Below are 112295 nucleotides of genomic sequence, written 5' to 3'. Positions count from 1 at the left end.
TCGAACCAAAGACTAGATTTCTTACATAAAGAATCAACAAGGATAGCCAACTTGTATGAAGTCGTGTGTATAGAATCACTTAATATGAAAGCTATATCAAATAAAGGGTTCGGTAATGGGAAAGCAACATTAGACAATGGATACGGACTCTTCCAAACGATGCTTGAGTATAAATTATTGGATAGAGGTAAATACTTAGTAAAAGTAGATAAATGGTATCCATCGAGTCAAATTTGTAGCCATTGTGGCAATAGAAAACATCTCAACCTAACGGATAGAACATATTGTTGTGAATGTGGTCTTGAGTTAGATAGAGATATAAACGCTGCACTGAATATAAAAAACGAAGGACTTAGAATCCTCATGAGTGCATAATAAAAAATAGAGTATAGTAGGGTAGGAACTACCCAAACTTATACGCTTGTGGACTTTTTGTAAGACGGAGGAATAATCAATTAGATTAGATTAGGAAACGCAGGAGAGGATGAAGCAAGAAGCACCTAAGCTTTAGCTTAGTGTGTAGTTCACTTTGAAAGAAGTGATTATATGACAAAAAAGTTATAAAAGAAATTATGATTTTTATCATTATATTTATCCTACTTATTATTACAGCTCATAATAAAACTTTATCTACACTTATATTGTTAGTGGCATATAATAATAATATAAGAATCGGGAATAGGCATAAAACTTTTAAGGAAGCTCTCCCCTCGTATATTCTGTTGAATCTAGTTGTAGTAATAGTTTATATTTTTTTGAAATACGTGTTAAGAACAATATAAAACTAACCACTTCTGTCAATCAAAAATCACCACGCCCCCTAAAGTTAGACTTACTAATCTAGCTTTGAGGGGGTATTTTTTTTGCAAAACACTACAATTTTTGACATTTCAGGCAAATACGACAATCTTAAATGAACTTATGATACAATAATGATGAAAAAAAGTTATAATCTTTGAGGAGGAATTATCATGAAAAAGATGTTAGTGACAATGGTGTTAGTAGTAGGGATTGTAGCTAGTTTACCAACAGTAGAAGCTGCAACAAATGAAGTAGAAAAAATTGCGCATAATGAAGTAATCCAATATAGAAATATTCTTGAAGACTTGTGGTGTAAAATACCAGGTTTTTGTGGAAAAGATTTATAAATGAATAATATATTTGAATTAATTAGCGAAACATTTGGAATATTATTTTCCGTCATCGCTATTTTAGGTATACGTTTAAAAATTGCTAACACAATCGAACCGATAGTTTTAAAGAAAAAAATTAATTGGTTGTATATTTTTATATTTTATGTTGGAGGATCTTTTTTTCAAATAGGATTCTTCGGTTACCTAGTATTTTATTATATTGTTTTCCGCTATCAAGTAAAAAAAGAGAGTCGCTATGCTTTATTTTATAGCTTATATGTTTTTTTAGTTTATGAATCAATCTATTATTTTTTTATTAGTTTAGTATATCATTTTATTGATAGTGAACAATGGATGATGTTTTACCGTGAAGGTTTTCGCATGGCGGTTTATTTAATAGCCTTGGTACTAGCTTTAACGATTCATCATTTAATTGGCTTGAATCAAAAAATTATTGAATCTGAAAAGTTTTTGCCAATAATTAAAAAAATAACAGATTACTTTATTGTATTAGTTGGGGTTCGTTTCTTAGTTATTTTAGCAGATATAAATTATCATAATTTATACACTGGGATTAAAATTACGTCATCATTATCTATCTTCATTATTACTTTATTGGTAATGCTATATTTGCGAGATCAGCAATTGAAATTCCAATATACGGATACTATCAAACGCTTAAATAAGATGATTGATGAATTGGGCGATTTATATGGTGAAGTCCGTGGTTTTCGTCATGATTTTGCTGGGATTGTTGCAACTTTGGGACCAGCTATCAAAAATCAAGATATAGCTGAGATTACTCAAATTTATGAGTCTGCCTTGTTGCAAATGAATCAAACATTAACTCGTGATGATTATAGTGGTTTCAATTTGACGCATATTAAAGATTTAGGATTCCGTAATGTATTAGCGCAAAAATTAGTTCAGGCAAAACAAAGTCAAATTCCATTCCGTTTAGAAGTAGTGGGTGAGATTCCTAAAGTTGATGCGCCGTTAATTGATGTTATTCGCATCTTAACGATTCTATTAGATAATGCTTTAGAAGCAACTGTTTTAGCGGAAAATCCTTTAGTAATTGCAGCTTTGGTAGCTAAAAATAATGAGGTTAGTGTGCGAATTGAGAATACGTATGATCCAACGACATTTGAAAACTCGCAAATTATTTGGAAAAATGGTTACTCAACTAAAGGCAAGAATCGTGGGGTAGGACTGGTGAATTTACGTCGCATTACCGCTGAAACACAATCAACTAAATTAGAAACTAGAATCACTGGCGATAGATTTATTCAAGTGGTAACGTTCAGGAAGAGAGGGTAAAAGATGTTAAAAATAGCAATGATAGAAGATAATGCTCATCATTTAGCCAGATTAGAAAATATTATTCTAAAATATGCAATGAAAAATCAGTATCATTTTCAAATAGATTCTTATACAAGTATTGATGATTGTGAACGGTTATTAGAAAACGAAAAGCAATACCATTTATATTTTATTGATTTAGAGATTGAATCAATAAAAGACTATGGATTTGAATTAGCCGGAAAAATTCGACAATATAATCGTTATGCGACTATTGCATTTATTACAACCATGTCAGAAGCAATGCCGGTAGCTTTTAAAATGCATCTGAATGCTACCGACTTTATTGTTAAAGATATGCCACAAGATGAAATGACCTTACGAATTCAAGAATGTTTGGAATTTGAATTAAGTAAATATCGTCAAGGTGATCATATGACAGAACAAGATAGATTAGTGTATTCTTATCAAGGCAATGTGGGGATTGATCTTTTGTATCAAGATATATATTATATTCAAACAGAAGGAAAATCTCATGGATTAGTAGTAATGGGAAAAGATAGTCGAACTGAATTTTACGGGACTATAGCTGATATTTGTCGTTTGGATACAAAAGGCTATCTTTATAAAGTATCGAGATCATTATTGGTAAATCCGAAGCATATTGAAAATTTGGATACTGCCAAACAATCCATTGTATTTACAAATGGTGCTAGATGTCCGATCTCTTATTATAAAACAAGACAAGTAAAAAAATATTTACAAAATATATTAATAAAATAAATAATGCAAACACTTATTGGAGTATGGCGCTGTAGTAACAATATAGCGTTTGTTTCGATAAGTGTTTTTTTGCAAAACACTACAATTTTTGACTTTTCAGGCAATTACGATTCAAAGGGGGAAAGATGATGTATACTGAATTTGAAAAATAATGATAAGTTAAATAACTATTGGGAGGTGTATGGTAAATCTTGTTAACTTATGATTATTGAATAAAATAAAAGGAGTGTAATTTTAATGAAAAAACATATAAAAGTAATATTAATTGTCATTGCTTGTGGACTAATAGGTAGTACAAATTTCGCTTTAGCCAATAATCATAGTGATGAATCATGGTCATTTAGTTATAAAATTGGTACTGGTAATACGCATTATACTAGTTCTAGAAATAAGTTAGATGATTCTTATGCATATGTAAAATTAGACAGTGTAAGCAATAATGGAAGTGTAGATTGTTGGTGTGTTACGCATGGTAAAAAGGATATTATAGATTCATCTGTTGTAACAGTTAATGTAGGGCAAGAACGTTTTATTTCACAATATGCATATGAAAAAGGCTATAAAAAAATTCGCTTAGCGGTTAAGTCAACTATGTGGTGGGGTAGAGCTACCGGAGTTTGGAGTCCAGACAGCGTATAATTAGTAAAAATAAAGAAGATAATTTTAGCTCTAATATAATGCTAGAGCTATCTTCTTTTTATTAACATCATTATATTTAGAAAGGGGTGTAGGCTATGAATCATAATTTATTTAAAAATAATATCAAAAGGATTCTTTCTAGTTGGAATACACTTTTTTTGATTGTGTACTCACTAGCTTTAACGACCATTCAATATATCACGTTTAATCAATTTAATTATAATTATGAACCTTCTGTATTTTTCAGAATGATTGGTTTTGATATGACAGGCTATGGTACATCAATGTATATTTATTCGCTTCCGTTATTAGCAGCACTATTTGGCTCAGGTATTTTTGTTAATGATAAGAAAATAAATTTTCACCCCGCAATTTTGGGTCGAATTGGTCGTAAAGAATATTATAATACACAACTATTTCAATCATTCGTATTAGGAGGCAGTGCAGTTATTATTCCATATCTATTTCATTCATTAATCTTTTTTATGTTGTACCCAATGACTAATCCGGATATATTACAATCATACATTGGATTTGGTACAAAACAAATTTGGTTGCTGCAATTATTATTTTATCATCCTTTATTACTATGGTTTGTATATGTAGTATTTTTATTTCTTGTAGGAGGATTGCTAGCGCAGATTGGTCTGGTGATGTCATATCGTATTAAGACAAAATATTTTGAAATATTGGCTCCGTTTTTAGTAGTATATGCCTTATTTTTAGTAGCAAATATCATTAATAAAGGAGCAATAAACCCTATTAGTTACTTAACTTTAAGGGAATTAACTAATTTTACGATCAGTCAGGTAATGGTTAATTTAGTTATATGGCTAGGACTAGTAAGCATAATTTTTGTTATTTGGCATAAACAAACAAGAGGTGAATATAGTGATGGATAAAGTAAAATATCGTTTGAGGTATTTTCATGAAACTAAGTATATTATTTTACCACTATTCATCTTATATCTTATTCAGTTTATGATGAATGCAATCTTTAGTGAAGAAGCCATATTGGTATTTTCACGGGAAGAAGGCGAAAATTTATTTCAAAATATTCATTGGTTATTAATTTATTTGACACCTTGTTTACTTCCGTTGAATTATTTTAATGATCAATTGACAGACCTAAATATTTTTGAAATGGTGCGTAAAGATATGAAAGGTAAGCATTTTTGGCAAGTTATGAGTTCATTATTTATTTTTGTAATGACTTATTGTATTATATCTATTTCACTTGCTTTGATTTTATCGCATACACATTATTCATTAGGTGCATGGACGATATTTTTAATAGAATTTGTTTGTGCTATAGCGACATTATTATTAATCGGGGTAATAGTATCTCTTGTGTTTAGAACGAATATTAGTTTTTTAATAATGTTAGTTATGATAATACTATCTTTTTATGCAGATCATGGAGCGATATTATTGCCAACTTATCCAAGTGAAATGGTTAATTTTCAATCATTACTCACTCGAATAATATTATTAGTGATAGCTTTACTGGTCACATATGTAATCTTTAAACGTTATGAACTTTATGGAAAGAAGGGATAGTATGGCACATTTACAAGTAAAACATCTAACGAAAATGATTAAGCATAAACCAATTTTATCAGATATAAATATTGAAGCGAAATCTGGTGAAATTATTGGTTTAGTTGGTCCAAACGGTTCTGGAAAGACCATGTTACTAAAAACAATTTTAGGATTAATACGTAAAACTGAAGGTGAGATTTATTTGAATCAGCAACCAGTAGTCTTTAATGAACCACTTCCAGTATTAACAGGAGCGATTATAGAAACTCCGGACTTTATTCCATATTATACAGGTTGGCAGAATTTAGTTTATTTGGCAAGTTTGAATAATCATGTAGATGAAGAAAAAATTTCTTATTATATGGAAAGAATGGGAATAATATTTGCTAAGGATACTAAAGTGGCTAATTATTCGCTTGGAATGAAACAAAAATTAGCGATTGTTCAGGCGGTTATGGAAAATCAACAATTAATTTTATTAGATGAACCAACAAATGGCTTAGATAAAGAAGCTATGATTCATTTTATTGAAGTGGTAAAAAAGTTAGCTAAAGAAGGAAAGACAATTATTATTGCTAGTCATGATGAGTATGTTATGTCACAAATTACGACACGCACTTATTTGATTTCTGATGGACGAATGGTAGGTGAAGAATAATGCCATTAACTAAGAAGGTGATTATGATGGTATTGTTGGGAGCGAGTATTTGCTTAGGAAGAATAGCTTGGATAAATGTCACAGCTCAACAGATAGAGCCGTTATATCATCAATTAGGTGAGCCATTTGATATCAATGGACAGACGGTTAATGCGATGATTACCCCAGCAAGTGCAGAAGAAAAAGAAATGCTATTTACCAAAAAATTAGTAGAAAAAAAGCAGTATGATGATGTGTTTTTTAAAGTAGAAATAAAAGCTCCTAAATTATCTAAAGCAGGTTATGCAGGCTATACTTTAATTCTGAATGACTATTATCGTAGTAGTTATATTTTTGCTTCACAAACGATATTATCTGATGGCATTATTTATTATTTTCATTTCTCACCAGATAAATTGGTTGAAGGTAGTAACAAATTAGTATTATCTTTGCCAGATGATTTGATGGTTGATTCGACTCATTATGGTTTTATTACAGAGGTAGAAAAGTAGGTGAATATGATGCGGATTAGAGGATATCGTATTAAAGTAATGGTTAGTGTGAGTTTGCTAGTTTTGCTAATAGGAATCTTACTATCAGAAATGATTATTTTTCAAAAGACAATGGATTTATCGCCAACAGAGGTGATTGCGCTAAAAACGGATGTGAATTTGTGGCGATTATTATTAATTCCATTAACATTATTAATCCAAAATCGAATGATCCCCCAATTTAGTGATTTAGAATGGATGCGCATTAGATACAAAAATTATTTTTATTATCGAGTGGAAATCATTCTGTTGGTAGTTAGTGTAGTGAATCTCATTCTTATTATCAGTGAATTAGCTGTTGCTGTTGCTACAGGGGAGTGTAATGGTTTTAGTGGAATTTTCTTATATAGCTTGATAAAGTCTATTCCAATCATTAATATTTTGTTCATCAGTAGTTTTATTAATTGTCTTTTAGAATTATTACTCAAACACCCGATTATTGCGGTTATTATAACATTTATTTTAGGATTACCATTGCCGAGTTTGACGGTAATGCCGATAGTGGATAATTTTTTAGTAATAGAAGATTATAATACGATGACATTAGGATTATTTTGTGTGCAAAGTATGTTGATTAATGCTTTATTAGTATATGGATATTATGAATTATTGAAAAATACGCAACATCATTAATAGATAGGGTGTGAAAATATGAAGAAAAAAATAAGCTTTGGAATTATTGGTATGTTTATTTTTTTAGTTGCAGGGCTTTATTTAAAGGCAGATACTATTGGCAATATGTTTGAACAACATAAAATAAAAACAATCGAGAAATCGCTTGGAACTAACTTTTATTTCACATCTAATGACTATATGGATATCGTCATGGGATGGGATAAGAAGAGTATTATTGGTGTAGATAAAACGGTTGATACTGATAAAATTTATCAAATTATGATGCATCATTATGCTAGTATGAATCAGTTACATACTTTACAGTTCACATATCAATGCACTGATTTTGAAGGATATCAAGAAGTGTTCATTAATGGTTTTTTGGATAAAGAACAGCAATTGTATTTTGAAAAGACACAAGCTTCAAATGATTCAGAAGCTAATATTGTTGCCTATAAAAATGGTTATATGTATATGAATGATAAAGGGGGAGAATTTGAGAAAATCAAAGGAGAATTAGCTGAACAAGTGATGCCAAGTATCCTATTTACAAGTCTTTATAATTGGATAAAGCAATATCCAGCAGCATTACAAGAACAAGATGATGATTATATTATTACTGTCGATGTTCCGCCACAAAAATCTAATTATAGTTATGGTAGGTGGAACTATTATTTTGATAAGAAGAATTATAGTTTGAAAATGATTGTTCTTGAACAAGATGAGTTAGTTATTACTAAAGTAAAGCAAACAATCTATCTCATTGATCAAAAAATTCCGCAACAGTCCTTAGCAGAGTTAGAACGTATTTCGAATTAAGAATGAATTTCCGAAGTACTTTTTGATTATAAAATACAGAAAAAGTGGTAGTGCCAATTTAATTTCGCTAATTGTGGCAAATATAAAAGTAACCACTTTTGATAGATAACCCCCTAAAGTTAGACTTACCAATCTATCTTTGAGGGGGATTTTTTGCAAAACACTTCAATTTTTGATGTTTTAGGCAAATACGATTCAAAGCGGAAAAGATGATGTATACTGAATTTGAAAAATAATAAATATTAGGAGGGATACGGATGGACTGCTTACCTTTAATCGGCTTTTTAACTGTAATTGTTGGTATGGATGGCGTAATAATAGCTTTGATAGGAATTGCTATAAGTAAATTAAGAGAATTAGAAAAATAAAAGTATTGGACGAGGAGGAGAGACGATGGATTCTATGATGATTATAATGATATTATTAGCTATACAAACCATATTATTGTTTATTACAGTAGGGATTCTGTTCAAAACGATAGATAAATTGAAGAAAAATGATAAAGAGCAAAAATAAGTCATCACTACACACGTAACACCACCTCCAGAATATTCTGGAGGTATTTTTATTGAATAGGCCAATTATATAAATAACGGTTTAATGCTGAAAAAGACATGATTTGGTTTTGAATTCAAGTAATGTGTTGGTGGTAGATGTATCATAAAAAATATACAGTTAAGGAACAAAAAAGTACAGTTCAAGACTGTTATTAAAAAAAGAAGTGAAGTTTGGTATAATACTGTAAGTAAAAATAATAATTATATAATTAGGAGGAGTTATTATGAAAAAAATATTTATAACAATGCTTTTAATAGCAGGAGTAGGGATTAGTTCACCAACAGCACAAGCCGCAACAAACGAGATAGATAAAATTGAATATAATGCAAAAGACAGAAGTATCCCACAAGTACGATGGATTTTAGATGATATATTTTCTAAATTACCAGATCGAGAGAAATAAATTTAATGACTTTAGAAATTATTTCAGAGTTTATAGCTGTTACTTTTATTATTATCTCATATTGTTATGCTCGTTTAAAAATTGCTAGCACAATCGAACCGATATTTTTAAAGAAAAAACGTAATTGGATATATATTTTTATATATTATATTGGGGCATCTTTTTTTCAAATAGGTCCAATTGGTTATCTAGTATTTTATTATATCGTCTTCCGCTATCAAGTAAAAAAAGAAAGTCGCAATGCTTTATTTTATAGCTTATATGCTTTTTTAGCGTATGAATCAGTCTATTATTTTTTAATTAGTTTGGTATATCATTTTATTGATAGTGAACAATGGATGATGTTTTACCGTGAAGGATTGTATATGCTAATTTGTTTATTAGCCTTGGCAGTCGCTTTAGCAATTCATCATTTAATTGGCTTGAATCAAAAAATTATTGAATCTGAAGAGTTTTTGCCAATTATAAAAAAAACGACTGATTACTTTATTGGATTAGTAGGAATACGTTTCTTATCTATTTTTGCTTATCAGGTATTTCGAAATGAATATTTAGAAATTAAAGTAACCGCATCATTATCTATCTTCATTATTACTTTATTGGTAATGCTATATTTACGGGATCAGCAATTGAAATATGCGCATAAGGAAGCCATGCAACAAAAAGAAGAAGAAATTAGAGGAGCTAATCGTTTAGTAGAGGAATTAGGTGTACTATACGATGAAATTCGTGGTTTTCGTCATGATTTTGGAGGCGTAATTGCGTGTTTAGGGCCGTCAATAAAGAAACAAAATGATGATGAGTTAAAAAAAATTTATCGTGATGTATGTCTGGAAATGAATCAACGTCTTGTAAAAGCAGATTATACAGGATTTGATTTGAAAAATATTAATGATATAGGTATAAAAAATGTGTTAACACAAAAAATGTTGCAAGCCAAAGAACAACAAATTCCATTTTATTTAGAAGTAGTCAATACTATTCCAATCTTAGATGTACCGATGCTTGAAGTAGTAAGAATTTTATCAATATTATTAGATAATGCTATAGAAGGTACTCAAAATAGTTCCAAACCAGAAATTACGGTGGGGTTAGTTTCCGATAAAAATGAGGTTACGATTTATATTAAAAATACCCATAACCATAAAACTATTAATCGATGGAAAATCTGGGAGGAAGGATATTCTACTAAAGGAGAACGTAGAGGAATTGGGTTACCATCATTATTACAGATATTACAAGAGCTAGAAGATGCTGATTTACAAACAGAAATAACGGATAATTATTTTGAGCAAACACTAATTTTTAAAAGGGGTGAGATATAGTGATTAATATTGCTATTGTAGAAGATAATATGCTACATATAGGTCGATTGGAGACATTATTGCATGAGTTAAGTCAAGAATTAAGAATTAAAATCAATATTGTTATTTCAAATAATATGGAAGAATATCGTAGTCAGTTATCGCAAGACCAAATATATGATTTATATTTTTTAGATTTAGATATAGAAGGTAATAAAAATGCAGGATTTGATATTGCAAAAGAAATAAGAAAATATCATCAATTAGGTACGATTGTTTTTGTGACAACTTTATCGGATGCATGGCCATTAGTGTTTAAAAATCATGTTTCAGCATTAGATTTTATCCCGAAAGATGAGTCTGAAATTCTCTTTAAAGAACGTATAAAGGAATGTTTAGAGCATGTTATTAATATGAGGAAAGAACAAGTTAAGGAGGTTTTAACTTATTCATATAAAGAAAGAATCGTGTTACAGATACCTTTTGGGGATATCTTAATGATTCAAACTTCTGCATCTGCACATAGGTTAATTGTATATGGGAAAACAATAAGGAAAGAATTTTATGGAACATTAACAGATATTTTAGAACTAGATAAAAAAGGTTATTTTCAAAAAATTGATCGTTCTACTATTGTGAATATTCAAAATGTTGTTAGTGTGAATAAACGGGAGAGAGAAGTGATGTTTTATGATGGAACAACTTCTCCAGTGTCTAGGTTAAGAATTAAAGACTTAAAAGAAAAAGTAGAACATTATCACCAACAAGTGAACTATACACGAGAAAAAAACTTAGGAGATTTTGGGGTAATGTTTTAAATACATCATTTCAGGAATAAAAACAGACATTATAGGAAATAAATAAATTTAGTAAAGAGTAGATGGTAACATTTATATATACTTATAAAATTATTAGGGGGATAAAAAATGAAATCGAAATTTAAAGTAGTGGCAGTATCGTTGCTAGTAATTGGGACTTTATTATCTCAAAATACTAAAGCGGACGCTACAATGCTTACAAATTATTATTCAGGAAACTTTGATATAGCATGGGAAAGATATGCAACTGGTGATAATGGAAAAGCAACTATGACCTATGGCTATAATACAAGACTGGTTGATGAGGATTATGTATGGGCTAAGCATAGTACTAAACATCATTATGCAAGTTTATATAATGGAAAAGGATGGCATACAGGTAAGGGAGTACGAGCTGGAAAATTATCTAGAGTAGATGTTCGTCATAGGGGCACTCTAGTTAAGTATTGTAATAATTTTTGATATTAATAATTAAACTTAAACAGTAAAAGGTTGTGATATCATTATCGCAACCTTTTAACTGTTTTATGAAAGAGTATATGATAGCGAATATTTTTATAAAGGAGAAGTGATAATGAAAAAAATAAAGTTAATAATTTTTCCGATTCTGATGTTTATTCTATTAATGTTAATTGGTGAGCTGTTCGTATGGAATGTAGATTCTTTTGAAACTAATTATATTCGAACAACATTTTGTTTACGACCAAATCAAGAAAAAGATAAAATGTTTAAAGATTTACAACAAACTGCAAAAAAACATCATTTAGAAATATTTACCTTAGAAAGAGATATAAAAAGTATTAGAAATGAAAACGTAACTGTTTACGGCAATGAACAAGTAGCTCAAATTCTTAAAGATAAATCAGAAATCAAAGCAGGTGCATTTACAAGTATGACATTAGGTGATGTACAGGTTAGCTTTAAAGAGTTAGATGAGTATCCGCATCCAGATTTGTATACGGAATATTATTTGATTGGGGATATAGAAGATGCTAGATTATACAAAAAAGAATTAATCAATCAATATGACGGCTCATTTCCGCGTGAAGGGTATCTATATTTTAATCCGAGCGTCACTATGGTTGTGATGTTTAGTCTTGTGAGTGTATTTCTTATTATTCTTAGTTTATTCCATAGTAATCTCATAAAAAAAGAAGTACTCCTCCGATTTGTGTATGGAGATAGTATTGATTCGATTATTGCCAAAAATATTATTGGTGAAACAAGTTATTTTGTCGGCGTATTTGTAATCTTATTTGCTACGCTGAAGTATGTAGGGAAGATTCAAGTAGATTATAAAATACATGTAACCTTGGCGTTATTTGTGGCGTATTTATTGTTGAATGCACTAATTTATTTGCGATTGAAATTTATCGATTATAAACGGTCACTGAATAATGCAGAGAATAATAAAATATTTTTACAGTTTTCTTATATTTTTCAAGCGGTATTGAGTTTTGGTGTGATTATTTTATTAGCATTTTCAATCGAGATGATTTCCACATCGGTTAATTATATTTCGCAAAAAGATTTTTTTGAAGAAAGAAGTAGTTATAGTTATGTTAATAATAATCTTAGTATGAATCAGGCGGAAACAGAAGGTGAGGACTGTTTCATAGAGCAAGAAAAATATATTAGTAATTTTTTAAAGGAATGGGATGATAAAAGATTCTCACTTAATTATTGTGGGGAAGGAGATTTTACTAATCGTCCAATAATCTATGCGAATGGTCAAGCACTTAGTTATATTGAAGAACATTTAACAGATATTAACGGTCAATTCAGCGATGATAAGATTAATTTCCTTGTTCCAAGTACTAATAGCGTACAAGCTAATGCTGATTTAGAGATGTTGAGTAATATGTATTTTGGAGAAGATACTGAATGTGTAGCTAGTGCAACGTATTCAACAGGTAACATAATAGCGATCGCAAGAGAATTGGTCATTTATAGTAATTATTATAAAAATCCACTAATTATTCTTGATTTGCGTCATGATAAGGAATTCCCCTTTAATGACATATATTTTAATCAATTAGCGATGTATGAAATTGATGATGAAAGCTGGGAAAATCATATTGCTCAAAGTAATGTTGATGTGTTAACTAGCCATAAAACCAATGTCTATGAATACTATCAAACTTTTCTCTATAGTTCCATTCGTTTTCTTATCCTAGGATTAGTATTTTTAACGATTTTGACGATTCTTTATTTTATTATGTTGAAGAGTATTTTGACTTTAGTAATAAAATTCAAATCAAAAGAGCTATTACTTAAAACTGTTTTAGGTTATACCTTATTAGAAAAATACGGCCAAGTATATCTTTATAGTTTGATGCCTTTAGTGATTGCTTTACTTGCCAGTATGGTAGCAGTGGTATTTTTACAGCTGACAAATATTTTGGCTATTGTAATTGCGGGAGTAGTGACATTGGGCTTAGCGCTAATGATTGTGACTCACTTAATTAAGAAAATAGATCAAGAAAATATAAGAAAAAATATTTATAGTGGGGGCTTGTAATGATGTTAGAAATCAAAAATCTAAAAAAAGTATTAGGGAATCATGTGCTGTTTGATGATTTTAATTTGTCGGTAGAAAAAGGCGAGTATATTACTTTTTCAGGTGTTAGTGGTAGCGGTAAGACCACCTTATTAAATATGATTGGTTCTTTAGAGGCATTTGATGAGGGACAAATTATTGTTGATGGTCTTGATATTAGTAATAAAAAGAATCAACAAAAATATTTAGGTGAAAAAGTTGGTTTCGTATTTCAAAATTTTGCCCTATTAGAAAACAAAACGGTTCGTGAAAATTTAGCATTAATAAAGCCGAAATTTCGCACAAATGTCTCGATTGAAGAAGCGATTGCGAGTGTAGGTTTAACCGATAAATTAGATGCGTTGGTCTATACTTTATCTGGTGGAGAACAACAACGCGTGTCAATTGCACGTTTAATGGTCAAAAAATGCGAGTTAATTCTATGTGATGAACCGACTGGATCTTTAGATAAGAATAATGCAGAAAATGTGATGCGAATGCTCAAAGAATTGAATCAATCTGGTAAAACGATTCTATTAGTAACGCATGATGAAAAATATATTACACAAGGCGGGAGAGTAGTACATTTATGAAAAGCAAAAAGAAAGTAACAACGAAAAACATCATTTTACTAGTTCTTAGCATGTTTATTTTATGGAATGTAGTGTGGTTTTCGTGGCGAAAAATTAGCTATACAAAATATAGTGCCGGCATGAACGAATACGTTGAAAATATGAGTTATGTAAAACAAGGCGAGGATGGCCATTTGTATAATACTAAATATCCTGATTATTTATCATTTGTGGGTAATTTGGCAATTGCGACACCTGATGAAAAGATCGGGCTGATTATTTGGCCACAAATTTTCGGGAATAATAAGGTTGGTGCTCAAATTATTGAAGATGATGCGAATTATTGTATCGTGTTAGATGAACAATTATTAGCTGCTGATCAAAAAGATGCTGCTCTAATTGAAAAATACCAAAGTGACATCGCTAATCTTGCACATAAAGCTGAACAATTTTGGAATATCAAAATTAACAAGTAATAATGTTAGAATTGTGCCCCTTGAAGTTAGACTTACCAATCTAGCTTTGAAGGGGTATTTTTTTGCCCCATACCACAATTTTTGATGCTTCAAGCAATTGATTCAAAGCTAAAAATGAACCATCATTTTGCTAGTGTTAGTAAAGTTTTCATAATATACTATAGGTGAAAAAACATTATAGTGAGATGTTAACTGGTTGGCAAGGCGATTATTATTTGAAAGAAAATGGCTATATGGCGCATAATGGATGGATTTTCGATTCACATTATGATGCGTGGTATTACCTGCATGAAGATGGTACTTATGCCCATAATGAATGGATTGGCAATTACTATCTAACAAGTGATGGTTCATGGGACGCTAAGGGATAGGTTAGGATAATGCTAAGTTAAATAATTATTGGGAGGTGTGAGTTAAAAAATAATAACTTAGGATGATTGAAATAAGCATAGCGTAGTCCCATTAAAGATAGCTAGATGATGATTCGTAAGGATAAAATCAAAAGGAGGAATAATATGAAAAAGGGATTTTTGGGGTATAAGCAAGTGTTAATGTTTGTAGCTTTGGTGGCAATGTTTGGCTTGTCAGATGTTGTATCTACACAAAGAGTTTCAGCGGATGAAGCACCGATTGGATTTGTTCAGAATGACAATGGTGCTAGAAATTATATAAAAGATGGCAAAAAAGCCTTGTATTGGCATCAACTAGATGGTAAATGGTACTATTTTGGCGAGGATGGTAATCTAGTGGTCGGCTGGCAATATATTCCAACCAAATATCATATCGGTGTCTTTGAGGGCGACTCTATTGTTGAAATTGGGATATTCCCAAAATGGTTTTATTTTTCAGCTGAAGGTGTATTAGCGGAACCAGGTTGGCAATATTTACCAATTAAAGATGCGGTAAATACTAATAAGATATATGGTCAAACAGTTAGTGATACTGGCTTAGGTAAGCAGTGGTATTACTTAGATAAAGAATCTTCACCAGTAGTTGGTTGGCTTCAAAAAGGAGATGACTGGTTCTTACTTTCAGATGAAGAAAGTCATTATGGTGAGATGTTAACCGGTTGGCAAGGCGATTATTATTTGAAAGAAAATGGCTATATGGCGCATAATGAATGGCTATATGACGATGATTATCACAGTTGGTTCCATCTAAATGCAGATGGCAAATATGCCGCAAATCAATGGGTCAATGGCTACTATCTAAAAGATTGGGGCTATATGGCTAAAGCGGAATGGATTTTCGATAAGAACTATGATAGTTGGTACTACTTAACAGAAGATGGTCATTACGCTTCAAATCAATGGGTAGGAAGTTATTACTTAAAAGATTATGGTAAGATGGCGCATAATGAATGGATTTTCGATTCTCATTATGATGCGTGGTATTACTTGCATGAAGATGGTACTTATGCCCATAATGAATGGATTGGCAATTACTATCTAACAAGTGATGGTTCATGGGATGCTAAGGGATAAGTTAGGATAATCATTTTTATGATAGATAAACTAAAAAAGGATTACGCAGCATTTTTTGCGTAGTCCTTTTTGCATTTTATTGTCTTAATAGAGTATTTCACAAGAGGATTTAACTAGTGAAGAGAGTGCTTGTTCTAATTGTTGGCTATCCAATTTTGATAAATCAGATGAGCCAATAATAATAATTTTATAGCATTCAGCAAATAATAGAAATTCCTTAACGCCTTTAGTAGTGGCTAATTTACTCATGATATATTGGGCAACTTCTTCAGTGTTCTTGTTCAGTTCTTGTTCTTTGAGAAGTGAATTATATTCTTCTTGAGTTAATAATTGATAGATATTGTCCTTCAGTAAATTATCTAAGAAGTAGTGATAAGTTTCTTCAAAGGGAATACCTTGTGGATAGTTTTGTACTAGTAATTCAAAGGCTTGGAAAGATTCTTTTTTTCTCTTAGCGATTAAATTGATAATGAAGTCTTTTTTGCTAGGGAAGAAGTTATAAAAAGTTCCCGTTGCAATATCACATGATTTCGCTAGTTCAGAGATTTTCATTTTTTTCATTCCGTGTTGTTTTAATAATAGATAGCCTTGTTGATATAGTTGTTGTTTAATACGTTCTTTTTCTTCTTCAGTAAAATTGGCTGGCATAACACCCCTCCTATAGATAGTTCTTCTCATTGATTCTATCATCTATTATGGGGAAATGCAATGAATAAAAAGTAAGTCACATTCATTGACCTTAGAAACAAGAGGTGCTAAAATAAACTCAATGAACGGTTAGGAATAAATATTCATTGAAAGAGGGAGGAGGATATCTTGATAAAGTTTAAGGATTTTTCATTATTTTATGAAGGAGGGAATGAAGCAAGTTTAAAAAATATCCATTTAGAAATTGCAGAGGGGGAATTTATTTTACTGACAGGTTTAAGTGGTTGTGGGAAGACGAGTCTACTTAGAGTGATCAATGGATTGTATCCAAATGTATATGAAGGGAAAAATGAGGGAGAATTTTCTATTAGTTTAGATGGTCAAAAAACAAGTAGTAGTAATCTTATTGGTAGTGTGTTGCAAGATTCTAAGTCTGGATTTTTATTTACGGAATTGAGTTCTGAATGTATATTTCCTGCGCAATGTATTTTAAGAGATAAAAAAGAGATATTTGCTGAATTTAATGAGCTTAGTCACAAACATCAAAGTCTTTTTAAAAATAGTGATACTTTAAGGCTTTCAGCAGGTCAGGCGCAGCTTTTAAGTATTTTAAGCCAACAGATGAAAAAAGCTAAAATTATTGTAATGGATGAACCATCTGCAAATTTAGATTTAATAGAAATAGTTAAGTTACAAGGTTATTTAGCAAAGTTAAAATCAGAAGGCTTTACCATTATTATTGCTGAGCATCGGGTACATTTTTTTGAAAGTTTAGCAGATCGGATTATCTATTTAGAACATGGTGAAATTACTGATCATTATCAAGAATACTCGATTAGAAATAAAGATGTTCATTTTAGTAAAGCGAGTGCCAAAAGGGGGGCTTTAGCTACTTTAGATATATTGAATCTTAATTATTCTTATAAACAGAAAGCCGTTCTAAAAGATATTAATATCACAGTCAATAGTGGTGATGTGTTGGGGGTTGTTGGGAATAATGGTTGTGGTAAAAGTACTTTTGCGAAGGTTATTTGTGGGTTATTAAAAGAAAAAAATGAGATTATTGCAATTGATGGAGAGATAGTATCTGAAAAAGCTTTGCGTGAAAATTTTTATTATTGTATGCAAGATGCGTATAAGCAAATGGTCGCCTCGAGTGTAAAAGAAGAAATATTACTACAAAATCCTAATTTAACAACTGAAGAAGTGGTGGCATTATTACAAGAGGTTGGCTTAGTAGACTATATTGATCAGCATCCTGCCAGATTGTCAGGTGGCCAAGTGCAGCGTTTGAGTATTTTACTAGCCTATATTAGTGACAGTAAAGTTGTGGTATTAGATGAACCGACAAGTGGATTAGATTATCACCATATGCTAAAAGTTGTTGCTTTAATCAAGAAAATGAAAGTTCAAAATCGATTTATTTTCATTATTAGTCATGATATGGAATTTTTATCTTATATTTTGGATGCGTATCTTTTTATTGATGATCAAGGCCGGATTACTTTTAAAGAATTACAAGATTCAGTTGATTTTCAACAGATGATGACTAAGTTGCTTGGTATTGAGAAAAGCCATAGCAGTTCGGATGGTGTTGAATATGCGAATAGGAAGATTGAAGAAGTGATAAACGGAAAGATTGGTTTGTCGATGATGAATCCTATTGTGAATATTAGTGTATTTTTTGCGTTAGTTAATGCTATTTTTATGTATCCCTATTATCTATCAAGTGTGTATTTATTATTGTTACTGATGATAGTGTTAGCTTTGAATAAGAATGTCACTTTAATGATCAAAGCATTGATTAGTTATAGTGTCATTTATATTTTAAAGGGGTATTTTCCAATTTCACTTCAAGTCATTATTGAAATCTTTTTATTGCGTGGGATTTGTGCAAATTTTGCTTTTAAAAATATTACGAGAAGCGCTAGTTTGTTAAGGATTATCGAAGCTTTTCATCAGGCGAAATTAACTGATTATCTATTATTGCCTTTAGTGTGTATGTTGCGAATTTTTCCGACTTTCAAATATGATGTAGAGATTTGTTTTATGAGTTTGAAGACTAGAAAGCTAATTAATAGTAAAAATTCGATTAGTATTTGGAATTATATGATTGTGCCTTTGATTCATGCTTTGATTAGAACTGCTGAAAATTTAGCAACGGGTATCGCAACGAAAGGGATGACAATTGGGGCAAAGAGAACGGTTGTGACTGGGGTATCATTTAGGTTTTATGATGTGTTGGTATTGGTGTTATTTTTTATGATTTATCTATTATTAATTTTAGGAGGAGTTTAAGATGAAAGAACAATTAAAGATTAAAGATTTAGTATTAGTTGCTGCTTTTGCTGTTTTGGGAGTTATGATGATGTATTTGTTACCTATGCCATTTATTTTTTCACCGTATACTATTTTGATTTCTCCAATTTTCCAAGCGTTATTTTTAAGTATACCGTTCTTTTTGGTAGCTACCAAGGTTAATAAAAAATGGGCTTTATTTATTTACTGTCTAATTTGGGGACTTGGTGGTATGATGCCTTATTATATTGCGGTAATGGTTCTGGCTGGTTTGATTGCAGAGTATTTGAGAAATAAACAAGATTTGAGCCGTTATAATTCGTTAAGTATTTCTTTTGCGATAGCGATGTTAATGCATTATGTTGGTGGAACAATTATCCCTTATCTTTTAACTAAAGGGGCAGAATTTGAAATGATTAAGCAAATGTATGGAGAAGATTATGCTTTAAAAATGCAAAGTCTAAAAACAATTCCCTTCATGATTATGGTAACAATTGCAGTTGTGGTGTGTTCATTTGTGGGTAGTTATTTAGCGAAAAAATTATTAAAAAAACACTTTAGTTAGGATGGGGTTACTATGATTAGATTAACAAATGTTTCAAAGTCGTATGGTAAAAAATTGGCCTTATCTAATTTTTCTTATGAGTTTAAGGATCAAAAAGGTTATGGAATTTTAGGGATTAATGGTGCAGGTAAGAGTACCTTAATTGGCTGTATTACTAATAATTTATCGTATGTAGGCACAATTGAATATCTTGGTTTAACTAAGTATGATATTGGTTATGTGCCACAAGAATTAGCTATTTATCCAGAATTGTCAGTCTTAGATAATCTGATGTTTTTTGCGGCTATTCATAAGATGGATCAAGCAAGTGCGAAGAAAAAAGCACTGGAATTAATCGAACGAACTGGCTTGCAAGATAAGACGAATGATCTAGCCAAAAATTTATCAGGTGGGATGAAACGAAAACTAAATCTCATCACTGGATTAATTCATGGACCAAAATACTTGATTTGCGATGAAGTGTGCGTGGGGATTGATCCGATTTCAAGACGTGATATTTTAGAATATATTAAGGAATTACAAGATGAGGGGTTGGTGGTGATCTATACATCGCATTATTTGGATGAGATTGAATTTTTATGCGATAAAATTATTTTCGTGAATGAGGGACATTTGTTATTGGAAGGTAGCACTGCTGAAATATCAAAAGAAATTGTCGGTAAAGAGGATGCTGGTTTGTCTGAGATTTTTGAAAAATTATTAAGAAAAGATGGTGAGTAGGGATGGTTAAAAAGGAATTAACGCTCATGCTTAAAAATAAGGTCTATCTGTTCTTGTTATTCCTACCAGCATTATTGGCATTTTTCATGAGTGAGGGGACTAAGGGTTATATTACCCAATTTTATCATGTGGGTGGGGATTCTCTTAGTGGTAATAGTCAGGTTGTTTTATATACGGGGAAGCTATTATTTGCTAAAACACAATTTGCGATTAGTGAGTTGAATTTTATGGTGATGATGGTGTCTTCTTTAGTGGGTTTGAATATTCTTGAGGAAAGAACTCTTCATATTTGGGATCGAATTATTGATAAAGGGCGCTTTTTAGCGGTGAAAGTAGTGATTCATTATTTGTATTGTTTATTGATGATTGTGATTTCTTTAGTGGTATTTCGCTTTGGTTTTGGGATTGGTTTTTCAGTTAGGGCGGTGCTTTTATTGGCGACTGTGCCGATTGTTAGTATGGCGATTGGTATAATGGCAGGGATATTTATTCATAATCGGACGGTTTTATCGAATACGGTGATGATGATTGTGATGTTATTTGGTTATTTTGGTGGGGCATTGAGTCTATCTTCGGTCTTATCGACAACTAACTATATGAATTATCTCATCTATTTATCGCCTTTAACACTGATTAATAAGCTATTATATATGGATTATTTAGCGCTTTGGGATGCTAATTTACTAATGATTTGGCTAAGTGTGTTAGCAGTCCTTACAATTGGTACGATACTTGTTATGAAAAGAGGTTTGAAACATGATACAATCCTTTAAATATACCTTTAAAAATTTAAAAAATACAAAAGGCTTTTTGTCATCAATGCTGATTATGCCGATTTTGATGGTTATTTTAGTAACATTGACTTTGAGTTATTCGAATACACCGGTTGTTGGGCTTGTTAAGGATGATCCGGCGACTAATTTTTCCTTGGCGACTGTCCGAACCCAGGAGCTTGAAGCAGATCAGGCGGACTATTTTTTAGCTAGTCTAGAAGGGACATTGGTGGTGTATGTTGCAAGTGATGGTAGCGTTAAAAATTATTATAGTTCAGTGAAAAATAATCCCTTAATTAGTCAAGTTGAAAATGATTATAAGAGTAGTGGTGAAGTTTTTAAAGAAGCACCAAGTATCGCCTACTCTATTGGTATCATTATTTTTAAATTGATTACAGCTGGTGGATTATTGGCAACGATTGTCATTCAAGAAAAAAATAATAAGATTTTTGTTAGACTACGGAATGCTAAATTAGGTATTTTTGAACATGTTTTGGGTAAATTATTAGCGATATTTTTGGTGTATCAAGTGGCGAATGGCTTGATTATTGCTTTTTATTATTTGGCGGGATTTTCATTTGGTCAGTCTAATGTGTGGGATGTATTTTTAGTATTTACGTTGGCGTTAGTCTTGTCATTTGGTCTTTATACTTTTGTGGCTAGTTTGCTTGATAATGAAGGATATATTTGGGTGATTTCAACCGGGATATTATTTCCGCTTGCTTTATTTTCAGGTGTCTTATTCCCAATCGCCACAATGCCTGAATGGATGAAGCTAATCGCCCATATTTCACCGCAATATTATCTAAGCGATATGCTAATTACCGGAGAAGTCTCATTAGTAAGCTGTGGTATCATGTTAGTTGTGGCTACGGTATTATTTGTATTGGGTGTTAAACAATTAGAAAAAGTTGCTTAATAAATTTAGAAATGTGCCTCCTTGAAGTTAGATTGATATAGCTAACTTTGAGGGGGTGTATTTATGGAAATTATTTTTTTCTATAAAAATAGTTGAAAATAAGGTGAAATAAGTGATAGTAATAGAGAAAATGACTAATCAGAAAGGGGGATTCGATGTTAAAAATTGCCATTATTGAAGATAATCCATTTCATTTAGCAAATTTAGAAGAGATTTTACATTGTTATGCAACCGAGCATGCTCATCGGTTTAAAGTCGATACTTTTGTGAGTCAACAAGATTGCCATCAAGAAGAACTCAAAACGAATATGTATGATATTTATTTTGTTGATTTGGAGATTGAAGATGACCGATTATTCGGTTTAGAGATTGCGAGGGCGATTAGAGCATATAATCCTAGTACGACGATTGTTTTCAGCACGACCTTATCAGAAGCGATGCCGACTGTTTTCAAGATGCATGTTGAAGCTTATGATTTTATCCCTAAAGATTGCGGACAAGCAGAAATTGTCAAACGAGTCCACGAAGCGCTAGAACATGAGATTAATAATCAACATATTCAAGCAGAACCATCAGCACCCAAACATAGCGTGACTTATTCGTATCATGGGCGTAAAGGTGTGAAGTTAATTTTTGAAGATATTTATGCTATTCAGACCGTTCCTGATGTATCGCATAGTTTAATGCTTTTTGGCAATCAATCAACCATTCAATTCTATGGGACAATTGCCGATATTAGTAGTCTGGATCAAGAGGGCTATCTGTATAAAGTCAGCCGCTCATTATTAATTAACCTAAAACATATCAAAACAGTAGACAACCAAAATAGATGTGTGATTTTCTATAATAATGCTAGTTTTCCAATCCCATATCTAAAAATAAAAGCACTCAAAAAACAATTAGAGAATCAGCAAACTCACTAACAAACACTTATCAACTGCTTAGCCAAAAATGGTTATCGGCAGCGGTAAGTGTTTTTTATTTGTCGTGAGAGGGATTTTGATGACCGCTTATCACATGAAATAAACCGCTTATCGCTAAAAGCTCAGGCAATAGATAGGATATGTTATTATATAGATGAAAGGAGATGAGCGAGGTGAAAATTAATTTGGATATTAATCCCAACTACCAAGAAACAGAAGTCACAATCAAAGCTAGCCATTTAAGTGATGAAGTTACCCGGATGTTGAATTTATTCAATGAAGAGAAAAACTGTGATACATTGACGGTGGTGAAGGATGAGCGGATTATTTTACTGCAAGTTGCGGATATTTATCGTATCTATGCTGAAAGTGGTAAAGTATATGTTCAGACAGCAAGCGATATTTTTGATGTAAAAATGCGACTATATGAGGTAGAAGAACGTTTCGTACAGCCGAGCTCATCTTTAATAAGAATTAGCAAATCAGAAATTGTTAATTTGAAAAAAGTGGCTTACTTTGAAGCAAGTTTTTCCGGGACAATGGTCATTGTTTTGAAAAATAAACAAAAAGCCTATGTTTCAAGACGTTTTGTAAAAGCACTCAAAGAAAGGATCGGTGTCTAAAATGACTGTAAAAAATATAATTTGTAAAATAATTCAAGGGGCGGTTATCGGGATTGCGATTGGTTTTATTATGTCAGTAGGCAATTCAACATTGGCTACAAATTATTTACCAGGACCACCAGAATTAGTCAATCAAGTCGGAATGCTTACAGCAGCTCAAATGGTCTTAGGCTATTCTGCTTTATTGGGCATGATTTTTAGTTTGAGTTCATTAGTTTGGCAACAAAAATCAAGCCTTATGATGCGCACGATTGTCTACTATTTGGTGAATCTTATTGGTATGTCAGTTGTTGGTTATCGATTATATTTTTTCTCACACAATGCGATAAGTTACCTTATTTTTTTACTGATTTATAGTGGTATCTTTATCATTATTTGGTTAATGAAATATTTATACATCCAAAAATCAATTACACAAATGAATCAAAAAATTAAACAAATGAATCAAGAAGCGTGAACTAGTCTAACGGTAGAGTAATATCTACCGTTTTTATTAGCTTATTTTTTCTCTAAGGGTTATTGAAATAATTTATAGTAAGTAAAGTTATTCGTATAGTGCTAATGTTTATAAAATAATTTTATTTTATTAGTTCTATTTATTTCTTTATAGAGTAGTGTTTTATTCTAATAAATTAGAAATAGTAAATAAGTGTTTTTTGGTTATTACTTTCACGTACTCTAAGGCTATTGACGGATATTTTTAGGTAGATGATAATGAGTAATAGAAAAGCATTGGTAGTGCTTTCAAAAATAAAAATGGATTAGGTTTAGGATGAATTCCGGAAAGGAGAATTATGTATTTTGCTTATCAAGGTAAGAGAAAAATGAATTATGAAGTTCACGGTGAAGGAAAACCTTTAGTGATTTTGAATGGTTTAATGATGTCTACAAAAAGTTGGGAGCCTTTTTTAGAAGAATTAACACGTTATAATCAAGTGATTTTAGTTGATTTTCTAGACCAAGGTCAGTCAGAACGGATTACGGACATAGAATATTCGCATGACATTCATGTTGATTCGCTCCATGACTTACTACAATTTTTAGAATTAGAAAAAGTATCAATTTTTGGAGTAAGCTATGGTGGGGAAGTTGCTTTACAATTTGCACTTCGTTATCCTAATATGACGGATAAATTATTATTATTTAATACAGCTGCTAAGACATCCTACTGGTTTACAGAATTGGGCAATAGCTGGGCAAGTGCTTTAGGTGATCCATTACGCTATTATTTAGCAGCTATTCCATCAGTTTACTCACCGAAGTTCTTTGATGAACATGAAGAGTGGGTAGAAGCTCATAAAGAAAAATTAGTAGAAGTATTTGTTGATCCGATGTTTATTGATTCTATGAAACGCTTGATTAACAGTTCGCAAGGCTATGATGTATCCAACCGCCTAGGTGACATTACAGCACCAACCTTAATTGTAGCCTCAGAATATGATCACGTTACACCATATTATGAGCAAAAATATTTGCACAAACATATTAAAAATAGCGAGTTAGTATATTTACCAGACAGTGGGCATGCCTTATTGTTTGAACATCCTAACTTAATGATTTCATTGATGCTTGGCTTCCTATTAACAGAACACCACGATTATAAATTATAAAAATAATAGCATTGTACTAGATTTCACTTCTAATACAATGCTATTTTTATCTAAAAAGCCCTCTAAAATATAACGAGGGGACGAATATCTTAGAGGGGATAATAGACTAAGTGAACAACACTTGATGTTGCAGTGCTGGATATTTCCTGAAAATATTTTTACAATTCAACTAACCAACGTTGCTGAGTATAAGCCATATTGAAGAAGTTTCTTTCATGTTCACAGCTTTCTAAGAAATTCTTATATAATTCTTTTTGTTCTTTTTCAGATGCTTTATCGCAATACTTATTCATTATTGTATCTAAGGAATTCATAATGTCACGTACCATATCATCTGCATAAAAGTCAATCCAAACCTTGAATGGATGATCGTCTGTTATGGTATGCTCTTTTAGAATTCTTGTGGCAATCTCAAAATAAACCCATGGGCATGGAGTTGATGCAGCAATTGCGTACTCAAATGGTTTTGCATAGGCATTATAAAGCATATGCTTAATATAATGATCAGCAGCAGGATACCATTCACCATCTGCAATAATTTCTTCGTATGGTATCCCAATATATTCAGCTAGATTATGATGCGCATCATGTTCACCATCCATTAAGAAGAGGACTTGCTCTAATAAATATTTCTTTTCATCTAAATGACTAGTCTTGGCTAGTAGGATAGCATATACATCCAAAAAACTCTTCAAGTAGCGACTATCTGCACGCAAATAATGTGCCACAGCCTCCTTATCTAAATCCCCATTAATCAGCCCTTGTACAAATCCATCATTATAAATTAAATCAACAATCGGCGCAGCTTTTTCTTTAATTATATCAGTATGTTGCATATTTAATACTCCTTTTATTATTTTTTTAGGAAATATTACCCAGCCTTAAGATAGGAATCCATGCTAGAGTTGTTGTTTATGTTATGAAATAATAATTGGCTCTAGTATTCACTAACAGGCTTAAGGGGGGAAGGAAATTTTTAAATCACTAAAAATTAGCCCTAATGGCAATACTAATACCTAAGTGGAAATTACCAAATGTAAAAACGTTTGTCAATTGGCAAAAAGCGATAGTAATTATTGGTATGGTCAAAAAAATAGTTAACGATTCATGGATAAGTAAGTGAAAAAGTAGAAAAATAATTTTAAAATAGTAAGAGATTAAGAAAATAAATTTCAAGGATTATCACTGGTATTTATTTTGTTTAGAAGTGGAGGGGTATTGGAATAATTTATAGCATGCAAAGTTATTAATATAGTTTGTAATGCAATAATAAGATTTTCATACTTTTTTAAGTTTTTTTCCTATATTAGTACTGATAAAAAAGATATTTTAGTAGTATTTTTTTGTATCTAATGGAGTGCTTGGGGTATTGACTAATGAATCATCTAAGCTAATAATAATCTTGAAAATATAGTTATATAAGGAGGAAATAGAAATGGTAACATATATTGCGGGTTCAGGTGCGATTGGTTGTCGGTTTGGCTATAGTTTAGCAAAGAATGGGAAGGATGTTGTTCTTTTAGATAATTGGGATGTGCATATTAAAGCCATTCAAGAAAATGGTCTAAAAATTGTAGGGGATGTAGAAGATACTATCCAAATACCAATCATGTATCCTACAGAAGCAACTAGAGAAGCTGATTTAATTATTTTATTTACTAAATCTATGCAACTTGAAAATATGCTACAAGAAATTACCCACTTAATCGGTGAAGGTACAAAGGTGATGTGTTTACTAAATGGATTAGGGCATGAAGATATTATTCGCAAATATGTACCTGAAAAAAATATAATCATAGGGGTAACCATTTGGACTGCTGGATTAGCTGGACCAGGAACTGCAATCTTAAAAGGAAAAGGGTCTGTTAATATTCAAAGTCTGGATGAAAGTGGTGTAGAGAAGGCTAAAGAGATTGTCCAACTATTGAATGAATCAGGATTAAATGCAACTTATGATGAGAATGTTTTCCCATCAATTTGGCGTAAAGCATGTGTCAATGGCGCAAGTAACGCAACATGTGCATTATTAGATTGTACAGTTGGCGAATTCTTTGGAAGTGAAAATGGCTTTAATATTGCTCGTGCTATTACTCATGAATTCGTTCAAGTAGGATTGGCAAGTGGTATCGCCTTAGATGAAGCAGAAATTATGGCTTACGTAGAAGAAGCATCAATTAAAGCAGCGCATCATTATCCATCAATGCATCAAGATTTAGTTAAAAATCATCGCCCAACAGAAGTAGACTATATTAATGGTGTTATTGCTCGAAAAGGACCACAACTAGGAATCAAGACTCCATACTGTCAAATGATTACCGATTTAGTTCATGCGAAAGAGGCAGTTTTGGCCATTCGATAAATTTTGTAAGATACCATAAGAAAAACTGAATAGATTATAGCACTTCAAAAAAGGACTCACTAGTTATGGGGGTCCTTTTTTATCTGGATGTAAGTTGTTAGGCAATATTATTTAAATCTAGTATCAGTTCACAATGTGTGAGTGAATCAACTATTGCAGATTAGTCATTAGTAAACAATATTAATAAAAGTAATAGTTCTATAACTTTTAACTGTTTCTAAAATTTCTCAAGATTAATTATAATGAATACAAAGGGAAGCGCTTACTTTTAAAAGGGATTTTTTTAGAAAGGAAGAGGTGTAAATGACAGCTAAATTAAGTGAAGTAGATTTAAAAGCAATAGTACCAACTTATGCAAAAGAATTTGAGATGATTCAAGTGTTAGACAAAGAGGGTAATGTTGTTGATGAGGAAACATTAAATGAGATTACAGATGAAGAATTAGTAAGTTTGATGAAAGATATTGTTTGGGGACGTACATTAGATACAAGAACAATTATTTTGAATCGCCAAGGTGCTTTAGGAAACTATGCGACTGCAGGGGGACAAGAAGCTAGTCAATTTGGTTCATTAGCAGCTATTACTAAAGATGATTTTCTAGTACCAACTTATCGTGATTTAGGTGTGATTACTCGTCACGGTTTACCAATGTACAAAACATTTTTATGGTATAAAGGCCATGTTGCGGGGAATCAATATGATAAAGATTTCCAAGCGTATGTTCCGCAAGTAATGGTAGGTGGCACACTAACTCCAGCAGCCGGTGTAGCTATTGGTAAAAAATTTAATCATGATACAAAATCTGTTGTATTAGCTTTATGTGGTGATGGCGCTACTTCTCAAGGTGATTTTTATGAAGGAATTAACTTTGCAGGAGTGTATCACGCACCATTAATTACTGTCATCCAAAACAATGGGTATGGTATTTCTGTTCCTAGTAATAAACAAACTGCTGCAGCAACATTTGCTCAAAAAGGTGTGGCAGCAGGTATTCCATCTTTACGTGTTGATGGTATGGATCCAGTGGCAATGTACGCTACAGTTAAAAAAGCACGTGAATATGCATTAGCAGGTAATGGTCCAGTATTAATTGAAGCATTAACATATCGTTTTGGTCCGCACACAATGTCAGATGATCCAAAACGTTATCGCACAGATGAAGAATTAGCTGAATGGTTAGAAAAAGATCCATTAAAACGTTTACGTAATTATTTAACACAAAAAGGCTTATGGTCTCCAGAGCAAGAAGCTGAAGTTGAGGAAGAATTAAAGAAAGAAGTAAAAGAAGCAATGGCTAGAATGGCTAAAGAACCAGCTCAAAAAGTTTCTGATTTCTTGAAGAATATGTTTGAGGTAACTCCGCCAAGTTTAGCTCGACAAGTGAAGAAATACGAAGCAAAGGAGATGGAATAAGATGGCAAATTTAACATTAGCACAAGCAGTCACTGCAGGACTTAAAGAAGTTTTAAAAAAAGATGAAAAAACGTTAATATTTGGTGAAGATGTAGGTAAAAATGGTGGTGTATTTAGAATTACTGATGGCTTACAAGCAGAATTTGGTGAAGATCGTGTCTTTGATACACCATTAGCTGAATCTGGTATTTTAGGAATGGCTACTGGTTTAGCTACTGAAGGGTTCCGTCCAATTCCAGAAATTCAATTCTCAGGCTTTATTTTAGAAGCGATGGACCCAGTTGTGGCACAAATTTCAAGATTTAGATATCGTTATGGTAATACAAGAAATATGCCAATAACAATTCGTGCTCCTTACGGGGGTGGAGTACATACACCAGAATTGCACTCTGATAGTTTGGAAGGGATTTTAGCGCAAGTTCCAGGGATTCGTGTGGTAATTCCTTCAAGTTCTTATGATGCAAAAGGGTTAATGATTTCTTCAGTAGAATCAAATGATCCAGTAATCTTTTTGGAGCATTTAAAATTATATCGTTCTGTAAAAGGTGAAGTTCCAGATGGTTATTATACTGTTCCTTTAGATAAAGCAGCTGTTGTTCGTGAAGGAAAAGATATTACTTTAGTAGGATATGGCTTAATGGTTCCATTAGCTGTAAAAGCTGCTGAAAAATTAGCTAAAGAAGGCATTGAAGCAGAAGTTATTGATTTACGCACAGTTGCACCATTTGATATGGAAACAATTAAACAATCAATTGAAAAAACACATCGAGTAGTAGTGATGCAAGAAGCACAAAGAATCGGTGGTTTAGGTGGTCAATTAGCTTCAGAGATTAATGATCAATGCTTTATGGAATTAGATGCACCAATTGGAAGAGTTTCAGGTCCTGATACTGTATATCCATTTGGAATGGCTGAGTCTGTTTGGATTCCAGATGAACAAGATATTTATCAACAAGCTCTTGAAACAGTCAAGTTCTAAGAAGGAGGATTTTTAAATGTATCAATTTATTATGCCGGATGCCGGTGAAGGAACTCATGAAAGTGAAATACTGAAATGGTTTTTCAAGGAAGGCGATATGGTCCAAGAAGATGAAATTTTATTAGAAATTCAAAGTGATAAAGCAGCTGTGGAATTACCAAGTCCTGTTACTGGAATTATTAGAAAATTACATGTTCCAGAAGGTGAAATGGGAATCGTTGGTGAACCAATTGCTGATATTGAAATTGAAGGCGAAACTGCTGCTGATGAAAAAGAAGAGGCAACAACTGCTACAACTGCACCTTCAGTTGAAAATACAACATCAAATGTAGCTAATCCTGTTGCTGTGACAGCAGAAATTCGTCAAATAGCTGTTCCTCGTGTTCGCATTTATGCGCGCGGTAAAGGTGTTGATTTAACACAGGTTACAGGTACTGGAAATCACGGAAAGATTACCATTGAAGATGTTGATAAATTCTTAGCAGAAGGACCAGCACCAATTGTAAAAGAAGAAGTGAGTCAAGTAGTATCTGATAAAGTTGCACCAGTATCAGTGGCTTCTGAAGCTGTTGTTGAACCAGTACGTGAATTAGCAACACCAATGACAAATACTGAAAGCACACAACAAAGTGATCGTATTGAAAAAATGCCAGCTATGAGAAAAACAATTGCTAAGGCGATGGTTCAAAGTAAACAAATTTCACCACATGTTACTGTTTTCGACCAAGTAGAGGTAGAAAAATTAGTAGAACACCGTCAACGTATGAAAGTAATTGCTCAAGAAAAAGGTATTAAATTAACTTATACCGCTTACTTTATTAAAGCAATTGTTGCTATGTTAAAACGCTTCCCAGAATTAAACTCTTCTATTAATTTAGCAAAAGGGGAAGTATATTATCATAACTACTTTAATATTGGTATGGCAACTAATACAGATCACGGACTATATGTACCAGTCATTCGTAATGCAGAACGCTTAAGTTTATTTGAAATTGCTGAACAAATTACTGAATTAAGTAAAGCAGCTATTGATAATAACTTAAAAGCTTCAGATATGGGACGTGGCTCAATGACCTTAACAAATGTCGGTGGTGCAGCAACTGGTGGTGTTTGGTCTACACCAATTATTAACCAACCAGAAGTAGCGATTTTAGGTGTTGGACGTATTGAAGAAATGTTTGTACCAGATGAAGATCGTAATCCAGTACTAAAACCAATTCTAAAATTATCATTCGCCTTTGACCATCGTGCTGTTGATGGGGTAACGGCTCAAAAAGCAATCAATACTATTAAAGAATATTTAAATAATCCAGATTTATTATTAGCGGAAGGGTGAGTATAGCGTATGGTAGTAGGAGATTTTGCAAAAGAAGCTGATACAATTGTAATCGGTGCAGGACCGGGAGGATATGTAGCTGCCATTAGAGCGGCTCAACTAGGTCAAAAAGTTATTATTGTTGAAAAAGAAAATGTTGGTGGTACTTGCTTAAATGTTGGTTGTATTCCTTCAAAAGCATTAATTCATGTTGGAAAGGAATTTGCGCAAGCTCACAAAAAAAATCCATACGGAATAAAATATGGTCAAACTACGCTAGATTTTACTGCAGTGCAAGCATGGAAAGATACTCAAGTAGTTGGTAGTCTTACAAAAGGGGTAGGAGCATTATTAAAGAAAAATAAAGTACAAATCGTTAAAGGGGAAGCTTTATTTACTTCAGATAGTACTATTCATGTGATGCAAGACGAAGGTATGGGGGAAACTTATCATTTTAAAAATGCCATTATCGCTACAGGAAGTCGTCCAATTGAAATTCCAAGTTTAAAATTTAGTGAAAATGTTGTCGATTCAACAGGTTTATTGAATTTAACAGAATTACCAGAAAGTTTGGTTATTATTGGAGGCGGTTATATTGGTATGGAATTAGCAGGTGCATATGCTGATTTGGGTACACAAGTGACTGTGTTAGAAGGGATGGAGCGTGTATTATTAGGTTTTGAAAAAGATTTAGTAGCTCCAGTTTTAGATAAAGCTAAAGAAAAAGATATGGAAATTATTGTAAATGCTCGTGCAAATTCATATGAAGAAAAAGATGGAAAAGTCATCGTTCATTATTCTGTAAATGGTAAAGATGAAGAACTTTGCGCTGAAAAAGTCGCTGTGGTTGTTGGACGTAAACCAAATACAGATGATATTAGTTTAGAATTAGCAGGAATTGAAGTAGATGAGCGAGGATTTATCCCAGTTAATGCATTAGGTCAAACCAATAAACCTAATATTTATGCAATTGGTGATATTGTTGCAGGACCAGCTTTAGCACATAAAGCAAGCTATGAAGGAAAAGTAGCTGCCGAAGCAATTAGTGGTGTTCCTGGTGTGGCGGTGGATTATAGTGTTATTCCAACAGTTTGCTTCACAACACCTGAAATTGCTACAGTAGGTTTAACTAAGGATCAAGCAAAAGAACAAGGTATACAAACAAAAGTAGCTAAATTCTTATTTAGAAGTAATGGACGTGCTTTATCAATGAATCATACAGAAGGTTTTGTCCGTCTAGTATCAGATGCAACTACGAATCGTTTAATTGGTGCTCAAATGGTTGGACCTGAAGTAAGTGAGTTAGTTGGCGAAATAACATTAGCAATTGAGAATTTATTAACTGCTGAAGATATGGTATTAACAATTCATAACCATCCAACTTTATCAGAAACATTTTTAGATGCTAGTGAAATATTATTAGGTCAAGGAATTCATCAATAAAACGAAAAGAGGGATAGTGATGGAACAGAAAATTACAGCAAAAGAATTTACTATGAATGTATTGAATGGCTTAGCAATTGGTGCGGTCGTTGTCTTGATACCTGGAGCATTATTAGGTGAATTAACTAAAGCTTTAGTACCAGGAATGCCACAATTAGCAATGGTTGCTACTGCCTTAAAATTATCTACTTCAATGATGGGCTTAGTTTGCGGTATTATGATTGGAATGAATTTTAAGTTTTCACCAATTCAATCAGCCTCACTTGGTTTAGCCACCATGTTTGCTGCAGGGGCTGCTAATATTGTTGATGGTGCATTAGTGTTAAAAGGTACCGGAGATATTATTAATATGGGGTTAACAGCCGCTTTAGGTGCTTGGGTAATTATGAAATTAGGTAACCAATTAAAAGCTTATACTATTTTAGTTATTCCACCGATTGTTTTAGTAGTAGTAGGTTCAATTGGGAAAATTATGTTGCCGTATGTCATGCTAATTACAAAATTAATTGGGAATGGTATTGCATCATTATTAACATTACAACCAATTATTATGTGTATTTTATTAGCGATTATTTTCTCAATTTTAATTATGTCACCAATTACAACTGTAGGTATTGCCTTAGCGATTTCGTTATCAGGTATTGGATCTGGTGCAGCAAACTTGGGAGTATGTGCTGCTGGTTTTGGTTTTGCGATTATGGGATGGGCAGTTAATACACGTGGAACAAGTTTAGCTCATTTTATTGGTTCACCAAAAATGTCAATGCCAAATGTTATTAAAAAACCAGCTGTTATGTTACCAATCATTTGTACTGCAGCGTGTTGTGGGGTATTAGCTGCTGTCTTAAATATTACCGGGACACCAATGAGTGCTGGATTTGGATTTAGTGGATTAGTAGGTCCATTAAATTACTTAAATGCAGCAGAAGTTGGTTGGAATGTCGTAACAGTAGGAAAAGCTTTAATCGCATTTGTAGCAGGACCAATCTTCTTTAATATTGTCTTCAAACATGTATTTACTAAAGTGATTCCATTAGTGACTGAAGAAGATTACTACTTAGATGTTAAATAATAAAGAGGGGTTGTAAAATGACATTAATATCTTCAATTCAAGAAACATTACGAACAAATCAGAATCATGTAACAGGTATTCGTTTAGTAGTGGTAAAAGCTGCGCATCAAGAAGTAATAGAATGCGTAAAAAATGCTATTAATGAAGGAATCTCTAAAGTTATTTTTATTGATAGCCAAGAAAAATTATTAGAGTATAGTCAACAATATCAACTACCAATGGAGCAAGTTGAGATTATTGATGAAGCAGATGATCAAAAAGCAGCTATGAAAGCAGTCGAAATCATTCGTAACGGTGAAGCTGATGCGATTATGAAAGGACATATTAGTACTGGAAAGCTATTAAAAGCAGTGGTTGATAAAGAAAAAGGTATTCGTAAGAGTCCATTATTATCTCATGTTGCAGTTTTATATGTTCCAAAATTAGATCGATTAATTGCTATTTCTGATGGGGGTATGGTCTTACAACCAACAAAAGAAGAAATGGAAGTAGTAATTAGACATGCTGTTGATGTCTATCATAGCTTAGGAAAAGAAGTGCCAAAAGTTGCCTTATTATCTTGTGCAGAAACAGTCATTCCTAAGTTAGCTTCTTCAACCATAGCTGATGAGATTGTAAAATCAACCAAAATGACGGATTGTATTATTGAAGGACCATTATCGATTGATATTAGCCTATCACCAGAAATTGCGGAAGATAAAGGCTATCAAGGAAAAATTCAAGGAGATGCAGATATTATTATTTCTCCAGATATTGTTAGTGGTAATTCTTTATCAAAAAGTTTAATTTTATTTGGTGAATCTAAAATGGCCGGTTTGATTTTAGGCGCGAGTGTTCCAATTATTTTAACATCTCGCTCGTCATCAGCAGAAGAGAAATTTGCTTCTATCTTATTAGCACGAAATATTATGGCTAGTAAAGAAACTTAATGGATATCAATAAAAAGGGGGGATGGGTATGCAAAAAATAGTTGTTATTAATCCAGGTGCAACATCAACAAAATTAGCTTATTTTGAAGATGAAAGCCTTATTTGGAAAGATGAAATTGTTTATACTTCAGAACAGTTGGGAAATTTCGATAAAATATTTGATCAATTGGCACTTAGAACCTTGGATGTTGAAACTTGTTTATTAAAACATGATATTCCAGCAGATTTGGATACGGTTGTTGGTAGAGGAGGCTTAATTGGACCCGTAAAATCCGGTGCAATCGTAGTGGATGATTTTTTAATTGATCGATTAAAGAATAAGCCCGTATTAGAACATGCATCTAATTTAGGATGCAAATTGGCTGATGATATTGTAAAAAAATTTGGTAAAGTTAATGCAAAAGCTTATATTTATGATCCTGTAACAGTTGATTCAATGTGTGATATTGCACGAATTACTGGCTTAGCTGAAGTTCAGCGTACTAGTGTTGGTCATCACTTAAATATGCGTGCGGTGGCGATGAAAGCTGCCAAAGATATTAACCAAACATATCAATCAGCCAATATTATTGTTGTTCATATGGGAGGAGGGTGTTCTGCTAGCGCTCATAAGCATGGTGAAGTGATTGATTTTGTTTCTGATGATGAAATTATGTTTTCGGCAGAGCGTTCAGGAGGATTGCCTATTAAGGAAATGATTCCGATTTTAAAACGAATTTCAGTTGAAGAATTTACAATGAAAGTTCGTAAAAATGCAGGTTTGCAGTCTCATTTTGGTACAAAAGATTTACGTATTATTGAAGGGTATCTTGAGAAAGGTGATGAACACGCCAAATTAGTACTAGAAGCTATGGCATTAGGTATTTCTAAATGTATGGCTAGTTTGGCTGCAACATTAGAAGGAAAAGTGGATGCGGTATGTTTAACTGGTGGTATGGCTTATTCAGATTTTTTATGTGCGGAAGTTGCTAAAAGGACAACATTCATTGCCCCTTTTATAGCATATCCGGGTGAATTTGAACTACAAGCTTTAGCAAGTGGAGGTTATCGTGTCTTAACACAACAAGAAGAGCCTTATTACTTAGAAGATATCATGTAAGGTTAATTCTTTTTAATAGTGGTAATAAAATCATTCATTGTTTGGGTACAAGTAGTATTTTTTCTTAGACCAATGCCGATTGGATAGTAATTGTTCTTATCAACTAAGGGAATCCAAGCAACATGTTCTGTTGAAGAGATAGATTGTAATTCACTTGGTAATAAGCAAATGGAATTTAAGTTTAATACACTGTGTACCAGTACTTCCCAATCATTATGAATAAATACAATTTTTGGATTAAAGCCAAAATGACTACTACGCTCTGAAATGATTTTACCTAACATAAAATGGTCACTTAAGGCACTGAATGATTCATTGGCCAATTCTTTAAAACCAATCGATTGACGATTTGCCAAAGGATGTGTATCGGGCATCACGACACTTACTTGATAACCTTTTGTTGAGGTGTGTAGGGGCTCGATAACAATATCATCATTGCATTTTGGAAATGAGATTAAGCCAATATCAATTTGACCGCTTGCGAGGAGTTCTTGTAATTTACGTGAACCATCTTGCACAATTTTCAACTCAACATTAGGATGCGTATTAATAAATTCTGAAATTTCTTTCATAAATTGGATAGAGAATAGTACAGTTTGTCCGACAATTAAGCGTTCAGATTTTTCTTTATCAAAGGATTGAATTTCATTTATTAATGCATCAAAATCTTGAACAATATCTTTACCTTTATTGTAGAGAAGTTCACCAGCTTTTGTTAATTCGAATTGCTTATGATTTTGAGTAAATAATGTTGTGTTTAATTCAGATTCAATTTTCTTAATAGTTTGCGATAAAGTGGGTTGTGTAATAAATAAGCTTTTAGCAGCACGAGACAAATTTTTGGCCTCAGCAACTGCGATAAAATATTTTAATTGTCTAATATCCATTGATGATTCATCCTTTCTTGGTGGTTTTAATTTTAGTATACCATCCTATGAAAGCCTTTACTATCATGGTGTTTGTACAATAGCGCACATAAAGCGATGATTGTTAGATAACTCAATTTATTTATATTTTATTAGGATGTAAGATTTTTATATAAGATTTTTTCTAAAAAATAAATATATTTTCCAATGTAATTTGTCCTCAATTTTGGCTACCTAGTTTACTATTTTTTTAGTAGGCTAGGTAGTTTTTGTTTATCTTACAAGAGTGTAAGAATTCTTTTTTAATTGTAAGGATAAGCTAAGGTAACTTCTAAAAATCTTTACTATACTATAGACAGAGATAAAGGTAAGATAAAAGAGAAAGAGGGGATAAAAATGAGTTTATTAGAGGTGAATCACTTACAAAAAATCTATCAAAGCAGCCTTGGTGCGGTGAAAGTTGAAGCTTTACGTGATATTGAGTTTTCAGTTATGGAAGGCGAGTATGTTGCGATTATGGGCGAATCGGGTTCTGGTAAGACCACTCTTTTGAATATTTTAGCCACGCTTGATCGTCCAACAAAGGGCAGCGTCTTATTAAATGGCATAGATACAAAAGATATTCCAGATAAACAAGCTTCCAGTTTCCGTCGTGAGCATTTAGGTTTTGTCTTTCAAGATTTTAATTTATTAGATACATTAACGGTCAAAGATAATATCTTACTACCATTAGTCTTAACGCAGAAGTCCACTGTAAAAGAGATGGAAGAAAAAGCGAAATCGGTGGCGAAATCATTAGGGTTAAGTGAGATGCTAGATAAGTATCCCTATGAATTATCGGGTGGTCAACAGCAGCGTGTCGCAATTGGGCGTGCCATGATTACGGAGCCTGATTTGATGTTGGCGGATGAACCGACTGGGGCATTGGATTCTAAGTCATCGAATATGATTTTAGATATTTTTGAACAATTGAATCAAAAAGGCCAAACGATTGTGATGGTGACTCATAGTTTAGTGGCTGCTAGTCGCGCGAAACGGGTCTTATTTATTCAAGATGGCTTGATTTATCATCAATTATTTAAAGGAGAGCGAACTGATCGTGAGATGTTTGAATTGATTTCTGAGACATTAACGGTGATGGCGAATCGAGGTGAGGTGTGATGTTTCAATTCATTAGTCAGTTAGCCTTAACGAATTTGCGTAAGAATAAAGTTATCTATTTGCCGTTTGCTTTGGCGGTGGGTGCGATGAGTAGTTTGATTTATTTATTCGCATCTTTATTAAATAATTCTAGCTTGCAAAATGGTTTTGGTGGGCAGACGATTAAAATGACTTTAAATTTAGGGTATACCGTTGTGCAAATTGCCGCCTTTTTAATTGTGATGTACGCCAATAGTTTTGCCTTGAAGCGTCGTACGAAGGAGTTTGGTTTGTATAGTATTTTAGGCTTAGAAAAGCGCCAAATTCAATTAGTGATGATGATGGAACAAGTTTATTTTGCGTTTTCTTCGGTGGTGCTTGGCTTGGTGCTTGGCATGTTGTTTGATCGTTTTTTATATGCTACTCTAGTGAAATTAATGGCGCTTGATACTTTTAGTTACGAGATGCATTTTGATAGTGTGTTAAAAGTATTGGTGACGATGGCAGTGACATTTTTAGTGACGATTCTTTATAATGCTTTTTATATTCAACGGGTTAAAGCGATTGATTTGATGAAAAGTCAGAAGAAAGCTGAGAAAAAAGGTCATTTCTTAGTCTTGCGTACCGTCATTGGTCTAGCGATTTTATTAGGTGCTTATTATTTAGCGCAATCAATGGAGAATCCGTTAATGGCCTTGAATTTATTTTTTACGGCAGTTATTTTAGTGGTGATTGCGACCTATATTTTATTTGATGTGGGTTCGATTACGTTTATTAATTTCTTGAAGAAGCGTAAATCCTATTATTATCAGCCGAAAAATTTTATTGCGCTATCTAATTTGGCTTTCCGTATGCGTAAAAATGCGATGGGCTTAGCTAGTATTTGTGTGTTGAGTACGATGGTGTTATTGACTTTATCAACGGTCACAGCTTTACAATATGGTGTCGGCAAAGCAGTGAATCAGATGTTTCCTTATGAGAATGTCTGGCAAGAAACTGCGAGAAACTATCTAGTAGAGCCAGATTATCGTGAGGAGATTGAAGATGAAGTGAGCCAACTTATTAGTGAGGCTGGATTTAGCGTGGAAGAAGATACGGCTTTGTGGAGTGTTAATTTATATGGGAATCAAGCGGGTGAAGTATTGCAAGCTGATGAAGCTAGTGCCAATACGATGCCTGATTTGGCTTTGTCATTGATAAGTACTAAAGATTATAATCACTTCAGCCAAACAAGTATCACCTTACAACCAGGAGAAGTCGCCCTAGCAGTCATGCCAAAACAAACAACTTTTTCACAGATTAGCTTTTTAACAGAGACTGTACCCGTCGCACAAACCGTAGATGGCACAGCTCTAGTGCAACAATTTCCCGCATTGCAAACAGCAGTCGTCAAAGATCATTATTTTATCGTAACTAATAATCTTGATGAATTAGTGAAGACTTACTTAGATGAAGAGTTCAGTCCACAATATTTCTATAGCTGGACAACCACTAATGGCATAACAGACGCTGAACAAAAAGCCGAATATCAAGCTTATCATGCCTTAGTTCCTGAAGATAAAAGTTTATGTTACCGCAATAAATATGAAATGAAGAGTGCGTTGTTTGAATTATATGGTGCCTTATTCTTTGTGGGGGTCTTCTTATCAATTTGCTTTATGATTGGTACGGTCTTGGTGATTTATTATAAACAAATTTCAGAAGGCTATGAAGATCAACAACGCTTTACAACTTTACAAGAGATTGGTTTAGATCAAGGGGATGCTAAAAAAGCGATTAATCGTCAAGTCTTAATAGTGTTCTTCTTGCCACTTATAACAGCTTTCCTACATTCAGTGATGGCTTTGAAGATGGTGAATGCGATTCTATTAGTCTTTGGCATCCAAAAGAATACGATTTTACCAGTCTTAGCAGTTGTGGGGATGGTGTTTGCTCTTGTTTATTATATTGTCTACCAATTAACGTCACGCACATATACTAAGATTGTCTATGCAAAAGAGTAGACTTGTGGATAAAAGGCTTGTGGATAACTAAAAATACCTACTCAAAACTTATCCACTGTTGATAACTCATTATACTAGAACCACTTATCAAGTTTTTGGTAGGTGGTTTTATCAATTTGGCTCCAATGGTATAATAAGTGTGACAAATATAGTAGAAATTAGAGAGGTGGGGATGAGATGCACCGTATTTTTGTAGTGGAAGATGATCCAGTTATTAGCCAAGCAGTCGAAAAAGCTCTCGTAAAATGGGGTTACCAAGTTGGTTTGGTCAAGGATTTTTCAGCTGTTTACCAACAATTTATTGAGGAAAAGCCCCAATTAGTGATTATGGATATTACTTTGCCGTATTTTAATGGTTTTTATTGGTGCCAAGAGATTCGTAAAACCTCGAATGTGCCGATTTTATTTTTGTCATCGCATGATACGTCAACAGATGTGGTGATGTCGATTAATATGGGGGCTGACGATTATATAATGAAGCCTTTTGATATGACGGTATTAGTGGCGAAGGTTCAAGCTTTATTGCGTCGTTCGTATCAATTTGTCACGGTGAAGGATTGGTTAGATTACGAAGGGTTGACCTTGCATTTGGGTGATGCCACGCTTAGTTTTGAGGGTGATTTGATTGATCTAACGAAGAATGAATTTTTGATTATGAAGGTCTTATTTGAACAAGCCGGGAAATATGTGAGCCGCACCGAGTTGATGCAGGAATTATGGAATAGTGAGTGGTTCATTGATGATAATACTCTATCGGTGAATGTCGCTCGTTTGCGCAAAAAATTAGAAGACCATGGCATTAAAGATATGATTGCCACCAAAAAAGGTCTCGGATATGGATTGGTACCACATGACTAAACGAATTTATTTAAAAGATTGGCTTATTAGTCGCCTTTTTATCCTGTGGGGGTTAGTGCTTGTTTTAGGATTTTTCCTACTATATATAATGGTATTTTCGCATGTAAGTGCTGATTTATGGTATTTCTTCTTATTATTTAGCTTTTTTGAAGGAGTGTTTTTATTGCTAGATTATGTACGCTTCAGTCGCCACTATCAAAAAATGACTAACTTTACGAATGCGAATGTTGAAAGCTTGGAATATTTATTGGAGGAGCTCGCTTTAACGCCCAGTGAAAAATCCCTTTCCCAGCAATTAGTGGAAATCCAGCAAGAAAAACGTCTCTTAGAAGAACAACAACAGCAAAATAGGCAAGAATTAATGGATTATTATACATTGTGGGTGCACCAGATCAAGACCTCGATTGCAGCTAGTGATTTATTAATTAATGAGTTACCAAGCATTCCGCAAAAGATTCAGCTCCAGCAAGAACAAGTCATGATTAAGGGGTATACCGATTTTGTCCTACATTATTTGCGTATGGAGACTTTTCACAGAGATTTGGTCTTGGAAAGAGAAGAATTGAATGATTTAGTTAAAGCCAGCGTCAAAAAGTATGCGCCGTTTTTCATTTATAAGCATTTAGAACTTGATTTACAAGATTGCCAGTATCAAGTGATTACCGATAAGAAATGGTTTGCGGTGATTTTGGAACAAGTCTTATCGAATGCGGTTAAGTATACGGCTGAAGGTGGGCGGATTGCGATTTATTTGAGGGGTGACTATTTATGCATAGAAGATACCGGGATTGGAATTAGTGAGGCGGATCAGTCGCGGATTTTTGAGCGCGGATTTAGTGGTAAAAATGGTCGGATGAATTATTACTCAAGTGGTTTAGGTCTATATCTAGCCAAACAAATTGCCGATAAATTAGGTATCACCTTAACTGTTGATTCAATAAAAAAACAAGGAACTACTATCAAAATTAGCTTAAAACAACAAGAATTTATGATGCATTAACCAGATAATAGCAAGTAACGAACTTCTTTAGTCAATGAAAAGCTAAAGAAGTTTTCATTTTGTGAAAGTTAAATGGAAAATGAATGTAAATGATTGACAAAAACCGCTTAGTGTCCTATCGTAAGAATGATTGAATTTGCGTTATAGCATAGTTCAAGATTAAAATTTAGGAGGAACATACAGGATTTATGAAAATTTTGTTATCAATAGGAATGATTGTAATTATGTTAATTACTTTATATTTTCTATCAAAAAGGTATGATTTAACCAAGGAACAGAAATTTATTTTTGGGATTTTAGTAATGTTTTGGCTATCGCTTGCGGTGATTCGTTCGTATCGTAAAGTATATGCGATTTCGCCAATTGAAGAAGGGGGACTGGGACTGACGGCAATGTATGCGGCTCAAGTAGCTTCTGGGTATGGCTTAATGAGTTTCTTTGCGAGATTCCCATTATTTATTGTTAGTGAGGCGTGGAAAAAGCGTAAAGTATTTATTCAATTTGCTTTAGTTGCCTTTGCGACGACATCGATTATTTTATTTTTCGAAAAGAGTTTTACTATTTTGTATATTTCAGCGCTAATGATGGGCTTATGTGCGACGATGCTGGCAATGTTTAATGTTATTTTCTCGGAAACATTTTCAAAAGAGAAAGCAGCAATTTCAGTATCGATATTATCCATTGCACCATTAATGGCCGAGTTTTGTGCTGCGCCAATTCAATATATATTTACTTATGGTTCGTATAAACATTATGACTATATGTGGATGTTTTCAGCAATTATAGCGATTATTACCTTTATTTTAACTTTAAAAATGAAGGATTATGTACCAAAAGAGACCACTTCATTATCATTTGGTAAGATGAAGAAGATTTTGACGCATAAGAGCTTTATGGGAATTTGTATGTTGGCCTTTTTAGTGTCATTTACTAAGTTTTCAACAAGTGGAGCGAATATGGTAGCTTATGCGAAAATTCATTTAGGGATGAAACCAATTATGCTTGCCTATTTAGATATGATTTTTGCTTTACCGCAATTAATTGGTGGGATTTTAGTAGGGATTTACTTTAAACCAAAATGGGGTATTCGTAAGACTTTATCGGTAGCTAGTTTAATTGCTTGTACATTCTTTGTCTTAACAATGACTTTTACGAATCCATATATCTTCTTCTTTAGTTATACATTGAATGGTTTTGCGTATGGGTTAATGTATAATTTACTAATCGGTTTAGCACTGCAATATTTTGATAAAGAATACCGTAACTTAAGTATGGGTGTCTTCCAAACATTCTTTGCGGCTGGAATCTTTTTAGGGGATTATATTTATGTCTTTATTACTCAATTTATTACAGCTTCATTCTTAACCGTTTCAAAAGCGAAAGTAGTCTTTTTAATGGCGATGTGTTTAAGCTTAATTTGCTTTACAGTTGCGCAGTTCTTAAAAGAAGATACTGAAATTGCCAAAGTTTAATTTAAATCAAATTAAAAACTCTCGACAGTTCCAAACAATCTGTGTTGGCTATCGAGAGTTTATTTTTTATAGAATTTTAATCCCTTTTTCTTGGCATTTTGTTAGAGTGTTGTTATCCCAAAGAGAAGCTTGTACTTCACCGATATGGCATTTACGTAGGAATAAGAGACAAATACGTGATTGCCCAATTCCGCCGCCAATTGAATAAGGTAGCGTATTATGTAAGACGGCTTGGTGATATGGCAATTCTAAACGGTCAGTAGCATTAGCTTTTTCTAATTGTTCTTGTAAAGCTTTGGCATCAACACGAATTCCCATTGATGAAATTTCTAAAACATCATCTAAGACACGATTATAGACTAAAATATCTCCATTCATTGACCAATCATCATAGTCAGGTGCACGATTATCGTGAGGTTTTCCGCTTGCTAAGGCATCACCAATTCGAGTTAAGCAGACAGCTCCATATGTTTTCACGATATTACGTTCACGTTCTTTATCTGTTAAATCAGGATATAAATTCTCTAAATCTTGTGAATCAATAAAAGTGATTTTTTCTGGCAAAATAGATTCTCCTAATTGAGGATAATTACGAATCATCGTGAATTCAATATCCAATAAGACTTGGTAAATCTTTTTAACGGTTTGTTGGAAGAATTCCATGGTGCGGTCTTCTTCTGAGATGGCTAGTTCCCAATCCCATTGATCGACATACATTGAGTGAATATTATCTAATTCTTCATCACGACGAATAGCGTTCATATCGGTATATAAGCCGGTTTTTGTAGCAAAGTTATAACGATATAAAGCATCTCGTTTCCATTTGGCAAGGGAGTGAATAATTTCAATATCATCATTTTCATTTAATTCATAGCTATTAAATGATACGGGACGTTCTGTACCACTTAAATTATCATTTAAACCAGTATTTTTTAATAAGAATAAAGGCGCTGAAACACGAGTTAATCGTAATTGTTCAGCTAATCTGCGTTCAAAAGTATCTTTAATCATTTTGATAGCTACTTCAGTATCGATTAAATCAAGCACTGATTGGTAGTTATCAGGAATTTTTATTTTGCTCATATAGGCAACCTCCAATAGTATAGTTGAATATACTATAAAGATAATGAAAGGAAATTGCAATATAAAAGAGATTTCGATAACGTTTCCATATTGTTGCAAAGCAAATTTTTTGTAGAATAATGAAAAAATGATTAAAATAGTGTATAATAGAACGATATCGAAAGATAAAATATTATTTTATTGGGGGGTATTTATGCAAATATTAGCAATAATATATAAGTATTTGATGCTATTAAGTGAATATTTATGGTCTTATGTAGGAATTGTGTTGCTGCTAGGAGCAGGGATATATTTTACCATTAAAACAGGATTTGTTCAGTTTAGGTATTTCTTTGAACAATTTAGATTATTAGTAGATAAAGAGAATTTTGATGAAGCACAAAAATCTGGTGGGATTTCTTCTTTTGGAGCATTCTGTATTTCAACAGCTTCAAGAGTTGGAACAGGGAATATTGCTGGAATTGCTTTGGCAGTTGCTGGCGGAGGTCCTGGAGCAATCTTTTGGATGTGGATTATCGCCATTATAGGTTCAGCATCTGCATTTATTGAAGCAACTTTAGCACAAATATTTAAAGTCAAAAATGGCCATGCAACTAAGGGTGGACCAGCTTATTATATGGAACAAGGATTGAATGCACGTTGGCTAGGCATTAGTTTTGCAGTATTAATTACGATTACCTATGCATTTGTGTTTAATGCGGTGCAAGCCAATACCATGTCATTAATTTTAGATAAATCATTTTCATTAACGCCTTGGGTAACAGGAGGAATTGTTGCGATAATTACTTCAGTGGTTATTTTTGGTGGAGTCCAAAGAATTACTAAAGTATCAGAAGTGATTGTTCCTATTTTTGCGGTATTATATATTTTAGTAGCCTTAGTAATCGTTGGTATGCATATTACTGAAGTTCCAAGTGTTATTCATTCTATTTTTGTTGGGGCGTTTGATCCACAACAATTTGTAGCTGGTTCAGGTGCTGGGATTATGGTAACGATTATGACCGGTGCCAAACGAGGAATGTTTTCAAATGAAGCAGGTATGGGTTCGGCTCCGAATGCTTCAGCCACAGCCGATGTGAATCATCCAGTAGCACAAGGCTTAATTCAATCATTAGGAGTATTCACGGATACTATTGTAATTTGTACAGCAACGGCCTTAATGATTTTATTATATAATGGTTATGCAACTAGTTCAAATGAAGGTATTTTATTGACTCAAGAAGCCTTAAGTAGTTATTTTGGTTCAACCTTTGGAACATTCTTTTTATCTATTTGTATTGTGTTATTTGCTTTCTCATCAATTTTAGGGAATTACTATTATGGTGAGTCCAATATCCAATTTATTTTAGAGAATCGTCCAAATGCTGAGAAGAAGGCATTAAAATGGTTACGTATTTGTGTAACGCTTTGTGTTTTTATTGGCTCATTTATTCAAATGCAAGTGATTTGGGATTTAGCAGATTTATTTATGGTATTTATGACAATTGAAAACCTAATTGCGATATTACTATTAGGAAAATTTGCTTTTAAAGCTCTAGAAGATTATCGTCAACAAAAAGATGGTGGGATTACAAAACCGCAATTTTATCAAGACACCATTCCTGAATTAAAAGATATTATCCAAGAATGGCCAGAAAACAAATAATGTAAAAGGATGCAGCGATTAGTTGCATCTTTTTTTTACGGAAAAAATTAGTATAATAGAAAATATTGCGCTAAAATGCAAATAAATATTTTTTAAAAGGAGAAAATGATGAAAAATCAATTAAAAATAATGCTTTCAGTTACGGAAGATAAAGCAAGTAATGAAGAAATAAAAACACGTATCTTTACTGGCGGACAAGTAACGGGGACTAATTTATCAGTTTTGTTATTGGCGATGTTGATTGCTTCAGTGGGATTGAATGTGGATTCGACTCCTGTTGTGATTGGGGCTATGTTAATTAGTCCGTTAATGGGGAGTTTATTAGCTTTAGCATATTCAACGGTTACTGGAGATATTCAACGGTTTAGTAATTTTTTTACAGGTTTACTGTTTCAAGTGGGATTGAGTATTTTAGTTTCAGCGCTTTATTTTTATATCTCACCCTTGAAGACAGTCACCAATGAATTGTCAGCTAGAGTTAGTCCAACATTTTATGATGTGATTATTGCATTTTGCGGAGGGTTGGCTGGAATTATTGGTTCGACACGCAAAGAGAAAGCTAATAATATTGTCCCTGGTGTGGCGATTGCTACTGCTTTGATGCCACCTTTATGTACAATGGGGTTTGCAATTGCGAATGGTCATCGGCGTATGTTTTTGGCATCAGGATATTTATTTTTAGTGAATGCTTACTTTATTTATTTATCGGCAAGTTTAGTGCTGAATTTATATCAATTACCTAAATCAAAAGAGTTAAGTGTGGAAGAAGTTAAAGCAATTAAATTCATGATGATACGAAATACGATTATTATATTAATTCCAAGTTTAATTTTTGGTTATCGTATGATTGTTGGTTAATGAAAAGTATGAAAATATAATAATGAAAATAGCGCTAGTAACGAAAATGATTGAAATTCGTTGTTAGCGTTTTCTGTTACGGGTAACAGAATTTGAAATGAGCGCTATATAGCTTTTAACCTCATATAAATTACGTTAAAATATAGTAGAAAGATTAATAGATTAGTAAAAGGAGAGAAAAAAAAGAAATGTTAGACTTACAAAAATTTGTAACAACTAAATACGGTAAGCCAATCCAAGAATGTAGTAATGAAGAATTATATTTTGCTTTATTAGCATTAACCAAAGAAACTAGCTCTGAAAAACCAATTAATAATACTAAGAAAAAAGTATATTATATTTCAGCTGAATTTTTAATTGGGAAATTATTATCTAATAACTTAATTAATTTAGGTTTATATGATGTGGTTAAAAGACAATTAGCAGCAGCTGGTAAAGATTTAATTGAGATTGAAGAATTAGAAATGGAACCATCACTTGGGAATGGTGGTTTGGGGCGTTTAGCAGCTTGTTTTGTTGATTCAATTGCCACATTAGGTTTGAATGGGGACGGTATTGGCTTGAATTATCATTATGGTTTATTTAAGCAAGTATTTAAAGATAATCAACAATTCGCTGAGCCTAATGAATGGATTACTCCTGAGAGTTGGTTAATTCATTCACCGATTTCATACCAAGTACCGTTTGCTGATTTTACATTAACGTCAGAATTGTATGATATTGATGTACCAGGTTACCAGCAAGATACTAAAAATCGTTTGCGTTTATTCGATTTAGCAAGTGTTGATGGAGCAGCAATTAAGGATGGAATTAATTTTGATAAGACGGATATCATGAAGAACTTAACTTTATTCTTATATCCAGATGATTCTGATCGTCAAGGTGAATTATTACGTATTTTCCAACAATACTTTATGGTTAGTAATGCAGCCCAATTAATCATTGATGAAGCCGTTGCTAAGGGAAGTTATTTACATGATTTAGCTGATTATGCTGTGATTCAAATTAACGATACGCATCCATCAATGGTTATTCCAGAAATGATTCGTTTATTAACAGAGCGTGGTATTCAGTTTGATGAAGCAGTAACCATTGTCCGATCAATGACAGCTTATACAAATCATACAATTTTAGCTGAAGCCCTAGAAAAATGGCCAATCGACTTATTAGAAGATGCAGTACCACACTTAATTCCAATTATTGAAGAATTAGATAAACGCATTAAAGCTAAATTTGATAATCCAGCAGTCCAAATTATTGATGAATCAGGTCGTGTTCACATGGCGCATATGGATATTCATTACGGATTCTCAGTTAATGGGGTAGCAGCTTTACATACTGAGATCTTAAAATCATCAGAATTACGTGACTTCTATGATATTTATCCTGAAAAATTCAACAATAAAACAAATGGGATTACTTTCCGTCGTTGGTTAATGCATATTAATCCACGTCTAGCGCATGAATTAGATGATTTAATTGGGGAAGACTACCATTATGATGCAATGCAATTAGAAAAATTATTAAGCTATCAAGATGACCGTGCAGTAAAGATCGTCTTAGAAGCGATTAAAGATCATAATAAACGTAAATTAAAGAGCTTTATCTTAAAAAATCAAGGTGTAGAAATTAATCCAGAATCTATTTTTGATGTTCAAATCAAACGTATCCACGAATACAAACGTCAACAAATGAATGCTTTATACGTCATTTATAAATATTTAGATATTAAAGCTGGGAATATTCCAGAGCGCCCAATTACAGTCTTCTTTGGTGGTAAAGCAGCACCGGCTTATACGATTGCACAAGATGTGATTCATTTAATTTTATGTTTGTCAGAAGTAATTGCCAATGATCCGGAAGTTAGTCCGTACTTACAAGTTGTCATGGTAGAAAACTATAATGTTACAGCAGCAAGTTTCTTAATTCCAGCAGCTGATATTTCAGAACAAATTTCATTAGCCTCTAAAGAAGCATCAGGAACAGGTAATATGAAATTTATGTTAAATGGTGCATTAACATTAGGAACGGATGATGGAGCGAACGTTGAAATCCATGAATTAGTAGGCGACGATAATATTTACATTTTTGGTAAAGATAGTCAAACAGTTATTGATTTATACAAAAATAATGAATATGTGGCTAAAGATTACTATCAAATGGCTAATATTAAGCCGCTAGTTGATTTTATTGTATCAGATGATATGATATCAGTCGGAAACAAAGAACGCTTAGAACGCCTATATAATGAGCTAATTAATAAAGACTGGTTTATGACTTTATTAGATTTAAGTGACTATATAGCAGTTAAAGAGAAAATGTTAGCAGATTATGAAAATCGTGATGAATGGTTAACAAAAGTAATTGTTAATATTAGTAAAGCAGGATTCTTCTCATCTGATCGAACAATCGCACAATACAATAAAGATATTTGGAAATTAAATTAATACCATAACTTTAGAGAATAGATAATGAGTTTTTTTAGTGAACAAAAAATATTCTCTAAAGTTTCTTTTTTTGACTTTATTAATATTTGATGAGTATCAGTTAAAAAAGAAATAAAAAGTAACTAAAAAAATGATAATTATCTGAAAAAAATACAAAATATTAAAAACCAGAAAAACCTTACATGAATTAGATAGGAATAAAGTGACAAAAAGACGTCATAAATTATGTGTTTTGTGTAAAAAATCACGTTTTTTGACATAAAGCGCTTTACAGTATATAATTTACCTAGATGCACGTGTAAAAAATATATTATATGAGGTGAAGAATCATGGAAGATTCCGATACTGGGAAGTTTTCGATAGGGAAAATTTTGAAGTTTGTTATCCCTTCAATTATAGGAATATTACTATTAATGACTCCATTTAAAGATGGAAGTGGAAGTACAACAGTTGCGGTATCCGTAATGGCAAAATTCATTAATCAAGCCATCAATGCCGTTGTGCCAATCCATTATGTGATTATAGTAATGATTGTTGTATCATGCACAATATCGTTAGTTTATCGATTATTTGAACCTGAATTTATGAGAAAGAATAGCTTATTAAAAGAAATTGGGGATGTATCCACTTTCTGGTTAGTTATTCGGATGTTAGGTTTATTATTTGCAGTTATGACAGCTTTACAAATAGGACCAGAGATAGTTTGGGCAGATAGTGCTGGGGGATTGATTTTATATGATTTAATTGGTGGATTATTTTCAATTTTCTTAGTAGCAGGTTTTGTTTTACCGTTTCTAACTGAATTTGGACTATTAGAGTATATTGGCGTATTTTTAACGAAAGTGATGCGACCATTATTTAATTTACCTGGACGTTCTGCGGTAGACTGTGTAGCGTCATGGATTGGAGATGGTACAATAGGTGTAACCTTAACGAATTTACAATATATTGAAGGTTATTATACTGCTCGAGAAGCAGCCACTATTGCTACGAATTTTTCAGCAGTATCCATTACATTTTGCTTAGTTGTACTAGGGAATGTTGATCTATTAGATTATTTTGGGGCATTCTATTTAACGATTGCTGTGGCGGGTATTATTGCTGCATTGATTATTCCGCGAATTCCACCTTTATCTAAGAAAAGTAATGTGTGTGCTATTGATAATAACGAAGAAAATGTAGAAGTCATTCCAAAGGGGTATACAAGAAGACAATGGGCATTAACCTTAGCAACTGAAAAAGCTGAGAAAAATATGGACATTAAAAACTTCATGCAAAGTGGCGTTGAAATGGTATTAGGATTATGGCTAGGAGTTATTCCTGTCATTATGTGTGTAGGGACACTTGCATTAATGTTATCTGAACATACACCGATTTTTACTTACTTAGGGATGCCATTTGTTCCATTATTAGAATTATTACAAGTTCCTGATGCAATAGCAGCAAGTCAGACAATGGTAGTAGGATTTGCCGATATGGTAGTTCCATCTATTTTAGCAGCTGAGATTCCTTCTACTATGACACGTTTTATTGTTGCAGCTCTATCAGTGTCACAATTAATTTATTTATCTGAGACAGGTGCGGTTATTTTAGGTTCTAAATTACCGGTCAATATTGTTGAGTTATTTATCATCTTTATTGAAAGAACCATTATTGTTTTACCAGTCATCACAATTATGGCACATCTATTCTTTTAAAATATAAATAATATTAAGCACTCTTTAAGTTTTGTTTTAGACTTAAGGAGTGTTTTTTTGTATAAAAAATAAATGATGTTAGTTAAGAATTCCCTCACTAACACCATTTATTCTAGAACTTAAATCTTATTTACGTTTTCTTTCGACAGGGACCATAATTTCAGTGACAAACTCATCAGGATTAGTTGTTGTCCAATAATCAATCACAAAACGCTCAATACAGCGAGGGCCACAATGATAATTATTTTTTTTAGCCCAATCAAGTATTTTTTGATAGGATTGCTTGATATTTTTATGATCTCCACGATGATATAAAGTTGCCACTAATTCTCTACTAGTATGCATTTCTAAAACAGAATTATTTTCACTACTGACCTTTTTTTGCATAATTTTCACGGTATTTGCTGTTTCATTGATTCGCTCTGTCATTGAATCGAACTCTAATATAACAGGACCAGTAATTTCACAGTGATTATCTTCTAAAAAGTTAACCCAAGGGATATTGATAGTAGAACTAGAATAATCATATGAAAAATCTTGCTCCATAAAGCAATATACTTCAGGAGGTAAATATTTAATACTAACTTCATTAACATCAGCAGTTAACACAAAACGAGCTTCTTGAATTAAATCATACCAATCGGAAACAGCGGTTAATTGTTCATTTAACCGTTCAATCTGTTCTTGTAATTCAGTCATTTTATTAATAAAGCTATGTTCGTGAATATAGGTAGAATTACGAGATAAGCCTTCATAAATTTCGTCTAGCTTAAATCCCATCTGCTTATAATATTTAATAATAGGTAATTTTAAAACATTTTCCAGTGAATAATAGCGATACCCTGTTTGTTCCGAAACCTCATCAGGATGCAATAAACCAATCTTATCATAGTAACGCAAAGTCTTTCTTGAAATATTACACATCTTAGCAGCTTCACCTATAGTGTAGAGTTTCTTATTTTGATGTATATCAGTCAAAATCCTTCTCCTCCTTAAATGGTTAACACTTTAGTGCAAAAAAGCACAATCAAAAACACTGTTATTATCTGTTATAGTTGTTGAACTTGTGTCATATTTATCTTACAAAACTTATTGTATCATAATTCTAATAAGAATACATAGTTTAAATTCATTTTCTACAAAACCTTCCCCTTTAGGTTACGGATTTATTATAATTACATAGAGATTTAATTCGTAAAAAGTAACTTTAAAAATATAAAAATAGGAAATCTTCTTTTGTGATGGTTATAAAAAGCCTGGTCAATCATGTTTTATTTTATAATAAACTTACAACAGTTTACGTAAACTGTGTTAGGGATAAGTATAAAATAAGTGGCGTTCTCAATTAGATACTGTTATATATCACGATAACACGGCTTTTTATGTATGCGTTCTCAATTAGAAGGATGTGAAACAGTATGGAATTTATGTGAAAAATACAACAAAATAAAAAAACGCTTGCATTACTCCAATGGGTATCCTTTATAGTAAATAGGTGAAAGGGCCCTATCATTAATGGAATTATTAAATTATTAAGGAGGAAACAAGAATGAAATATGATGCATTAGGTATGATTGAAACAAAAGGTTTAGTAGGTTCGATTGAAGCAGCAGATGCAATGGTGAAAGCTGCAAATGTTACATTAATCGGCAAAGAGTTTGTTGGTGGTGGTTTAGTTACAGTTATGGTTCGTGGTGACGTAGGTGCTGTTAAAGCTGCTACTGATGCTGGAGCTGCGGCTGCACAACGTATTGGTGAATTAGTTTCTGTTCACGTTATTCCTCGTCCACATAGTGATGTAGAAACAATTTTACCTGCAAAAGAATAATTTTAAAAAAATTATAATTGAGGAGCGAACGCAATGGAAACGAATGTAGGAGCAAAAGGAAACAATAGAGCTTTAGCAGATAAAAAGATGGCTGCATTGAATAAAAAATTCCACAGACAAGGGGTAGTGAATGGCTTGCTATCAGGTTTTACCTTCGCACTTTATTCCACAATAGTTGCGATAGCAGCATCATACGAACCTTTAATCTCTGCAGCTGGTATTTTTGCCGCACCGTTTGTATGTTCAGGGTTAAATGACTTTTTCTCTGGATTATGGTTATTAATTTATAATATTAAATTAGGTAAAACAAAAGAATTAATGAGAACTTTAAAAACAAAATCAGGACAGATGTTAGTATTAGGTTTCTTAATTGGGGGACCTCTTGCTAATGGTGCTTATTTAATGGGTATTGCAATGGCTGGTGCTTATGCGATTCCAATTTCAGCTACATGTTCACTATTTGGTACATTATTTGCTTGGATTTTCTTTAAAGATCGTCCATCAAAACGTGTTATTTTAGGAATGATTTTATGTGTGGCTGGTGCCGGAATTATCGGATATGCAAAAGTTGATAATGCACCAAACTTTACATTGGGTATTATCTGTGCATTAATCGCATCAATGGGTTGGGGACTTGAAGGTATGTTCTCAAGCTTTGGTGGCTCAATGCTTGACTCTGATGTAACAGTAAACTTACGTCAATTAATTTCAGGATTAGTTATTTTAATCTTAGTTATTCCATTCTTAGGAGAAGTGAAATTATTAGTTGATACAATTGTTGCAGTTACTCCAGCATTATGGTTAGTAGTATCAGGTTTAGGTGCTGTATTTGGATACTTATTATGGTATAAAGCAAACTGTCAAGCAGGTGTTGCGGTTGGTATGTCATTAAACGTTACATATGCTTTCTGGGGTGTGCTATTAGGAGTATTATTCTTAGATCAACCATTAACAGTAAATATCGTAGTTGGATCAATTGTAATTGTATTAGGAGCTATTATTGTTACAACAAATCCACTTGATTTTTTCAAAAAAGGAGATGAAGCATAATGACTTTACCAGCTAGAACTGCCGTATTAAATGAAGTAGATAAAGCGGGAACATTAAGTGTAAACGAGGCAATGGAAATTTTAAAACCAATTTATGGTAATGAAGGTCAATTTAAAAAAGATTTGTTTGTTGAGCATTTTCTGTCATTACAAGCGAACGACTTAGTAGAATTAAGTAAATACGATTTGGATAGTAATCAAGATTTGGACTTATATTTTACAATCACTCCTGGTGGTCATGAAGTTGCTCAAAAGTATATTCCAGCTGAATATCGTCGTTAGTTTACTGAGGAGGAAAAAAATATGAGATATCATGGTGAGGAAGCTTTAGGATTAATTGAAACAATAGGTTTAGTGCCAGCATTAGAAGCAGCTGATAAAATGCTTAAAGCCGCAAATGTAGAACTAATTTCATATGAAAATATTGGCTCAACTTTAGTAACTGTAATGGTAAAAGGTGATGTAGCTGCCGTAAAGTCTGCAGTTGAAGCAGGCGCTTATGCAGCAGATGCCATTGGTACTTTAACAGCACAAAACGTTATGCCAAGACCTATTCCTGAAGTTGGAGATATTGTTTCAATTTATGATATAGATCTATAAGAAAAGGAGAGTACCAGTATGAAAACATATGAAGCAATAGGGGCAATTGAAACGTTTGGTATTGTATTTGTAATTGAAGCAGCTGATGCAATGTGTAAAGCGGCTGATGTAGATGTTGTTGGTTTTGAAAATGTGGCATCTGGTTATATTTCAGTCATTGTTAGAGGTGATGTTGGCGCATGTAGAACAGCGGTAGATGCAGGTGTAAAAGCTGTCGAAAATATGGGTGCTGAAGTATATAGCTCAGTAGTAATTGCAAGCCCGCACGTTGATTTACAAAAGATTATTGATCGTTATTCTCTAAAAACTTTATTACCTGAAGAAAACTAATGAAGGTTAATAGAAAGGAAGAGATTTAGTATGAGATACGTTGATCAAGATTTGCTGTCAATTCAAGAGGCTCGAGTTCTTATAGAAAAGTCAACGGATGCTCAAAATAGTTTAAATTATTATAGCCAAAAGCATATTGATGTAGTTTTAGAAAAAATAGTAAATGAAATGAAAAAATGTTATTCAGATTGGATTATACTAAATCATGAAGCAACGCAAATCGGTAAAATTAATGATGAAGTAGAATTAGCAAAAGAATTATTTCAATTTTTTGATATGTATCAAGATGATACTTACATTGGATCTTGTATTGATGAGGATACTAAGCAAGTGATGAAGCAAGGCGTTCCAGCCGGTGGGATTATTGCCATGATTCCTCCAGTAAATACAGTCTTGAATGTCATGTATGCAATATTTTGTGCTGTTAAAACAGGGAATACTATTACACTTATTCCACATCAACGCAATGTAAAAAATATTGGAGTGATTGTAAATAAGCTTAATGAAATAGCGCAAGACAATGGATTCCCTTCTAGTGCAATTTTATATATGCAAAATGTATCAGAAGAAGGTATCCAAGAATTAGTAACTTATTCTTCAAATCGAATCATCTTAAACATCGGCTGTACTTCATACATGAATGACATTTGTATGAAAAATAAAATTAGCTATTATGCATCAGTTGGACAAAGCCCAGTTTTTATTGAACAAACAGCAAATATTACTGAAACAGTAAAACAAATTGTTGAAAGTCGTTCTTATAATAACGGTATCCTACCTAGTGCAGAACAATTTGTAGTAGTGGAAGAATGCATTGTTAATAAAGTAAAAGAAGAACTTAAAAATAATGGTGCTTACTTCATGACTTCGGATGAAGAAAAAAAATTAATGGATTATATTCAACCAGAAAACAATTTTAATGAAATTGGATATATGGGTAAATCACCAGAAGATTTAGCAAATAGTGCAGGATTTAAAGTTCCAAAAGATACTAAAGTTTTAGTATCATCACAAAAATATATTTATGATGAAAATGAATATGTGAATGAAATTTTTGCTCCAGTACTAATTGTTTATGAAGAACCAAACTGGTTAACTTCATGTCAAAAATGTATTGAATTATTAGAAAGTAATCGTCGTGGTCATACCTTAGCGATTCATTCTAATGATGCATTTGTCATTAAAGAATTTATTAGTAAAAAGCCTGTTGGACGAATTGTTGTTAATGCTCCAGCTAGTTTTGCAAGTTTAGGAATTCATTCAGAAATTACTAAATCATTCTTTGTTGGTGGTGGAACAACTGGATTTGGCACAATTATAAAGAATATAATACCAGAAGATTTCGTGTATTATCGTGAAGTTGGTTATGGAACTACTCCTACTGAAACTAAAACAGTAACTAGTAATGAAAACCAAAAGGATATTGATGAATTAAGTGAGGCTTTATTGAAGTTTTTAAATAAGCTCAATAAATAAAATAAATTTAAAATAAGAAAAGTGAGGGAACATTATGGATATGCAAGATTTTTCAAAGAAATTAATGGAAGCTACTAAAGAATTAACACCAGAAGAACGTGCTGCGTTAATGAAAATGTTTTCTTCTTTAAGTGATGAAGATGTAAAATCACCTACCGAAGACCCTAAAGTATCATTATCAACAGACGGACAAACAGATGTGCCGGATGGAATTACTCCACGTTTACGTGCATTAAAAGATAACTACTTAAAAGCTGTTCCAACAATTACAACTCACCGTGCGCGTGCAATCACTGAAATTGCAAAAGCAAATCCAGGTATGCCAAAAGCAATTTTACGTGCTAAAAGTTTCCGCCACTGCTGTGAAACAGCACCATTAGTTATTCAAGATAATGAATTAATCGTAGGTGCACCAAACGGAGCTCCTCGTGCGGGGGCATTCTCTCCAGATATTTCTTGGCGTTGGATGCGTGATGAAATGGAAACAATCCAAAATCGTCCACAAGACCCATTCTATGTATCTGAAGAAGATAAGAAATATATGAAAGAAGAATTATTCCCATTCTGGGAAGGTAAATCAGTTGATGAAACTTGTGAAGACCAATTCCGTGAAGCTGGAGTTTGGGAAATGTCAGGTGAATCATTTGTATCTGACTGTTCATACCACGCATTAAACGGTGGTGGGGACTCTAACCCAGGTTATGACGTTGTAACAATGAAAAAAGGTATGATTGATATTCAAAATGAAGCAAAAGCTCATTTAGAAGAATTAGATTATGCTAATCCAGAAGACTTCGATAAAATTTATTTCTATAAATCAGTTATTGATACTACTGAAGGTGTAATGATTTACGCTCGTCGTATGTCAGAATATGCTGCTGAATTAGCTGCTAAAGAAACTGATCCAAAACGTAAAGCAGAGTTAGAAAAAATTTCTTATGTTAATAGTCGTGTACCAGCTCATAAACCAGAAAGTTTCTGGGAAGCAATCCAAGCTGTATGGACAATTGAATCATTATTAGTAGTTGAAGAAAACCAAACAGGTATGTCAATCGGTCGTGTTGACCAATACATGTACCCATTCTTCAAAGCTGATATCGAATCAGGCCGTATGAATAAATTTGAAGCTTTTGAATTAGCTGGATGTATGTTAATTAAAATGTCAGAAATGATGTGGTTAACAAGTGAAGGTGCATCTAAATTCTTCGCTGGTTACCAACCATTCGTTAATATGTGTGTTGGTGGGGTAACTCGTCAAGGTGCTGATGCAACTAACGATTTAACTTACTTATTAATGGATGCTGTTCGTCACGTTAAAGTATACCAACCATCATTAGCATGTCGTATTCACAATAAATCACCTAAGAAATACATGAAGAAAATTGTTGACGTTGTAAGAGCTGGATTAGGATTCCCAGCATGTCACTTTGATGATACTCACATTAAGATGATGTTAGCTAAAGGTGTATCAATCGAAGATGCTCGTGACTACTGCTTAATGGGTTGTGTAGAACCTCAAAAAGCTGGTCGTTTATATCAATGGACTTCAACAGCTTATACTCAATGGCCAATTTGTATTGAATTAGCATTAAACCACGGTGTTCCATTATGGTATGGTAAACAAGTTACACCGGATCCTGGTGACTTATCACAATTCAAGACATTTGAACAATTTGAAGAAGCTGTTAAAGACCAAATTAAATGGGTTACTAAATGGACTTCAGTTGCAACTGTTATTACACAAAGAGTTCACCGTGATTTAGCTCCAAAACCATTAATGTCTATTATGTATGAAGGTTGTATGGAAAATGGACGTGGGGTTGAAGCTGGTGGTGCTATGTACAACTTCGGACCTGGTGTTGTTTGGTCAGGTTTAGCTACATATGCTGACTCAATGGCTGCAATTAAAAAATTAGTATATGATGATAAGAAATATACTTTAGAACAATTAAATGAAGCATTACAAGCAGACTTCAAAGGCTACGAAGAAATTCATGCAGACTGCTTACATGCTCCTAAATATGGTAATGATGATGACTTTGCAGATCACTTTGTAGCTGATCTTGTATACTTCACAGAAAAAGAACACCGTAAATATAAAACATTATATTCTGTATTAAGTCACGGAACATTATCAATTTCAAATAATACACCTTTAGGACAATTAACAGGTGCATCTGCTAATGGACGTTCAGCTTGGACTCCGCTATCTGATGGTATCAGTCCTACTCAAGGTGCTGACTTTAAAGGCCCTACAGCGATTATTAAATCAGTATCTAAGATGTCTAATGATTCAATGAACATTGGTATGGTACATAACTTCAAGATTATGTCTGGTTTATTAGATACTCAAGAAGGGGAAGAAAGTTTAATTACATTATTAAGAACTGCAAGTCACTTAGGTAATGGTGAAATGCAATTTAACTACTTAGATAATGATATCTTGAAAAATGCGCAAGAAAATCCAGATAAATATCGTGATTTAATTGTTCGTGTTGCTGGATATAGTGCATTCTTCGTAGAATTATGTAAAGACGTACAAGACGAAATCATTAGTCGTACAATGCTTACTAAATTCTAAAATTCAATTGTAGGAGATGATCAAAGATGGATAGCCAAAGAACAGGTTTGTTAGAAAGACAAGCGTTCGTATTCAATATTCAAAAATATAGCTTGTATGATGGGCCTGGAGTTCGGACTATCGTATTTTTGAAAGGGTGCCCACTTAGATGTAAATGGTGTGCGAATCCAGAGAGTCTTGAAAGAAAAATTGAAGTTATGTGTCAAGATTCATTGTGTGATAATTGTGGACTATGTGTAGATGCTTGCCCGTTAGGAATCCATGTAGTGGATGAAAACGGACAGCATCAAGTCCGCAGAGATATTAATTGCAATGGTTGTAAAAAATGTGTTCAAGCATGTCCAAAAAGAGCTTTACATATTGTAGGAGAAACAAAAACCATTTCAGAATTACTAGATATTATTCATGAAGATGATGCTTTCTACGATATGTCAGGTGGGGGCGTAACGCTTAGTGGTGGGGAATGTACTTCTCAACCACAAGCGGCATACGCTTTACTAAAAGCTTGTAAAGAAGATGGATTAAATACAGCTATTGAAACATGTGGTTATGCAAGAATGGATCGTATCGTCAAAATTGCTGAATATGTTGATTTGTTTTTATTTGATTTAAAACATATGGATCCCGTGAAACATAATGAGTTAACTGGTGTTAGTAATGAAAAAATACTTGCAAACTTGAAAGAATTATTAAGATTAGGTTATAACGTCAAAGTAAGAATGCCGATGCTGAAATTAATAAACGATAGTGAAGAGGAAATAAATGCCATTATCGATTTCTTATTGCCGTATAAAGATTTACCTAACTTTAAAGGTATTGATTTACTACCATATCACAAATTAGGAGTAAATAAATATGCACAATTAGGAATAGAATATCCTGTTAAAGGTGATCCAAGTTTAAGTAATGAAGATTTGGATAGAATTGAAGGGATGCTTCTAGCATATGATTTCCCAGTTAAAGTTATCAGACACTAAAGGGAGTGATCGAATGGCAGAAGAAAAAATACAAAGACTTATTCAAGAGCAAGTTCCGGGAAAGCAGATTACATTAGCTCATGTTATTGCTTCACCCATTTCGGAAATATATGAGTCAATAGGGATTGAAAATAATGGTGCTATTGGAATTTTAACATTATCCCCTTGCGAAACAGCAATGATTGCGGCGGATTTAGCTGCTAAGTCTGCTGGCGTGGAGATTGGCTTTTTGGATCGGTTTACCGGTTCAGTAGTATTATCTGGAGATATCCAAAGCGTTGAAGAGTCGCTAACGAATGTAGTAGAAGTTTTTCAACATAGTTTAGGATTCTCAGTCGTGGATGTTACCAAAACATGAAGAAAATCATGATTGTCGGTACAAACGACTTAGATAAATCATTAATAGCGAATTATATTAATCAAAATAGCACTCATTGTATTCCTAAAAGAAAATTTGGAGCAATTAGTTATAGTGGAAAAACAATTATTATTCCAACTGAATATCTCGAATGTCCTTGGATGTATTCATCTATTATTGCCACACAGCAACAGGCAGATATGTTAGTGATGTTACGTGATGCACGTTCGAAAAAAGAAGTTTATCCACCTGGCTTTGCTCAGAGTTTCAGAATTCCAATAATAGGAATTATCACTAATAGTCATGATGAAAGACAATTAGAAAAATCATATTTTGAACTTCAAAAAGCAGGAATTAAAGAATTAATTTTTGATTGCAATTTAGAAGATGAAACTGATTTATTAAAGATAAAAAAAATAATAGAAGAAGGGAGGGTAATAGATGGAAATTTATAATATGCCAACCAAAATATACCATGGACAAGGCTCACTTTTAGCACTGAATGAACTTGATATGAAAAGAGTTTTAATTATTAGTGACCCATTTATGGTTAAGTCAAAAAGAGTTGAAGATATTACTAATATTTTAGATAGTAAAGAAATCGAATATTTAGTCTTTTCCGATATTATTCCTGACCCTACGACAGAAGTGGTTGTAGAAGGTATCGCTCAAATGCAAACTATTAATCCGGATACGGTAATTGCATTTGGAGGAGGATCGGCAATCGACTCTGCGAAAGCTATTTGTGAAATGTATGCTCAAATTAATAGTACAGAATTTCCAATATTTATTGCAATTCCAACAACTAGTGGAACTGGTAGTGAAGTAACATCATTTTCAGTTATTACAGATGTAGAAACAAAAAGCAAATATCCATTAGTGAAGGATAGCATGTTGCCAGATGTAGCAATTCTAGATCCAGCATTTACAGCAACTGTACCAGCTACAATTACTGCGGATACTGGTATGGATGTTCTAACACATTCATTAGAAGCGATTGTTTCAACTAAGTCTTCAGACTTTACCGATGCTTGTGCTGAAAAAGCCAGTCGCATTATTTGGAATAATCTAGTGGATGTATATCAAGATGGTGAAGATTTAGAAAAAAGAGCAATTGTTCATAATGCTTCTTGCTTAGCAGGTATTGCCTTTAATGGAGCGTCGTTAGGAATTTGTCATAGCTTAGCCCACGCAATGGGTGCTAGATTCCATGTGCCACACGGAAGAGCTAATGCAATGTTATTACCATATGTTATTACCTATAACGCAGGACTTGAATTACCAAGTGAATCAGATGCTTTAAGAAAATATGCTGATGTAGCTCGTTTATTAGGTGTACAATCTGTAACAGATAAAGCGACTGTTCATGGATTTATCAGTGGTATTTACCGTATGATGAAAAAAATGAATATGCCTACATCTATTAAAGATTATGGATTAAATGAAGAAGAATTCCTTGAAGCTATCCCAGATATGGCACAACGAGCATTAGAAGATAATTGTACAATAACTAATCCAAGGGTACCAAGTGTCGAAGATTTAGAAGACATTTATCGTTGCCTATGTAGGGGGAGAAGTTGATGATTTTTATTACAGAGAGAGATTTAAAAGATAAATATAGAAAAAATCCTTTTGTAAAGTTTCAACTTCAAAGTAATAATCGATTAACTCCTGAAGCGCGTCAGTTTTTATTAGATCGAAAAATTGAAATTTGTGACTATCAGGAAGAAGAAAATTACCCAGAACCAGAAAGCTGTCAAGATGAAACTTCTTTAGAAGAACCATGCTTTATGAAAGAAGAATACGATAATAAAACAATTTATCATGTGAATTTATTAGTAGCAGACTTATATGAAGTTGCGGTACTACTTAAAGATCAATCGTTTTTCTATTCACAAACACTCTTTAGAATCGGTGAAGCAACGAAAGAATTAGTTATATATGATCCGGATTGTCCAAAACGTGTTGATAACGAAGAAACGATTAGAAAATATTATTTAGAAGCAATGGACTATGAAAAGATTACTCCAATACATGTACTTGGAGAAAATGGTGTGATACTTGTTAAATTAGAAAGAATTAGACAAGAATTTTTATTATTATCATGTAATCCATCATTGCAAACTGCAACGATTTATCAATTCGTAAAAGAAATAACGGAAATAATTAGTAGTATTTTAGGAGAGATGAAGCCATGCCAAAAGAAAACTCAAACTTAACTAATTGTAACAAAATTGTTGAGCAATTCGAAAAAGTTATTAAACACCCCATAAAAAAACAAGCTAAGTGCTACTATACAGGCGTCGATGTTGGTACTGCATGTATTGTATTAGCTGTATTTAATGAAGACTATCAACCGATTGCTGGAGCATATCGCTATGCCGATGTTGTGAAAGATGGAATGGTGGTTGACTATATCGGAGCAATTCGAATTGTTCGAGAATTAAAAGAGCAATTGGAGTCTGAGTTGGATACAGAGCTATTATTGGCAGCCGTAGCCATCCCACCAGGAACAGATGAATTAGATAGTGGAGCTTTGAAAAATGTTGTTCAAGGTGCAGGTTTTGAATTAACCAATATATTGGATGAACCTACCGCAGCTAATCAAATTTTAAATATTGAAAACGGAGCAGTTGTCGATATTGGTGGAGGAACCACAGGGATTTCTATCTTGAAAGACGGAAAAGTCGTTAAGGTGGTTGACGAGGCAACTGGTGGTACGCATTTATCATTAGTAATCTCAGGAGCATATGGTTTACCTTATGAAGAAGCAGAATTATACAAACGTAATCCTAAAAATCATAAGGAATTATTACCAGTTTTAACACCGGTAATTGAAAAAGTTGCTTCAATTATTAAGCGTAGCATCGAAGGTTATGAAGTAGATGAAATTTATTTAGTTGGAGGTACTTGTTGCTTAGATGGAATTGAAAAAGTGATTCAAAAATCAGTTGGAATTCCAACTCTAAAAGCAAAAAATCCAATGTTTGTAACCCCACTTGGGATAGCAAGAAGTTGTAAAGACACTATTTTAGATTAGGAGTTGTTAAGAATGGACGTCAGAATTATCCAATCGCCTAGCGAAGGAACATTTTCAATTTTAAATAGAAGAAAAGGTTCTGGACCAGGTCATAAAATTGAAGTTCCAGGGGCTATAGGTTTAGTACAAGGCAAATTAATCGAAATGGTTTGTGCAGCTGATATTGCGGAAAAGGCAGTTGGCGTAACCGTCGAAGATATTAGAGGAAGTTGTCCACAAAATATGATTATGCTTGCGATTTTTGGCGATATGGCTTCTGTAAAAGCAGCATTAGATGAAATCGTTCGTAAAGATAAGGAGATGGGTAAACAATGGTAACAGCAAAATTAGTTGATAATATTTGGGCTACCCGAAAATCTGAATCATTAAATGGATTAAAGTTAATGCTAGCAGAAGTGATTTGTGGTAAAAGAGCAGGGGATATTATTGTGGTGGCAGATATCATTAGTGCAGGTATTGGCGATCGTGTCATCATTGCAACTGGCGGAGCAGCTAGACGCATGATTGGGGATGTTAATGTTCCAATTGATGCAGCTGTTGTCGGTATTATTGATGATGAATGTCAATTACCGGAATAGTTTAGTCATGTGAAAGGTTGTGTGACTGTGAAAAAATTAATTTATACAAAAGATATCGAAAGCTTAATTACTAAAGGAGAAAGCATTTGTTACATTTGTTCAAATACAATTATTACTCCTGCAGCACAAGATTTAGCTCGATTAAACAATATAAGTTTTAAAGAACAAACTTGTCAAGAAACACAAGAAGTAACAAATGAACAAGTATGCACAGAAGATATGGTTTCTAAAGGAGATTTAATTAGTAAAGCTGATTTATTAAGCTTATTAAAATCTTTGTTAGCTGGTGATGTTGATTTAGATAAACCATATATAGCTAAAACAAACGCAAAAGGAATTAAAGCTATCAAAGGCGATTCAGTAAGAATGGACGTTTTTGATACTGGAACACCTGGAGCAGATGTTAAATTCCAAGAATTAGTTTCTCAAGAAGAATCAAAAGTAAGTGCAGGTTTCTTAGAAATTAATAAGTCAGCTTTTGAATGGAATTTAACTTATGAAGAAATTGATTACGTAATCGATGGAACACTAGAAGTTACTTATAATGGAGAAACATTTACAGCTAATGCAGGTGATGTATTATTTGTTCCTAAAGATACAAAAGTAACTTGGAGTTCTCCGAATAAAGCTAAGGTGTTCTATACAACTTATCCGGCTAATTGGCCTGATTTGTTATAAGGAGAGATAAGTTATGGAAGCTTTAGGGATGATTGAAACAATTGGAACAATTGCAGCTATTGAAGCTGGAGATGCAATGGTTAAAAGTGCAGATGTTTCAATTGTATCAAAAGAATTCGTTGGTGGAGGAATTGTGACAATAATCGTTCAAGGCGATGTAATGGCAGTGAAAACAGCTGTTGATGCAGGTGTAGCTTCTGTAAAACGTTTAGCAGATGATGCTTTATTAACAGAACATGTTATTCCTAGACCGGATAATCAATTAAGTTTAATTGTGAATAAACCACAAGTTAAGGCTGTGGAACTTGAAGAAATAGTTGTTGAACAATTACCAACTAATGAGATCATAGAAGAGGTTGAAGTTATCGAGGTAGATTCTATAAAAACTGAAGAAAAAGAAGATACCAAAGAAGAAACCTCAGTAATCGAAGTAGATTCTGTAACTGTCAACCAAAGTGAATTAGAAGAACCAATTGAAGTTGAAGTAGTGGAAGATGAAGTGAAAGATTCATCAAAAGACAAACAAGACACTAAAGAATCAGAAGCTAGTGAAAAAGTTGTCTATACTAAAAAACAACTAAATTCACTTACAGTATCTAAGTTGAAGGATATCATTAGAAAAGATGAAAATTTAACTCTACCAACTAAGAAAATGAGTAAGAAAGAGTTAATTCAAATGATTTTGAACAAATAAAACAAAATCGTGAAAGAATGGAGATCTAGTTATGAGAGAATATGATAAAGATTTACAATCTATTCAAGAAGCACGTGAGTTAGCACGCAATGGTAAAAAAGCTGCTAAGAAAATGGCAACTTTTACTCAAGAACAAGTGGATAAAATCATTTTAAAAATGAAAGAAGTAGCCGATGAAAATAAATATTTATTAGCAGAAATGGCTGTGGAAGAAACTGGTTTTGGTATAGTAAAAGACAAAGCTTTTAAAAACTATGCAGCTTCAAGCATGCTTTATGAAGAAATTAAAGATATGCCAACAGCAGGGATTATTAAAGCGGATGAAAAATTATGTACAATCGATGTTGCTGAACCAGTTGGATTAGTATTAGGAATAGTTCCTTCTACAAACCCAACATCAACAATTATCTTTAAAGCAATGATTGCTTTGAAATCACGTAATGCGATTGTTTTTGCACCACACCCAGCTGCGTCAAAATGTAGTTATAAAGCAGCTATGTTAATGAGAGATGCGGCAATTGCAGCAGGTGCTCCAGAAAATATTATTGGTTGTGTATCAACACCAACAATGGCATCTACAAATGAATTAATGAATGCTAAAGAAGTAGCATTAATCATTGCAACAGGTGGACCTGGTATGGTTAAAGCAGCTTATAGTGTTGGTAAACCAGCAATTGGTGTAGGTGCAGGTAACTCACCAGCCTATATCGAAAGAACAGCTGATGTAGCAAAAGCAGTAGAATGTATTATTGGAAGTAAAACTTTTGATAATGGTACTATCTGTGCATCAGAACAATCAATTATTTGTGAAGAATGCAATCGTGTGGATGTCGTTCGCGAATTACAAAAACAAGGTGGTTACTTCATGAGTGATGAAGAAACTGCTAAAGTTTGTAAAGTTCTATTTAAAAATGGTCATACAATGGATGCTCGTATGGTTGGTCGCACACCACAAGTTATCGCTGAAGCAGCTGGTATCGAAATTCCAGCTAATACAAAAGTGTTAATCGGCCGTCAACATGGTGTAGGCCCAGATAATCCATTATCTTACGAAAAATTAACAACTGTATTAGGATTTTATGTTGTTAAAGATTGGCAAGAAGCTTGTGAGTTAAGTATTGATTTATTACAAAATGGTATTGGTCATACAATGAGTATTCATACAAATGATCGTGATACAGTATTACGCTTCACTGTTAAACCTGCTTCAAGAATTTTAGTGAATACAGGTGGTAGTCAAGGTGGTACAGGTATTAGTACATCATTACCAATCTCATTCACATTAGGATGTGGGGCTGCTGGTGGTAGCTCAGTTTCAGAAAATGTAAGCCCATTACATCTATTAAATATTAAAAAAGTAGCTTATGGTATTACTGACTTAAAAGATTTAAAAATGCCAGAAGATAATACCGCTACTCAAACATGTGCAACAACAGCTCACTCATGTGGATGTGATACTAATTTAACTAATGAAGAAATTGAAGTTGCTGAATCAGCGATTGAAAAATTAACAGATTCCGACTTTATGGATGAAGCTTTATTAGCGAAAGCTTTAAGTTTCTTAACAGGTAATAATCCTGAAAATCAATTCTTACCATGCGGTTGTGGTGGACCAAAACCAAAACCAGAGGTAGCTGCAAAACCAGTTGTGCCTACAACTCCGAAAGCTGAAGCAGTAACACCTAAAGTTAACACTGCTGAAGAAGTTGATAAAGAAGAGTTAGCAAAATTAGTTAAAGATATTATGATGAATATGAATAAGTAATTTAGGATGTGGGGACATGGCAAATTATGATCAATTTCTTCAATTGTTAAAAGAAGCGATTGCTGAAAATAATGAAGAAAAAGATATAAAGAAAATTGATGCGTTTAATATACCAGTAGGTATTTCAAATAGGCATATCCATCTTTCGCAAGAAACGCTAGAAAGATTATTTGGCGAAGGATATGAATTAACAAAACTAAAAGACTTATCACAACCAGGTCAGTATGCTTGTAAGGAAACTGTTATGGTATGCGGTCCGAAAGGGGTGATTGAAAAAGTCAGAATTTTAGGACCTGTTAGGAAAGAAACTCAAGTAGAAATACTGGTGGGAGATTCCTTTAAATTAGGAGTTAAACCGGTTGTTCGAATGTCAGGTAAATTAGAAGAAACTCCAAGTGTGACATTAGTTGGGCCGAAAGGTTCATGTGAATTAGATAGAGGAGTGATTGTTGCTCAACGTCATATTCATATGTTGCCAAGTGATGCAGAAGCCCTTGGTGTGAAAAATCATGATATAGTATCGCTTGAAGTTGGCGGTATTAGAGGTGGTATATTAAACGATGTGATTATTCGAGCAGTACCGAATTCTCAATTAGAATGTCATATTGATACAGAGGAAGCAAATGCTCTAGGTATTACACCTAAGACAGCTTTAAAATTAATTAAATAATAACCATTTAGGAGGAAATAATTATGAAATACGATGCATTAGGAATGATTGAAACAAAAGGTTTAGTAGGATCAATTGAAGCAGCAGATGCTATGGTTAAAGCTGCAAATGTTACTTTAGTAGGTAAAGAATTTGTTGGTGGAGGATTAGTTACAGTTATGGTTCGTGGTGACGTAGGTGCTGTTAAAGCTGCTACTGATGCTGGTGCTGCGGCTGCACAACGTATTGGTGAATTAATTTCTGTTCACGTTATTCCACGTCCACATAGCGATGTAGAAACAATTTTACCACAAAATAATATTGACTAATTGATAAAGGTGCTTGAACAATTGTGGCTTAAGTTATGTGAGTGATAGCATATTACAATGATGAAAATATAATAACATGATAAGAGGTTGAACTTATCAAAATGAATCAAACAGTGTAGGATCAATCCAAGAATAATTGATTTTACACTGTTTTTTTATGAAATATGCCTAAATCTTACTATTGACTTTAGTTGTTAGAGTTTCAGTAGCTAGCTAGTTAATTAATCAAATGCAAGAGAGTATTTTCTATTTATAGGTGAATTGGAGGGAAATAGATGGATATTCAAGAGTTATCATTACGGATTAAAGAGTTAGATAGTCAGGGGAAAAAAACCGAGATGATACCATTGATGCAAGAACAGATTCGTTACATTAAAAGTGTTAATGATAAAGAATGGTTAATATCAGCCTTAAATAACTATGCTGGAGTTTTGAGAGATACTGGAGATGCGGATGGAGCAATTACTCAATTGCAAAAAGCAAGAGAAATTGCTTTTGAAGTTTATGGAGCAAATAGTGTGAATTTTGCAACAATTTTATCAAATTTAGCTAATGCGTTGCGTGTTGGTAAGTTTTTTGCAGAAGCGATTGTTATGTTTAATCAAGCTAGTGATATATATGCTAAACAGAATGCAGATAAAGCACTAATAGCTGGTATTAAGCATAATTTATCATTGATTTATGCCGAACGTGGAAATACTACTAAGGCTTTTGAATTGCAAAAAGAAGAATTAGCACTATTGAAGGAATTACCAAATAAGCGTGTTCCATATGCGATTGCATTACAAAATATCGCCGCTACAGCTGCAAGTCTAGAATTGTTTGATGAAGCATTACAATATTTGGCTTTATCAGAATTATTGATTTATGCTAATTGTGGTTTAGAAAGTAGTTTATTGGCAGGGGTGTATAATACGAGAGCATTTATTTTCGTGAAGCAAAAACAATTTGCAGATGGAAAGATGATGTTTAAAAAAGCATTAAAAATCACTGAAAAAACATATGGTAAGCAGTCGCAAGCTTATCAATCGATTATGAAAAATATTGAATTTTTAGAAAATAACGGGGATGTGTAGTGTAATGGGATTTGGAATGGATTTAGCGAGAAGTTATTATTATGAAGAACTAAAACCTTTATTATCTGATCAGTTTCCGAATGAATTTCAGTATATGGCAATTGGTCTGGTTGGTCATGGTTCGGAGTGTTATGGTTATGATGATAGGTTTTCAGCAGATCATGATTACGGTAAGCGTGCAATGATTTTTTTACCTCGCGAAATTTTTAAAGTTAAGGGAAGAGAAATCTTTGCTTGCGTGGAAGAACATACGAGTGGTCAATGTGATGTGATGAGTATTGGTGCATTTTATAAATTGATTTTAGCTAATGAAGTCGGTCCTCAAACAAATGATGAATGGATTTATTTACGAGAAAGTGCTTTATCAACAGCTTCAAATGGCGAAGTATTTATCGATAATTTAGGTGAATTTACACGTATTAGAGAGAATTTATTAGCTTATTATCCAGAAGATGTTAGAAAGTATAAGTTGGCGCATCAATTATTTAAAATGGCGCAATCAGGTCAGTATAATTACCAAAGAAGTATTAAGCGAAAAGAGTTAAGTGCTGCTAAGATTGCGGAGGCTGATTTTATTCGTCATGCTTGTATGGCGGTTCATATGTTGAATAAAAGATATTGTCCATATTATAAATGGAGTACCCGCTCGTTAAAAGATTTACCGATTTTAGGGGCAGCAGTAGAAACCTTATTAAATCGATTGAATAATGTGGAATTACGAGTCGCTAAGGAATTAAGTGATAAGGGTGAGTTTTCTCATATAACGGTGTTTGAAGAAGTAAGTAAGCGAAAAATTGCGATATTTGAGCAAGTATCGAATATGATTATTAGCTATTTGATAGAGAGTGGGTTAAGTAGTGCAAGTAGTGATTTTTTATTAGATCATGCAGTCTCTGTTAAAAATAGTATCGAAGATCGAGCGATTCGTGATTTATCCATTTATGCGGAAGGTTTAGAAGTAAGATAAATTTGATTATAAGGAGAAGAACTATGGCTAATTTTGGAGATATAAAAGATTATAAATTAGAAAATCAAGAGTTAATTGATGATATTGTAAGAACAGAATGGCAGTTATTCCAAGGGGTTAATAGTATGGGAGGCCGTGCTAGTTGTCAAGATGATGAAAAGACATTTTGGATTATGCGTCGTAGTAATTATTCAGCAATGCCTATTAAATTATTATCAAAAATCTTTATTAACTTAAAAATCAATCAAATGAAAGATGTCAATGTGATTGCTAATAAATATGCCTATATGATGGAAAGTACTGATCCGGTCTCTTATGCATTAATTAAGGATCGCTTACCAGTTGTGACACCTGAAAAAGAACAATTAATTGATGAAATTACAACAATTTATATTAATTATCAAAAAGCAATTCGTGAAGAGTTTCCAGAAATTGTAGAAAATGGTCGTCCATTATATGCAACTTCAGATTCAACAGAAACAACTTCCATTGAAACATATTTCCGTGGTGAATTAAAAACTTACCCAATGGATTTATTAGAAGATTACAAAAAATTCTTAGAAGAAAAAAATCCTTTATATCATGAATTTAAAGTGATGTTAATGGAAACAATTCTTCAAGGTTAATAAAATCATACATAAAAGAGTTCTCATTTATTGGGAGCTTTTTTATATGTTATAGGTTAATTTTTATTCTTATGGTGTTAAACACTTTGAGTGAAGCAATCGATAAGTTATAGCAAAAAGGTTGGCGATTTGGTTGTTGAGGTATTCCTTTTGCTGGTATTTTTAAGGTGTAAAAGCTATCACTTATTTAATATTTATAGTAAAATTAAGTTTATAGATATTTTTTTGATAAATATATCCGATTAACTAGAGAAGAATAAAGAAATAAGGGGATAGAATTTAATGAGAAAAAGTTCGAAATCAATGGGCTGTTTATATACGATTTTAATTAGTTTGGTGATTTTGTGTGGATTAGCAGTAGCTACATTCTTTTGGTTTAAAAAGGAAGCAACTATTGAAACTATTCAAGTGCCACAAGAAGTCGAAACCATTAAAGTCGAAGAAGAGGATATTCGTTATAATGTATTAGCAGTCGATACATTAGAAAAAATTTCTAAGATTATTCGTGTTGAAGAAGAGGTTATTTTAAAGGCATATGGATTAAAGCAATCTGAAAATTTTGAAGCTAAAAAAGGTCAACAAATCGATATTTTAGCAGCCGTTCAAATCGTTGAAAAGAATAATCAATTGATGGCTATTGTAGAAGCGCAAGATAATACTAAACGCGAGATTGTGATTGCTAAACCGACTAATCTGAAAGTTAAGGATATTGTGGGGACAGGAACCATTATTGTTGTCACAGAAAGTAATCACCAAATTGCGGAAGCTATTTTAGTAGAGAAAGATTTAGAAACTGGCTTATTAAAAGAAAAAGGAAATGCTGTTGCTCAAACTGTAGCAATTCCAACTGTTGAAAAGGATATTAAACAAGCAACGTCGAAAGATTTAGAGGTGGCTATTGATGAGAAAAAAGCTAAAACAGTTTCTACTACAGTGCCAAAAAATAAAGCAAAAAAACCGATTAAAATTAATGAGATTAATAAAAGTACTTCAATTAATGCCAGTTTATTAAGTGAAATCGATAGTCATGAGAGTTCTAAAGAAAGTTCAAGTAATTTTAGTTCGAATGCTTCAAAAGAAGAGGCTTCCATTATCATTGGTGGAGATAATTGGATTGAATTTACTGAAAAATATCAAGAAGATTATACAGAAGAAGTTCCTAAATATAAAGAAGTAGAGATTGTTCGCAATCAGGTTTATTATCTTGATCATGAAGGTGTGGAACATATTTATGGTTGGTATGATGAAATCGAGCACAATCAAGAATATGATACGTTTATTAAAGAACAAACACAGGATGGAAAGGTACATTATCGTGATGTTGTAGTTGATAAAAGAGAAATTCAAGTAGGTGTTGAAAATGTTACTAAGACAAGAATTGGGGAACGACAAGCTTGGCGTAATGAACGGACTGGTGAAGTAGTTTATCAAAAACCATAAGAAAATAAACGTATTCTCAGCTAATGGGGGTACGTTTTTTATGTAGAGAGAAGTGTATATTTACAGTAGTCTTATTGATAGAAAATGGGAGAATAATCTTTTTACTATCTTTTTATTCTAGATTAAATTATGATATGAAAGTACAGATAATCTAAGAGGTGAATGAATGAAGAAAAAAAGAAAATTTAAACTAAAAGCTAATATCAAATCTGCCTTAGTATTGATGGCATTGGTTGCGGGTGTTGTTGGATGTACTAAGGATCAATCTCTATCAGAATTTTATGATTCAGCTAATGAGACGCTAAATTCTGCTAATCAAAAAATTGAATCGGCTTATGAATTATATGATTCAGCCAGTTCAACGATTAATGATCTAAAAGATAAGTATTTACCAGAAGATGCACGTGATGGGGAAATTTTAGAGCGCAGTCGTTTAGTGATTGATAAGGCTGATAGTGAGATTACTACAGATGATATTTTGTCATTAGATTTTGAATCACAAACAACAGTAGTAGGGTTATTTGAGCGTTTTCCAAAATATACTTTGGAAATTCCTGAATCTCATGACTTATATCAAGTAGAAGGGCAAGAGAGCTTAATTCAAAGTTTATTATTAGATAAGCCAGATTATATTATTGATGCTAAAACGAAGAAGCCTTTACTAGCAGCATCTTTAGTAACGATATATAGTGTGGATAGTCATCGTGGAAATCAACAAAAATTCAACGAAGATCCTGTTGCTTGGCCTAAAAATAAAAAAGTAGTTATTCCATATTTAGATGGTGAAGCTTATCGTGGATGGTTTTATAATCGTAGTCATTTAGTGGCGGATAGTTTAGGTGGGCCGGCAATTGCTAATAATGCTGTTACAGCGACTCGTACCCAAAATGTTGGTGGTCCAAGTAATGATGGTGGGATGCGAATCCCCGAAGAGCTTGCTTATGAATTTGTTAATGATTTGCAATCTAAGAAAAAAGAGGATGCTTTATTGTACATTGCTAAGCCCTTGTATCAACGTGATCAGTTAATTCCTTGTGCGGTGGTCGTTCATTTTGAAAACGAAAAACATCACATTAATCGTACGTTTATTGTATTTAATACAGCAAATGGCTTTACATTGAATTACCAAAATGGGCAATTTAAACGATTTAATTAAATTATGGCTGCTATATCTTTGTATATATTCCTCGCAATTTGAGCCTGTTAGAGTTTGCGTAGTTAAATAAAAAATGCTTACCTTGTTGATAGGTAAGCATTTTTTATTAGTTAATCCAAGACTGTACTTGTTTTTGGTGTGTATTAACCCATTCACGAGCAACGATATTTGGATCTTGACCTTCTGAGATGCGTAACATTAGTTCTTCCATATCTTCAATAGTCCAATTGAAATTATCAAGAATATGGTTAACTTCAGGTAAGTCAGTTTTTAAGTTTTTGCGGGTAATGGTTCTGATTTCTTCTTGTTCACCATAAGACTCTTTTGGATCCTGTAAATATTTTAAGTCATATTTAGCAAACATCCAGTGCGGTGACCAACCAGTTATAATGATATCTTGACCATTTTCGATAGCTTTTCCTAATGCGGTAACCATTGCTCCAGAAGAAGAAGGAACTAATTGCCAATCAGCTAAATTAGGATAGTCTTTTAGTACTTGTTCAGTAGCACTGACAACACCTGCGCCGGATTCAACACCAGTAATAGTTTGATTAGCTTGAGTTGTTAAATCAGAAATGGAATTAACATCCATATAAGCTGGCACAACTAAACCAACACGAGCCCCAGTTAAACTTGCACCTAAATCAACGACTTGATCTTTGTAATCCTTATATTGTTCTTTGTGGGTATTGGGTAACCATGCTGATAAGGTTGCATCAATATCACCATTACGAACAGCATTCCACATAATGGCATTGTCTAGTGGTGTTACAACGACTCGGTATCCTTGATCTTCTAAGATGTTTTTCATAACATATGTTGATGCAATTTCTGAGTCCCATTCTACATAGCCAAGTTTAACGCGATCTTTTGTTTTTAAATTAGTATTAGGTCGATTATAAAAAGCGATACCTGCTAATGTTAAAAAGATTAGCAAATAGCTTAGTAATTCTTTATTTTTCTTTTTCATAGTAGTCCTTTCATGTAATTCTAGTTTATTGCAAGTGTTTATCAGTGCTCAATAGATGAGTGAAGCGGTCGATAATGATCGCTAAAATAACAATTGCTAAACCAGCTACAAAACCAGGTCCAACTTGTGCTCTTTGTAAAGCAGAGACAACGCGACGCCCCAAACCAGGTGAACCAATCATTGAAGCAATCACGACCATTGATAGACAAAGCATAATAGTTTGGTTAACACCAGCCATAATGGTTGATTTTGCTAAGCGTAGTTCGACTTTAAATAATTTTTGTGTAGGTGTTGCCCCAAATGAAATGGCAGCCTCTTCTAGTTCTTCAGAGATTTGTCTAATTCCTAAAGCTGTAAAACGAACTGTTGGTGGAATTGAGAAAATGATTGAAGCCACCATACCAGGAACGACACCAATTCCAAAGAAAGCTACTGCTGGGATTAAATAGACAAAAGCTGGCATTGTTTGCATAAAGTCCAATACTGGTTTTAGAATTGTTTGAGCAATATTACTTTTACCCATTAAAATTCCTAGCGGTATACCTAAAAGAATTGCGAATAAACTAGCTATTAAAATTAATGATAGGGTACTCATAAAATCTCCCCATAAGCCTTGGTTTAAAATAAATGATAAACCTAAGAAGACAAATACAGGAAATGCCCACTTCTTTTTATTGTTTTGTAAGTATAAAGCCCATAGCGTCATAGCAAGTATAAAGACAAATGGTGGAAATAAATTAAAAAAATCGGTTAATCCATAAATTAATGTATCTCCAAGGATACGGACACCATTAAAAAATCCTTCGCCATTTTCTGTGGCTGATTGTGTTATGTTTTCGATCCATTGTGATAATGGAATTGTAGGTAAATTAAACATTGAATTCCTCCTGACTATCTAACATTTCGATAACACGTTTACGAGTTACCACACCGACCATTTTGCAATTTTCATCTTCAACGACAATTGGTGATTTTGATAGCTTTAATAATCCGTAAACATCATCGACAACCGAGTCTTTTTGAATACGAGGAATATCTGTGCGAATAATTTCTTCGTAGTGACCTGGAAAGCCTTTTTTATGTATCAAATCGACTAAATCATCAAGTTCAATATAACCAACTGCTTGGTGGGTGTTATTAATCACGATTAAGTTAGTAAAGTTTTCTTCTTTCATCATATTTAAGGCATAACGCATACCACGTTCTTTACGGTCAACATTTAAGTAGCATTGAGGTTTTTCCATAATGTGAGAAATAGTTAAGACTTTTGTGCGGTCAACATCTTCCACAAAACGTTCAACATAACGGTTAACGGGATTCATTAAGATTTCTTCACCAGTACCTACTTGAACTAATTTACCATCTCGCATAATTGCGATTCTATCACCAATGCGTAGTGCTTCGTTTAAGTCGTGAGTGATAAAGATAATAGTTTTGTGTAGTGTTTCTTGTAAGTGGATTAATTCATCTTGCATATCTTTGCGATTAAGGGGATCTAAAGCGGAGAAAGCTTCGTCCATTAATAAGATTTCAGGGTCATTGGCTAAGGCGCGTGCTAAACCGACACGTTGTTGCATCCCACCAGATAATTGGTTAGGGTATTGATCTTTATAGGCTAATAGTCCAGCGTTTTCTAAAGCTAATTCTGCTTTTAAAACACGGCTTTCTTTATCCACACCTTTTAATTCTAAACCGAATTCAGTATTTTCTAAGATTGTTTTATGTGGGAACAAACCAAAACCTTGGAAGACCATACTATAAACATTACGACGAATTTGTAATAATTCTTTTTTCTTAGCTTTGAATACCGATTGTCCATTAACGACGATATCGCCATCAGTTGGTTCAATTAAACGGTTCATTAGACGAAGCATAGTTGATTTACCACTACCACTAAGTCCCATGATAACGAAAATTTCACCTTCATAAATATCAAATGATACATTATCAACAGCAATGGTTGTTTTTGTTTTTGCCACAATATCTTCTTTTGAGGCACCTTCACGCAATAATTTTTTTGCTAGTTTGACTTTCTTACCGAAAATTTTTGTGACATTTTGGCAAGAGATTTTAACTTTTTTTGTCTCTTCTTGTGAGTTTTTTTTGTTTGTTGTGTCTGTAGGATTTGAATTTGTTACTTCATTCAAATGCAGATCACCTTCCTTTCAAATGGTTATTAAGTTGGATACTCTATAAATTAACTGTAACATAGATGAAAATAATAAACAAAAAATTTTATTAATTTTCATAGAAGAATTACATTTGAAAACGATTTTCATGAAAACGGATAATATATTGATGTAAAGGTGTTTGTAAGTGTTTTTAAGAGTCGCAAAAATAATTTTATATTTTTTTGACATTTTAGGAATTGTTGAGAATTATTTGAGATTCATTTGAAGTTTTCTTGCTATAATAAAATTGAAGAAAGGAAGGAGTGAGCTAGATGGAATCTGTGATTAAGTTTAATCATGTTAGTAAAAAGTTTAGACAAGAAGAGGCATTAAAAGATGTAACTTGTGAGATTTTTGCGGGTGAAATTTATGGTTTAATTGGTAAAAATGGTGCTGGTAAAACGACTCTTTTAAAGCTATTAACTGGTTTATTGACACCAACAACTGGTGAAGTGGCTTTATTTTCTTCTAGTAATCGAAATGAATTTTTAGTCTCATTGAAAAGAACGGGATCAGTTATTGAAACACCGACAGCTTTTCCTAATCTGAGCGCACGTCAAAATTTAAGCTATTATTGTAAATTAAGAGGAGTTGTTGAAGAGAAAAAAGCGATTCAGGAAGCTTTAGAGATGGTTAGTTTAGCAGATAATAATAAAAAGTTTAAACAATTTTCTTTAGGAATGAAGCAGAAACTTGGGATTGCTTTAGCTTTATTAACGAAGCCGGATATATTGATTTTAGATGAGCCAATTAATGGTTTGGATCCTTTAGCGATTATTGAGTTTCGTCAGTTGATCAAACGTTTGAATCAGGAATATGGTATGACGATTATCATTTCTAGTCATATTTTAGGTGAGTTATATCAAGTTGCTAGTAAATTTGGCGTGTTAGTTAATGGGGGATTGGTGAAGGAGATTACTAAAGAAGAATTCCTAGAACAAAATGAAGAGTATATTGTTGTGAAGACTGCCAAAGCAGCTAGTGTCGCTAGTATGATTGCTGATATAACTAAGGCAAAATTTAAAGTTGTTGATGATGAGACAATTCATATTTTTTTAAATGAAGCATTAATACCTCAATTAGTGATGGCTTTTGGGGAAAATCTCGTTCCAATTAATGAAATTTATTATAGTCGTAGTGATTTGGAAGGGTATTTTAAAGAGCTTGTAACACCAGGTGAGGAGGGTGCGATATGTTAAATTATTGGCGAGCAGAATTTTATCGATTGCGTTATTCAAAGGGCTTTTGGATTAATGTGACAATCTTTTTATTAATGATTGTCGTGAGTGTCTGGTGTGAATCGGTTGGCTATGTGGGGGTTCATGATATGGAAACGATGGATCAACTAGCAAATTTAAAAACAAGTCAATTGTGGACGGCACGCTATAGTTTAGAAGCGATGGCGCAAATGGTTAGTTTTTTAATTTTTACTAGTATGACCTTGTTTACTTTATTGATTAGTGATGACTTTTCTTATAAAACTTATAAAAATAATTTGACAGTGGGTTTGTCACGAGGGAATTTTTTAGCTGCTAAATATAGTTTGTTATTGTTGGTTTTAGCGCTAGAATTATTGCTGTTTTATGTGATGGTGTGTCTAGTGAGTGGTTTGAAGAATGGTTTCGGGGAATTAGATAGTCAGTTTATGATGCAATTGCTAAAGGTGTATCTATTACAATATCTTAATTTGGTGGCGATTTTTTCAATGGGATTAGCATTATTCTATTTGTTCTTATCAAATGTAATTGCTTTAGTTGGTATAATAGTCATTACTTTAGCGAGTCAGTTTTTGGTAGTATTAGTGCCGGATTACGCTTGGCTAATGCTATTGAATTTTCAAGCTATCCTATCAAATGCTTGGCAAATCCTACCGACTGATTATTTTGTTAAATCACTTGTGTTTTGTTTGTTAGTAAGTAGTGGATGTTATGTCTTGTCTAATCAATTATTAAAATCAAAAAGTTTATAAAAAAGATGGTATTAGCTTATATAAAAAAGCTAGTACCATCTTTATTTTTCGAGTAAAGGCCAAGTGAGTTTGATAGTGAATGTCGGGTGGTGGTAGTCAATTTGGAATGTCCCTTGAGTTTTTTCGGTTAGTTCTTTGACAATATACAAGCCTAGACCGGATGAGTGTTCAAAATTGGATAAATCTTCCACATAGAATCTTGTAGCAAGACGCTTCACTTCATCGATTGGCGTCTGAACATGATTACTAATTTCTAGGATGACTTGTGAATGCTCGTCATTCAGGCAGATAGAGAGTTGTTCTTCTCCGTGCTTAATGACATTGCCAAATAAGTTTTGGCAAATCCGCTGAAAGCTGTCAATGTCTTGATTAATGCACAAATCATCAGTAATTGTTAAGTCGACCGTGAAATTTTTTTCAAGTAAGAGATCATAAAATCCGAGTAATTGTTCAGTTAGCGCTTGGCTGATATTGACTGGCTCTAATGTTAAGCTTGCTGTTTCCTCATTTAACTGCTGATAAGTTAATAAATCTTCCAAACGTTGTGAAATGGTCACTAAATTATTATCAATTTTCTTTATTAAAACTTGGCTGTTATCGCTTGATTCGATTTGTTGTAAATAGCCTTTCGCAACCGTTAGTGGTGTTCTAATATCATGGCTAATATTGGCTTGGGTTAATTCCATTAATTGTTTTTCTTTTATTAATTGCAATTTTTGGCGAGAAATTTCTTGAAATAATTGATTGCAGTTAGTAATTATTTTTTTTAAAAAGGGTAATTTTGATTGACTTGTTAAAATAATATTTGATTTAGTTGTTAATTTATAGTCGATTTGCTTTGTTAATTCAGTAATTTCATGATAGATATGCCACAAAAAACTAACTAAAATAATAATGATTGCTACTAAAAAGATAGTCATTTTTTCACCGCCTTTAAGCGAATCCCTAAGCCCCAAATAGTTTCTAAATAGTCGGTATTTGGGCTAATGGTCGCTAGTTTTTTTCTAAGATTACTTAGATGGGCATTTAGGGTATTGTCTGTTGAAAAATATTGTTCCTGCCAAATGCTAGTATAGAGCTTTTCTTTGGTGAAGATTTGATTAGGATGGAGGAATAGTAATTGCAAAATATCAAATTCACGTTTTCTCAAAAGTATTTCACCAGTTGCAGTGCTAACTGTAAAATTCATTGGGTTTAAGCTTAAGTCTTCGTAAGTTAGGATTTGGTCTTGGGGCGAGTTTTGGGCTATTTGGCGTAATTGAACGGTTATTCTTGCTTTTACTTCTTCAGCATTAAAGGGTTTGGTAATGTAATCATTGGCGCCATCTAATAAAAATTTGGTCGTAGTTTTTTTATCGGTTAAGGCGGTAATAATAATAATTGGTAATTGCTTGGTTGGGCGTACTTCTTTTAGAACTTTGTCACCATTTTTGTCGGGGAGCATAATATCAAGTAGCATTAAGTCAATCGCTTGGTTTTTGAGATAGAAAAAAGCTTCTGCTGCTGAATAGGCTTGGATGCAGTGATATTCTGTTTGTAAGATATCTTTTAAAATCTGGTTAATATCGGGATTATCTTCAACAATTAAGATCGTTATCATAAAAAACACTCCTTTCCAATAAAATGTATAAAAAACGCCACTTCAATTAAGAAATGGCGCTATTTATTTTAAGCATCTGAACGTGAGAAGCCATTTTGCATTAAGCTACTAGATGTATATAAGACTTTATCTAATGTATCTTGTGTTTGTTCTTTAGCAAGAGTAGCGATATCTTGGTTTACTTTTTGACAGAATTCACTTGCATCCCAATACGACACTGGATTTTTTAGGAATTCTTGATCAGCATTATGAACTAATTCGCTAGCACGAGCTTGCAACTCATTTTGGTAACGTTCAATATGAGAGGCATTTTCTGCAAAGTGTGAGTCAGCCATTGCGCCGATTAAGCGGTTTGCCCAGTAGAAGTTATTGGTAGTCACTTCAGCGGTTGTATTGCCCATATATTCGGGTGTTTGATTAATATTTGCATAGAATGGTACAAAAGCATTAAAGACATTTGAGCCATATGCAATCCATTCAAGGCTACGAATAGCTTCTGGCATATATGGACGAATTTGTACTAAACCTAATACATTATTACGGTTGATACCGATTGGACGGAATGAACCTTTTTGACTTAAATCGCCATGTGTATTGTATGGATCATAAGGTGTTCCTTGGAAATGATGAGATAAGGTATATTTAATATCTTCTACTGTGATTTTGCGTTCTGGTTTGCGACTCCAAGGAATATTATCTGACATTGGTTTGTAATCAGCGTGGCAACCATCCCAACGTGAAGTTTTTGGATTAAAGTAACGTTGGATAATCCAAGCACGTGGCGTATTATAAACATGATCAGCGTCTGAATGACTACCGAATGCATCACGTGGGTTAAATTCGTCATTAAGTGATAAATCTAGGTGATTATCTTTCACAAATTCACGCATATCACTTGAACACATATGCTCAACTTGTTCACCAAAAGCATCGTCAAAGTCGAAACTATCAATTCCTAATTGGTTAGGCATTACAACATAAGAATCATCTGGTACACGTTTTGCGATCCAGTGGTGTCCACCAATTGTTTCTAACCACCAAATTTCATCAACATCTTGGAATGCGATGCCATTCATTTCATAAGTGCCATATTCTTCTAATAATTTACCTAGACGAATGACGCCATCACGAGCACTTGTCATATAAGGTAAGATTAATGTGACGAAATCTTCTTCACTAATTCCACCAATCTGTTCCGATTGATAACCATCTTCACCAGGATTGCCTTTTGCTGGTATGAATTCAACTAAAGGATCGGCTGCTAAGACGCGTTCATTTGAGGTGATTGTTTCAGTTGCAGACATTGAAACATTTAATTCATTAACTCCGAATGCACCCCAAATCCCCATATTTCCTAATGCGTCAGGCATACAAGTATAGCGCATTGCTTTTTCCGGTAGTGGAATTTCAGTATGTGCTAATAGTGATTTGTAGTGTTTTGGTTGTTCCTTTGGTTGAACTACCGTGAATTTTTTTGGCGTAAATTGGCCAGATGGTGAATCTTCATTACGAGCAACGAAGGTAGAACCATCATATGTTGCTTTTTTACCTACTAAAATTGTTGTACAAGCCATAAATAAGCCCCTTTCTATATTTAAAAAATTGATAAGTAATAAAGTGATTACTTCACCATAAGTATACCGCTACTTACCAGAAAATGTAAGCTTGAAAAATAAAGAAAAATGGGCTTTTTATAAAGAATCATTCTTGCGAGGATTAGGTAATTTATAAAGGTGGTTTTTTTAGGGAAAATTAATTAAAAACTACCCGAATTTAGTGGGAATGTTTTATAATATGAATAACAAGTGAAGTGTTAGACCTTGATAAGAAGAGAGTCATTTCGCTTGAAAATTGAGGAGGGATATTTATGAAATTAGTTATGATTCGACATGGTCAAAGTCAATGGAATTTGGAAAATCGTTTTACTGGATGGACAGATGTAGATTTATCAGAGCAAGGTGTTAAAGAAGCGCGTGCTGCAGGTCAACAATTATTAGCTGAAGGTGTTACATTTGATGTAGCTTATACTTCATATCAAAAACGTGCAATTAAAACATTGAATATTGTATTAGAAGAAATTGATGAATTATCTATTCCAGTCAAAAAATCTTGGCGTTTAAACGAACGTCATTATGGTGCATTACAAGGCTTGAACAAAGCTGATACTGCTGCAAAATATGGTGATGAACAAGTACATATTTGGCGTAGAAGTTTTGATGTAGCACCACCATTATTAGAGGAAGATGATGCTCGCCATCCAAAATTTGATGAAAAATATAAAAACTTAGATCCAGTTGATTTACCAAAAGGCGAAAGTTTAAAAGATACAATTGCACGTGTATTACCATATTGGGAAAGTGATATTTCAAAAGACTTAAAAGCGGGTAAAAATGTAGTAATTGCCGCTCATGGTAATTCATTACGTGCGTTAATTAAATATTTACTAAATATTGATAATGAAAAGATTTTAGACTTAAACTTACCAACAGGAGTGCCGTTAGAATTTGAAATTGATGAACATCTACAAATTACTAAAGCTCCAGAATTATTCTAAAATATAACTAAGAGGTGTGAAAATGTTTTTGTTTTCACATCTTTTTTTGTACAAAATCCAAAATTTGCTAAAAGGGTTTCATTATTGTTTTGACAAGCTTTAGTGAATAATGGTAAGATAAGCCTGTTTCTGAAAGTTTTATTAAAAAGGAGTGAATGTATTTTCAAGTGAATCGGAATAGCGCCAGACCTGTTATGAAGAGAATAGCAGGTGACGAGGATTGAGTTTATCGAAAGTTCGGCGGGTGACTCAAGGCAGTGTAGTCTACAAAATTGTACAAACGTCTTTCGTGAGGAGGGCACAAAAAGCAATTTACACACCAGAAACATCACTCAAAAAATCTAATAACCTATAAAGAAGATAGGTTTATTTAGGATGAAATAATCATTAAAGGAGAAATGAATATGTGTGGAATTGTAGGAGTAATTGGACATAAAAATGCTCAATCAGTTATTATTAATGGATTAGAAAAATTAGAGTACCGAGGTTATGATTCAGCGGGAATGTTTTTAACCAATAATGAAGAAGATAGCCAATTAACAAAAGTAGTTGGTCGTATTGAAGGATTAAAAGAAGCAACTAAAGATCAAGTGAATTTCAAAACAGGGATTGGTCATACACGTTGGGCAACTCATGGACCAGCAACAAAAGATAATGCTCACCCACATGTGTCACAATCAGGACGTTTTACGATTGTCCATAATGGGGTTATTGAAAATTATCAAGAATTACGTGAAAAATATTTAAAAGATGTTACTTTCAAATCACAAACAGACACAGAAGTAATTGTAAACTTAGTAGAATATTTTGCTTTAAAAGAAGACTTAACAGCAAAAGAAGCTTTCCGTAAAGCTTTAAAAGAAGTAAAAGGCTCATATGCATTAGGTTTATTAGATAATGAAGAACCAGGTGTATTATATGCTGCTAAAAATAAAAGCCCACTATTAATTGGTGTTGGCGAAGACTTTAATGTAATCTGTTCAGATGCTATGGCAACAATTAATGAAACGGATCAATATTTAGAAATTAAAGATAAAGAATTAATTACTTTAACAGCAAATTCAGTTGAAATCGAAACCTTAGACGGCGAAAAAGTAGAACGTATGGCTTATACAGCCGAATTAGATGCGAATGATTTAGAAAAAGGAACTTATCCACACTTTATGTTAAAAGAAATGGATGAGCAACCAGCTGTATTAAGACGTATTATTAAAGAATATACGAATGAAGCAGGCGAATTAGCTGTACCACAAGAATTAATCGCAGAAATCAAACAAGCAGAACGTATTTATGTTGTGGCTTGCGGAACAAGTTATCATGCTGGTTGGGTTGGTAAAGAATTATTAGAAAGTTTAGCACATATTCCAGTAGAAGTATTTTTAGCTAGTGAATTCTCTTACAATCAACCATTATTAGTAGAAAAACCATTCTTCATTTTCTTAACGCAAAGTGGTGAAACAGCAGATAGTCGTCAAGCATTAGTAAAAGTAAATGAACAAAACTATCCATCATTAACAATTACAAATGTGAAAGGCTCAACTTTATCACGTGAAGCAAATCATACATTATTATTACATGCCGGACCAGAAATTGCAGTAGCTTCAACTAAAGCCTATACAGCCCAAATGACAGTTATGGCAATTTTAGCAGAAAGCTTACGACGTGAAAAAGGTATTGAAAAATCATTTGATATGGCGCATGAATTAGGTGTGATTGCCACAGTAATTGAAGGTATTTTATCAGATAAAGAAGATATTCATGAAATCGTTAAAAAAGAATTAGCTGATACACGTAATGCTTTCTATATTGGACGTCATATGGATTATTACGTAGCCATGGAAGCAGCTTTAAAATTAAAAGAAATTTCATATATTCAAACAGAAAGCTTTGCAGCAGGGGAATTAAAACACGGAACCATCGCATTAATCGAAGAAGGAACACCAGTAATTGCTTTAATTAATGAAGATAATGTTGCTAGTCACACACGTGGGAACATTCAAGAAGTTAAAGCGCGTGGAGCTAGAACAATGGTCGTTGCTATGGAGAAAAATGCTATCGAAGGTGATGATGTAGTAATCTCAAATGTAGAAGAAATGTTATCACCATTAACAACTGTTGTGGTTACGCAATTAATTGCCTATTATGCCTCATTGGACCGTGGGTTAGATGTTGATAAACCTCGTAATTTAGCCAAATCAGTTACAGTTGAATAATTAGTTTAGGTTATATAAGTAATTATTACTTATATAACCTATTTTTATGTAATTTTGATAAAGAATACTTACAAATTTGGTACGGTAGTATTGCAAGTGTATTACAATGATAGTCAATATCTCTAATGTTTGATATAATATCAGTGATTGTAAAGAAGACTATCATCTAATTGAGGAGTAATTAATGGTTAGTGGTAGTTTATATCAAAATATATATTATTATATAGAAAAGAGTTGAAAATATGGGAGAACAGCCACCAAATAATGCATGGCGAACCATTCAAGAGAAGTATCAACAGTTCAGTAATGATAAGCGTGTAAAAGAGGGGGTATTTAAGTTCAATATTGCCTATTCTGCTATTAAGAATATATTTTTAGTAGTGGTATTATTTATAGTATTAATGGGATGTTTAGGTGGTGGGATAGGCTTAGGATATTTTGCTAGTCTGACTGCGCATGAAGTGCCGATGACTCCTGAACAGATGGAAGCAGCAGTAGGGAATGTTGATTTAGTATCAACGTATTTCTATCAAGATGGTGAGAAAGTAACGGATGTAAGAAGTGATAATTTGCGCACAATTACTAGAATTGAAGATATTTCACCTTATGTTCAAGATGGTATTATTGCCACTGAGGATAGTTATTTTTATGAACATCCTGGTATTGTGCCAAAAGCTTTAGTAAGAGCGGTTCTGCAAGAATTTATGGGTTCAGGTGGAGCAAAATCAGGTGGGTCAACTTTAACCCAACAATTGGTGAAACAACAGATTTTATCAAGTGAGGTGACATTTAAGCGTAAGGCTAATGAAATTTTGTATGCATTGCGTTTAGAAAATTATTTTACTAAGGATCAGATTTTAGAAGCGTATTTAAATGTTTCGCCATTTGGTCGTAATCGTAATGGGTTGAATGTTTCTGGGATAGAAGAAGCAGCACGAGGGGTCTTTGGTGTTACTGCAAAAGATTTAACATTACCGCAAGCAGCTTATTTAGTAGGTATGCCTCAAAATCCAATCGTTTATACACCATATACGAATTTTGCTACAATGAAAGATGATGTATCAGCTGGGATTAATCGTATGAAGATAGTTCTTTATAGTATGTATCGTGAACATAAGATTACAAAGGAACAATATGAGGAAGCTTTGGCTTATGATATTACAAAAGATTTCTTACCTGCAGAAGAAGTAACGACTAAGAATCAGACTTATCTATATCAAGCACTAAATCGTGAGACTATTAAGATTATTATTGAAAAGAATGCGGCACGTCAAAAGTTAAGCTATCAAGATATTATTAATGATCGTGAATTATATAGTCGTTATTATGATAATGCGATGGCAGAATTAAGTACAGCGGGTTATCGCATTCATACAACAATTGATAAAGCTGTTTATGATGCAATGCAAAATAGTATTCAATCATATGGTAGTGAGATTGGTCCAACTTATACTGACAAATATATTGATCCAAATACTGGTGAGACAAAAGAAAAAGATGAAATGGCTCAAAATGGTGCTGTTTTAATTGAAAATAAAACAGGTAAGATCTTAGGCTTTATTGCTGGACGAGACTTCCATCAAAATCAAGTTGACCATGCTTTTACTACAAAACGCTCACCAGGTTCAACAATTAAGCCATTATTAGTATATGCACCGGCAATTGAGAATAATATCATTGCACCAGCAACAGTTATTCCGGATACAGAAATTAGTATTTTACAAGCAGATGGTAGTTATTGGAAACCGACCAATGTAGGGAATATGATTTCTAATACATGGGTGACAGCACGCTTTGCTTTAACGCATTCATATAACTTACCAACAATTAAGATTTTCCAAGCAATGCTAGATAAAGGTATTTTTGCTGGAGACTATTTAGCGAAAATGGGCATTAAAGGTATTAAAGAAGAAGAATATCAAAATCTAGCCTTATCTATTGGAGGGACGGTTACTGGACCGACTGTAGTAGAACAAACTAGTGCTTTTACTACATTGGCAAATAAGGGGAAGTATATCGAACAATATATGATTGAGTTAATTGAAGATAGTAATGGTAATATTATTTATCAACATCAATCAGAACCAGTAGAAGTCTTTTCTGAAGCAACAGCGTATATTGTAACGGATATATTACGTGGGGTAACTCATGAAGCTAGTTATTACAATGTTCCTTATAATTTAGGTTATAATGAAGATATTGCTGCTAAGACTGGTACTTCAGAATTTGAATTAGATAATTGGTATATTGGTTATACGCCAGAAGTGACATTAGGCTCATGGATTGGTTATGATAATGCTGTATCAACTACACGTCATGCTATTACGGCAGCAGATGGTTATGGAATGCCAACTATTAGAAGTGTTCGTAATTGGACGCATATTTTGAAGAGTGTTTATGATGCCAAACCATCACTAGCAACGGGTGAAAAATTCATTCAACCAGATACTGTTTATCGTACATCGGTATTAGGGGCTGTTGGTAAAATTGATGAGACGAAATCTGAAAAAGATGAAGATGATAAAAAACAACCTGTATCAAATCACGCAAGACCATCTACGATTACAGATTTATTTAAAACTGATTTTGGCCCAGATAATCCGAATTACTCATTTGCTTTAGGTGCTACAAAAGCTGAACTAGAAGCTTTATGGAAAAAAGAAGAGAAAAAAGATGAAAAATCAAGTAGTAGCGAATCAAGTAGTAGCGAATCAAGTAGTAGCCAATCGAGTGAATCATCAGCAGATGAATTAGATGGAATTGTACCCAAAAATCCAGATGGTTCTTATAATTTTTCTGGAATGACACCAAGTACTCCAGATGAGGAAGAGGTTTGGCGTAAGCATGGGTATGTTAGAGATTAATGTAGAGTAAATTAGCTAAAACGATTAAGGAGGGTCTAATCAGATGTTTCTTAATCGTTTTTTATAGTGAAAGGAGGGATTGTGAATGGCAACTGTTAAAATTACTAAGGTTGAAGTACAAAAAAAGAACAAAAAACGTTATTCACTTTACTTTAATGAAGAATATGCATTTGGAGTAGAAGAGGAAACATTAATAAAATTTGGGTTATTTAAAGGGACTGAATTAACAAATGAAGAGATTAAAAGAATTCAAGAAGAAGATGAAAAGAATCGCGCTATCGCATTAGCCATTCGTTTTCTAGCAAGACAACTTAGAACAGAAAAAGAGGTGCAAAAAAAACTACTAAAAGCAGAAATAGGCGAAGAAACTATCGCACAAGTTATTGAACGCTTAAAAGAAATGGGCTATTTAAATGATGGATTCTATGCAGAAGCTTTTACGAATACTACAAAGGCGGTTAGTCGTAAAGGCCCAAAAGTCGTAGCGATGGAATTAAAGAAAAAAGGTGTAAAAAATGAAAAGATTGAAGCAGCATTAGATGAATATTCTATAGAAGAACAAGTCAGTAATGCTTTAGAAATCGCTCAAAAATATATTAATCGTCAAATGGGCGTTTCCGAAAAAGTGGCCAAACAAAAAGCGCATGTCTTTTTAATGCAAAAGGGGTATGGTTCAGAAGTGATTCAATTAGTGATGCAAGAATTATCTTTTGAGCAACAAGTCGATCGTGAACAAGAAATCCTAGCAAAACAAGCGGATAAAATGATTCGTCGTCATAGTCGTAAATTAACAGGAGATTCCTTAAAATATAAAGTCAAACAAGCTCTATATCAAAAAGGATTTTCACATGAAGGCATAGAAGAATATATCGAAACAAGAGAGTGGGAATAATATGGTAGATTTAGAAGAATATGGTATTAATATGTGGCCAGAAGAGAAAATTATTGCATTTCGTAAAACATTATTACAGTGGTATGATGAAAACAAACGCGACCTTCCATGGCGTAAGAATACCTTACCTTATTCTGTTTGGGTATCAGAAATTATGTTGCAACAAACACGTGTAGATACGGTTATTCCATATTATCGTCGTTTTTTAGAATGGTTTCCAACGATTACTGATCTAGCCGAGGCTCCTGAACAAACTTTATTAAAAGCTTGGGAAGGGTTAGGGTACTATTCAAGAGCTAGAAATATGCAAGCAGCTGCCAAGCAAATGGTAGAATTATATAATGGTGAATTTCCCACAACTTATGAAGAAATCATTCAATTAAAAGGGATTGGTCCATATACTGCAGGTGCTATTTCAAGTATTTCATTTAACTTACCAACACCAGCCGTTGATGGGAATTTAATGCGGGTGATTAGTCGTTTATTTGAAATTCCTTATGATATTGGTCAGCCTAGTAATCGTAAAATTTATCAAGCGGTGGCAGAAATCTTAATTGATCCAGATAGACCAGGAGATTTTAATCAAGCTTTAATGGACTTGGGCTCTGATATTGAGTCTGCTTTTACTCCCAAACCAGAATTGAATCCTATAAAAGAATTTAGTTCAGCTTATTTGAATGGCACAATGGATCAATATCCTGTTAAAAAGCCAAAGAAAAAACCACGCCCAATTAAGTACAAAGCTTTTGTGATTCAAAATAAGCAAGGTGAGTATTTATTAGAAAAAAATAATCAAGCAGACTTATTAAGTGGTTTTTGGCATTTTCCATTGATTGAAGATTTCACAAAAGAAGCCAAACAAATTGATTTATTAGAAAATGAAATGCAAGAGGAGTATCAAGTGCCTAACCAAGATATTCCTTTAGAAATTCAATTTGAAACACTGTATCATTGTAAGGTTAGTTGGCAAGAATCTACCTATAAACAAGTCCAACATATCTTTAGCCATCAAAAATGGTTTATTACTATTCAATCAGGATTAACTAACGATGATATAGTTAGCGATGACCATAAGCGTGAATTAAAATGGGTTAGTAGTGAGGAATTTTCTACCTATCCTTTCGCCAAACCACAGCAAAAAATATGGCATGAAATACAAAAAGCGCATAAATTTTTGTAAAAATACATCTATTAATTTTTAGAGCCCCTATTTTGGGCGAATTGTGGTATAATATTTGTGAACTGTAATTTAAAATGAATATAGCTAATAAGCAAGTATTCAAATTTATAATTAGAAGGTTGGAGACTGTGATGCAAAATCCAAAAGAAGGAGAATTCATCACTGTCAAGAGTTATAAACATGACGGAAGCCTACATCGCACTTGGAGAGATAGTATGGTCTTAAAAACAAGTGACCAATCAATTATTGCTTGTAATGATCATACCTTAGTAACTGAGTCTGATGGCAGAAGATGGGTAACACGAGAACCAGCATTACTTTATTACCACAAACATTACTGGTTTAATATTGTGACAATGATTCGCCAAAAGGGAGTGTCATATTATTGTAATCTAGCTTCACCTTATGTAATGGATCAAGAAGCTTTAAAGTACATTGATTACGACTTAGATGTGAAAATCTTCCCAGATGGAGAAAAGCGTTTATTAGATGTTGATGAATATGAATTACATCGCAAACAAATGCATTATTCAAAAGATATTGATCAAATATTAAAAGCTAATGTAGAGATTTTAGTAGACTGGATCAACAATAAAAAAGGTCCATTTTCACCAGAATATGTTGATATGTGGTATGAACGCTACTGTCAGTTAACAAATTTAAAGAACTAACTCAAGGACAGTGTTAGAATCAAAAGCCGAGTTAATCGGCTTTTTTTAGTAATGATTAGAAATTAAAACAATATTAAGTTCTAATCATTACTTAATTTTTTAAAACAAAAAGTGATTAAAAAAACTTAAAAAGCAGATTAAAATGAATTTATCCGCTTTTAAATTAAAATATAATGAGAAAATGGTTATATTTAGGTTAAAAAACATGTTTATTTACATTAAAACTATTATATACTTTTGATTTTTGGTAAAATAAAGATATAAAAAAATTTGGAGGTAGACCAATGAATAAAAAATTATTTACAGGTTTGTTAAGTGTCACAGCAGCATTAACATTAGCAGCATGTGGTTCACATTCAAACACAGCTGAAGAAGTGGAACAAAATTTCCCTGAAACGATTACGCATGAAGAACCAGTAATTGAAGGTGGAACTTTAAAAGTAGCGGTATTATCACAATCACCATTACAAGGATTATTAAATCCAATCTTGTATACAGATAGTACAGATTCAACAATGATTGATTATGCTTTTGAATCAATCTTCCATTTTGGTGAAGATTTAAATATGGATGATAAAGGTATGGCAACTCATGAATTAGATCGTGATAATAAAGTTTTCACAATCAAATTTAAAGATGGTTTAAAATGGTCAGATGGTGAGCCTTTAACTGTAGATGACTATATTTACACATATGAAGTAATTGGTAGACCAGATTATAAAGGTGTTCGTTATGGCGAAGATGCTGAAAATATTGTTGGTATGACAGCATTCCACAATGGCGAAGCTGACTCAATTGAAGGACTTGAAAAAGTTGACGATCAAACATTAAAAATTCATTTATTAGACGTTTATCCAGCATTAGAAGCTGGTGGTGGTGCAATTAACTCATCAATTATTCCAAAGCATGTATATGAAGGTATGACATATGATGAAATGATTACCTCAGATAAAACACGTGAACATGTTGTTGGTAATGGTGCATTCATGGTAGAAAAAGTTATTCCAGGCGAAACAGTAACTTATGTAAGAAACCCTTACTATTGGAAAGGCGTTGCTAAATTAGATGGTGTTATCGCTTCTATTGTCAGCCCAGAACAAATTGTTGCTGAAATGAAGGCAGGTAGCTTTGATATTGCTACAGATATGCCTGCATCACAATATGAAACATATAAAGATTTATCAAATATTGATTTCGTTGGTATGTTAATGAATGATTATAGTTATATTGGCTTTAACTTAGGACATTATGACCAAGAAACTGGTGAACACGTAATGGATCCAGATAAGAAAATGGCAAATAAAAACTTACGTCAAGCAATCGGATATGCTATTAATAATGAAGAAGTAGCTAAAGAAGTATTACATGGCTTATCAATTCCAGCAAACTCTGCTATTCCTCCATTCTTTAAAGAAGTTCACTTAAATAAAGATGAATTACCTGGATATAGCTATAACCCAGAAAAAGCAAAAGAATTATTAGCTGATGCTGGTTATGTAGACGTTACTGGTGATGGCATTGTTGAAGATCCAAATGGTGAAGAATTAACAATTACCTTATTAACACCAGCTGGTAGCGATGCAAGTGAAGCAATCGTTCAAGACTACATCCAAAAATGGAATGAAGTAGGTTTAAATGTTGTTTACTTTGGTGGACGTTCAATCGACTTTAATACTGTAAGTGATAAATTACAATCATTCGCACAAGACTTTGATATGTTTACTGGTGGATGGGGAGTAGGATACAACCCAGACCCAAGTGGATTATATGGACCAAGCGCAATGTTTAACTTCACTCATATTAATACACCAGAACAAACTGAAATTTTTGACCGTATCGGATCTAACGAAACATTCGATAAAGATGTTAAAAAAGATTTATTTGCTCAATGGCAAAAATATGCAAACGAAGAAGCATTTATCATCCCTCGTTTTAATAACTATTCTCTAACAGCCGTTAATAAACGTGTTAAAAACTACTCTATTAAATTAGGTGAAGAAACATCACAAAATGAAATTGAATTAACAGCTGAAGAACCAATCGCAGCTGAATAATGAGAAAATTCTAATAATTAAGAGGCTAGGCAGTCATTGTCTAGTCTTTTTTTTATCTATTCTTAACATTGACTAAAATATACTATTCACTGTGTTTTATACGACAAAAAATACTTTTTGAAAGGAAATAAATCTAAAAAATCTGATAATATATAAATAAAAAGAATGCAGTTATTTAAAAATGAAAGAAAACTTAAAACAAAATTAGAAAAAGATTAGAAAATACTTTGACTTTTATTAAAATTATGTTAGAATATGTTTAAGAAATATCTCATTAAAAATATTTTAATAAAATTTTATCAATCGGAGGGAGAAAAAATGAACATGAAGCTAAGATATAAGAATAAAGCTGGATTATTACTAACTACAGCAGCTGTAGCATTAACTTTAGGAGCCTGTACATCTAATCAAGGAGGTGTAACAGAAAATATTAAGCATCCAACAGAAGTAACTCATGAAGGAACTCCGATTGAAGGAGCAACATTAAAATATGCTTTAGTTTCTAATGCACCGTTTAAAGGGATTTTAATTGACGAGTTATCAGTAGATAGTACAGATAGCGAAGTGAATGGATTTGTTGATACAGGAATTTTTGGTTGGGATGAAAATAGACAATTAGATGATTCAGGATTGGCATCGATTGAATTTGATGTTGAAGGGAAGACGGCAACTGTTACATTAAATAGTAAAGATTATAAATGGTCAGATGGTGAGCCATTAACAATTGACGACTATATCTTTGCATATACCTCAATTGGAGATGCAGAATATACAGGTGCTCGTTATAATGATAACTATGAAAATGTAGTAGGAATGGTTGAATATCATAATGGTGAAGCGGATAAAGTTTCAGGATTAGAAAAACTAGACGATTACTCAATGAAAATTCATTTTAAAGAAATGGCTCCATCATTACAATTAGCAGGTGGAGGGGTTTCAAATTATATTATGCCAAAACACATCTTTGAAAATATTCCAAAAGCTGATTGGGAAACTAGTGAATATGTGCGTAGTGAAAAAACAGTAGGAGCTGGACCGTATAAAATCGAAAAAATTATTAATGGAGAATCAGTTACTTATGTCGCAAATGAACACTACTTTAAAGGTGAACCAAAAACTAAACGTGTCGTATTAGATGTTGTATCATCAGAAAATATTGTGTCAGAAATGAAGGCGGGACATTATGATCTTGCTACTATGCCTTCATCACAATATGAAACTTATAAAGATTTAAAAAATGTAACTTTAGTAAGTAGTTTAGCAAACTCTTATGAATATGTAGCTTTCCATATGGGTAAATTTAATCCAGAAACAGGCTTAAATGAATACAATCCAAATAGTAAAATGGCAAATAAAAATCTACGTCAAGCAATGGGATATGCTTTAGATATTGATACAGCAGGGGAAAGTTTATACAATGGGTTATTACACCGTTCAAATTCTTTAATTGTACCATTCTTTAAAGATGTGAATGATCCAGATTTGGTTGGTTTTAATTATGATCCAGAAAAATCTAAAAAATTATTAGCGGATGCTGGTTATAAAGATACTGATGGTGATGGTTTAGTAGAAGATCCAGATGGTGAAAAATTAACAATTAATTTTGCTGCGCGTACACGTGATGATGCCAATGAAGGATTAGTACAAGATTACTTACAAAAATGGCATGAAGTAGGATTGGATGTACAACTTTATACAGGTCGTACATTAGAAGTTAATTCATTCTACGATAAAATCCAAGCCGATGATCCAGAAATTGATGTCTATGCAGGTGGATGGAGTACAGGGTATGACCCAGATCCAACAGGCTTATATAGCGAAAGTGCTCAATTCAACTTTACACGTTTCGTTGATGCTAAGAATACTGAATTATTAGGTAAAATCTCTTCAGTAGAAGCATTTGATAAAGAAAAACAAAAAGAATTTTATAAAGAGTGGCAAAATTATGCTTTTGATGAAGCTTTTGCAATTCCTACATTGACAGGTGAATCAATTACTGCAGTCAATAAGCGTGTTAAATTCTATACTACTGATCTTTCATCAAGTTCTAAGTCAGCTTTACACTTAATTGAATTAACAGCTGATGAACCAGTAGCAGAGTAAAGATTAGCAAAAATAGAATAAAAGATCAAAAAATAGATCAAAATAAAAGGTTGCCTATTGGTATTTTGAGATAGGTAGCCTTTTTTATTAAAATTAAATGAATTTTTTTAATAAAATTTAATTTTTTTATACTTTTTATACGTAATTCGTGGTAATATAGTCTTAGCTATTTGTATAGTTCACTGATAGATTACCTTGCAAACAGGTAATTTTATATTATATAATAGACTAAGTATTAATTTTAATTAAAGAATGATAAGTTAATGAAAGAGTAGTAAGAACGAGGAGGAAGTAGATTGAATATAGACAAACCGCTATTAGAAATCAATGACTTGCATGTAGGTTTTCGTATTAAAGATGATTTTTACGATGCAGTTGATGGTGTTAGCCTTACCCTTGAAAAAAATGAGATTTTAGCAATTGTTGGGGAGTCAGGTTGTGGTAAATCAACTTTAGCAACAACAATTATGGGATTACATAATAAAAATAACACAAAAATTGAAGGAGAAATTTTATATAAGGATTTAAACTTAATTAATTTAAATGAAGCTTTATATAATAAAATCCGTGGTAATGATATTGGGATGATTTTCCAAGATCCATTAGCATCTCTAAATCCATTAATGACTATTGGAGCTCAAATTGATGAAGCTTTAGTCTACCACACAGATTATGATGATAAACAACGTACAGAGCGTGTATTAGAATTATTAGCCCAAGTTGGTATTCCAAGCCCAGAACGTACTTTTAATCAATATCCACATGAATTATCAGGTGGTATGCGTCAACGTGTGGTTATTGCGATTGCATTATCATGTAAGCCACCAATTATTATTGCTGATGAACCAACAACAGCTTTAGACGTAACAATTCAAGCGCAAATTCTTGATTTATTAAATCAAATTCAAGATGAAACTGAATCAGGTATTATCATGATTACCCACGATTTAGGTGTTGTAGCAGAAACAGCTGACCGTGTTGCGGTAATGTATGCTGGACAATTTGTTGAAATTGCAACGGTTGAAGAACTATTCACAAATCCAAAACATCCATATACTCGTTCATTATTACAATCAATTCCTCAAGCGAACCAAGAGGATGAAGATAAAGAGTTACATGTTATCCAAGGAACAGTACCACCACTACCTAAATTACCAAGAAAAGGTTGTCGTTTTGCGCCACGTATTCCATGGATTTCTGCAGAAGAACACGAAGAAGATCCAACACTTCATGAAGTTGAAGAGGGACATTTTGTTCGTTGTACATGTTATAAAAATTTCCATTTTGAAGAGGAGGAAGCATAATGGGATTTGTTGAAATTAAAGATTTAAAAGTCCATTACCCAATTCGAAGTGGATTTTTTAATCGTGTTACGGACCATGTGTATGCCGTTGATGGTGTAAATATGGAAATTGAAGAAGGTAAAACTTATGGATTGGTTGGTGAATCAGGTTCTGGTAAATCAACAATCGGTAAAGCAATTATCGGTTTAGAAAAAGTAACATCAGGTAAAGTATTTTACGAAGGTCAAGATGTAACGAATAAAGCTAGAAGGCGTGATTCAGAGTATAATCGTAATGTTCAAATGATTTTCCAAGATTCATTATCAAGTTTTAATCCTAAGAAGCGTATTTTGGATATTGTTGCAGAACCATTACGTAATTTCGATCGTCTATCACCAGAAGAGGAAAAGCGTAGAGTATCTGAGTTATTAGACATTATTGGTTTAAGTGATGAAGCTTTAGCAAAATATCCTCACCAATTCTCAGGTGGACAAAGACAACGTATCGGGGTTGCTCGTGCTTTAGCAAGTAATCCACGTTTAATTATTGCTGATGAACCTGTATCAGCACTGGATTTATCAGTTCAAGCACAAGTATTAAACTATATGAAACGTATTCAAGATGAGTTTAATTTAAGTTATTTATTTATCTCTCACGATTTAGGGGTTGTAAAACATATGTGTGATGAATTATTCATCATGTATCGTGGTCGCTTTGTTGAAACAGGTGTGAAGGAAGATATCTATGCAAATCCTCAACATATCTATACAAAACGTTTATTATCAGCAATTCCAGTTATTGATCCAATTAATAGAGATCAACATAAAAAAGATCGTTTATTAGCGGAAAAAGAATATCAAGAACAACATAAGAATTACTATGATGAAAAAGGTCGTGTATATGACTTAATTCAATTATCACAGTCGCATTCAGTTGCTTTAAATCCGCAAGAAAGAGGAGGTAACTAGTATGTGGAAAACAATTTTACGTCGTGTGTTATTAATGATTCCACAAATCATTATTTTAAGTATTTTAGTATTTACAATTGCTAAATTAATGCCAGGGGATCCATTTACAGGGATGATTACTCCGGAAACTGACCCTGCGCGTATTGAAGAATTACGTCAAGCTGCTGGTTTAAATGATCCGATTCCGGTTCAATATTTCCGTTGGGTAGGCAATGCCTTAAAAGGAGATTTTGGTCAAAGTTATACATATAAGTATGCTGTCGTTAAATTAATTGGTGAGCGTTTAAGTAATACCATTTGGTTATCCTTATTAACAATGATTTTAACTTATGCAATTGCTCTACCTTTAGGGATGATTGCTGGTCGTTACCAAAATTCAGCAGCAGATAAAATTGTTGTTATTTATACATTTATTACTTATTCAATTCCAGTATTCGTATTTGCCTTATTATTATTATGGTTATTTGGATATACATTAGGATGGTTCCCAACTCGTGGTACAGTATCATCAACTGTTGAGCCAGGAACAATCGCTTATATTTTGAGTCGATTACATCATATGATTTTACCAGCTATTACAATGGCTATCTTATCAACAACTGGTACGATTCAATATTTACGTACAGGGGTTATTGATGCTAAACAACAAGATTATGTACGTACAGCACGTGCAAAAGGGGTTCCAGAAAAAGTTGTATATAATAGACATATTTTCCGTAACTCAATTTTACCAATTGCAGCTTTCTTAGGTTATGAATTTACAGGTTTAATCGGTGGTTCAATCTTCATCGAATCGATCTTCTCATATCCAGGAATGGGGAACTTATTTATTTCTTCTATTTCAGCTCGTGACTATAGTGTTATCTTAGCGCTAATGCTATTATTTGGTTTAGCAACATTATTAGGTACATTGTTATCAGATATTATTATGAGTATCGTGGACCCACGTATTCGTATACAATAATTTTGAAGGAGGTATAATCAGAAAATGGATCAACAAAATTTAAATGAAGAAATTATTGAAGAAGCGGCTGTTCAATCTGAAGAAGCTGCAACTCCACCAGCTGGATTTCAAGTTATTGTACGCGAATTTAAAAAAGATAAAGTAGCTTTAACTGCATTTTGTATCTTAGTTACATTATTATTAGTTATCTTTATTGGATCATTCTTTATTGACCAAGAAGCTGCGATGCGTGTGAATATCTTACAACGTTATAAAGCTCCAGGTTATAATGGACATATCTTAGGTACAGATGAAGGTGGGCGTGATGTCTTATCACAACTAATTATTGGTGCTAGAAACTCAATTTCAATTGGATTTAGTATTACAGTAATTACAACATTTATTGGGGTATTTGTCGGAATTATTTCAGGTTACTTTGGTGGATGGGTAGATAATATGATTATGCGTATTGTAGACTTTATTATGATCTTACCAACAACTATGATTATTATTGTATTCGTAACAGTTATTCCAAACTATACATTATTCCACTTTATCTTTATTATGAGTATTTTTTACTGGACAGGTAAAGCGCGTTTAATCCGTACAAGAACATTATCAGAAGTAAGTTTAGATTATGTTAGTGCATCTAAAACATTAGGCTCAAGTAACTTACAAATTATGTTACGTGAGATCTTACCAAACTTAAGCTCATTAATTATTGTTAACTTAACATTAAGTTTCGCCGGTAATATCGGTATTGAAACAGGTTTAACATACTTAGGTTTTGGTTTACCATATAGCACACCAAGTTTAGGAACATTAATTTCATCTGCAAAAACAGCGGACATTATTGAAAACAAAACATGGGTATGGTTGCCAGCTGGTATCTTTATCTTAGTTATGATGTTATGTATTAACTATATCGGACAAGCATTACAACGTGCAGCTGATTCAAAACAACGTCTAGGTTAAGATTAATAAGGGGACTTTTCGGAGTTCTCTTTTTTTATTGCTTTTTAGTCTTGTGGATTCTGAAAAATCATGTACAATAGATATTGTAAGCGCAATTAATTGGAAAGTAGGGATAATGATGACAGCTATTATTGAACAGATTGATCAATTATTTAAAGAAAAAGGATTACCATTAGAAAGAAGACAAGCTCCAGACGGTAATCATATTTATACAGGTGTATTTTCTAAACCAGATGCCAAACCAATTTCATTTAATATTGTTATTCAGGATGCAGAAGATATTGCTGATTTTCAAATTGTATACGGTGAATTAGCTTATGTCACAGACTATGCTAAAAAACCAGCCGTATTAGAAATGTTAAACGAATTAAATATGTTTAAAACTGGTTATTATACAGCAGTTTTAGCAGGTGATGGAGAAATCTTTGCTAAATGTGTTTCACGTATTGCTAAAGAAAATGTTTTCCCATTATATGAAATGTTAGTGATTGGCTCAAATATGTCATTAGCACTTTTACCAGAAATTGAAAAAGCATTAGCATAATAGATAATAAGATTGGTAAGTTTAAGCTTATCAATCTTTTTCTTTTACAATAAAAAAGCGTTCAATCAAATTGATTGAACGCTTCATTATAATGGTTTAGATTATCCATTGATGGCCATCTTTTTCTAGTAATTTATCACTAGCAATTGGCCCCATTGTTCCTGATTGGTAATTTGGGAATGATGGTGTTTCTTTATTCCAAGCATCTCGAATTAAATCAACAAATTTCCAAGAGGCAGCTACTTCTTCCCAAGCAGAAAAACTATTTGATTCATGATTCATACAATCAAGAATTAATTTTTCATATGCTTCAGGAGCAGTTTGTAATTCTTTTTGGTTGAAGTATTTATTTAAAATGGCACGATAAAGGGTACTGGTTGCTTCGGAAGAATCTAATTGGACTCTTTCATCAGGAGCAATCATAAAGTTGATGGAGCGTGGGATTTCGCTACCAGGCAGCTCTTTAAATTGAATAACAATGCTAGTGTGCTTATGAGCCATGCTTTTTCCTGTGCGAACATAAATTGGTGTATTTTTCCAACGATTTGACTGTAAAGAGATTTTCCCAGCAACAAAGGTCTCAACTGTGGATTCATTAGCAACGTGTTCATTGGCACGATAGGCTGGCTTTGTATGAGCGCTATCTTCACCATATTGTCCACGTACAAAATATTCTGTGATTTCTTCATTTGTATAATTAGGTAATTGATTTAAGACATTAATTTTAGCTTTTCTGATATTCCCATCAAGAGGGGTATCCATAGTAATTAATGCTAAAACTTGTAAAATATGGTTTTGTAGCATATCACGTAAAGCGCCACTTGTTTCATAATAACCACCACGCTCTTCAACGCTAACTTCTTCTGCTAAAGTGATTTGGATATTTTTAATGTATTCACCAGTTAAGATGTTTTCTAATGCCGTGTTGTCTTTGCGCATTAAAGCTAGTTGTTGAATCATTGGTTTGCCTAAGTAATGGTCAATACGATAGATTTGTTCTTCCTTAAAGGCTGTTCTTAGAGCTGTATTTAATTCTTCGGCTGATTGATAGTCATGGCCAAATGGTTTCTCAATAATTAAATGATTATAACCAACTTTAGATAGAACATCTTGATCTTTTAAATGTTTTGCGATAACGCCAAAAAATTGAGGAGCTACAGCTAAATAAAAGATACGATTGCCTTGTAATTGATATCTATTGTCTAATTCTTTTGATAATTCTTTTAACTTAATATAATGATTTGTATCATTAACATTATGAGATAAATAATAAAAATGACTTGCAAATTGTTTTGCTTCATTTGAGCTAGTAGCAAGACTTGATACTGATGATTCAACTACTGAATGGAAATACTCATCTGTCCATGGACGTCTAGCAGTTCCGATAACAGCAAAATCTTCAGCTAAAAAGCCTTTTTGGTATAATTTAAATAGTGCTGGATAGAGTTTGCGACTCGCTAAATCTCCAGTTGCACCAAATAACGTAATAAGAACGGGATGTTTTTTCATAACTTACCTCCTAAATAAATATCCATCAAAATCAGTGTAAAGTATTAGAACAAAAATGTCTATCTAAAATAACTGAATAAAGCCATTATTATTTATTTTACGAAAATATAAGATTTTTTGCTATGAAATAAGGAATGAAGAATAATCATGTGATGTGATTTGATGTGGATCAAAGCGCAAAAAAAGTTATTTTTTTAAATTTTCTTAAATAAAGATAGAAGTTAAGCTGAAAAAACAGTATACTGTCAAATGTACATAAATATCAGATAGGAGTGACACAATGGAGTTTTTAATTGAATTAATTAAAACGATTATTTTAGGAATTGTTGAAGGGATTACAGAATGGTTACCGATTAGTAGTACGGGCCATTTGATTTTAGTCGATCAACTATTACAATTAAATATGAGTCCGGAATTTAAAGAAATGTTTAATGTAGTTATTCAACTAGGAGCGATTTTATCAGTTATTATTTTATACTTTAATCGCTTAAATCCTTTTGCGAGTTCAAAAACACGTAAAGAAAAAATTCAAACAATTAATTTATGGAAGAAAGTGGTCATTGGCTGTATTCCAGCTGCGGTATTAGGTTTCTTAATTGATGATTATATGGATCTATATTTAAATAAACCAATTGTTATTGCAATTGCCTTAATTGTTTATGGTATTTTATTCATTATTATTGAGCGTAAGCATAAAGGTATTCAACCAAACATTGAAACTTTTGAAAATTTAGATTATAAAACAGCTTTTAAAATTGGTTTATTTCAATGTTTGGCATTAGTTCCCGGTACATCACGTTCAGGTTCTACAATTTTAGGTGGATTATTAGTAGGGACATCACGTTATGTTGCAACTGAATATTCATTCTTTATGGGGATTCCAATTATGTTTGGGGCTAGTGCTTTAAAATTACTTAAATTTGGTTTCCATTTTACAATGGCTGAATTTATTATTTTAATTGTTGGTAGTGTGGTGTCATTTGTAGTTTCATTATGGGCAATTAAATTCTTATTAAGTTATGTGAAAACAAATGATTTCCAAGCATTTGGTTGGTATCGTATTGTTTTAGGGATTATCGTATTAGCTACAATTTTCCTTTAAAACAAAAACGAATTTGAAAACAGTTACATAAATTCTTATCATTTTTAATTAAGAATTAATTATGATAAAATAATAATATGAATTAAAAGGGGTGGAAATAATGTTTGGATTTTTTAAAAAGAAAAAAGAACAAAAAGTAGAAGAAAAATCAGGATTAACTTTATATGCAGTAGCAAATGGTGAAGTAATTCCAATCGATCAAGTAGATGACGCTGTATTCTCGCAAAAATTTATGGGTGATGGATATGCTGTATTGCCAACAGATGGTAACATTACTTCTCCTTGTGAAGGTGAAGTATTAAATGTATTCCCAACACAACATGCAGTAGGTATTAAAACTGACGATGGTGTTGAAATCTTATTACATATGGGATTAGATACAGTTGAATTAAATGGTGAACCATTCGAAACAGTTGTTAAGGAAGGCCAACGTGTTACTAAAGATACAGTTATTTCAACTGTTGATTTAGCAGCAATTGAAGCAGCCGGCAAAAAAACACCAATGATCGTAGCATTAACTAATATGGATAAAATTGCTAATGTAACAATTAATCCAGGCCAAGTTTCTGCAACGGACGTAATTGGTCACGCAGAATTAAACGCATAATAATTAAAAATAAAATGAGAGCTAGCTATAAAGCTAGCTCTCATTTTATTTGTGGATTAAACAGATAACTTCAGGTGCAAAGATATCTTTTTCTAAAAGTGTTAATAGTCCGGTATTACTATTACGTTCAAAAAGGCTTAAATTATCAGAATCTTGATGACCGACAATCAAAAAACATTCATCTTGATTTAAGGTAAAATCACGTGCAGTTCGCCCTTCTGTTGCAATAGTTTGAATTTTGGTTAAGTTACCAGTAGCTTGATTAATAGCAAAAACAACTATGACATCTGTTCCACGATTAGATGTGTAGAGGAATTTACCGTCTTGAGATAGTTTAATAGCACTAGCCCATTTTTGGGCTTGTTCAGTTGAATTGAACATCGCTATACTTGTGATACGTTGAAATTCACCTGTTATAGAATTAAAATCTAATACTTCGATAGTTGCGGATAATTCACAAATAAGGTAAGCAATATTCAAATGCGGATGGAACACAATATGTCTTGGCCCCGCACCAGGAAGACTTGTATATGTATGTGTTAATGCTAAATGATTCTCATTTGTTAATTTAAACGTTAATAGATGGTCGCCACCTAAGTCACAACTAATAATAAATTTTTTGTTAGGTGTATAATTGGCAAAGTGTAAATGTGATTGTGATTGATTAGGGTGTACACTTGACGCAAGTTCTTTAACGCGATCTAATAGCGTAATGTGTTCTTGATTAAAATGATAAAGACTAGTTGTAGCATCATGATAATTAGCTGTTAAAATACTTTGATTAAGTGGATTATAAGCAATATAGCACGGGACTTTTGTTTCTTGGAATAAAGTAGCAATTTTTTTGTAGTTATCTTGTTCTTCTTGATACACAATAAGTCCACCATTTGTATCATTTTTTGTGACAGCAAATAAATAATTCTTATCATTAGTTAAATATGTTGGATTTTCAGTTTGGGCAATACATTGTAAATTTTCAAGCGTTTTAGTTTCGGTATTTAAGTCAATTGAATAAATTCCTTTGCTTAAGCGTTTGGTGTAGGTGCCTAATAAAAAAGTTTCTTTCATAATAATACCCCCAAGTGTTTGATATATCTATTATAGCAGAAGAATTATAAAATATTGTAAAAACTAGGCGTGAATGTATTTTTTAGATAGGTAATATGGTAAAATTTATACAAAGACTGAGAAGTGGATGGGAGGTATAGTATGAAAGAAAAAGCACCAAAAAATCAGGCATCGTGGTTTTGGAAGTGGTTTTTAAATAATCAATTGGTGACCGTTTTAATTATTATATTATTATTTTTAATTAATATTTGGATGTTTACTAAAGTTGCTTATTTATTTACACCATTGCAAAGTTTATCAAAAATTGTTGGCCTTCCAGTGATTGGGGCAGGGATTTTATTTTATTTATTAAAGCCAGGGATGCAGTTCTTACAAAAAAAGGGGATTCCCAAAAAATATGCGGTTTGGATTATGCTTATTGTGATGGTTCTAGTAATTGTAGCAATGGTATTTAGCGTTATTCCAATTATCCAACAGCAAATTGTCGATTTTGTATCACAATGGCCATATTATTATGAAGCAACAGCTAATCAAGTAAATACGTTTATTAAGAGTCGTGCCTGGGAAGAAATTCAAGCGCAATTAACGCAAATTAATTTAGATTTTGTTAAGTCCTTTACCTCTAAATTAAATGGGGTTGTTAATACTACTTTCTTAGGTTTGGGGAGTGTTGTTGGTGCAGTTAGTGAGATTGTGATTGGTTTAATTACAATGCCAATTATTTTATACTATTTAATGGTTGATGGCGAGAAGATTTTACCGACTGTAGCAAAATTTTTCCCAACAAAATCACGCAAAAAAATCATTGAAGTATTTTCTGAAATGAATGATCAAATTAGTCAATATATTCGTGGTCAAATTACGGTAGCTTTGGCTGTTGCTATTATGTTTATGATTGGCTATGCAATTATTGGTTTACCCTATGGCATGACCATTGCTATTTTGGCTGGAATGTTAAATATCATACCTTATGTAGGTTCATTTTTCGGAATGGTTCCAGCCGTTATTGTAGCTTTTGTTCATTCACCGTGGATGTTATTGCAAGTAATTATTGTATTTTCAATTGAACAAACGATTGAAGGTCGTATTTTATCGCCATTAATTTTAGGGAATTCATTGAAAATTCATCCGGCGACAATTTTGTTTATTTTATTAACTGCAGGACGTTTATTCGGTTTGGTTGGTTTATTATTAGGAATTCCAGGTTATGCGGTCTTAAAAGTTATTGTGACGCATTTATTTGCTTGGTATAAAGAACATTCTGGTTTGTATCCAGAAGTTATTCCAATTGTTAATTTGCCAGAAGGAGAGCAAGCTGAGTTATTAGAAAAAAATAAAAAATAATTAACAGAGATGGAAAGTGAATGCTTTCCATCTTTTTTTCGAAATAAATAACCTTTTTCACGTATAACTTAGTGAAGGAGGAGTCAATATGATAATATTATTATTCGTAATTGGTTATGGATTCGGTAAGTTTAATTATTGGGTAATTAACTATATTACAAAGCAAGCTAGTAAGGCTTATCTAGTTGAATTCGGGACAGCCTTGGCAGTTGTGTATCTATTTTATCATCAAGAAATTCTGGATTGGCACATGATAGTAAGTAGTTTCTTATTAATGGAGTGTTGTATTCTTGTCTCAGCAATTGATATAAAGGAAGGTTATATTTATCTTCATTTATTAGCTGGATTTTGTCTATTGCGGTTACTAGTTATTAGTTCATTAGAAGAATTAAGCCGAATGGTAATAGCGTCTTTAGTGGCATTGGGATTATATATGGCTATTTATTTATTGGGGCAATATTTATTTCAAAAAGAGGCTATGGGAATGGGGGATGTGTATTATTTTTGTTGTTTGGCATTATGGTTAGATTGGTATGAGGTGATATTAGTCGGAATAGGCGCTTTTTGGGTAGCTTTAGTCGTTGTGATACTTTATTATACCGGAACTAATAAAATGCTTGAGAGATTGGCTTTTGCGCCGATGATGAGCATTGCTTGTATCCTAATCTATTTTTATGGTGATTGGTTCATTAACATGTATTGGCAATTGATAGTATAACAAAAAAGCTAGCTACTATCAGGAAGGTGACTGGTAGTAGCTAGCTTTATCTATTATTTTTTTAAGTTTTCTTGGCGTTTAATGGCTAAATCAATAAGACGATTAGCAAGATGTTGATTTTTAACTAACATTGGTCCATGGAAATAAGAGCAAAAGACATTTTTATAATGACAGCCTTCTGTTTTATCTTCATTATTATTGCCAAATCCTTTCTTCACTTTACCAAGAGGGTTAACATTTTCACCTAAGAAGGTACGACCGCTATGATTTTCATAACCTAAATACGTTTCATTAAATTCTTCATTATAAATCTCAACATCACCAGTATAGCGATTATTTTCTTGATTGATAGTATAATAATCAATTGCGCCAATGCCAGGAAGCTTATCCCCAGCTGCATTGATATAATAGTGACCTAATAATTGGAAGCCACCACAAATCCCTAAGACAACACCGTTTGATTCTATAAATTCAGTAATGGCTTCTTTTTTTAATTGTAAATCTTCAGAAACAATTTTTTGCTCATAATCTTGTCCACCGCCAAACATCATTAAATCAAATTCATTAGGGTTAAATTCGTCCCCAATACTAATTAATTTTGATTCAACCTCAATCCCACGTAATTTACAATGATGCTTAAGCATTAATAAATTACCATTATCTCCATAAGTATTCATTAAGTTCCCATATAAATGACAGATTGTTAATTTCATGATTGCATCCCTTCCTTAATATAACCGGCTTTAGCTAGTTCTTTACGTAAATCTAGTAAGGCAGTATAAGTTGCTAAAATATTGATTTTTTCAGCATTAGTATCGGTTAATTTTTGAATTAATTCTTCATTAGACTGGATGATTTTATTTTCTTTTTCAAAACCAGCAACTTCCATTCTTAATTGCAAATCGTTAACACGTAAACCACCTAATAAAACTTCGCGGTAATCTAAATCATGTAAACCTTCAAAATTACTATCCCAAATCCAACTGATATCTTGTCCATCAGCATAATTATCATTTAATAAAATAGCTAAGCTAAATGGTTCTGTTTCATAGTTTAGTAATTGCACAATTTGGTTGAAACCTACTGGATTTTTAATTAAGTTAATCATGACTTTTTTATTACCTAGCATAAAGGTTTCTTGACGGCCAAAAATCTTTTTAGAAGATTCAAAGCCAGTTTGGATTTCTGCTGGAGTTAGGCCGAAAATACGTGCTGTAGAATAAGCAGCTAAGGCATTATAAACATTATATAAACCAGCATTAGGAATAGATAAAGGATTGCCATCAATTTTAAATGAAGAGCCTGTTAATGATAAATTCGTTAATTCAGTTACTTGATAGTCAAGTTCTGGGCGTTTAAAGTCGCCATTTGGACAATAATACTTACCTAGATTGCTATAAGTGATTGATTTATAGTGCAAGATATTATGGCAATGCGGACAAAGAATGCCATCTGTATTATAATGCGCCATTTGTTCGCAATCTTCTTCAAAGTTAAAGCCGTAAAATTGTTGTTTATTAGGAATTTCAACAGAATTAAAGATAGGTAAATCACCATTAGCTAAGACGATTGCCTCAGGTGCATCCTTTACTCCTTCAAGCATTAAGTTATAAGTCGTATAAATTTCACCAAAACGATCCATTTGATCACGGAAAACATTGGTAAAGACGAATAATTTTGGCTGAATAAATTTTGTAATATGCTTAATGGTTGCTTCATCGATTTCTAATACAGCAATTTTCTTTTCACCTTTTTTAACTTTATGACCTAGGAAAGTTGATACAATCCCTTGTTGAAGATTAGCCCCAGTTGGATTTGTTAAAATATTCGGGTATTTTTGTTTTAGAATTTGAACAATAAGGGATGTTGTTAAGGTTTTCCCATTCGTTCCACTAACGATAATCACTTCATAATCATTAGATAATTCTTTTAAGACATTTTCATCAATTTTTAGAGCAACTTTACCTGGTAAGCTACTACCTCCATGTGTAAAGGTTGTTAAGGCCCATCTAGTGAATTTGCCGGCTACTTTTGCGAGTTTTGCTTTAGTTGACATATGATTCTCCTTTTTTAGTTAGTTCTCAAGTATTTTATCACAAAAAATGATTTTTTCTAATACTTTAGGCTTCATGAGTATCAAATTTTAGATAAAATTAACGATTCCACTCTTGATAGAATTCTTTTAAGAAAGTTTCCATAAAATCTTGGCGACTTTGGGCGATTTCTTTTGCTTTTTTTGTATGCATGAAATCTTTTAGTCGTAGTAATTTATCATAAAAGTGGCCGATTGCGGTGGCAGGTACATCTTTATCTAGGTGGTTGGAACGTTTTTCTCCTAAGTAAATCGGTTCATGAAAGCTGCCAGCAAAGGCGAATGTACGAGCAATACCAATAGCACCAATCGCATCCAAACGATCAGCATCTTGGACAATTTTAGCTTCTAGTGATAGTGCTTGTGGGTTATTTTGACCTTTACTAAAGCTAACAGAATCAATGGCTTGTAAAATAGCATTAATTGTTGGTTCATCGATAGAAAAATCTGCTAAATAATTTTTCACAAATTGACGTTCTGATTCAACTGATGCGACCAGTTTTTTATCATAACGATCATGTAGTAAAGCAGCTAATTCCACAATAAAACTATCGGCATTTGTTTCTGTTTGACTAATTTCTTTGGCTAAATGGTGGACACGCTCAATATGAAACCAATCATGACCAGAACAATCTTTTTGATGAAAATCTTTCATATTCGCTGCTACAATTGAAATAATTTGATCTTTTTGCATCATAATAACCCCCTTTTATATCACAATAAAAAATAAGACCACTATGAAAGCAGTCTTGTTTGGTTCCTTAGTTTAGCGTGCGAATCCAATCGCTCTTTCCATTTTGTGTAATGTTTTATTTGCTACTAAATTTGCTTTTTTAGCACCTTCATCTAAAATGGCATCTAATTCATCTGAATCTAGTAGGGCATAATATTTTTCTTGAATTGGTTCTAAAACAGCAACAATAGCATCTCCTAAGTCTGTTTTAAATTGACCATAACCAACACCATCATATTGTTTAACTAATTCTGGAATAGATTGATTAGTGAATGCTGAATAGATGGTTAATAGATTAGAAACACCAGGCTTTTCAATTGGGTCATAGCTAATAACACCACTTGAATCTGTTACGGCACTTTTAATTTTTTTGCGAATAACTTTAGGCTCATCTAATAATGAAATATATTCTTTAATATTTTTATCAGACTTACTCATTTTTTTAGTAGGTGTTTGTAAGCTCATAACACGTGCGCCTTCTTTAGGAATTAATGGTTCAGGTAAGACTAATAACTGATTCCCATTACCATAGCGTGAGTTAAAGCGATTGACAAAATCACGAGTCAATTCTAAATGTTGTTTTTGGTCTTCACCAACAGGAACAGCATCAGCATTATATAATACAATATCTGCTACCATTAGTGGTGGGTAAGTTAATAACCCAGCAGAAACAGATTCTTGTTTTTGGGATTTATCTTTGTATTGGGTCATACGCTCTAATTCACCAATACCGACATTACATTGAACAATCCAAGCAGCTTGCGCGTGGGCTGGTACTTCAGATTGCACGAAGATAGTGGATTTATTTGGGTCAAGACCTAAAGCAATATATAATGCTGCTAAAGAACGCGTTTGTTGTTTTAGTTTTTTAGGATCTTGTGGAACGGTAATAGCGTGTTGATTAACGATGCAATATGTACAATCATAATCATCTTGTAAATCAACAAAGTGTTTCATTGCGCCAATATAATTTCCAATGGTTGGAATAGCAGATGGTTGAACACCTGAAAATATTTTTTTCTTTTTCATAATCATAACTCCTAACGTTACATACTTATTAGTATTATAACCTAAAATGTTCTATTTGACTAATACTCTTATAGAAAAAGCCCTTACATTATAAGTATTCTAATCTATTAATGGAACGTATGTTTTTTTCACAAATGAGCAATTTGGTTATATTTATTGATTTAATAGTAAAAAATAAAGAAATTTGTTAGGAATATGTGAAAAAGTAAAAATAAAAAAGTACAAAAAATAGTCAAAAAAGGATAGATATTATTTGCAATATAAGGTATAATATGTATATAGGTGAGTGTGATGGTGTCATTAAATTTTGCTCACATAAAAAGGAGATGATTACATGGTTACTTTATATACATCGCCAAGCTGTACTTCATGTCGTAAAGCACGTGCATGGTTACAGGAACATAATATTGAATATAAAGAACGTAACATTTTTTCAGAGCCATTAACAATCGCAGAGATTAAAGGCATTTTACGAATGACTGAAGATGGAACAGAAGAGATTATTTCAACTCGTTCAAAAGCATTTCAGGAATTAGATATTGATTTAGACGATATCGCTTTAAATGATTTATTTGATTTAATTCAAAAGAATCCAGGATTATTGCGTCGTCCAATCATGATGGATGAAAAAAGATTTCAAGTAGGTTATAACGAAGATGAAATTCGTCGTTTCTTACCAAGAGAAGTGCGTGCTTATGAGCTAGATCAAGCACAACAATTAGTGAATTTTTAATATAATTTAAAAAATTAAATAATGATGGCTAGGAGCAAGTGAATTCCTAGTCTTTTTTTGATTTCTTTGTCTGAAAGTGAATCAAAAGTCTTTACTTTTTTTAGTTTTCAATTAGAATGAAAGAGAGAAATAAAATAAAGGTGGTGAGCAGACTATGGAAATGGAACATATAAATGAAAATACTGTATTAATTAGAGTTGCTAATCAGGATTTAATTGATCGTGGCGTGAATTTAGTAGATTTATTTACTAATCCAACTCAGGTAGAACCTTTTTTTCATGGTTTACTCGAAGAATTAGACTTACTAGATTTTTTTGAAGAAACAGAAGCGTTAACTTTTCAAGTAATGCCAAATACGGAAGGTTTAGAAATTTATGTATCTGAATCAATCCGTTTAAGACCTCCAACAGCTAATGATAAAGATACTGATGATCCTAATGAAGACTTTATCAATCAATTGAGTGATGTTTTAGGTGCGAATGAGATTGATATTTTGGATTTAATTGGTGGTAATGCGAATCAAACGCTCGAAGATTCTGAAGAGGATGATAGCCAAGAGTATGAATTTGATGATGAAGAGATTATTCAAGAAGATATTGTGAAAACAGTTATTTTTAATGAATTTGAAGATTTTATTGCCTTATCAAAACAATTAAGAAAAGAAAAGATAGAATCAAGTTTATTCGAGCATAATCAACGTTACTTTTTAACGATTAAGATTTCTAGACATCATCCAAGACAGAAAGATATTTTAGCAATTGTATTAGAATATGGGGAAGAATCAGCAATTGATAAGTTAGTTCTTCAAGAATATGGTCAATTGATTATGTCACAAAATGCTTTAGAAACTGCACGAAAGTATTTTAAAAGATAGTACCAACAAAAAGGTTTAGTATTGAATAGAAGTTAGCTTTTAGACGATTGCCAGTAAATCTATTCAGCTTTTTGCGATGGACATTAGGCATCTAGTATCAATGGATTGTCTATAGAAGGCATATCATTGCTTTGAGAGGTCAGTTCTAATCTGATCTCTTTTTTATAATTAGCAGATTGGATATTCACGTGTTAATAAGTATGAAGTCAATCACTAGAGTTAGGATATAGGATCACTGGTTCAAAAAAGATGAAAGGATTATCATTTATGAGTAAAAAATCTAAAGCGAATTTAGCAATTACTTTAGCAATCGCCACAATGGTGTTAGTTTTTTATAGTTCATCAGTTTCCTACCAAGATCAATCATTGGTAGCTATATTGCAGACGATTTTTAAAAGCCAACCATTTGCGCAAACATTATCCAAGATTCAATTTTATTATGGGAATAAATTAATTAGTGTACCGTCATTAGGGTATGCGCAGTTTATTGAATTTTTTATTCGAAAAACTTGTCATGTATTAATTTATTATTTTATGGCGTATCAATGGGCAAAGGGATTGCAATTTTATATGAAATACAAATGGACTTCGTATGTTTTAGCCTTTTTTATAATAGCTTTATATGCGATGACGGATGAATTCCATCAAGGATTAACACCTGGAAGAACGCCTTTAATGCAAGATGCTATTTTAGATAGTTTTGGTGGTTTAATGGGCATTATTGTTGTTCGCTTTAAAAAATAGTTTAATAAAGATTAAAAAGGTTCTATAATTTATAGGGTTGATGAGTAAAATCATTGATCCTATTTTTTATGTGCTTATTGGCTTTTAAAAAAATAAAGAGTTAATCATTCAGTAGTCAAGGTTCGCTTCGCTTTCCTCCTTGACAACTAAATTCTAACTCTTTGAAACAAAATCAAGCCAATTAAGGCAAAAAAATGATTTTAGACTACACAAAAAGAGCAAGTTCCTTTATATTATAAGCGACTAAACAAAATAAGATAAAAAGGAGACTTGCTCTATGTCACATTCTACACAAATTTTTCTACAAATAAAAGACCCTAACGTTACTTTATATGACGAATTAACTGAAGAAGTTGTTGTTAAAGGTAAAAAATCAATTGTTGCCCACGGTAAAGTAACCTATAAACCTAAAGCATGCGAGCACTGTGGTTGTAAAAATGAACATTTTTCTATCGTTAAACATGGTACTCGTTCTTCTACCATTACATTACTACCTTGTTCTGGTATGGATACTTATTTAAAATTAATTAAGCAACGCTTCAAATGCAAACATTGTAAAAAATTCTTTACTGCAGAAACAGATATTGTTGATAAAAATTGCTTTATTGCTAAAAGCGTTAAATTACATGTTGCTGACCAATTATTTGATGAATTTACAG

At 32.9% G+C, this 112295-nt stretch carries 110 protein-coding genes and 1 pseudogene; 95 read left to right on the top strand and 16 right to left on the bottom strand.

The window, feature by feature from the left end:
* From BMX09_RS01045 to BMX09_RS00955, 21 genes are all read left to right on the top strand, one after another.
* Positions 1 to 375: RNA-guided endonuclease InsQ/TnpB family protein (locus tag BMX09_RS01045; RefSeq protein ID WP_143054356.1), on the top strand; the 375-nt coding region annotated here is incomplete at its 5' end.
* Between the two features lie 596 nt (positions 376 to 971).
* The gene (locus tag BMX09_RS09995) at positions 972 to 1148 is read left to right on the top strand and encodes a hypothetical protein (protein ID WP_177159480.1); all 177 of its coding nucleotides are present in this window, start codon (positions 972 to 974) and stop codon (positions 1146 to 1148) included.
* Complete coding sequence (locus BMX09_RS01040) at positions 1149 to 2453, top strand: GHKL domain-containing protein (protein ID WP_089745760.1); 1305 nt, start codon at positions 1149 to 1151, stop codon at positions 2451 to 2453.
* 3 nt (positions 2454 to 2456) lie between these two features.
* Complete coding sequence (locus BMX09_RS01035) at positions 2457 to 3218, top strand: LytR/AlgR family response regulator transcription factor (protein ID WP_089745758.1); 762 nt, start codon at positions 2457 to 2459, stop codon at positions 3216 to 3218.
* 237 nt (positions 3219 to 3455) lie between these two features.
* On the top strand, positions 3456 to 3857 hold the full coding sequence (locus BMX09_RS01030) for a hypothetical protein (protein WP_089745756.1): 402 nt from the start codon (positions 3456 to 3458) through the stop codon (positions 3855 to 3857).
* A 95-nt stretch (positions 3858 to 3952) separates the two neighbouring features.
* Entirely contained in the window at positions 3953 to 4759 is an 807-nt protein-coding gene (locus tag BMX09_RS01025; protein ID WP_089745754.1) for a hypothetical protein, read from the top strand.
* The gene (locus BMX09_RS01020; protein ID WP_089745752.1) at positions 4752 to 5417 is read left to right on the top strand and encodes a hypothetical protein; all 666 of its coding nucleotides are present in this window, start codon (positions 4752 to 4754) and stop codon (positions 5415 to 5417) included. The genes BMX09_RS01025 and BMX09_RS01020 overlap by 8 nt, the downstream gene beginning before the upstream one ends.
* A gap of 1 nt (position 5418) precedes the next feature.
* Positions 5419 to 6057 carry an ABC transporter ATP-binding protein gene (locus BMX09_RS01015; protein ID WP_089745750.1) on the top strand — a complete coding sequence of 213 codons (639 nt, stop codon included), beginning with the start codon at positions 5419 to 5421 and terminating at the stop codon, positions 6055 to 6057.
* Entirely contained in the window at positions 6057 to 6548 is a 492-nt protein-coding gene (locus BMX09_RS01010) for a hypothetical protein (protein WP_089745748.1), read from the top strand. Before BMX09_RS01015 ends, BMX09_RS01010 begins: the two co-directional genes overlap by 1 nt.
* Before the next feature lie 9 nt (positions 6549 to 6557).
* Complete coding sequence (locus BMX09_RS01005) at positions 6558 to 7220, top strand: hypothetical protein (protein ID WP_143054355.1); 663 nt, start codon at positions 6558 to 6560, stop codon at positions 7218 to 7220.
* 18 nt (positions 7221 to 7238) lie between these two features.
* Positions 7239 to 8021, top strand: coding sequence for a hypothetical protein (locus BMX09_RS01000; RefSeq protein WP_089745744.1), 783 nt, complete (start codon positions 7239 to 7241; stop codon positions 8019 to 8021).
* Positions 8022 to 8414: 393 nt separating this feature from the next.
* Complete coding sequence (locus tag BMX09_RS10360; RefSeq protein ID WP_281242642.1) at positions 8415 to 8537, top strand: hypothetical protein; 123 nt, start codon at positions 8415 to 8417, stop codon at positions 8535 to 8537.
* A 265-nt stretch (positions 8538 to 8802) separates the two neighbouring features.
* A complete protein-coding gene (locus tag BMX09_RS00995) occupies positions 8803 to 8982 on the top strand; it encodes a hypothetical protein (RefSeq protein WP_089745742.1) in 180 nt (59 codons plus the stop codon).
* Positions 8983 to 8987: 5 nt separating this feature from the next.
* Complete coding sequence (locus BMX09_RS00990; protein WP_089745740.1) at positions 8988 to 10307, top strand: GHKL domain-containing protein; 1320 nt, start codon at positions 8988 to 8990, stop codon at positions 10305 to 10307.
* Positions 10307 to 11104, top strand: coding sequence for a LytR/AlgR family response regulator transcription factor (locus tag BMX09_RS00985; protein ID WP_245711097.1), 798 nt, complete (start codon positions 10307 to 10309; stop codon positions 11102 to 11104). Before BMX09_RS00990 ends, BMX09_RS00985 begins: the two co-directional genes overlap by 1 nt.
* 108 nt (positions 11105 to 11212) lie before the next feature.
* On the top strand, positions 11213 to 11566 hold the full coding sequence (locus BMX09_RS00980) for a mediterrocin family bacteriocin (RefSeq protein WP_089745738.1): 354 nt from the start codon (positions 11213 to 11215) through the stop codon (positions 11564 to 11566).
* A 112-nt stretch (positions 11567 to 11678) separates the two neighbouring features.
* Positions 11679 to 13625 (top strand): hypothetical protein, encoded by a 1947-nt coding sequence (locus BMX09_RS00975; RefSeq protein ID WP_089745736.1) that lies wholly within the window; start codon positions 11679 to 11681, stop codon positions 13623 to 13625.
* A 2-nt stretch (positions 13626 to 13627) separates the two neighbouring features.
* Positions 13628 to 14236: an ABC transporter ATP-binding protein gene (locus BMX09_RS00970; RefSeq protein ID WP_089745765.1), complete on the top strand. Its 609-nt coding sequence runs from the start codon at positions 13628 to 13630 to the stop codon at positions 14234 to 14236.
* Positions 14233 to 14691 (top strand): hypothetical protein, encoded by a 459-nt coding sequence (locus BMX09_RS00965; RefSeq protein ID WP_089745734.1) that lies wholly within the window; start codon positions 14233 to 14235, stop codon positions 14689 to 14691. Before BMX09_RS00970 ends, BMX09_RS00965 begins: the two co-directional genes overlap by 4 nt.
* A 164-nt stretch (positions 14692 to 14855) precedes the next feature.
* Positions 14856 to 15062 (top strand): hypothetical protein, encoded by a 207-nt coding sequence (locus tag BMX09_RS00960; RefSeq protein ID WP_143054354.1) that lies wholly within the window; start codon positions 14856 to 14858, stop codon positions 15060 to 15062.
* Between the two features lie 144 nt (positions 15063 to 15206).
* Positions 15207 to 16175, top strand: coding sequence for a hypothetical protein (locus BMX09_RS00955; RefSeq protein ID WP_089745730.1), 969 nt, complete (start codon positions 15207 to 15209; stop codon positions 16173 to 16175).
* Between the two features lie 84 nt (positions 16176 to 16259).
* On the opposite strand, the gene BMX09_RS00950 is transcribed toward BMX09_RS00955, so the two are convergent.
* Positions 16260 to 16823 (bottom strand): TetR/AcrR family transcriptional regulator, encoded by a 564-nt coding sequence (locus BMX09_RS00950; protein WP_177159479.1) that lies wholly within the window; start codon positions 16821 to 16823, stop codon positions 16260 to 16262.
* A 168-nt stretch (positions 16824 to 16991) separates the two neighbouring features.
* Here BMX09_RS00950 and BMX09_RS00945 point away from each other — a divergent pair, with 168 nt between their 5' ends.
* The 9 genes from BMX09_RS00945 to BMX09_RS00905 all read left to right on the top strand — a co-directional run bounded on the left by BMX09_RS00945 (position 16992) and on the right by BMX09_RS00905 (position 25254).
* Complete coding sequence (locus tag BMX09_RS00945; RefSeq protein ID WP_089745726.1) at positions 16992 to 19121, top strand: ATP-binding cassette domain-containing protein; 2130 nt, start codon at positions 16992 to 16994, stop codon at positions 19119 to 19121.
* Between the two features lies 1 nt (position 19122).
* Positions 19123 to 19686, top strand: a complete 564-nt coding sequence (locus BMX09_RS00940) for an MptD family putative ECF transporter S component (protein ID WP_089745724.1) — start codon at positions 19123 to 19125, stop codon at positions 19684 to 19686.
* A gap of 12 nt (positions 19687 to 19698) precedes the next feature.
* Positions 19699 to 20406 (top strand): ABC transporter ATP-binding protein, encoded by a 708-nt coding sequence (locus BMX09_RS00935; RefSeq protein WP_089745722.1) that lies wholly within the window; start codon positions 19699 to 19701, stop codon positions 20404 to 20406.
* A 2-nt stretch (positions 20407 to 20408) separates the two neighbouring features.
* A complete protein-coding gene (locus BMX09_RS00930; protein ID WP_089745720.1) occupies positions 20409 to 21179 on the top strand; it encodes an ABC transporter permease in 771 nt (256 codons plus the stop codon).
* Entirely contained in the window at positions 21163 to 22098 is a 936-nt protein-coding gene (locus BMX09_RS00925) for an ABC transporter permease (protein ID WP_089745718.1), read from the top strand. Before BMX09_RS00930 ends, BMX09_RS00925 begins: the two co-directional genes overlap by 17 nt.
* 155 nt (positions 22099 to 22253) lie before the next feature.
* The gene (locus BMX09_RS00920) at positions 22254 to 23021 is read left to right on the top strand and encodes a LytR/AlgR family response regulator transcription factor (protein ID WP_089745716.1); all 768 of its coding nucleotides are present in this window, start codon (positions 22254 to 22256) and stop codon (positions 23019 to 23021) included.
* 173 nt (positions 23022 to 23194) lie between these two features.
* Complete coding sequence (locus BMX09_RS00915) at positions 23195 to 23644, top strand: LytTR family DNA-binding domain-containing protein (protein ID WP_177159478.1); 450 nt, start codon at positions 23195 to 23197, stop codon at positions 23642 to 23644.
* A 1-nt stretch (position 23645) separates the two neighbouring features.
* Complete coding sequence (locus BMX09_RS00910) at positions 23646 to 24101, top strand: DUF3021 domain-containing protein (RefSeq protein ID WP_089745712.1); 456 nt, start codon at positions 23646 to 23648, stop codon at positions 24099 to 24101.
* Positions 24102 to 24438: 337 nt separating this feature from the next.
* Positions 24439 to 25254, top strand: a complete 816-nt coding sequence (locus tag BMX09_RS00905) for an alpha/beta fold hydrolase (RefSeq protein WP_089745710.1) — start codon at positions 24439 to 24441, stop codon at positions 25252 to 25254.
* Positions 25255 to 25412: 158 nt separating this feature from the next.
* Here the strand turns inward: BMX09_RS00905 and tenA are convergent, their stop codons facing one another.
* Positions 25413 to 26090 (bottom strand): thiaminase II, encoded by a 678-nt coding sequence (gene tenA / locus BMX09_RS00900; protein WP_089745708.1) that lies wholly within the window; start codon positions 26088 to 26090, stop codon positions 25413 to 25415.
* A 599-nt stretch (positions 26091 to 26689) separates the two neighbouring features.
* On the opposite strand from tenA, the gene BMX09_RS00895 reads away from it, so the two are divergent.
* From BMX09_RS00895 to buk, 8 genes are all read left to right on the top strand, one after another.
* On the top strand, positions 26690 to 27613 hold the full coding sequence (locus BMX09_RS00895; RefSeq protein WP_089745706.1) for a 2-dehydropantoate 2-reductase: 924 nt from the start codon (positions 26690 to 26692) through the stop codon (positions 27611 to 27613).
* A gap of 303 nt (positions 27614 to 27916) precedes the next feature.
* Positions 27917 to 29026, top strand: coding sequence for a pyruvate dehydrogenase (acetyl-transferring) E1 component subunit alpha (gene pdhA / locus BMX09_RS00890; protein WP_089745705.1), 1110 nt, complete (start codon positions 27917 to 27919; stop codon positions 29024 to 29026).
* Position 29027: 1 nt separating this feature from the next.
* Complete coding sequence (locus tag BMX09_RS00885) at positions 29028 to 30005, top strand: alpha-ketoacid dehydrogenase subunit beta (RefSeq protein WP_089745703.1); 978 nt, start codon at positions 29028 to 29030, stop codon at positions 30003 to 30005.
* 16 nt (positions 30006 to 30021) lie between these two features.
* Positions 30022 to 31341, top strand: a complete 1320-nt coding sequence (locus BMX09_RS00880; protein ID WP_089745701.1) for a dihydrolipoamide acetyltransferase family protein — start codon at positions 30022 to 30024, stop codon at positions 31339 to 31341.
* Between the two features lie 9 nt (positions 31342 to 31350).
* Positions 31351 to 32763, top strand: a complete 1413-nt coding sequence (lpdA, locus tag BMX09_RS00875) for a dihydrolipoyl dehydrogenase (RefSeq protein WP_089745699.1) — start codon at positions 31351 to 31353, stop codon at positions 32761 to 32763.
* Between the two features lie 19 nt (positions 32764 to 32782).
* On the top strand, positions 32783 to 33835 hold the full coding sequence (locus BMX09_RS00870) for a PTS transporter subunit IIC (protein WP_089745697.1): 1053 nt from the start codon (positions 32783 to 32785) through the stop codon (positions 33833 to 33835).
* A gap of 17 nt (positions 33836 to 33852) precedes the next feature.
* A complete protein-coding gene (locus BMX09_RS00865) occupies positions 33853 to 34764 on the top strand; it encodes a phosphate acyltransferase (RefSeq protein WP_089745696.1) in 912 nt (303 codons plus the stop codon).
* A 28-nt stretch (positions 34765 to 34792) separates the two neighbouring features.
* Positions 34793 to 35863, top strand: coding sequence for a butyrate kinase (gene buk, locus BMX09_RS00860; protein WP_089745694.1), 1071 nt, complete (start codon positions 34793 to 34795; stop codon positions 35861 to 35863).
* Positions 35864 to 35865: 2 nt separating this feature from the next.
* Here buk and BMX09_RS00855 read toward each other — a convergent pair whose 3' ends face one another.
* Complete coding sequence (locus BMX09_RS00855) at positions 35866 to 36750, bottom strand: LysR family transcriptional regulator (protein WP_089745692.1); 885 nt, start codon at positions 36748 to 36750, stop codon at positions 35866 to 35868.
* A gap of 375 nt (positions 36751 to 37125) precedes the next feature.
* Between BMX09_RS00855 and BMX09_RS00850 the strand changes: the two genes are divergently transcribed.
* From BMX09_RS00850 to BMX09_RS00830, 5 genes are all read left to right on the top strand, one after another.
* A complete protein-coding gene (locus BMX09_RS00850; RefSeq protein ID WP_089745690.1) occupies positions 37126 to 37890 on the top strand; it encodes an ABC transporter ATP-binding protein in 765 nt (254 codons plus the stop codon).
* Complete coding sequence (locus BMX09_RS00845) at positions 37890 to 39872, top strand: ABC transporter permease (RefSeq protein WP_089745688.1); 1983 nt, start codon at positions 37890 to 37892, stop codon at positions 39870 to 39872. Before BMX09_RS00850 ends, BMX09_RS00845 begins: the two co-directional genes overlap by 1 nt.
* A gap of 177 nt (positions 39873 to 40049) precedes the next feature.
* Positions 40050 to 40730: a response regulator transcription factor gene (locus BMX09_RS00840; protein WP_089745686.1), complete on the top strand. Its 681-nt coding sequence runs from the start codon at positions 40050 to 40052 to the stop codon at positions 40728 to 40730.
* 154 nt (positions 40731 to 40884) lie between these two features.
* Positions 40885 to 41730, top strand: a complete 846-nt coding sequence (locus BMX09_RS00835; RefSeq protein WP_245711099.1) for a sensor histidine kinase — start codon at positions 40885 to 40887, stop codon at positions 41728 to 41730.
* 188 nt (positions 41731 to 41918) lie between these two features.
* Entirely contained in the window at positions 41919 to 43202 is a 1284-nt protein-coding gene (locus tag BMX09_RS00830; RefSeq protein ID WP_218138901.1) for an MFS transporter, read from the top strand.
* Between the two features lie 66 nt (positions 43203 to 43268).
* Here BMX09_RS00830 and asnA read toward each other — a convergent pair whose 3' ends face one another.
* Positions 43269 to 44285, bottom strand: coding sequence for an aspartate--ammonia ligase (gene asnA / locus BMX09_RS00825; RefSeq protein ID WP_089745683.1), 1017 nt, complete (start codon positions 44283 to 44285; stop codon positions 43269 to 43271).
* A gap of 193 nt (positions 44286 to 44478) precedes the next feature.
* On the opposite strand from asnA, the gene BMX09_RS00820 reads away from it, so the two are divergent.
* The 4 genes from BMX09_RS00820 (at position 44479) to BMX09_RS00805 (ending at position 50932) form a co-directional block, all read left to right on the top strand.
* Positions 44479 to 45930 carry an alanine/glycine:cation symporter family protein gene (locus BMX09_RS00820; protein WP_089745681.1) on the top strand — a complete coding sequence of 484 codons (1452 nt, stop codon included), beginning with the start codon at positions 44479 to 44481 and terminating at the stop codon, positions 45928 to 45930.
* A 108-nt stretch (positions 45931 to 46038) separates the two neighbouring features.
* Complete coding sequence (locus BMX09_RS00815) at positions 46039 to 46788, top strand: DUF389 domain-containing protein (protein WP_177159477.1); 750 nt, start codon at positions 46039 to 46041, stop codon at positions 46786 to 46788.
* Between the two features lie 188 nt (positions 46789 to 46976).
* Positions 46977 to 49235, top strand: a complete 2259-nt coding sequence (gene glgP, locus BMX09_RS00810) for a glycogen/starch/alpha-glucan family phosphorylase (protein WP_089745676.1) — start codon at positions 46977 to 46979, stop codon at positions 49233 to 49235.
* A 329-nt stretch (positions 49236 to 49564) separates the two neighbouring features.
* On the top strand, positions 49565 to 50932 hold the full coding sequence (locus tag BMX09_RS00805) for a YjiH family protein (protein ID WP_089745674.1): 1368 nt from the start codon (positions 49565 to 49567) through the stop codon (positions 50930 to 50932).
* A gap of 126 nt (positions 50933 to 51058) precedes the next feature.
* Here BMX09_RS00805 and BMX09_RS00800 read toward each other — a convergent pair whose 3' ends face one another.
* Positions 51059 to 51910 (bottom strand): MerR family transcriptional regulator, encoded by an 852-nt coding sequence (locus BMX09_RS00800; RefSeq protein ID WP_089745672.1) that lies wholly within the window; start codon positions 51908 to 51910, stop codon positions 51059 to 51061.
* Between the two features lie 571 nt (positions 51911 to 52481).
* Here BMX09_RS00800 and eutM (BMX09_RS00795) point away from each other — a divergent pair.
* The 25 genes from eutM (BMX09_RS00795) (at position 52482) to BMX09_RS00675 (ending at position 73129) form a co-directional block, all read left to right on the top strand.
* Positions 52482 to 52760: an ethanolamine utilization microcompartment protein EutM gene (gene eutM / locus BMX09_RS00795; RefSeq protein WP_089745670.1), complete on the top strand. Its 279-nt coding sequence runs from the start codon at positions 52482 to 52484 to the stop codon at positions 52758 to 52760.
* 33 nt (positions 52761 to 52793) lie between these two features.
* Complete coding sequence (locus tag BMX09_RS00790; RefSeq protein ID WP_089745668.1) at positions 52794 to 53810, top strand: DMT family transporter; 1017 nt, start codon at positions 52794 to 52796, stop codon at positions 53808 to 53810.
* Positions 53810 to 54091 (top strand): hypothetical protein, encoded by a 282-nt coding sequence (locus BMX09_RS00785; RefSeq protein ID WP_089745666.1) that lies wholly within the window; start codon positions 53810 to 53812, stop codon positions 54089 to 54091. Before BMX09_RS00790 ends, BMX09_RS00785 begins: the two co-directional genes overlap by 1 nt.
* 21 nt (positions 54092 to 54112) lie before the next feature.
* Positions 54113 to 54409, top strand: a complete 297-nt coding sequence (locus BMX09_RS00780; RefSeq protein ID WP_089745665.1) for a BMC domain-containing protein — start codon at positions 54113 to 54115, stop codon at positions 54407 to 54409.
* 18 nt (positions 54410 to 54427) lie between these two features.
* Positions 54428 to 54739 (top strand): BMC domain-containing protein, encoded by a 312-nt coding sequence (locus BMX09_RS00775; protein ID WP_089745663.1) that lies wholly within the window; start codon positions 54428 to 54430, stop codon positions 54737 to 54739.
* A 30-nt stretch (positions 54740 to 54769) separates the two neighbouring features.
* The gene (locus BMX09_RS00770) at positions 54770 to 56215 is read left to right on the top strand and encodes an aldehyde dehydrogenase family protein (protein ID WP_089745661.1); all 1446 of its coding nucleotides are present in this window, start codon (positions 54770 to 54772) and stop codon (positions 56213 to 56215) included.
* Positions 56216 to 56249: 34 nt separating this feature from the next.
* The gene (cutC, locus tag BMX09_RS00765; protein WP_089745659.1) at positions 56250 to 58796 is read left to right on the top strand and encodes a choline trimethylamine-lyase; all 2547 of its coding nucleotides are present in this window, start codon (positions 56250 to 56252) and stop codon (positions 58794 to 58796) included.
* 26 nt (positions 58797 to 58822) lie between these two features.
* Positions 58823 to 59773, top strand: coding sequence for a choline TMA-lyase-activating enzyme (gene cutD / locus BMX09_RS00760; RefSeq protein ID WP_089745657.1), 951 nt, complete (start codon positions 58823 to 58825; stop codon positions 59771 to 59773).
* A 13-nt stretch (positions 59774 to 59786) separates the two neighbouring features.
* Positions 59787 to 60131 (top strand): BMC domain-containing protein, encoded by a 345-nt coding sequence (locus BMX09_RS00755; RefSeq protein WP_089745654.1) that lies wholly within the window; start codon positions 59787 to 59789, stop codon positions 60129 to 60131.
* Positions 60128 to 60586: a EutP/PduV family microcompartment system protein gene (locus tag BMX09_RS00750; RefSeq protein WP_089745652.1), complete on the top strand. Its 459-nt coding sequence runs from the start codon at positions 60128 to 60130 to the stop codon at positions 60584 to 60586. Before BMX09_RS00755 ends, BMX09_RS00750 begins: the two co-directional genes overlap by 4 nt.
* Positions 60573 to 61712, top strand: coding sequence for a 1-propanol dehydrogenase PduQ (locus tag BMX09_RS00745; protein ID WP_089745650.1), 1140 nt, complete (start codon positions 60573 to 60575; stop codon positions 61710 to 61712). The genes BMX09_RS00750 and BMX09_RS00745 overlap by 14 nt, the downstream gene beginning before the upstream one ends.
* Positions 61712 to 62350 (top strand): hypothetical protein, encoded by a 639-nt coding sequence (locus tag BMX09_RS00740; RefSeq protein ID WP_089745649.1) that lies wholly within the window; start codon positions 61712 to 61714, stop codon positions 62348 to 62350. Before BMX09_RS00745 ends, BMX09_RS00740 begins: the two co-directional genes overlap by 1 nt.
* Positions 62326 to 63171: an ethanolamine utilization protein EutJ gene (eutJ, locus tag BMX09_RS00735; RefSeq protein WP_089745647.1), complete on the top strand. Its 846-nt coding sequence runs from the start codon at positions 62326 to 62328 to the stop codon at positions 63169 to 63171. Before BMX09_RS00740 ends, eutJ begins: the two co-directional genes overlap by 25 nt.
* 12 nt (positions 63172 to 63183) lie before the next feature.
* On the top strand, positions 63184 to 63489 hold the full coding sequence (locus BMX09_RS00730) for a BMC domain-containing protein (protein WP_089745645.1): 306 nt from the start codon (positions 63184 to 63186) through the stop codon (positions 63487 to 63489).
* Positions 63483 to 63749 (top strand): EutN/CcmL family microcompartment protein, encoded by a 267-nt coding sequence (locus BMX09_RS00725; protein ID WP_089745643.1) that lies wholly within the window; start codon positions 63483 to 63485, stop codon positions 63747 to 63749. Before BMX09_RS00730 ends, BMX09_RS00725 begins: the two co-directional genes overlap by 7 nt.
* Positions 63750 to 63776: 27 nt before the next feature.
* On the top strand, positions 63777 to 64427 hold the full coding sequence (locus BMX09_RS00720; RefSeq protein WP_089745641.1) for a cupin domain-containing protein: 651 nt from the start codon (positions 63777 to 63779) through the stop codon (positions 64425 to 64427).
* Positions 64428 to 64440: 13 nt separating this feature from the next.
* Positions 64441 to 65121 carry a BMC domain-containing protein gene (locus BMX09_RS10355; RefSeq protein ID WP_089745639.1) on the top strand — a complete coding sequence of 227 codons (681 nt, stop codon included), beginning with the start codon at positions 64441 to 64443 and terminating at the stop codon, positions 65119 to 65121.
* Between the two features lie 31 nt (positions 65122 to 65152).
* Entirely contained in the window at positions 65153 to 66886 is a 1734-nt protein-coding gene (locus BMX09_RS00710; protein WP_089745637.1) for an acetaldehyde dehydrogenase (acetylating), read from the top strand.
* Between the two features lie 16 nt (positions 66887 to 66902).
* The gene (locus tag BMX09_RS00705) at positions 66903 to 67556 is read left to right on the top strand and encodes a phosphate propanoyltransferase (protein ID WP_089745635.1); all 654 of its coding nucleotides are present in this window, start codon (positions 66903 to 66905) and stop codon (positions 67554 to 67556) included.
* A gap of 23 nt (positions 67557 to 67579) precedes the next feature.
* Entirely contained in the window at positions 67580 to 67864 is a 285-nt protein-coding gene (eutM, locus tag BMX09_RS00700) for an ethanolamine utilization microcompartment protein EutM (RefSeq protein WP_089745633.1), read from the top strand.
* 275 nt (positions 67865 to 68139) lie between these two features.
* Positions 68140 to 68940 (top strand): tetratricopeptide repeat protein, encoded by an 801-nt coding sequence (locus BMX09_RS00695; RefSeq protein ID WP_089745630.1) that lies wholly within the window; start codon positions 68140 to 68142, stop codon positions 68938 to 68940.
* 4 nt (positions 68941 to 68944) lie between these two features.
* A complete protein-coding gene (locus tag BMX09_RS00690) occupies positions 68945 to 69907 on the top strand; it encodes a DUF4037 domain-containing protein (protein WP_177159476.1) in 963 nt (320 codons plus the stop codon).
* A gap of 23 nt (positions 69908 to 69930) precedes the next feature.
* Complete coding sequence (locus tag BMX09_RS00685) at positions 69931 to 70533, top strand: DUF4125 family protein (protein ID WP_089745626.1); 603 nt, start codon at positions 69931 to 69933, stop codon at positions 70531 to 70533.
* A 282-nt stretch (positions 70534 to 70815) separates the two neighbouring features.
* Positions 70816 to 71973 (top strand): hypothetical protein, encoded by a 1158-nt coding sequence (locus tag BMX09_RS00680; protein WP_089745624.1) that lies wholly within the window; start codon positions 70816 to 70818, stop codon positions 71971 to 71973.
* 166 nt (positions 71974 to 72139) lie between these two features.
* Complete coding sequence (locus tag BMX09_RS00675) at positions 72140 to 73129, top strand: DNA/RNA non-specific endonuclease (protein WP_089745622.1); 990 nt, start codon at positions 72140 to 72142, stop codon at positions 73127 to 73129.
* 106 nt (positions 73130 to 73235) lie between these two features.
* On the opposite strand, the pseudogene BMX09_RS09990 reads toward BMX09_RS00675, so the two are convergent.
* Positions 73236 to 74976, bottom strand: a pseudogene (locus BMX09_RS09990) (ABC transporter permease/substrate binding protein).
* Positions 74969 to 76168, bottom strand: a complete 1200-nt coding sequence (locus BMX09_RS00660) for a quaternary amine ABC transporter ATP-binding protein (RefSeq protein ID WP_245711098.1) — start codon at positions 76166 to 76168, stop codon at positions 74969 to 74971. The pseudogene BMX09_RS09990 and the gene BMX09_RS00660 overlap by 8 nt, the downstream one beginning before the upstream one ends.
* Positions 76169 to 76542: 374 nt before the next feature.
* Here BMX09_RS00660 and BMX09_RS00655 point away from each other — a divergent pair, with 374 nt between their 5' ends.
* Together BMX09_RS00655 and BMX09_RS00650 are read left to right on the top strand one after the other, a co-directional pair.
* Positions 76543 to 77469 carry an ATP-binding cassette domain-containing protein gene (locus BMX09_RS00655; protein WP_089745613.1) on the top strand — a complete coding sequence of 309 codons (927 nt, stop codon included), beginning with the start codon at positions 76543 to 76545 and terminating at the stop codon, positions 77467 to 77469.
* The gene (locus BMX09_RS00650) at positions 77463 to 78239 is read left to right on the top strand and encodes an ABC transporter permease (RefSeq protein WP_089745610.1); all 777 of its coding nucleotides are present in this window, start codon (positions 77463 to 77465) and stop codon (positions 78237 to 78239) included. The genes BMX09_RS00655 and BMX09_RS00650 overlap by 7 nt, the downstream gene beginning before the upstream one ends.
* A gap of 41 nt (positions 78240 to 78280) precedes the next feature.
* Here BMX09_RS00650 and BMX09_RS00645 read toward each other — a convergent pair whose 3' ends face one another.
* From BMX09_RS00645 to BMX09_RS00635, 3 genes are all read right to left on the bottom strand, one after another.
* A complete protein-coding gene (locus BMX09_RS00645; RefSeq protein WP_089745608.1) occupies positions 78281 to 79159 on the bottom strand; it encodes a sensor histidine kinase in 879 nt (292 codons plus the stop codon).
* The gene (locus BMX09_RS00640) at positions 79156 to 79839 is read right to left on the bottom strand and encodes a response regulator transcription factor (protein ID WP_089745606.1); all 684 of its coding nucleotides are present in this window, start codon (positions 79837 to 79839) and stop codon (positions 79156 to 79158) included. The genes BMX09_RS00645 and BMX09_RS00640 overlap by 4 nt, the downstream gene beginning before the upstream one ends.
* Positions 79840 to 79907: 68 nt before the next feature.
* Positions 79908 to 81413 carry a C69 family dipeptidase gene (locus BMX09_RS00635; RefSeq protein WP_089745604.1) on the bottom strand — a complete coding sequence of 502 codons (1506 nt, stop codon included), beginning with the start codon at positions 81411 to 81413 and terminating at the stop codon, positions 79908 to 79910.
* A gap of 293 nt (positions 81414 to 81706) precedes the next feature.
* Here BMX09_RS00635 and gpmA point away from each other — a divergent pair, with 293 nt between their 5' ends.
* The 13 genes from gpmA (at position 81707) to BMX09_RS00570 (ending at position 99083) form a co-directional block, all read left to right on the top strand.
* Complete coding sequence (gpmA, locus tag BMX09_RS00630; RefSeq protein ID WP_089745602.1) at positions 81707 to 82393, top strand: 2,3-diphosphoglycerate-dependent phosphoglycerate mutase; 687 nt, start codon at positions 81707 to 81709, stop codon at positions 82391 to 82393.
* A 404-nt stretch (positions 82394 to 82797) separates the two neighbouring features.
* On the top strand, positions 82798 to 84606 hold the full coding sequence (gene glmS, locus BMX09_RS00625; RefSeq protein ID WP_089745599.1) for a glutamine--fructose-6-phosphate transaminase (isomerizing): 1809 nt from the start codon (positions 82798 to 82800) through the stop codon (positions 84604 to 84606).
* A 242-nt stretch (positions 84607 to 84848) separates the two neighbouring features.
* Positions 84849 to 87470, top strand: coding sequence for a transglycosylase domain-containing protein (locus tag BMX09_RS00620; RefSeq protein WP_089745597.1), 2622 nt, complete (start codon positions 84849 to 84851; stop codon positions 87468 to 87470).
* An 85-nt stretch (positions 87471 to 87555) separates the two neighbouring features.
* The gene (gene recX, locus BMX09_RS00615) at positions 87556 to 88362 is read left to right on the top strand and encodes a recombination regulator RecX (protein ID WP_089745595.1); all 807 of its coding nucleotides are present in this window, start codon (positions 87556 to 87558) and stop codon (positions 88360 to 88362) included.
* A 1-nt stretch (position 88363) separates the two neighbouring features.
* Positions 88364 to 89542, top strand: a complete 1179-nt coding sequence (gene mutY, locus BMX09_RS00610) for an A/G-specific adenine glycosylase (protein ID WP_089745593.1) — start codon at positions 88364 to 88366, stop codon at positions 89540 to 89542.
* Between the two features lie 131 nt (positions 89543 to 89673).
* Positions 89674 to 90213, top strand: a complete 540-nt coding sequence (gene ntdP, locus BMX09_RS00605; protein ID WP_089745592.1) for a nucleoside tri-diphosphate phosphatase — start codon at positions 89674 to 89676, stop codon at positions 90211 to 90213.
* A 284-nt stretch (positions 90214 to 90497) separates the two neighbouring features.
* The gene (locus tag BMX09_RS00600; RefSeq protein WP_089745590.1) at positions 90498 to 92267 is read left to right on the top strand and encodes an oligopeptide ABC transporter substrate-binding protein; all 1770 of its coding nucleotides are present in this window, start codon (positions 90498 to 90500) and stop codon (positions 92265 to 92267) included.
* Positions 92268 to 92585: 318 nt separating this feature from the next.
* The gene (locus tag BMX09_RS00595; RefSeq protein ID WP_245711096.1) at positions 92586 to 94370 is read left to right on the top strand and encodes an oligopeptide ABC transporter substrate-binding protein; all 1785 of its coding nucleotides are present in this window, start codon (positions 92586 to 92588) and stop codon (positions 94368 to 94370) included.
* Between the two features lie 296 nt (positions 94371 to 94666).
* Positions 94667 to 95674, top strand: coding sequence for an ABC transporter ATP-binding protein (locus BMX09_RS00590; RefSeq protein WP_089745586.1), 1008 nt, complete (start codon positions 94667 to 94669; stop codon positions 95672 to 95674).
* Positions 95671 to 96621, top strand: coding sequence for an ATP-binding cassette domain-containing protein (locus tag BMX09_RS00585; protein ID WP_407645240.1), 951 nt, complete (start codon positions 95671 to 95673; stop codon positions 96619 to 96621). The genes BMX09_RS00590 and BMX09_RS00585 overlap by 4 nt, the downstream gene beginning before the upstream one ends.
* Position 96622: 1 nt before the next feature.
* On the top strand, positions 96623 to 97585 hold the full coding sequence (gene opp4B, locus BMX09_RS00580) for an oligopeptide ABC transporter permease (RefSeq protein ID WP_089745582.1): 963 nt from the start codon (positions 96623 to 96625) through the stop codon (positions 97583 to 97585).
* Between the two features lie 24 nt (positions 97586 to 97609).
* Entirely contained in the window at positions 97610 to 98539 is a 930-nt protein-coding gene (locus tag BMX09_RS00575) for an ABC transporter permease (protein ID WP_089745580.1), read from the top strand.
* Positions 98540 to 98657: 118 nt separating this feature from the next.
* On the top strand, positions 98658 to 99083 hold the full coding sequence (locus BMX09_RS00570) for a hypothetical protein (RefSeq protein ID WP_089745579.1): 426 nt from the start codon (positions 98658 to 98660) through the stop codon (positions 99081 to 99083).
* 96 nt (positions 99084 to 99179) lie between these two features.
* Here the strand turns inward: BMX09_RS00570 and zwf are convergent, their stop codons facing one another.
* Positions 99180 to 100592, bottom strand: coding sequence for a glucose-6-phosphate dehydrogenase (zwf, locus tag BMX09_RS00565; protein ID WP_089745577.1), 1413 nt, complete (start codon positions 100590 to 100592; stop codon positions 99180 to 99182).
* 280 nt (positions 100593 to 100872) lie between these two features.
* On the opposite strand from zwf, the gene BMX09_RS00560 reads away from it, so the two are divergent.
* Both BMX09_RS00560 and BMX09_RS00555 read left to right on the top strand, forming a co-directional pair.
* A complete protein-coding gene (locus BMX09_RS00560) occupies positions 100873 to 101694 on the top strand; it encodes an undecaprenyl-diphosphate phosphatase (protein WP_089745575.1) in 822 nt (273 codons plus the stop codon).
* Between the two features lie 100 nt (positions 101695 to 101794).
* Entirely contained in the window at positions 101795 to 102301 is a 507-nt protein-coding gene (locus BMX09_RS00555; RefSeq protein ID WP_089745573.1) for a PTS sugar transporter subunit IIA, read from the top strand.
* 45 nt (positions 102302 to 102346) lie between these two features.
* Here the strand turns inward: BMX09_RS00555 and BMX09_RS00550 are convergent, their stop codons facing one another.
* The gene (locus BMX09_RS00550) at positions 102347 to 103369 is read right to left on the bottom strand and encodes a lactonase family protein (protein ID WP_089745571.1); all 1023 of its coding nucleotides are present in this window, start codon (positions 103367 to 103369) and stop codon (positions 102347 to 102349) included.
* A gap of 141 nt (positions 103370 to 103510) precedes the next feature.
* Here BMX09_RS00550 and BMX09_RS00545 point away from each other — a divergent pair, with 141 nt between their 5' ends.
* Positions 103511 to 104713: an AI-2E family transporter gene (locus BMX09_RS00545; protein WP_089745569.1), complete on the top strand. Its 1203-nt coding sequence runs from the start codon at positions 103511 to 103513 to the stop codon at positions 104711 to 104713.
* Positions 104714 to 104801: 88 nt separating this feature from the next.
* Positions 104802 to 105431 carry a prepilin peptidase gene (locus BMX09_RS00540; protein WP_089745567.1) on the top strand — a complete coding sequence of 210 codons (630 nt, stop codon included), beginning with the start codon at positions 104802 to 104804 and terminating at the stop codon, positions 105429 to 105431.
* 53 nt (positions 105432 to 105484) lie between these two features.
* Here the strand turns inward: BMX09_RS00540 and BMX09_RS00535 are convergent, their stop codons facing one another.
* The 4 genes from BMX09_RS00535 to trpS all read right to left on the bottom strand — a co-directional run bounded on the left by BMX09_RS00535 (position 105485) and on the right by trpS (position 109285).
* Positions 105485 to 106144, bottom strand: a complete 660-nt coding sequence (locus BMX09_RS00535; RefSeq protein WP_089745565.1) for a type 1 glutamine amidotransferase — start codon at positions 106142 to 106144, stop codon at positions 105485 to 105487.
* Positions 106141 to 107487, bottom strand: a complete 1347-nt coding sequence (locus BMX09_RS00530; RefSeq protein WP_089745562.1) for a Mur ligase family protein — start codon at positions 107485 to 107487, stop codon at positions 106141 to 106143. Before BMX09_RS00530 ends, BMX09_RS00535 begins: the two co-directional genes overlap by 4 nt.
* A gap of 97 nt (positions 107488 to 107584) precedes the next feature.
* On the bottom strand, positions 107585 to 108217 hold the full coding sequence (locus BMX09_RS00525; RefSeq protein WP_089745559.1) for an HD domain-containing protein: 633 nt from the start codon (positions 108215 to 108217) through the stop codon (positions 107585 to 107587).
* A gap of 72 nt (positions 108218 to 108289) precedes the next feature.
* On the bottom strand, positions 108290 to 109285 hold the full coding sequence (gene trpS, locus BMX09_RS00520; RefSeq protein ID WP_089745557.1) for a tryptophan--tRNA ligase: 996 nt from the start codon (positions 109283 to 109285) through the stop codon (positions 108290 to 108292).
* A gap of 334 nt (positions 109286 to 109619) precedes the next feature.
* On the opposite strand from trpS, the gene spxA reads away from it, so the two are divergent.
* The 4 genes from spxA to BMX09_RS00500 form a co-directional block, all read left to right on the top strand.
* Positions 109620 to 110018, top strand: a complete 399-nt coding sequence (spxA, locus tag BMX09_RS00515) for a transcriptional regulator SpxA (protein ID WP_089745555.1) — start codon at positions 109620 to 109622, stop codon at positions 110016 to 110018.
* A 160-nt stretch (positions 110019 to 110178) separates the two neighbouring features.
* A complete protein-coding gene (locus BMX09_RS00510; RefSeq protein ID WP_177159475.1) occupies positions 110179 to 110892 on the top strand; it encodes an adaptor protein MecA in 714 nt (237 codons plus the stop codon).
* A 267-nt stretch (positions 110893 to 111159) separates the two neighbouring features.
* On the top strand, positions 111160 to 111636 hold the full coding sequence (locus BMX09_RS00505; protein ID WP_089745551.1) for a VanZ family protein: 477 nt from the start codon (positions 111160 to 111162) through the stop codon (positions 111634 to 111636).
* 277 nt (positions 111637 to 111913) lie between these two features.
* Positions 111914 to 112295 (top strand): transposase family protein (locus BMX09_RS00500; protein WP_143054350.1); only part of this gene is annotated, 382 nt, incomplete at its 3' end.

Source organism: Granulicatella balaenopterae, from assembly GCF_900111135.1.
In the GTDB taxonomy this organism is placed as follows: Bacteria; Bacillota; Bacilli; order Lactobacillales; family Aerococcaceae; genus Granulicatella; species Granulicatella balaenopterae.
This window is presented reverse-complemented; position numbering and strand designations above follow the sequence as displayed.

Excerpts from the sequence above, each read along its gene's own strand:
- BMX09_RS00535 (WP_089745565.1), bottom strand. The coding sequence starts at position 106,144 with ATGAAATTAACAATCTGTCATTTATATGGGAACTTAATGAATACTTAT.
- BMX09_RS00855 (WP_089745692.1), bottom strand. The coding sequence starts at position 36,750 with ATGGATATTAGACAATTAAAATATTTTATCGCAGTTGCTGAGGCCAAA.
- BMX09_RS00540 (WP_089745567.1), top strand. The coding sequence starts at position 104,802 with ATGATAATATTATTATTCGTAATTGGTTATGGATTCGGTAAGTTTAAT.
- zwf (WP_089745577.1), bottom strand. The coding sequence starts at position 100,592 with ATGAAAAAACATCCCGTTCTTATTACGTTATTTGGTGCAACTGGAGAT.
- eutJ (WP_089745647.1), top strand. The coding sequence starts at position 62,326 with ATGCCAAAAGAAAACTCAAACTTAACTAATTGTAACAAAATTGTTGAG.
- BMX09_RS01040 (WP_089745760.1), top strand. The coding sequence starts at position 1,149 with ATGAATAATATATTTGAATTAATTAGCGAAACATTTGGAATATTATTT.
- BMX09_RS00695 (WP_089745630.1), top strand. The coding sequence starts at position 68,140 with ATGGATATTCAAGAGTTATCATTACGGATTAAAGAGTTAGATAGTCAG.
- gpmA (WP_089745602.1), top strand. The coding sequence starts at position 81,707 with ATGAAATTAGTTATGATTCGACATGGTCAAAGTCAATGGAATTTGGAA.
- BMX09_RS00885 (WP_089745703.1), top strand. The coding sequence starts at position 29,028 with ATGGCAAATTTAACATTAGCACAAGCAGTCACTGCAGGACTTAAAGAA.
- spxA (WP_089745555.1), top strand. The coding sequence starts at position 109,620 with ATGGTTACTTTATATACATCGCCAAGCTGTACTTCATGTCGTAAAGCA.
- BMX09_RS00815 (WP_177159477.1), top strand. The coding sequence starts at position 46,039 with ATGAAAAATCAATTAAAAATAATGCTTTCAGTTACGGAAGATAAAGCA.
- BMX09_RS00690 (WP_177159476.1), top strand. The coding sequence starts at position 68,945 with ATGGGATTTGGAATGGATTTAGCGAGAAGTTATTATTATGAAGAACTA.
- BMX09_RS10360 (WP_281242642.1), top strand. The coding sequence starts at position 8,415 with ATGGATTCTATGATGATTATAATGATATTATTAGCTATACAAACCATA.
- opp4B (WP_089745582.1), top strand. The coding sequence starts at position 96,623 with ATGTGGAAAACAATTTTACGTCGTGTGTTATTAATGATTCCACAAATC.
- BMX09_RS00970 (WP_089745765.1), top strand. The coding sequence starts at position 13,628 with ATGTTAGAAATCAAAAATCTAAAAAAAGTATTAGGGAATCATGTGCTG.
- BMX09_RS01020 (WP_089745752.1), top strand. The coding sequence starts at position 4,752 with ATGGATAAAGTAAAATATCGTTTGAGGTATTTTCATGAAACTAAGTAT.
- BMX09_RS00850 (WP_089745690.1), top strand. The coding sequence starts at position 37,126 with ATGAGTTTATTAGAGGTGAATCACTTACAAAAAATCTATCAAAGCAGC.
- BMX09_RS01035 (WP_089745758.1), top strand. The coding sequence starts at position 2,457 with ATGTTAAAAATAGCAATGATAGAAGATAATGCTCATCATTTAGCCAGA.
- BMX09_RS00880 (WP_089745701.1), top strand. The coding sequence starts at position 30,022 with ATGTATCAATTTATTATGCCGGATGCCGGTGAAGGAACTCATGAAAGT.
- BMX09_RS00510 (WP_177159475.1), top strand. The coding sequence starts at position 110,179 with ATGGAACATATAAATGAAAATACTGTATTAATTAGAGTTGCTAATCAG.
- BMX09_RS01005 (WP_143054355.1), top strand. The coding sequence starts at position 6,558 with ATGCGGATTAGAGGATATCGTATTAAAGTAATGGTTAGTGTGAGTTTG.
- cutC (WP_089745659.1), top strand. The coding sequence starts at position 56,250 with ATGGATATGCAAGATTTTTCAAAGAAATTAATGGAAGCTACTAAAGAA.
- BMX09_RS00530 (WP_089745562.1), bottom strand. The coding sequence starts at position 107,487 with ATGTCAACTAAAGCAAAACTCGCAAAAGTAGCCGGCAAATTCACTAGA.
- BMX09_RS00745 (WP_089745650.1), top strand. The coding sequence starts at position 60,573 with ATGGAAATTTATAATATGCCAACCAAAATATACCATGGACAAGGCTCA.
- BMX09_RS01015 (WP_089745750.1), top strand. The coding sequence starts at position 5,419 with ATGGCACATTTACAAGTAAAACATCTAACGAAAATGATTAAGCATAAA.
- BMX09_RS00865 (WP_089745696.1), top strand. The coding sequence starts at position 33,853 with ATGACATTAATATCTTCAATTCAAGAAACATTACGAACAAATCAGAAT.
- BMX09_RS00950 (WP_177159479.1), bottom strand. The coding sequence starts at position 16,823 with ATGCCAGCCAATTTTACTGAAGAAGAAAAAGAACGTATTAAACAACAA.
- BMX09_RS00770 (WP_089745661.1), top strand. The coding sequence starts at position 54,770 with ATGAGATACGTTGATCAAGATTTGCTGTCAATTCAAGAGGCTCGAGTT.
- BMX09_RS00925 (WP_089745718.1), top strand. The coding sequence starts at position 21,163 with ATGATACAATCCTTTAAATATACCTTTAAAAATTTAAAAAATACAAAA.
- glmS (WP_089745599.1), top strand. The coding sequence starts at position 82,798 with ATGTGTGGAATTGTAGGAGTAATTGGACATAAAAATGCTCAATCAGTT.
- lpdA (WP_089745699.1), top strand. The coding sequence starts at position 31,351 with ATGGTAGTAGGAGATTTTGCAAAAGAAGCTGATACAATTGTAATCGGT.
- mutY (WP_089745593.1), top strand. The coding sequence starts at position 88,364 with ATGGTAGATTTAGAAGAATATGGTATTAATATGTGGCCAGAAGAGAAA.
- eutM (WP_089745633.1), top strand. The coding sequence starts at position 67,580 with ATGAAATACGATGCATTAGGAATGATTGAAACAAAAGGTTTAGTAGGA.
- BMX09_RS00775 (WP_089745663.1), top strand. The coding sequence starts at position 54,428 with ATGAAAACATATGAAGCAATAGGGGCAATTGAAACGTTTGGTATTGTA.
- BMX09_RS00705 (WP_089745635.1), top strand. The coding sequence starts at position 66,903 with ATGGCAAATTATGATCAATTTCTTCAATTGTTAAAAGAAGCGATTGCT.
- BMX09_RS00935 (WP_089745722.1), top strand. The coding sequence starts at position 19,699 with ATGATTAGATTAACAAATGTTTCAAAGTCGTATGGTAAAAAATTGGCC.
- BMX09_RS00685 (WP_089745626.1), top strand. The coding sequence starts at position 69,931 with ATGGCTAATTTTGGAGATATAAAAGATTATAAATTAGAAAATCAAGAG.
- BMX09_RS01030 (WP_089745756.1), top strand. The coding sequence starts at position 3,456 with ATGAAAAAACATATAAAAGTAATATTAATTGTCATTGCTTGTGGACTA.
- BMX09_RS00555 (WP_089745573.1), top strand. The coding sequence starts at position 101,795 with ATGTTTGGATTTTTTAAAAAGAAAAAAGAACAAAAAGTAGAAGAAAAA.
- BMX09_RS00570 (WP_089745579.1), top strand. The coding sequence starts at position 98,658 with ATGACAGCTATTATTGAACAGATTGATCAATTATTTAAAGAAAAAGGA.
- BMX09_RS00525 (WP_089745559.1), bottom strand. The coding sequence starts at position 108,217 with ATGCAAAAAGATCAAATTATTTCAATTGTAGCAGCGAATATGAAAGAT.
- trpS (WP_089745557.1), bottom strand. The coding sequence starts at position 109,285 with ATGAAAAAGAAAAAAATATTTTCAGGTGTTCAACCATCTGCTATTCCA.
- BMX09_RS00965 (WP_089745734.1), top strand. The coding sequence starts at position 14,233 with ATGAAAAGCAAAAAGAAAGTAACAACGAAAAACATCATTTTACTAGTT.
- recX (WP_089745595.1), top strand. The coding sequence starts at position 87,556 with ATGGCAACTGTTAAAATTACTAAGGTTGAAGTACAAAAAAAGAACAAA.
- BMX09_RS00920 (WP_089745716.1), top strand. The coding sequence starts at position 22,254 with ATGTTAAAAATTGCCATTATTGAAGATAATCCATTTCATTTAGCAAAT.
- BMX09_RS09995 (WP_177159480.1), top strand. The coding sequence starts at position 972 with ATGAAAAAGATGTTAGTGACAATGGTGTTAGTAGTAGGGATTGTAGCT.
- BMX09_RS01010 (WP_089745748.1), top strand. The coding sequence starts at position 6,057 with ATGCCATTAACTAAGAAGGTGATTATGATGGTATTGTTGGGAGCGAGT.
- BMX09_RS00975 (WP_089745736.1), top strand. The coding sequence starts at position 11,679 with ATGAAAAAAATAAAGTTAATAATTTTTCCGATTCTGATGTTTATTCTA.
- BMX09_RS00560 (WP_089745575.1), top strand. The coding sequence starts at position 100,873 with ATGGAGTTTTTAATTGAATTAATTAAAACGATTATTTTAGGAATTGTT.
- BMX09_RS00640 (WP_089745606.1), bottom strand. The coding sequence starts at position 79,839 with ATGATAACGATCTTAATTGTTGAAGATAATCCCGATATTAACCAGATT.
- BMX09_RS00600 (WP_089745590.1), top strand. The coding sequence starts at position 90,498 with ATGAATAAAAAATTATTTACAGGTTTGTTAAGTGTCACAGCAGCATTA.
- BMX09_RS00955 (WP_089745730.1), top strand. The coding sequence starts at position 15,207 with ATGAAAAAGGGATTTTTGGGGTATAAGCAAGTGTTAATGTTTGTAGCT.
- BMX09_RS00780 (WP_089745665.1), top strand. The coding sequence starts at position 54,113 with ATGAGATATCATGGTGAGGAAGCTTTAGGATTAATTGAAACAATAGGT.
- BMX09_RS00620 (WP_089745597.1), top strand. The coding sequence starts at position 84,849 with ATGGGAGAACAGCCACCAAATAATGCATGGCGAACCATTCAAGAGAAG.
- BMX09_RS00870 (WP_089745697.1), top strand. The coding sequence starts at position 32,783 with ATGGAACAGAAAATTACAGCAAAAGAATTTACTATGAATGTATTGAAT.
- BMX09_RS00545 (WP_089745569.1), top strand. The coding sequence starts at position 103,511 with ATGAAAGAAAAAGCACCAAAAAATCAGGCATCGTGGTTTTGGAAGTGG.
- BMX09_RS00730 (WP_089745645.1), top strand. The coding sequence starts at position 63,184 with ATGGACGTCAGAATTATCCAATCGCCTAGCGAAGGAACATTTTCAATT.
- asnA (WP_089745683.1), bottom strand. The coding sequence starts at position 44,285 with ATGAGCAAAATAAAAATTCCTGATAACTACCAATCAGTGCTTGATTTA.
- BMX09_RS00820 (WP_089745681.1), top strand. The coding sequence starts at position 44,479 with ATGCAAATATTAGCAATAATATATAAGTATTTGATGCTATTAAGTGAA.
- BMX09_RS00785 (WP_089745666.1), top strand. The coding sequence starts at position 53,810 with ATGACTTTACCAGCTAGAACTGCCGTATTAAATGAAGTAGATAAAGCG.
- BMX09_RS00830 (WP_218138901.1), top strand. The coding sequence starts at position 41,919 with ATGAAAATTTTGTTATCAATAGGAATGATTGTAATTATGTTAATTACT.
- BMX09_RS00910 (WP_089745712.1), top strand. The coding sequence starts at position 23,646 with ATGACTGTAAAAAATATAATTTGTAAAATAATTCAAGGGGCGGTTATC.
- BMX09_RS00840 (WP_089745686.1), top strand. The coding sequence starts at position 40,050 with ATGCACCGTATTTTTGTAGTGGAAGATGATCCAGTTATTAGCCAAGCA.
- buk (WP_089745694.1), top strand. The coding sequence starts at position 34,793 with ATGCAAAAAATAGTTGTTATTAATCCAGGTGCAACATCAACAAAATTA.
- BMX09_RS00805 (WP_089745674.1), top strand. The coding sequence starts at position 49,565 with ATGGAAGATTCCGATACTGGGAAGTTTTCGATAGGGAAAATTTTGAAG.
- BMX09_RS00680 (WP_089745624.1), top strand. The coding sequence starts at position 70,816 with ATGAGAAAAAGTTCGAAATCAATGGGCTGTTTATATACGATTTTAATT.
- BMX09_RS00845 (WP_089745688.1), top strand. The coding sequence starts at position 37,890 with ATGTTTCAATTCATTAGTCAGTTAGCCTTAACGAATTTGCGTAAGAAT.
- BMX09_RS01025 (WP_089745754.1), top strand. The coding sequence starts at position 3,953 with ATGAATCATAATTTATTTAAAAATAATATCAAAAGGATTCTTTCTAGT.
- BMX09_RS00980 (WP_089745738.1), top strand. The coding sequence starts at position 11,213 with ATGAAATCGAAATTTAAAGTAGTGGCAGTATCGTTGCTAGTAATTGGG.
- BMX09_RS00550 (WP_089745571.1), bottom strand. The coding sequence starts at position 103,369 with ATGAAAGAAACTTTTTTATTAGGCACCTACACCAAACGCTTAAGCAAA.
- glgP (WP_089745676.1), top strand. The coding sequence starts at position 46,977 with ATGTTAGACTTACAAAAATTTGTAACAACTAAATACGGTAAGCCAATC.
- BMX09_RS01000 (WP_089745744.1), top strand. The coding sequence starts at position 7,239 with ATGAAGAAAAAAATAAGCTTTGGAATTATTGGTATGTTTATTTTTTTA.
- BMX09_RS00655 (WP_089745613.1), top strand. The coding sequence starts at position 76,543 with ATGGAATCTGTGATTAAGTTTAATCATGTTAGTAAAAAGTTTAGACAA.
- BMX09_RS00725 (WP_089745643.1), top strand. The coding sequence starts at position 63,483 with ATGGTAACAGCAAAATTAGTTGATAATATTTGGGCTACCCGAAAATCT.
- BMX09_RS00755 (WP_089745654.1), top strand. The coding sequence starts at position 59,787 with ATGGCAGAAGAAAAAATACAAAGACTTATTCAAGAGCAAGTTCCGGGA.
- BMX09_RS00505 (WP_089745551.1), top strand. The coding sequence starts at position 111,160 with ATGAGTAAAAAATCTAAAGCGAATTTAGCAATTACTTTAGCAATCGCC.
- BMX09_RS00940 (WP_089745724.1), top strand. The coding sequence starts at position 19,123 with ATGAAAGAACAATTAAAGATTAAAGATTTAGTATTAGTTGCTGCTTTT.
- BMX09_RS00995 (WP_089745742.1), top strand. The coding sequence starts at position 8,803 with ATGAAAAAAATATTTATAACAATGCTTTTAATAGCAGGAGTAGGGATT.
- BMX09_RS00740 (WP_089745649.1), top strand. The coding sequence starts at position 61,712 with ATGATTTTTATTACAGAGAGAGATTTAAAAGATAAATATAGAAAAAAT.
- BMX09_RS00635 (WP_089745604.1), bottom strand. The coding sequence starts at position 81,413 with ATGGCTTGTACAACAATTTTAGTAGGTAAAAAAGCAACATATGATGGT.
- tenA (WP_089745708.1), bottom strand. The coding sequence starts at position 26,090 with ATGCAACATACTGATATAATTAAAGAAAAAGCTGCGCCGATTGTTGAT.
- BMX09_RS00575 (WP_089745580.1), top strand. The coding sequence starts at position 97,610 with ATGGATCAACAAAATTTAAATGAAGAAATTATTGAAGAAGCGGCTGTT.
- BMX09_RS00750 (WP_089745652.1), top strand. The coding sequence starts at position 60,128 with ATGAAGAAAATCATGATTGTCGGTACAAACGACTTAGATAAATCATTA.
- BMX09_RS00895 (WP_089745706.1), top strand. The coding sequence starts at position 26,690 with ATGGTAACATATATTGCGGGTTCAGGTGCGATTGGTTGTCGGTTTGGC.
- BMX09_RS00710 (WP_089745637.1), top strand. The coding sequence starts at position 65,153 with ATGAGAGAATATGATAAAGATTTACAATCTATTCAAGAAGCACGTGAG.
- cutD (WP_089745657.1), top strand. The coding sequence starts at position 58,823 with ATGGATAGCCAAAGAACAGGTTTGTTAGAAAGACAAGCGTTCGTATTC.
- eutM (WP_089745670.1), top strand. The coding sequence starts at position 52,482 with ATGAAATATGATGCATTAGGTATGATTGAAACAAAAGGTTTAGTAGGT.
- BMX09_RS00650 (WP_089745610.1), top strand. The coding sequence starts at position 77,463 with ATGTTAAATTATTGGCGAGCAGAATTTTATCGATTGCGTTATTCAAAG.
- BMX09_RS00675 (WP_089745622.1), top strand. The coding sequence starts at position 72,140 with ATGAAGAAAAAAAGAAAATTTAAACTAAAAGCTAATATCAAATCTGCC.
- BMX09_RS10355 (WP_089745639.1), top strand. The coding sequence starts at position 64,441 with ATGGAAGCTTTAGGGATGATTGAAACAATTGGAACAATTGCAGCTATT.
- BMX09_RS00595 (WP_245711096.1), top strand. The coding sequence starts at position 92,586 with ATGAACATGAAGCTAAGATATAAGAATAAAGCTGGATTATTACTAACT.
- ntdP (WP_089745592.1), top strand. The coding sequence starts at position 89,674 with ATGCAAAATCCAAAAGAAGGAGAATTCATCACTGTCAAGAGTTATAAA.
- BMX09_RS00645 (WP_089745608.1), bottom strand. The coding sequence starts at position 79,159 with ATGACTATCTTTTTAGTAGCAATCATTATTATTTTAGTTAGTTTTTTG.
- BMX09_RS00930 (WP_089745720.1), top strand. The coding sequence starts at position 20,409 with ATGGTTAAAAAGGAATTAACGCTCATGCTTAAAAATAAGGTCTATCTG.
- pdhA (WP_089745705.1), top strand. The coding sequence starts at position 27,917 with ATGACAGCTAAATTAAGTGAAGTAGATTTAAAAGCAATAGTACCAACT.
- BMX09_RS00790 (WP_089745668.1), top strand. The coding sequence starts at position 52,794 with ATGGAAACGAATGTAGGAGCAAAAGGAAACAATAGAGCTTTAGCAGAT.
- BMX09_RS00905 (WP_089745710.1), top strand. The coding sequence starts at position 24,439 with ATGTATTTTGCTTATCAAGGTAAGAGAAAAATGAATTATGAAGTTCAC.
- BMX09_RS00990 (WP_089745740.1), top strand. The coding sequence starts at position 8,988 with ATGACTTTAGAAATTATTTCAGAGTTTATAGCTGTTACTTTTATTATT.